The 112,458-nt window shown below is 70.8% G+C and carries 104 protein-coding genes and 11 pseudogenes (1 of these 115 cut by a window edge); 59 read left to right on the forward strand and 56 right to left on the reverse strand.

The features are described from left to right. From WQO_RS02815 to WQO_RS02840, 7 genes and pseudogenes are all read right to left on the reverse strand, one after another. Positions 1-1,505 carry the 5' portion of an acyl-CoA dehydrogenase family protein gene (locus WQO_RS02815; RefSeq protein WP_010062664.1) on the reverse strand. It extends 220 nt beyond the left edge of the window, so 1,505 of the gene's 1,725 nt are visible here — the first part of the coding sequence; it begins with the start codon at positions 1,503-1,505; its stop codon lies beyond the left edge, outside the window. 65 nt (positions 1,506-1,570) lie between these two features. Further along, a complete protein-coding gene (locus WQO_RS02820) occupies positions 1,571-2,137 on the reverse strand; it encodes a PadR family transcriptional regulator (RefSeq protein WP_010062663.1) in 567 nt (188 codons plus the stop codon). Between the two features lie 62 nt (positions 2,138-2,199). Beyond that, positions 2,200-3,498 carry a cation:proton antiporter gene (locus tag WQO_RS02825; protein ID WP_010062662.1) on the reverse strand — a complete coding sequence of 433 codons (1,299 nt, stop codon included), beginning with the start codon at positions 3,496-3,498 and terminating at the stop codon, positions 2,200-2,202. A 28-nt stretch (positions 3,499-3,526) separates the two neighbouring features. Next, a pseudogene (locus tag WQO_RS37355) lies at positions 3,527-3,709 on the reverse strand (hypothetical protein); the annotation flags it as partial. Next, positions 3,703-4,204: pseudogene (locus WQO_RS02830) on the reverse strand (ATP-grasp domain-containing protein); the annotation flags it as partial. The pseudogenes WQO_RS37355 and WQO_RS02830, both read right to left, overlap by 7 nt. Positions 4,205-4,286: 82 nt before the next feature. After that, positions 4,287-5,015 carry a GAF and ANTAR domain-containing protein gene (locus WQO_RS02835; RefSeq protein WP_029182503.1) on the reverse strand — a complete coding sequence of 243 codons (729 nt, stop codon included), beginning with the start codon at positions 5,013-5,015 and terminating at the stop codon, positions 4,287-4,289. Positions 5,016-5,571: 556 nt separating this feature from the next. Further along, positions 5,572-6,048, reverse strand: coding sequence for an STAS domain-containing protein (locus WQO_RS02840; RefSeq protein WP_010062658.1), 477 nt, complete (start codon positions 6,046-6,048; stop codon positions 5,572-5,574). A gap of 209 nt (positions 6,049-6,257) precedes the next feature. Between WQO_RS02840 and WQO_RS02845 the strand changes: the two genes are divergently transcribed. From WQO_RS02845 to WQO_RS02865, 5 genes are all read left to right on the forward strand, one after another. After that, positions 6,258-6,995, forward strand: coding sequence for a GAF and ANTAR domain-containing protein (locus WQO_RS02845; RefSeq protein ID WP_010062656.1), 738 nt, complete (start codon positions 6,258-6,260; stop codon positions 6,993-6,995). 261 nt (positions 6,996-7,256) lie between these two features. Further along, a complete protein-coding gene (locus WQO_RS02850; RefSeq protein WP_010062654.1) occupies positions 7,257-7,583 on the forward strand; it encodes a hypothetical protein in 327 nt (108 codons plus the stop codon). A gap of 54 nt (positions 7,584-7,637) precedes the next feature. Next, positions 7,638-8,114, forward strand: coding sequence for a DUF5709 domain-containing protein (locus WQO_RS02855; protein ID WP_010062653.1), 477 nt, complete (start codon positions 7,638-7,640; stop codon positions 8,112-8,114). Between the two features lie 48 nt (positions 8,115-8,162). Next, positions 8,163-8,831, forward strand: a complete 669-nt coding sequence (locus WQO_RS02860; protein WP_010062652.1) for an HAD family hydrolase — start codon at positions 8,163-8,165, stop codon at positions 8,829-8,831. A gap of 186 nt (positions 8,832-9,017) precedes the next feature. Continuing rightward, a complete protein-coding gene (locus tag WQO_RS02865; RefSeq protein WP_029182502.1) occupies positions 9,018-9,812 on the forward strand; it encodes a SigB/SigF/SigG family RNA polymerase sigma factor in 795 nt (264 codons plus the stop codon). Between the two features lie 15 nt (positions 9,813-9,827). On the opposite strand, the gene WQO_RS02870 is transcribed toward WQO_RS02865, so the two are convergent. The 4 genes from WQO_RS02870 to WQO_RS02885 are packed head-to-tail and all read right to left on the reverse strand — an operon-like array spanning position 9,828 to position 12,091. Then, on the reverse strand, positions 9,828-10,859 hold the full coding sequence (locus tag WQO_RS02870; RefSeq protein WP_010062650.1) for an iron-containing redox enzyme family protein: 1,032 nt from the start codon (positions 10,857-10,859) through the stop codon (positions 9,828-9,830). Then, complete coding sequence (locus tag WQO_RS02875) at positions 10,856-11,089, reverse strand: CDGSH iron-sulfur domain-containing protein (protein WP_010062649.1); 234 nt, start codon at positions 11,087-11,089, stop codon at positions 10,856-10,858. The genes WQO_RS02870 and WQO_RS02875 overlap by 4 nt, the downstream gene beginning before the upstream one ends. A gap of 13 nt (positions 11,090-11,102) precedes the next feature. Then, positions 11,103-11,870, reverse strand: a complete 768-nt coding sequence (locus WQO_RS02880) for a HemK2/MTQ2 family protein methyltransferase (protein WP_382796750.1) — start codon at positions 11,868-11,870, stop codon at positions 11,103-11,105. Then, the gene (locus WQO_RS02885) at positions 11,867-12,091 is read right to left on the reverse strand and encodes a hypothetical protein (RefSeq protein ID WP_010062647.1); all 225 of its coding nucleotides are present in this window, start codon (positions 12,089-12,091) and stop codon (positions 11,867-11,869) included. The genes WQO_RS02880 and WQO_RS02885 overlap by 4 nt, the downstream gene beginning before the upstream one ends. 176 nt (positions 12,092-12,267) lie before the next feature. On the opposite strand from WQO_RS02885, the gene WQO_RS02890 reads away from it, so the two are divergent. Beyond that, positions 12,268-12,954, forward strand: a complete 687-nt coding sequence (locus tag WQO_RS02890; protein WP_010062645.1) for a DNA alkylation repair protein — start codon at positions 12,268-12,270, stop codon at positions 12,952-12,954. Positions 12,955-12,995: 41 nt separating this feature from the next. Here WQO_RS02890 and WQO_RS02895 read toward each other — a convergent pair whose 3' ends face one another. Genes WQO_RS02895 through WQO_RS02910 form a run of 4 tightly spaced genes read right to left on the reverse strand, consistent with a single transcriptional unit; the run spans position 12,996 to position 17,893 of the window. Further along, positions 12,996-14,141, reverse strand: a complete 1,146-nt coding sequence (locus WQO_RS02895) for an XdhC family protein (RefSeq protein ID WP_010062643.1) — start codon at positions 14,139-14,141, stop codon at positions 12,996-12,998. Beyond that, entirely contained in the window at positions 14,134-16,287 is a 2,154-nt protein-coding gene (locus tag WQO_RS02900) for a xanthine dehydrogenase family protein molybdopterin-binding subunit (protein ID WP_058953854.1), read from the reverse strand. Before WQO_RS02900 ends, WQO_RS02895 begins: the two co-directional genes overlap by 8 nt. After that, the gene (locus WQO_RS02905; RefSeq protein WP_010062641.1) at positions 16,284-17,276 is read right to left on the reverse strand and encodes an FAD binding domain-containing protein; all 993 of its coding nucleotides are present in this window, start codon (positions 17,274-17,276) and stop codon (positions 16,284-16,286) included. The genes WQO_RS02900 and WQO_RS02905 overlap by 4 nt, the downstream gene beginning before the upstream one ends. After that, a complete protein-coding gene (locus WQO_RS02910) occupies positions 17,273-17,893 on the reverse strand; it encodes a (2Fe-2S)-binding protein (protein ID WP_010062640.1) in 621 nt (206 codons plus the stop codon). The genes WQO_RS02905 and WQO_RS02910 overlap by 4 nt, the downstream gene beginning before the upstream one ends. Before the next feature lie 224 nt (positions 17,894-18,117). Here WQO_RS02910 and WQO_RS02915 point away from each other — a divergent pair, with 224 nt between their 5' ends. Continuing rightward, a complete protein-coding gene (locus tag WQO_RS02915; RefSeq protein WP_032749008.1) occupies positions 18,118-18,672 on the forward strand; it encodes a TetR/AcrR family transcriptional regulator in 555 nt (184 codons plus the stop codon). A gap of 103 nt (positions 18,673-18,775) precedes the next feature. Beyond that, positions 18,776-19,876 carry a hypothetical protein gene (locus tag WQO_RS02920; RefSeq protein ID WP_010062638.1) on the forward strand — a complete coding sequence of 367 codons (1,101 nt, stop codon included), beginning with the start codon at positions 18,776-18,778 and terminating at the stop codon, positions 19,874-19,876. A gap of 38 nt (positions 19,877-19,914) precedes the next feature. Here WQO_RS02920 and WQO_RS02925 read toward each other — a convergent pair whose 3' ends face one another. Beyond that, on the reverse strand, positions 19,915-21,444 hold the full coding sequence (locus WQO_RS02925) for an aromatic amino acid ammonia-lyase (RefSeq protein WP_010062637.1): 1,530 nt from the start codon (positions 21,442-21,444) through the stop codon (positions 19,915-19,917). Positions 21,445-21,595: 151 nt separating this feature from the next. Here WQO_RS02925 and WQO_RS02930 point away from each other — a divergent pair, with 151 nt between their 5' ends. The 5 genes from WQO_RS02930 to WQO_RS02950 all read left to right on the forward strand — a co-directional run bounded on the left by WQO_RS02930 (position 21,596) and on the right by WQO_RS02950 (position 26,421). After that, positions 21,596-22,645 carry an ABC transporter ATP-binding protein gene (locus WQO_RS02930; RefSeq protein WP_032749006.1) on the forward strand — a complete coding sequence of 350 codons (1,050 nt, stop codon included), beginning with the start codon at positions 21,596-21,598 and terminating at the stop codon, positions 22,643-22,645. Then, a complete protein-coding gene (locus WQO_RS02935) occupies positions 22,642-23,292 on the forward strand; it encodes an ABC transporter permease (protein ID WP_010062635.1) in 651 nt (216 codons plus the stop codon). The genes WQO_RS02930 and WQO_RS02935 overlap by 4 nt, the downstream gene beginning before the upstream one ends. Positions 23,293-23,296: 4 nt before the next feature. After that, on the forward strand, positions 23,297-23,968 hold the full coding sequence (locus WQO_RS02940; RefSeq protein ID WP_010062633.1) for an ABC transporter permease: 672 nt from the start codon (positions 23,297-23,299) through the stop codon (positions 23,966-23,968). 40 nt (positions 23,969-24,008) lie between these two features. Then, positions 24,009-24,941, forward strand: coding sequence for an ABC transporter substrate-binding protein (locus WQO_RS02945; protein WP_029182500.1), 933 nt, complete (start codon positions 24,009-24,011; stop codon positions 24,939-24,941). A 70-nt stretch (positions 24,942-25,011) separates the two neighbouring features. Beyond that, the gene (locus tag WQO_RS02950; RefSeq protein ID WP_010062630.1) at positions 25,012-26,421 is read left to right on the forward strand and encodes a purine-cytosine permease family protein; all 1,410 of its coding nucleotides are present in this window, start codon (positions 25,012-25,014) and stop codon (positions 26,419-26,421) included. Positions 26,422-26,501: 80 nt separating this feature from the next. Here WQO_RS02950 and WQO_RS02955 read toward each other — a convergent pair whose 3' ends face one another. Together WQO_RS02955 and WQO_RS02960 are read right to left on the reverse strand one after the other, a co-directional pair. Beyond that, positions 26,502-26,855 (reverse strand): PRC-barrel domain-containing protein, encoded by a 354-nt coding sequence (locus WQO_RS02955; protein ID WP_010062629.1) that lies wholly within the window; start codon positions 26,853-26,855, stop codon positions 26,502-26,504. Between the two features lie 205 nt (positions 26,856-27,060). Continuing rightward, positions 27,061-27,984 carry an AEC family transporter gene (locus WQO_RS02960; protein ID WP_010062628.1) on the reverse strand — a complete coding sequence of 308 codons (924 nt, stop codon included), beginning with the start codon at positions 27,982-27,984 and terminating at the stop codon, positions 27,061-27,063. Between the two features lie 334 nt (positions 27,985-28,318). Between WQO_RS02960 and WQO_RS02965 the strand changes: the two genes are divergently transcribed. The 3 genes and pseudogenes from WQO_RS02965 to WQO_RS02975 form a co-directional block, all read left to right on the forward strand. Beyond that, a complete protein-coding gene (locus tag WQO_RS02965) occupies positions 28,319-29,164 on the forward strand; it encodes an MIP/aquaporin family protein (protein WP_010062627.1) in 846 nt (281 codons plus the stop codon). 28 nt (positions 29,165-29,192) lie between these two features. Further along, the gene (gene glpK / locus WQO_RS02970) at positions 29,193-30,710 is read left to right on the forward strand and encodes a glycerol kinase GlpK (protein WP_010062626.1); all 1,518 of its coding nucleotides are present in this window, start codon (positions 29,193-29,195) and stop codon (positions 30,708-30,710) included. Positions 30,711-30,800: 90 nt separating this feature from the next. Further along, a pseudogene (locus tag WQO_RS02975) lies at positions 30,801-31,529 on the forward strand (siderophore-interacting protein); the annotation flags it as partial. A 42-nt stretch (positions 31,530-31,571) separates the two neighbouring features. On the opposite strand, the gene WQO_RS02980 reads toward WQO_RS02975, so the two are convergent. Together WQO_RS02980 and WQO_RS02985 are read right to left on the reverse strand one after the other, a co-directional pair. Continuing rightward, positions 31,572-33,863 (reverse strand): protein kinase domain-containing protein, encoded by a 2,292-nt coding sequence (locus WQO_RS02980; RefSeq protein ID WP_010062622.1) that lies wholly within the window; start codon positions 33,861-33,863, stop codon positions 31,572-31,574. A 192-nt stretch (positions 33,864-34,055) separates the two neighbouring features. Then, positions 34,056-35,018 carry an oxygenase MpaB family protein gene (locus tag WQO_RS02985; RefSeq protein WP_010062621.1) on the reverse strand — a complete coding sequence of 321 codons (963 nt, stop codon included), beginning with the start codon at positions 35,016-35,018 and terminating at the stop codon, positions 34,056-34,058. A 143-nt stretch (positions 35,019-35,161) separates the two neighbouring features. Here WQO_RS02985 and WQO_RS02990 point away from each other — a divergent pair, with 143 nt between their 5' ends. The 3 genes from WQO_RS02990 to WQO_RS36325 all read left to right on the forward strand — a co-directional run bounded on the left by WQO_RS02990 (position 35,162) and on the right by WQO_RS36325 (position 37,359). Beyond that, positions 35,162-35,776, forward strand: a complete 615-nt coding sequence (locus WQO_RS02990; RefSeq protein ID WP_010062620.1) for a TetR/AcrR family transcriptional regulator — start codon at positions 35,162-35,164, stop codon at positions 35,774-35,776. 112 nt (positions 35,777-35,888) lie between these two features. After that, complete coding sequence (locus tag WQO_RS02995; RefSeq protein WP_029182499.1) at positions 35,889-37,238, forward strand: OFA family MFS transporter; 1,350 nt, start codon at positions 35,889-35,891, stop codon at positions 37,236-37,238. Continuing rightward, on the forward strand, positions 37,207-37,359 hold the full coding sequence (locus WQO_RS36325) for an MFS transporter small subunit (RefSeq protein ID WP_010062618.1): 153 nt from the start codon (positions 37,207-37,209) through the stop codon (positions 37,357-37,359). Before WQO_RS02995 ends, WQO_RS36325 begins: the two co-directional genes overlap by 32 nt. Before the next feature lie 56 nt (positions 37,360-37,415). On the opposite strand, the gene WQO_RS03000 is transcribed toward WQO_RS36325, so the two are convergent. From WQO_RS03000 to chvE, 5 genes are all read right to left on the reverse strand, one after another. Further along, positions 37,416-39,383, reverse strand: a complete 1,968-nt coding sequence (locus WQO_RS03000; protein ID WP_029182498.1) for an acyl-CoA dehydrogenase family protein — start codon at positions 39,381-39,383, stop codon at positions 37,416-37,418. Between the two features lie 49 nt (positions 39,384-39,432). Further along, complete coding sequence (locus WQO_RS03005) at positions 39,433-39,885, reverse strand: VOC family protein (protein WP_010062616.1); 453 nt, start codon at positions 39,883-39,885, stop codon at positions 39,433-39,435. A gap of 244 nt (positions 39,886-40,129) precedes the next feature. Continuing rightward, positions 40,130-41,368 carry a multiple monosaccharide ABC transporter permease gene (mmsB, locus tag WQO_RS03010; protein WP_010062614.1) on the reverse strand — a complete coding sequence of 413 codons (1,239 nt, stop codon included), beginning with the start codon at positions 41,366-41,368 and terminating at the stop codon, positions 40,130-40,132. Continuing rightward, a complete protein-coding gene (gene mmsA / locus WQO_RS03015) occupies positions 41,358-42,992 on the reverse strand; it encodes a multiple monosaccharide ABC transporter ATP-binding protein (RefSeq protein ID WP_010062612.1) in 1,635 nt (544 codons plus the stop codon). Before mmsA ends, mmsB begins: the two co-directional genes overlap by 11 nt. Next, entirely contained in the window at positions 42,989-44,098 is a 1,110-nt protein-coding gene (chvE, locus tag WQO_RS03020) for a multiple monosaccharide ABC transporter substrate-binding protein (protein ID WP_010062611.1), read from the reverse strand. Before chvE ends, mmsA begins: the two co-directional genes overlap by 4 nt. A gap of 291 nt (positions 44,099-44,389) precedes the next feature. Between chvE and WQO_RS03025 the strand changes: the two genes are divergently transcribed. The 11 genes from WQO_RS03025 to WQO_RS03075 all read left to right on the forward strand — a co-directional run bounded on the left by WQO_RS03025 (position 44,390) and on the right by WQO_RS03075 (position 56,970). Continuing rightward, entirely contained in the window at positions 44,390-45,436 is a 1,047-nt protein-coding gene (locus WQO_RS03025; RefSeq protein WP_058953855.1) for a LacI family DNA-binding transcriptional regulator, read from the forward strand. A gap of 297 nt (positions 45,437-45,733) precedes the next feature. Then, a complete protein-coding gene (araB, locus tag WQO_RS03030) occupies positions 45,734-47,470 on the forward strand; it encodes a ribulokinase (RefSeq protein ID WP_010062608.1) in 1,737 nt (578 codons plus the stop codon). An 86-nt stretch (positions 47,471-47,556) separates the two neighbouring features. Next, entirely contained in the window at positions 47,557-49,071 is a 1,515-nt protein-coding gene (gene araA / locus WQO_RS03035) for an L-arabinose isomerase (RefSeq protein WP_010062607.1), read from the forward strand. Between the two features lie 50 nt (positions 49,072-49,121). Continuing rightward, positions 49,122-49,835: an L-ribulose-5-phosphate 4-epimerase AraD gene (gene araD / locus WQO_RS03040; protein ID WP_010062606.1), complete on the forward strand. Its 714-nt coding sequence runs from the start codon at positions 49,122-49,124 to the stop codon at positions 49,833-49,835. A gap of 245 nt (positions 49,836-50,080) precedes the next feature. Then, positions 50,081-50,833 carry a (5-formylfuran-3-yl)methyl phosphate synthase gene (locus WQO_RS03045; RefSeq protein WP_010062604.1) on the forward strand — a complete coding sequence of 251 codons (753 nt, stop codon included), beginning with the start codon at positions 50,081-50,083 and terminating at the stop codon, positions 50,831-50,833. A gap of 8 nt (positions 50,834-50,841) precedes the next feature. Further along, positions 50,842-52,239: an aldehyde dehydrogenase family protein gene (locus WQO_RS03050; protein ID WP_029182497.1), complete on the forward strand. Its 1,398-nt coding sequence runs from the start codon at positions 50,842-50,844 to the stop codon at positions 52,237-52,239. Further along, positions 52,236-53,324, forward strand: coding sequence for an NAD(P)-dependent alcohol dehydrogenase (locus WQO_RS03055; RefSeq protein ID WP_010062602.1), 1,089 nt, complete (start codon positions 52,236-52,238; stop codon positions 53,322-53,324). Before WQO_RS03050 ends, WQO_RS03055 begins: the two co-directional genes overlap by 4 nt. 75 nt (positions 53,325-53,399) lie before the next feature. After that, the gene (locus WQO_RS03060; RefSeq protein WP_010062601.1) at positions 53,400-54,338 is read left to right on the forward strand and encodes an SAM-dependent methyltransferase; all 939 of its coding nucleotides are present in this window, start codon (positions 53,400-53,402) and stop codon (positions 54,336-54,338) included. 156 nt (positions 54,339-54,494) lie between these two features. Then, positions 54,495-54,851 (forward strand): BatC protein, encoded by a 357-nt coding sequence (locus WQO_RS03065; protein ID WP_107115793.1) that lies wholly within the window; start codon positions 54,495-54,497, stop codon positions 54,849-54,851. Further along, on the forward strand, positions 54,848-56,077 hold the full coding sequence (locus WQO_RS03070) for a cupin domain-containing protein (RefSeq protein WP_010062599.1): 1,230 nt from the start codon (positions 54,848-54,850) through the stop codon (positions 56,075-56,077). The genes WQO_RS03065 and WQO_RS03070 overlap by 4 nt, the downstream gene beginning before the upstream one ends. Next, complete coding sequence (locus tag WQO_RS03075; protein WP_010062598.1) at positions 56,074-56,970, forward strand: sucrase ferredoxin; 897 nt, start codon at positions 56,074-56,076, stop codon at positions 56,968-56,970. The genes WQO_RS03070 and WQO_RS03075 overlap by 4 nt, the downstream gene beginning before the upstream one ends. Before the next feature lie 36 nt (positions 56,971-57,006). Here WQO_RS03075 and WQO_RS03080 read toward each other — a convergent pair whose 3' ends face one another. Continuing rightward, the gene (locus tag WQO_RS03080) at positions 57,007-57,417 is read right to left on the reverse strand and encodes a Fur family transcriptional regulator (protein ID WP_010062597.1); all 411 of its coding nucleotides are present in this window, start codon (positions 57,415-57,417) and stop codon (positions 57,007-57,009) included. Positions 57,418-57,803: 386 nt separating this feature from the next. On the opposite strand from WQO_RS03080, the gene katG reads away from it, so the two are divergent. The 4 genes from katG (at position 57,804) to WQO_RS03100 (ending at position 63,222) form a co-directional block, all read left to right on the forward strand. Beyond that, complete coding sequence (katG, locus tag WQO_RS03085; RefSeq protein WP_010062596.1) at positions 57,804-60,059, forward strand: catalase/peroxidase HPI; 2,256 nt, start codon at positions 57,804-57,806, stop codon at positions 60,057-60,059. Positions 60,060-60,238: 179 nt separating this feature from the next. Then, positions 60,239-61,750 (forward strand): DUF4246 domain-containing protein, encoded by a 1,512-nt coding sequence (locus tag WQO_RS03090; protein WP_029182496.1) that lies wholly within the window; start codon positions 60,239-60,241, stop codon positions 61,748-61,750. A gap of 22 nt (positions 61,751-61,772) precedes the next feature. Then, a complete protein-coding gene (locus WQO_RS03095; RefSeq protein WP_010062593.1) occupies positions 61,773-62,312 on the forward strand; it encodes a hypothetical protein in 540 nt (179 codons plus the stop codon). 16 nt (positions 62,313-62,328) lie between these two features. Next, on the forward strand, positions 62,329-63,222 hold the full coding sequence (locus WQO_RS03100; RefSeq protein ID WP_010062592.1) for an oxygenase MpaB family protein: 894 nt from the start codon (positions 62,329-62,331) through the stop codon (positions 63,220-63,222). Positions 63,223-63,267: 45 nt separating this feature from the next. Here the strand turns inward: WQO_RS03100 and WQO_RS03105 are convergent, their stop codons facing one another. Beyond that, entirely contained in the window at positions 63,268-64,101 is an 834-nt protein-coding gene (locus WQO_RS03105; RefSeq protein ID WP_010062591.1) for a PIG-L family deacetylase, read from the reverse strand. Between the two features lie 326 nt (positions 64,102-64,427). Between WQO_RS03105 and WQO_RS03110 the strand changes: the two genes are divergently transcribed. Continuing rightward, the gene (locus tag WQO_RS03110) at positions 64,428-65,321 is read left to right on the forward strand and encodes a bile acid:sodium symporter family protein (protein WP_010062590.1); all 894 of its coding nucleotides are present in this window, start codon (positions 64,428-64,430) and stop codon (positions 65,319-65,321) included. Between the two features lie 46 nt (positions 65,322-65,367). On the opposite strand, the gene WQO_RS03115 is transcribed toward WQO_RS03110, so the two are convergent. From WQO_RS03115 to WQO_RS03135, 6 genes are all read right to left on the reverse strand, one after another. Further along, positions 65,368-66,342, reverse strand: coding sequence for an alpha/beta hydrolase (locus WQO_RS03115; protein ID WP_010062589.1), 975 nt, complete (start codon positions 66,340-66,342; stop codon positions 65,368-65,370). A gap of 235 nt (positions 66,343-66,577) precedes the next feature. Then, on the reverse strand, positions 66,578-66,877 hold the full coding sequence (locus tag WQO_RS03120; protein ID WP_010062588.1) for a DUF6510 family protein: 300 nt from the start codon (positions 66,875-66,877) through the stop codon (positions 66,578-66,580). Between the two features lie 33 nt (positions 66,878-66,910). Then, positions 66,911-67,618 carry a ferredoxin reductase gene (locus WQO_RS03125; RefSeq protein ID WP_010062587.1) on the reverse strand — a complete coding sequence of 236 codons (708 nt, stop codon included), beginning with the start codon at positions 67,616-67,618 and terminating at the stop codon, positions 66,911-66,913. Further along, a complete protein-coding gene (locus WQO_RS03130) occupies positions 67,618-68,217 on the reverse strand; it encodes a sulfite oxidase-like oxidoreductase (protein ID WP_010062586.1) in 600 nt (199 codons plus the stop codon). Before WQO_RS03130 ends, WQO_RS03125 begins: the two co-directional genes overlap by 1 nt. 4 nt (positions 68,218-68,221) lie before the next feature. Then, positions 68,222-68,389 (reverse strand): hypothetical protein, encoded by a 168-nt coding sequence (locus WQO_RS36080; protein WP_158514060.1) that lies wholly within the window; start codon positions 68,387-68,389, stop codon positions 68,222-68,224. 247 nt (positions 68,390-68,636) lie between these two features. Then, positions 68,637-69,671, reverse strand: coding sequence for an ABC-2 transporter permease (locus WQO_RS03135; RefSeq protein WP_010062584.1), 1,035 nt, complete (start codon positions 69,669-69,671; stop codon positions 68,637-68,639). A gap of 264 nt (positions 69,672-69,935) precedes the next feature. Here WQO_RS03135 and WQO_RS03140 point away from each other — a divergent pair. The 3 genes and pseudogenes from WQO_RS03140 to WQO_RS03150 form a co-directional block, all read left to right on the forward strand. Continuing rightward, a pseudogene (locus WQO_RS03140) lies at positions 69,936-70,082 on the forward strand (acetoacetate decarboxylase family protein); the annotation flags it as partial. Positions 70,083-70,097: 15 nt separating this feature from the next. Next, positions 70,098-71,691 (forward strand): annotated as a pseudogene (locus WQO_RS03145) (succinic semialdehyde dehydrogenase). A gap of 200 nt (positions 71,692-71,891) precedes the next feature. Next, positions 71,892-72,509 carry a TetR/AcrR family transcriptional regulator gene (locus WQO_RS03150; RefSeq protein ID WP_010062581.1) on the forward strand — a complete coding sequence of 206 codons (618 nt, stop codon included), beginning with the start codon at positions 71,892-71,894 and terminating at the stop codon, positions 72,507-72,509. Here WQO_RS03150 and WQO_RS03155 read toward each other — a convergent pair. After that, the gene (locus WQO_RS03155; RefSeq protein WP_050992344.1) at positions 72,494-72,904 is read right to left on the reverse strand and encodes an FKBP-type peptidyl-prolyl cis-trans isomerase; all 411 of its coding nucleotides are present in this window, start codon (positions 72,902-72,904) and stop codon (positions 72,494-72,496) included. The genes WQO_RS03150 and WQO_RS03155 overlap by 16 nt on opposite strands. A gap of 420 nt (positions 72,905-73,324) precedes the next feature. On the opposite strand from WQO_RS03155, the gene WQO_RS03160 reads away from it, so the two are divergent. Beyond that, on the forward strand, positions 73,325-75,193 hold the full coding sequence (locus tag WQO_RS03160; protein WP_029182491.1) for a glycoside hydrolase family 18 chitinase: 1,869 nt from the start codon (positions 73,325-73,327) through the stop codon (positions 75,191-75,193). A gap of 131 nt (positions 75,194-75,324) precedes the next feature. Here WQO_RS03160 and WQO_RS03165 read toward each other — a convergent pair whose 3' ends face one another. Then, the gene (locus tag WQO_RS03165) at positions 75,325-76,269 is read right to left on the reverse strand and encodes an ABC transporter substrate-binding protein (RefSeq protein WP_010062578.1); all 945 of its coding nucleotides are present in this window, start codon (positions 76,267-76,269) and stop codon (positions 75,325-75,327) included. A gap of 273 nt (positions 76,270-76,542) precedes the next feature. Between WQO_RS03165 and WQO_RS36650 the strand changes: the two genes are divergently transcribed. Next, positions 76,543-76,746 carry a DeoR family transcriptional regulator gene (locus WQO_RS36650; protein ID WP_237274092.1) on the forward strand — a complete coding sequence of 68 codons (204 nt, stop codon included), beginning with the start codon at positions 76,543-76,545 and terminating at the stop codon, positions 76,744-76,746. Positions 76,747-76,761: 15 nt separating this feature from the next. After that, on the forward strand, positions 76,762-77,658 hold the full coding sequence (locus WQO_RS03170) for a substrate-binding domain-containing protein (protein ID WP_237274093.1): 897 nt from the start codon (positions 76,762-76,764) through the stop codon (positions 77,656-77,658). 80 nt (positions 77,659-77,738) lie between these two features. Here the strand turns inward: WQO_RS03170 and WQO_RS03175 are convergent, their stop codons facing one another. The 3 genes from WQO_RS03175 to WQO_RS37110 form a co-directional block, all read right to left on the reverse strand. Next, positions 77,739-78,998: a serine hydrolase domain-containing protein gene (locus WQO_RS03175; protein ID WP_050992341.1), complete on the reverse strand. Its 1,260-nt coding sequence runs from the start codon at positions 78,996-78,998 to the stop codon at positions 77,739-77,741. A gap of 71 nt (positions 78,999-79,069) precedes the next feature. Further along, the gene (locus WQO_RS03180; RefSeq protein ID WP_010062576.1) at positions 79,070-79,585 is read right to left on the reverse strand and encodes a hypothetical protein; all 516 of its coding nucleotides are present in this window, start codon (positions 79,583-79,585) and stop codon (positions 79,070-79,072) included. A 37-nt stretch (positions 79,586-79,622) separates the two neighbouring features. Next, entirely contained in the window at positions 79,623-79,748 is a 126-nt protein-coding gene (locus tag WQO_RS37110) for a hypothetical protein (RefSeq protein WP_257721840.1), read from the reverse strand. Positions 79,749-79,972: 224 nt separating this feature from the next. Between WQO_RS37110 and WQO_RS03185 the strand changes: the two genes are divergently transcribed. Beyond that, entirely contained in the window at positions 79,973-80,800 is an 828-nt protein-coding gene (locus WQO_RS03185; RefSeq protein ID WP_010062574.1) for a helix-turn-helix transcriptional regulator, read from the forward strand. Between the two features lie 39 nt (positions 80,801-80,839). Here WQO_RS03185 and WQO_RS03190 read toward each other — a convergent pair whose 3' ends face one another. From WQO_RS03190 to WQO_RS36085, 4 genes are all read right to left on the reverse strand, one after another. Continuing rightward, positions 80,840-81,349, reverse strand: coding sequence for an SRPBCC family protein (locus tag WQO_RS03190; protein WP_010062572.1), 510 nt, complete (start codon positions 81,347-81,349; stop codon positions 80,840-80,842). Beyond that, positions 81,346-81,723 (reverse strand): ArsR/SmtB family transcription factor, encoded by a 378-nt coding sequence (locus WQO_RS03195; protein ID WP_010062571.1) that lies wholly within the window; start codon positions 81,721-81,723, stop codon positions 81,346-81,348. The genes WQO_RS03190 and WQO_RS03195 overlap by 4 nt, the downstream gene beginning before the upstream one ends. A gap of 260 nt (positions 81,724-81,983) precedes the next feature. Continuing rightward, positions 81,984-83,188 (reverse strand): IS3 family transposase gene (locus WQO_RS03200; RefSeq protein WP_107115794.1). Its coding sequence is split into 2 segments (ribosomal slippage): positions 81,984-82,894 and positions 82,894-83,188, totalling 1,206 coding nucleotides; the frame shifts between segments, so codons are not numbered across the junction. 121 nt (positions 83,189-83,309) lie between these two features. Then, positions 83,310-83,465: a hypothetical protein gene (locus WQO_RS36085; protein ID WP_010062568.1), complete on the reverse strand. Its 156-nt coding sequence runs from the start codon at positions 83,463-83,465 to the stop codon at positions 83,310-83,312. A 332-nt stretch (positions 83,466-83,797) separates the two neighbouring features. On the opposite strand from WQO_RS36085, the gene WQO_RS03210 reads away from it, so the two are divergent. Beyond that, positions 83,798-84,187: a DUF6281 family protein gene (locus WQO_RS03210; RefSeq protein WP_010062567.1), complete on the forward strand. Its 390-nt coding sequence runs from the start codon at positions 83,798-83,800 to the stop codon at positions 84,185-84,187. Between the two features lie 656 nt (positions 84,188-84,843). Next, a complete protein-coding gene (locus tag WQO_RS03220) occupies positions 84,844-85,224 on the forward strand; it encodes a hypothetical protein (RefSeq protein ID WP_237274094.1) in 381 nt (126 codons plus the stop codon). A 27-nt stretch (positions 85,225-85,251) separates the two neighbouring features. Here WQO_RS03220 and WQO_RS03225 read toward each other — a convergent pair whose 3' ends face one another. After that, positions 85,252-86,094, reverse strand: coding sequence for an IS5 family transposase (locus WQO_RS03225; RefSeq protein ID WP_058953856.1), 843 nt, complete (start codon positions 86,092-86,094; stop codon positions 85,252-85,254). A 264-nt stretch (positions 86,095-86,358) separates the two neighbouring features. After that, positions 86,359-87,264 (reverse strand): annotated as a pseudogene (locus tag WQO_RS34670) (IS5 family transposase). A 36-nt stretch (positions 87,265-87,300) separates the two neighbouring features. Here WQO_RS34670 and WQO_RS03240 point away from each other — a divergent pair. After that, positions 87,301-87,930 carry a class I SAM-dependent methyltransferase gene (locus WQO_RS03240; RefSeq protein ID WP_010056695.1) on the forward strand — a complete coding sequence of 210 codons (630 nt, stop codon included), beginning with the start codon at positions 87,301-87,303 and terminating at the stop codon, positions 87,928-87,930. A gap of 1,726 nt (positions 87,931-89,656) precedes the next feature. On the opposite strand, the gene WQO_RS03245 is transcribed toward WQO_RS03240, so the two are convergent. Beyond that, positions 89,657-90,079 carry an arsenate reductase ArsC gene (locus WQO_RS03245; RefSeq protein ID WP_010056697.1) on the reverse strand — a complete coding sequence of 141 codons (423 nt, stop codon included), beginning with the start codon at positions 90,077-90,079 and terminating at the stop codon, positions 89,657-89,659. A gap of 95 nt (positions 90,080-90,174) precedes the next feature. Here WQO_RS03245 and WQO_RS03250 point away from each other — a divergent pair, with 95 nt between their 5' ends. The 4 genes and pseudogenes from WQO_RS03250 to WQO_RS36665 all read left to right on the forward strand — a co-directional run. Next, the gene (locus tag WQO_RS03250) at positions 90,175-90,483 is read left to right on the forward strand and encodes an ArsR/SmtB family transcription factor (RefSeq protein ID WP_010056698.1); all 309 of its coding nucleotides are present in this window, start codon (positions 90,175-90,177) and stop codon (positions 90,481-90,483) included. After that, entirely contained in the window at positions 90,480-91,595 is a 1,116-nt protein-coding gene (gene arsB / locus WQO_RS03255; protein WP_058953857.1) for an ACR3 family arsenite efflux transporter, read from the forward strand. Before WQO_RS03250 ends, arsB begins: the two co-directional genes overlap by 4 nt. Beyond that, positions 91,592-91,839, forward strand: a pseudogene (locus WQO_RS36660) (FAD-binding protein); the annotation flags it as partial. The gene arsB and the pseudogene WQO_RS36660, both read left to right, overlap by 4 nt. Positions 91,840-92,058: 219 nt before the next feature. Then, a pseudogene (locus WQO_RS36665) lies at positions 92,059-92,169 on the forward strand (MarR family transcriptional regulator); the annotation flags it as partial. A gap of 86 nt (positions 92,170-92,255) precedes the next feature. Here WQO_RS36665 and WQO_RS03260 read toward each other — a convergent pair. The 3 genes and pseudogenes from WQO_RS03260 to WQO_RS37245 form a co-directional block, all read right to left on the reverse strand. Beyond that, positions 92,256-92,762 carry a GNAT family N-acetyltransferase gene (locus WQO_RS03260; RefSeq protein ID WP_010056700.1) on the reverse strand — a complete coding sequence of 169 codons (507 nt, stop codon included), beginning with the start codon at positions 92,760-92,762 and terminating at the stop codon, positions 92,256-92,258. Between the two features lie 27 nt (positions 92,763-92,789). Further along, complete coding sequence (locus WQO_RS03265; RefSeq protein ID WP_029181934.1) at positions 92,790-93,164, reverse strand: ArsR/SmtB family transcription factor; 375 nt, start codon at positions 93,162-93,164, stop codon at positions 92,790-92,792. A gap of 318 nt (positions 93,165-93,482) precedes the next feature. Continuing rightward, a pseudogene (locus tag WQO_RS37245) lies at positions 93,483-93,584 on the reverse strand (hypothetical protein); the annotation flags it as partial. An 87-nt stretch (positions 93,585-93,671) separates the two neighbouring features. Between WQO_RS37245 and WQO_RS03270 the strand changes: the two are divergent. The 4 genes from WQO_RS03270 (at position 93,672) to WQO_RS03285 (ending at position 99,263) form a co-directional block, all read left to right on the forward strand. Beyond that, positions 93,672-95,075 (forward strand): NAD(P)-binding domain-containing protein, encoded by a 1,404-nt coding sequence (locus WQO_RS03270; protein WP_010056703.1) that lies wholly within the window; start codon positions 93,672-93,674, stop codon positions 95,073-95,075. A gap of 192 nt (positions 95,076-95,267) precedes the next feature. Continuing rightward, the gene (locus WQO_RS03275; RefSeq protein WP_050992229.1) at positions 95,268-96,542 is read left to right on the forward strand and encodes an APC family permease; all 1,275 of its coding nucleotides are present in this window, start codon (positions 95,268-95,270) and stop codon (positions 96,540-96,542) included. A gap of 596 nt (positions 96,543-97,138) precedes the next feature. Beyond that, positions 97,139-97,249: a hypothetical protein gene (locus tag WQO_RS34700; RefSeq protein WP_237274203.1), complete on the forward strand. Its 111-nt coding sequence runs from the start codon at positions 97,139-97,141 to the stop codon at positions 97,247-97,249. Positions 97,250-97,418: 169 nt separating this feature from the next. After that, positions 97,419-99,263 (forward strand): DUF6924 domain-containing protein, encoded by a 1,845-nt coding sequence (locus WQO_RS03285; RefSeq protein WP_058953858.1) that lies wholly within the window; start codon positions 97,419-97,421, stop codon positions 99,261-99,263. Between the two features lie 279 nt (positions 99,264-99,542). On the opposite strand, the gene WQO_RS37450 is transcribed toward WQO_RS03285, so the two are convergent. After that, positions 99,543-100,609 (reverse strand): IS630 family transposase gene (locus WQO_RS37450; protein ID WP_470433552.1). Its coding sequence is split into 2 segments (ribosomal slippage): positions 99,543-100,163 and positions 100,166-100,609, totalling 1,065 coding nucleotides; the frame shifts between segments, so codons are not numbered across the junction. 161 nt (positions 100,610-100,770) lie between these two features. Between WQO_RS37450 and WQO_RS34705 the strand changes: the two are divergent. After that, positions 100,771-101,579 (forward strand): annotated as a pseudogene (locus WQO_RS34705) (IS5 family transposase). Here WQO_RS34705 and WQO_RS34710 read toward each other — a convergent pair. The 3 genes from WQO_RS34710 to WQO_RS03315 all read right to left on the reverse strand — a co-directional run bounded on the left by WQO_RS34710 (position 101,545) and on the right by WQO_RS03315 (position 103,906). After that, complete coding sequence (locus WQO_RS34710; protein ID WP_010056898.1) at positions 101,545-101,898, reverse strand: DUF2750 domain-containing protein; 354 nt, start codon at positions 101,896-101,898, stop codon at positions 101,545-101,547. The pseudogene WQO_RS34705 and the gene WQO_RS34710 overlap by 35 nt on opposite strands. A gap of 263 nt (positions 101,899-102,161) precedes the next feature. Then, entirely contained in the window at positions 102,162-103,283 is a 1,122-nt protein-coding gene (locus WQO_RS03310) for a sensor histidine kinase (RefSeq protein WP_010056793.1), read from the reverse strand. Then, complete coding sequence (locus tag WQO_RS03315; protein WP_237274204.1) at positions 103,280-103,906, reverse strand: response regulator; 627 nt, start codon at positions 103,904-103,906, stop codon at positions 103,280-103,282. Before WQO_RS03315 ends, WQO_RS03310 begins: the two co-directional genes overlap by 4 nt. A gap of 430 nt (positions 103,907-104,336) precedes the next feature. Between WQO_RS03315 and WQO_RS37250 the strand changes: the two genes are divergently transcribed. From WQO_RS37250 to WQO_RS03325, 3 genes are all read left to right on the forward strand, one after another. Continuing rightward, on the forward strand, positions 104,337-104,642 hold the full coding sequence (locus WQO_RS37250) for a hypothetical protein (RefSeq protein ID WP_335339644.1): 306 nt from the start codon (positions 104,337-104,339) through the stop codon (positions 104,640-104,642). Then, positions 104,639-104,806, forward strand: coding sequence for a hypothetical protein (locus tag WQO_RS37255; RefSeq protein WP_241843926.1), 168 nt, complete (start codon positions 104,639-104,641; stop codon positions 104,804-104,806). Before WQO_RS37250 ends, WQO_RS37255 begins: the two co-directional genes overlap by 4 nt. A 180-nt stretch (positions 104,807-104,986) precedes the next feature. After that, a complete protein-coding gene (locus WQO_RS03325; RefSeq protein ID WP_193407159.1) occupies positions 104,987-106,237 on the forward strand; it encodes a DUF418 domain-containing protein in 1,251 nt (416 codons plus the stop codon). Positions 106,238-106,835: 598 nt separating this feature from the next. On the opposite strand, the gene WQO_RS03330 is transcribed toward WQO_RS03325, so the two are convergent. Beyond that, complete coding sequence (locus WQO_RS03330; protein ID WP_029181946.1) at positions 106,836-108,638, reverse strand: ABC transporter ATP-binding protein; 1,803 nt, start codon at positions 108,636-108,638, stop codon at positions 106,836-106,838. A 496-nt stretch (positions 108,639-109,134) separates the two neighbouring features. Between WQO_RS03330 and WQO_RS03335 the strand changes: the two genes are divergently transcribed. Further along, a complete protein-coding gene (locus tag WQO_RS03335) occupies positions 109,135-109,515 on the forward strand; it encodes a hypothetical protein (RefSeq protein ID WP_237274094.1) in 381 nt (126 codons plus the stop codon). A gap of 27 nt (positions 109,516-109,542) precedes the next feature. Here the strand turns inward: WQO_RS03335 and WQO_RS03340 are convergent, their stop codons facing one another. Together WQO_RS03340 and WQO_RS03345 are read right to left on the reverse strand one after the other, a co-directional pair. Beyond that, positions 109,543-110,385 carry an IS5 family transposase gene (locus tag WQO_RS03340; RefSeq protein WP_058953856.1) on the reverse strand — a complete coding sequence of 281 codons (843 nt, stop codon included), beginning with the start codon at positions 110,383-110,385 and terminating at the stop codon, positions 109,543-109,545. 229 nt (positions 110,386-110,614) lie between these two features. Further along, positions 110,615-111,423, reverse strand: a protein-coding gene (locus WQO_RS03345) for an IS5 family transposase (RefSeq protein WP_107115795.1) whose coding sequence is annotated in 2 segments (ribosomal slippage) — positions 110,615-111,084 and positions 111,084-111,423 — 810 coding nt in all. Because the reading frame shifts where the segments join, the coding sequence is not laid out codon by codon here. A 62-nt stretch (positions 111,424-111,485) separates the two neighbouring features. On the opposite strand from WQO_RS03345, the gene WQO_RS03350 reads away from it, so the two are divergent. Then, entirely contained in the window at positions 111,486-111,860 is a 375-nt protein-coding gene (locus tag WQO_RS03350; RefSeq protein WP_010056782.1) for a hypothetical protein, read from the forward strand. A 53-nt stretch (positions 111,861-111,913) separates the two neighbouring features. Here WQO_RS03350 and WQO_RS34715 read toward each other — a convergent pair. Beyond that, a pseudogene (locus WQO_RS34715) lies at positions 111,914-112,243 on the reverse strand (transposase); the annotation flags it as partial. Positions 112,244-112,458 lie beyond the last annotated feature (215 nt).

The raw sequence follows: 112,458 nt of genomic DNA on the forward strand, positions 1-112,458 counted from the left end.
AGCCGGGCCTGCTCCAGGATCAGCTGGCCGTGGACGACCAGGGCGAAGAGCTGGCCGACGGCGAGGAGGAGGTCGAGGTCGCGGCTCTGCTCCTCGTCGGGGGCGGCCGTCTCGACGAAGGTGCACAGGGCGTCGGCCTGCTCGCGGAAGCGGGCGACGTTCGGCACCTCGGCGTACGCGTCGAACGCGGTGCGCCAGTCGTGGAAGCGTACGGAGCCGAGGCCGCGCGCCGGTCCCTGCTGGAAGAGGAACGCGTCGTCGGCGGCGTCGAGGCGGGTCGGGACGGCCGGGTGGTCGACCGGGTTGAGCAGGTGGTTCCGCATGAACTTCAGGATCAGCGCGAGGTTCACGTGGACCGTGCCCTCCAGCTTCGGCAGGCCCCGGATCTCGACGGCGGCCTGGGCGAAGTAGTTGTCCTTCTCGAAGCCCTTGGCGGCGATGACGTCCCACATGAGGTCGATGACCTTCTCGCCCTCCGTGGTCACCTTCATCTTCGTCATCGGGTTGAAGAGGAGGTAGCGGCGGTCGTCGGGCCCGGCGGAGCGGAAGTAGTCGACGGCGCGGTCGCTGAACAGCTTCATGCCGATGAGCCGGACGTAGGCGTCGGTCAGCTCGCGGCGCACGTGCGGGAAGGCGGTGACGGGGCGGCCGTAGAGGATGCGGTTGCTCGCGTGGGTGACCGCCTCGTACATGGCGTGCTCGCAGATGCCGATGGAGGCGGTGCAGAGGTTGAACTTGCCGACGTTGACGGTGTTGAGCGCGGCGTCGAAGGCGGCGCGGCCGGTGTGCAGGATGTCGGCGGGCGCCACCGGGTAGTCGGCGAGGCGGAACTCGCTGACGTACTTGGAGGAGTCGACGACGTTCTTCACGAGCCGGTACGCCTCGTCGCGGCTGTCGGCGGCGAAGAAGACGTAACCGTCGGGGCCCTCGACGTCGGTGCGGCGGCCGAAGACGGAGACGAGACCGGCGGCGTTGCCGTTGCCGATGTAGTACTTGGAGCCGGAGGCCCGGAAGCCGCCCTCGCCGTCCGGCGTGAGCAGCATGTCGGTGGAGTAGATGTCGGCGCCGTGGGTCTTCTCGGAGAGGCCGAAGGCGAACACCTCACCCTGGGCGAGGAGTTCGGCCGCCCGGGCGCGGGCCTCGGCGTTGTCGCTCTGCCAGACCGGGCCGAGACCGAGGATGGTCACCTGCCAGGCGTACCAGTAGTCGAGGCCGTAGAAGCCGAAGATCTCGTTGAGGGCGGCGATCCGGGCGGTGTCCCACCGCTGGTCGTCCTTCCCCGCCGCGGATGCGGGGGTGAGGAAGGTGGCGAACAGGCCCTCCTTCGCGGCGAAGTCGAGGAAGTCGCCGAGCCAGGCGCGGGAGCGGTAGTCCTCGATCAGCCGGCGCTTGCCGCGTGCCTCGAACCAGTCGACGGTGGCGCGCAGCAGCCTGCGGGTCTCCGGGTCGAAGTGCTCGGGGTCGTAGGTGTGCGGGTTGAACAGGAGCGACGCGGAGTCGGCCATGGCGGGTGCCTTCCGGGAGGGTGAGGGTTTCGTCGGTGGTACGGCGGTGGCGGGCGGCGCGGCGTTCAGGCGCCGGGGCCCGCGGCTTCGAGCCGGTGGAGCGTGGCGAGTACGTCGTCGAGCCAGGCGATCGTCATGCGCTCGTACGCGATACCGCCCCGCAGCACGACGTGCTGGAGCTCCTGGCCGGCGTCCTGCGGCGCGGGCGCGTCGGGCCCGGTGAAGTCGCGCCGTTCTCCGGCGAGGTAGTGCGCGAGCCGGTCGCGGTGCACCTGGCGGTGGCGCTCGACCTCGTCGATCAGGGCGGCCGGGTCGTCGAAGGCCGCGCCCCGGATCTTCACGGCGAGGTCGTGCCGCAGGCTCTCCGGCTCGATCGGCTTGTGCAGCCACGCGGCGAGGGCGGCGCGGCCGGGCCCGGTGACGGAGTACTCCTTCTTGTCCGGCCGGCCCTGCTGCTCCACCTCGCGGACCAGGAGGAGGCCGTCGGCCACCATGCGGCCCAGGACGCGGTAGATCTGCTGGTGGGTGGCGGTCCAGAAGTGGCCGATGGACCGCTCGAACCGCCGGGCCAGCTCATAGCCGGAGCCGGGCCGCTCCAGCAGGGAGACGAGGATCGCGTGGTCGAGGGCCATACGGCGATCCTTCTATGCAACTCGTTGCATAGACAAGGCGTGGAGCCCGGGTGAGACGCGGCTCACCCGGGCTCCGGTGCCGTCCCTGTTCGGGAGCCCGGGTCGGGGCGACTGCGCTCCGAGCGCCGGTCGAGGTAGGACGTCACCGGGGCCGCGGCCGCCCCGTGGGCCACCACGGACGTCAGGACGGCGAAGACGACGACCGCCCACATCTCCCGTTCGTACGGACCGAAGTCGCCCTCACCGCAGGCGTAGGCGAGATAGAAGAGCGATCCGATGCCCCGGATGCCGAAGAAGGACGTGGCCGCACGTTCATCCGGGCGCCCGGGCCCCCGCAGCTGGGCGAGCCAGCCGGAGGCGGGGCGGATCAGGAGGTGCAGGAGCACGGCGACCGCAGCCCCCTTCCAGGTGAGCGCGGCCAGACCGCCCGAGGCCACGTAGGCGCCCACGCCGAACAGGAGCAGGGCCATCAGCAATCGTTCGATCTGCTCGACGAAGCCGTGCATCACCTGGTGGTAGCCATGGCTGTGCTCCGACCTGCGCAGGGCGCACGCGGTGACGAAGACCGCGAGGAAGCCGTAGCCGTGCAGGGCCTCGGCGAGGCCGTAGGCCAGGAAGGTCGCCGCCAGCGCCACGAACCCCTCGCCCTGTTCGGCGAGCCGCAGCGACCGGGAGCGGGAGCGGAAGAGCACCCGCCCCAGCAGGAGGCCGATGGCGAGGCCGGTCGCCACGCCCACGGCGATCCGTACGAGCACGTCGCTCCAGACCCAGTGCGTCAGCCAGCCTCCCGTCCAGTTCCCCCCTGCGGCGGCGAGTGCGACGGCCGCGAGGACGAAGGGGAAGGCGAGTCCGTCATTCAACCCGGCCTCGCTGGTCAGCGCGAAGCGGACCTCGTCCTCGTCGTTCTTCGCGGCGGACGGCTCGCCCACCCGCACCTCGGACGCGAGCACGGGGTCCGTCGGCGCCAGGACCGCCGCCACCAGGAGCGCCACGGACACGGGCCAGCCGAGCAACCCCCACGCGGCGATCACCGTCGCCCCGATGGTCAGCGGCATCGCCACCCCGAGCAGCCGCCAGGTCGAGGCCCAGGGCCGCCACCCGAAAGGACGGTTGATGGCCAGACCCGCTCCCATCAGCGAGACGATGACGCAGAGCTCGGTGAGATGGTGGACCCAGACCCGGTCGGCGACCGGGTCGAACGCCGGCAGCGGCAGCGGTGTCAGGTAGAGGACGACCCCTGCCGCGAGGAAGACGATCGGCACGGAGACCGGCAGGCGGGAGAGCAGCCGGGGCAGGGTCGCGGCGAGGAAGGCCCCGATGCCGAGGCACCCGTACACCGCGCCCTCGGTGGAGATCGACACGTCCCGCCTCAGCTTCCGTGCCGGGTCATCAGGCCAGGTCCCGGGGAACGGTCTCGTTCCAGGTGCGGGAGAAGACCCGGCGGCCGTCCTCGTAACCGTCCAGCGTGGCATCGACGGTGAACGCGTCGGCATTCGACGTCAGCACGGTGCTCGTCTCGACCCGGACGTCCCAGCCGGGCCGGGAGAACCGCATGGTCCACCGTCGACCGCCGTACGGAACTCCCGCATGTCCGAGACGCCGAAGGCCAGCTCGGACGAGTAGGCGAGAGCGGGCTTGAGCCACATCGGGAAATCCACCCCGTCCGGAGGACGCGGATCGTCGCTGTCCAGGTCCACCATGCCGAAGCGGGGATGCTCGTCGATGACCTTGCGCTGCTCCAGCCGACTCCAGTACTTGTGCTCGCACGTGACGACGGATTCGAGGCTGGTGCTGGTGGTGCCGTACTCCGCGCTCAGCAGGGGCACGAGCGTGCTCACCGGGAAGTCCCAGTAGCCGACGATCGCGTCGACGCTTCCCTCGTGCGTCGAGCACGGCCCGGGCCCGGGCCGGCAGTTCGTCGACGGTGGTCTCGTCCTCCTGCAGCTCCTTGACGCTGAGCAGGGGGTGGAGGCGGTGGTGGCGGGCGTCCGGAACGGCTTCCAGCGTCCGCAGGTTCGCCTCGTTCAGTCCGAGGATGAAGATGTTCTTGCGCTGGTCCCGGGACACGGGTTCTCCTTCGGCTCGGGGCGGGGGGCCTGCGCCGTCTACCCAAGTGCGGGTGTTCAAACGAAACCGCCCGGACCGGGCTTCAGGCCCGGGGCCGGATCCGTGCCTCCGGCGGGGTTTCGCCGGTGATGCTGGCGATCAGCTCGGCGCAGAGTTCGCGCAGCTTGATGTTGCGGTGCTGCGACGCCGTGCGCAGAACGTCGAAGGCCTTCTCCGGGGTGCAGCGTTGCTGGCCGACCACGACGCCGATCGCCTGGTCGATGACGGTGCGCGAGCGCAGGGCGGCCTCCAGGTCCGCGGCGAACTCTTCGGTGTCCGCGATGCGCTGGGCCAGGGCGATGGCCCCGGTGGCCTGTGCGGTGAGCAGCCTCAGCGCCGTCAGGTCGGCCGTGTCGAAGGCGTGCGGGACGGGCGCGTACAGGTTCAGCGCTCCTGCCGTGTGGCTGTGCGGTGCGATCGGCAACGACAGCGAGGAGCGGGCACCGCAGACCGCGGCGTAGGCCGGGTAGTCGGCCCAGCGGTTCTCCCGCAGAGTGTCGGGCACGCTGACCTCCTGGCCTGTGCGCATCGCCTGGAGGCACGGGCCGTCGTCCTGGCCGTACTGGGCCTCGTCCAGCTTCGTGGCGGAGGCCCCCACGCTGGAGACGGTGACCGGACGCCCGAGCCTCTCCAGCGTGATGCCGCAGCCGTCGGCCTCCTCGACCAGGGCGAGGGCGCTCCGGGCGAGGGCACGCAGGAAGTCGTCCAGCGACGTGGTCTCCAGGAGCAGCGCGGTCGTGTCCGGCGCCTCGGCCACGGGCCTGTCAGTCATGATCATCTCGTTCTGGGCGGTGACCCGCCGTCGAAAAGGGCGGGGCAGAGCTGGGCGGCGCGGTCCGGGCCGCCGGGACAGGGCAGCCGCCACCGACGCACCGGCGCCGAGCGGGCTCCGGGCGTGAGGCGGTGCGGAGGGTCAGTCGTCGAGGCCGGGCGGCCGCAGAGGGGCGGGCGCGGGCAGGAGGGCTGCCGTCGGGGCGCCTGCGGGGTGGTGGGTTCTCGTCACGGGATGCCTGCTGCGGGGCGCCCGTAGAGGCGGGCGCGCGGCGCTGGAAATGTCGGCAGGCGGAGGCGGTGCCGAGGCCACGAGGGCGGCGCGGCGACGAGGGGAGGGGTTCACGGAAAACTCCACGGAGGCAGGAAAAATTCTTGCGGGCCGTTTCCTGACCTCCAGCGCTTCATTATGCCCTCTCCCGTCCGGCGCGGTCGGCCCGGCGTCGCCGAGCTGGTCCGCTCCGGCCCGGAATCGCCGCAGCACGACGGGGGTCGACTCCGCGGGGTGTGCACCGTGCAGTCGATCCGCCGTCAGCTTCGGCCACCGCCTCCGGCCTTCAGCGCTTCCCCGGGATGCGGGGGCGGGACGTGTCGGCGTACGGACCGCGCGGCCGCGGCGACGCCCCGGCGGCCGGCGGCACACTTCGGCGGGCGCCGGGCCCGGCGTTCCGGGACGTCTCCGGCTCCGGCCGGCACCCCCGGCTGCGCAGCTCCGCGCCCGGGAGGGTGGCGGCGACCCGCAGGACGCGGTGGAGCCCGGCGGCGCTCAGGATCTCGCGGGCCATGTCGTGCCCGGCCACCACGGCCATCGAGATGCCGCGCTCCTCGGCCTGGCCCCGTACCCGCAGGAGGAGCCCCAGAGCCCGGGGGGTGAGCAAGGGGGTGCGGATGTCCACGATGATCGCCCGGGGTCCGCAGCATGGCAGTAGGCGGACGATCTCGCGCTCGATCGCCGCCTCGTTGTCGAGGTCGACCACTCCGCCGAGTTCCACGACAAGGTGGGCGGCGTCGAGGCGATAGCTGAGCAGGAACATGGGCACTCCAGGGAAGCAGGGCTGAGAGCGCGGCCGCTTCCTGACCTGCGTCGGGTTCGTATGCCCATTCTTCGGCGCTCGACACCTGTGCGACGGCGGCAGGCCGGGGGCGGTGTCCGCCCCCGGAGGGGGTACACGCAAGGGGCGGCGCGACACGGCCCGTACAGTGCCATGCTGGTCCCAGGGCCCCGAACCGGAAGGGAGCGATCATGACCGACGACGGAGTGCTCACGCCGGGGCCGCCCGACCTCGTCTCTCTCCTGCTGGACACGAACACGGTGGACGAGTTTCTCCTCGCGCTGGCCGAGAACGCCCTGCGCATGTCCCCCACGGCCGACGGGTGCGGCGTCACGCTGGAGCGGGAGAACCGCCCGCTGACGGTAGCCAGCGCGGGCATCAGCGCACCGCCCTTGGACGAGGCCCAGTACGGGCAGGACGACGGCCCCTGTCTGGAGGCGCTGCGCGACGGGCACGAGGTCTACGTGAGCGACATGCGTGAGGAGGGCCGCTGGAACGGCTACCCCGCCTTCGCGGTCGCTTCCGGGACCCGGTCGTCGCTCTCGCTGCCGATCGCGGCGCACTCCCACACGGCGGGCGCCCTGAATCTCTACTCGCCCAAGGAGAACGGCTTCGAGGACGTCGATCTAGGCGGACTGCGCGCACTGGCCGCCCAGGCGACGGGGGCCGTCGCGCTCGCCCAGCGGCTCGCGGACACCCGGACCTTCACCGCCGATCTGGAGGCCGCCCTCCAGTCACGCGCCGTGATCGACCAGGCGGCCGGGATCGTGATGAACCAGCGCCGTTGCAGTTCGGAGGAGGCGCTGAAGACCCTGCGTACCGCGTCGCAGCACCGCAACGTGAAACTCAGGGACCTCTGTGCGCAGTTGGTCAGCAGCATCTCCGGTGCGCCTCCCACCAGCGGTCCCGGTCTGCGTCCCCGGCCGTGACCTGAGGTCGGACACGTACGGCCCAACGACGGACGCAGCATGTTTGGCCTCCGTTGCGGGGGTACTCCTGCAGCAGGTATCCGGCGTACGCGGAGCTCAGGCGCCGACCGGTTGGGAAAGCAGCCATCGGCGCCGTCCGCCGGCTTGAGGGAGTTACTTCCTGTCCACGTCTCCAGGAGCGTTGTTCCGGTGCGCGCTGTTTAGTGGGATCCGTACGGGAAACGCGGGGGTCGTCCCCCGAGACGGAGTGAGGAGCACGTCATGCCGGCCGGATCGAACAAGAAGCGTGAACGGCAGTACGAGCACATCAAGGAGAGCCAGGAGGAACAGGGCGCCTCGACGGGCCGCGCGAAGGAGATCGCGGCACGGACCGTCAACAAGCAGCGCGCCCGGTCCGGCGAGTCGAGGACGGCGAGCAAGACGTCGACTCAGGACAAGAAGTCCGCCTACGAACGCGGCGGCGAACGCTCCCACAAGGGCGCGCAGGGTCCCACGAAGGACCAGCTGTACGCGGAGGCGAGGAAGAAGAACATCGACGGGCGTTCCTCCATGAACAAGGAACAGCTCCGCAAGGCCCTCGGGCGCTGACTGCCGGTCGGCACCATCCGGCCGGACAGCCGCCCGAACGACGAGGAGCAGGACATGCCCGCAGACGCACGCGGCGATGACGTTTACCAGCCGCAGGACGACGACGGCTCGATTCCCCCGAACGATGAGCTCGACCTGGAGAACACGCTCGACGAACGGGACCTGGACGACCAGATGGAGGAGGGCTACAGCCCTCCCGAACGCCCCCTGGGTGTGACCAAGTTCGGCACGACGGGGGCGGAGGAGCGCCAGGGCGAATCGCTGGACCAGCGGCTTGCCCAGGAGGTCGACGATGTGGAGCCGCCCGCGGGCGACGGCATCGGTGACCTCGCCGAGGGCGAGGGCGAACCCCAGGAAGGGTCCACCGTCGAGCCCCGGGCAGGCCGGCTCAGTGGCGCGGACGACGCGACCGGGCGGGAGAACGACGTGTTCGCCGAAGACGTGGGCATCGACGGCGGCGCCGCGTCGGCCGAGGAAGCTGCCGTCCACGTCACGGACGAGGAAGACATCCCCCAGCACCGCGACAGCTGACAGCTGACATGCGGGAAAGTCGGTGCGCGGCGAGAGGAACGGCTGAGCATGGCAGGCGCGGCGATCTTCGATGTGGACGGCACGCTCACGGACACCAACCACCTGCATGTGGTGGCGTGGTGGGAGGCGTTCCGGCAGGCCGGGCACACGGTGCCGATGCCGGACATCCACCGGGCGGTCGGGCTCGGCTCCCATGACCTGATCGAGCGGCTGCTCGGGGCCGACCGGAATCCCGAGCAGGACGAGGCCATCAGCTCCGCGCACACGGTCCTCTACGGAACGTACTTCGACCGGCTTCCCGCCTTCCGGCGCGCCGGCGACCTGCTGCGCACCCTGGCCGGACGTGACTGGCGGGTCGTCCTCGCCACCTCGGCGAGCGGTGCGGAGCTCGCGGCGCTGCGGCGGGCGGTGGACGCGGACGAGGCGATCCGGGACACGGCGAGCTCGGACGACGTCGACCGCGGCAAGCCGTCCGCGGAGCCCGTGGAGCTGGCCTGCCGACTGGCCGGTGTCACTCCGGAGCAGGCGGTGTTCGTGGGCGACACGGTGTGGGACATGGAGGCGGCGGCCCGGGCCGGGGTGGGCGCGGTGGCGCTCCTGTCGGGCGGTATCCCGCGCGCCGATCTGGAGCGGGCGGGGGCGGACGTGGTCTACCGGGACGTCGCCGATCTGCTCGACCATCTCGACGACAGCCCGTTCGGGGCGGACCCCGGCTGAGACGCGCGGAACCGACTCGCGCGGTTCGGAGCCTCGGGGTACGCATGTTTAGCACAGCTTCAGCCGGGTATGGGGGGTTTTGTGCTTCGGACAAGAGGCGCGCCCGTGGGATTCCGGGCCGCATCTGTCCGACCCGGCGACCTTCCCGCGGCGGCCCAAACGCATTGTCGACGAGGAGTGACCGCCATGCAGGCAGCACCCGCCCCCGAGAACGACCGCCCTACCGACACCCCATCGCCCGACCGGGCGTTCCGGCGGCTGCGGGCGCTTTCTCCCGGGCCCGAACGTGACGCGCTGCGCGAGGAGACGATCTGCGCATGGCTCCCGATGGCCCACCGGATCGCCACTCGGTTCCGCAACCGCGGCGAAGCCATGGACGATCTGCGGCAGGTGGCCGCGATGGGGCTGGTCAAGGCGGTCGACCGCTACGACCCGGAGCGGGGCAAGGCCTTCGAGACCTATGCCGTACCCACGGTCACCGGGGAACTGAAGCGGCACTTTCGCGACCACACCTGGGATGTCCATGTGCCGCGCCGCGTCCAGGACCTCCGCAACCGGGTGCGGGTGGCACGCCGCGAGCTGGCGCAGAGCGGCGGGGGCGAGTCCCCGACCTGCGCCGAGATCGCCTCGGCCACCGGGCTCGGCGAGGAGGACGTGGCTCTGGGACTGGAGGCCCTGGAGAGCTACAGCGCCCTCTCGCTGGACGCCGAACCCGCGGGTGTGGAGGGCGGTTCGCCCCTGCTCGACCGGCTGGGGTCCTGCGACACGGCCCTGGACACCGCCGTCGACCGTGAGGCCGCCAAGCCGGGGCTGCGGGAGCTTCCGGAGCGGGAGCGGACGATCCTTTACCTCCGCTACTTCCAGGACATGACCCAGGTGCGGATCGCCGAACGCCTCGGCATCTCGCAGATGCACGTGTCGCGCCTGCTCAGCCAGTCCTGCGAGCGCGTGCGCGACGGTGTGCTCCAGGGTGTCGCCTGACGGGCCACGCCCTTCTCAGGGCGTCAGCGGTGTGCGTAGCGCCGAGCGGCCTTCGCGCCACGCCGCCAGCAGGTGGTCGCCGAGGACGTCCTCCAGGTGTCCGGTCGCCTCGATGCCCAGCACGACGTCGGCCGCGAGGCCGGGCTCGTCCTCCAGCAGGCCGCCGATCACCTCGTGGCGCACCACCTGTTCGTGGACCGCGTCGGCCTCCACGTGCTCGTCGTAGAACCGCTGGGCGGCGGGGCCCGCACCCGCCCGGCGCAGAGCCTCGGCCAGTCGCCTCGATCCGGGGGACGAGGTGATCTCCACGGTCGCGAAGTGGCCGACCAGGGCTCCGCGCAGCCGCCGGTGCAGGCCGAAGAGGGACATCATGTTGACGACGGCCAGGGCCTGGGCGGGCGCGGCGTCCAGGTAGTGGCCGTACCGGGGGTCGAGGCCGAGGTCGGTCATCAGGTCGGCGAAGAGCTGGGCGTGGACGTTCTCCGCCCGTCCCGCGCCGAATTCGTCGAACTCGACGGCGACCATGCCCGCCTTCGCCCGGCCCCGGAGCCTGGGCACCACCCACAGATGCGGATCGGCCTCCTTGAGGTGGTAGAGGGAGCGCACGACGGCGTACTCGCGCAGCTGCCACAGCTCGCCCTCCCGCCGGAGGTGGTGGCTGACGCCGTGGCCGTCGTCCCCGACGGGTTCCACCTGGAGCTCGTCCACCGCCCCGGCCACGTCCCGCCCGCCCGAGCCGGCGTCGCGCCGCAGCGCGTCCAGGAAGACTGCCTCGGCCGCCGCGCGGACGCCGAGCAGGGCGGGGTCCCATTCCAGTCGCTCGTCCACCCCGGCGAACCCCCGGTAGTGGAGCTCGTACAGGACGTACAGGAGGAGCTGGAGGTCGTCCCCGTACGGGTCGGAGCGGCGGACCGCGTCGGCGGCGGGCAGCCGGGTGCCGCTGCCCGCCAGCGCGGCGAGGACGCCCTCGCTCAGGGGTCCGCGCGCCGGGGGGAGCTCGGGGGGCGCCGCCGGGCTGTCGCGGGGGGTGGTGGCCTGGGTCGTCACGGTCGTGGCTCCTCCTCGCCCTTCTGGGGCTGTCGGCCGTCGGGGCGGTCTTCCGCGGGCCCGGCGGGCTTGCGGCGGCGGTGGCTGGTGTCGCACCAGGGGTAGGCGCGGCTGCGGCGGCAGGTGCAGATCGCAACGACGAAGCGGTCGGACCGGGTCGTCGTACCGTCGTCGCCGACGACCTCGACCGGCCCTTCCACCAGGATCGGGCCCTCCCGGTTCACCACCACGCGGCGTGGTGCCTCATTCCTTCCGGCCACGGATCACCACCAGTTCCTCCCTGTCCGGCCGGTCCCGCAGCAGGCCCTGATCGCGCAGCCAGGCGGCCCGGCGGCGGGTGACCGGACCGAACGGGATGGTCACCCGGTCGATCACGGAGACATCGAGACCGGCCGCGGACAGCCTGCCGACCGTCTCGTCCGGGCGGCTCAGCCCCGACTGGACGAGCAGGAGCAGACCGCCGGGGCGCAGGGCGGTGAAGGCGTCGTCGCAGATGCGGTCGAGGATCACCCGGCCGTCGGGGCCCGCGTCCCAGGAGCGGCCGGGCCCGTAGCGCGGCACGGTCAGGCCGGGGGCAGGAACGTACGGGGGGTTGCTGACGACGGCGTCGAACGTACGGCCCGGCAGGGCCCGGAGCAGGTCTCCCCTGCGTACGGTGACGGGCAGGCGGGCGAGCGCGGTGTTCAGCCGTGCGGACGCCACGGCCCGGCGGCTGATGTCCACGGCGGTGACGCGGGCACCGAGCCGGGCGGCGTGCAGGGCCAGCGCGCCGGTCCCGGTGCACAAATCCAGCAGATCCGTACCCGGGCCGATCCCCTCGCGGCGCATGGCCAGGGCCAGCAGCAGCGTGTCGGTCTGCGGGCGGTACACCCCCGGAAGCCGCACGACCCGGCCCGGACGCGGGGCCGCCCCACCCACCGCCGGGGCCGTGACGGAAGCGTCCGGCAGGACCTCCGGAGTCACCGGGTCGTCCTCGCCCTCGGAGAGCCGCACCCCTCGGCCGCCGTTCAACGGCCGGACGTCCCGTCCGGGCGGTCCCGCCGCCCCAGCCGGTCCGCGTCGGCCTGCCGACGCCGTCCCTCGTCCCTGCGGCCCTGGTCGTCGAGCGCCTTGCCGTCCGACTCCTTGACCAGTCCGCGGGCCTTCAGGACCTTGGCCCGCAAGATCCTGCGCACGTCACGCATCGTGTCCTCCTGTGCGGTCAGCAGTAGTTCCACCGTCGAGCGGTTCATGTCTCCTCGCCAGCGGGGCAGAGCCCGCGGGGACCGTCACCGGGCGGTCCGGTGCTCGGTGGCTCGCGCCGCTGTACCGGAGTGACCCCGTACGGCTCCGCCAAACGCACGATCCGCTGTTCGTGCAACCGTCGTACGCTGAATCCCCCGTTCCGACCGACCGACAGGAGACCGAGGTGGCCGCAGGGAGTCCGGTCGACGCGACAGTGGCGGAGGTCATGGCCGAGCTGGCCGCGCTGGAGGACCCCCGGGCCCGCGCGGTGAACGAGAAGCACGGCGACGACCACGGGGTGAACCTCGGCAAGCTGCGGGCCGTCGCGAAACGGCTCAAGACGCAACAGGAGCTCGCGGTCCGGCTCTGGGAGACGGACGACACCGCGGCGAGGCTGCTGGCGCTCCTGATCTGCCGCCCGAAGGCGTTCGGGCGTGACGCCCTGGACCGCATGCTGCGCGAGGCCCGCGCACCCAAGGTGCACGACTGGCTCGTGAACTACGTGGTGAAGAAGAGCCCGCACGCCGAGGAGCTGCGCGTGGCCTGGTCCGCCGATCCGGATCCCGTGGTCGCGAGCGCCGGCTGGGCGCTCACCACCGAGCGCGTCGGCAAGAAGCCCGACGGCCTCGACCTTCCGGGGCTGCTGGACGTCATCGAGGCGGAGATGAAGGACGCCCCGGACCGTCTGCAGTGGGCGATGAACCACTGCCTGGCCCGGATCGGCATCGACCACCCCGGTCTTCGTGCGCGGGCCGTCGGCATCGGTGAGCGCCTGGGGGTGCTGAAGGACTATCCGACCTCCCCGGGGTGCACCTCCCCGTACGCGCCGGACTGGATCGCCGAGATGGTGCGCCGGCAGGACGCCGGGTAGGAGGAATCTCGGAGGTCCTCGCACCCCGATCCACGACGGCCTCAGAGCCGGCTGACGACCCGTCGTTCCGGGCCGGGCTCCCGGTGGATGGGCTCCGCTCCCCCGGTCAGCGGCAGGCCCGTGCCGCCACGCCGGGCCGCGACGATCTCCGCCGCGATGGACAGCGCCGTCTCCTGCGGCGTACGGGCTCCGAGGTCCAGCCCGATGGGCGACCGCAGCCGCTCCAGCTCACGGTCGCCGAGGCCCGCCTCGCGCAGCCGCCGGGTGCGGTCCTCGTGGGTGCGGCGCGACCCCATCGCGCCGACGAACGCGACGGGCATCCGCAGCGCCTCCGTGAGCAGCGGCACGTCGAACCGGGCCTCGTGCGTGAGGACGCACAGCACGGTACGGGCGTCGGTGCGGGTACGCCGCAGATAGCGGTGGGGCCAGTCGACGACGACCTCGTCGGCCTCGGGGAACCGGGCGGGCGTGGCGAAGACGGGCCGGGCGTCGCACACCGTCACATGGTGGCCCAGGAACTTGCCGGCCCGGACCAGCGCGGCGGCGAAGTCGACCGCGCCGAAAACGATCATGCGGGGCGGCGGGACGCTGGTCTCGACGAGCAGGGTGAGTCCGCCGGGGCAGTGCGAGCCGTCCTCGGAGAGGGCGACGGTGCCGGTGCGGCCGGTGTCCAGCAGGGCCGAGGCCTCGGCCGCCGCCGTACGGTCCAGCTCCGGGTGGCCGCCGAGCCCGCCCGCCTGGGAGCCGTCGGCGCGGACGAGCAGCGCCCGCCCCAGGAATCCTTCGGAGCCGTCCACCACCCGGGCGAGGGCCGCCGCCTCACCGGACACCGCGGCGGACAGCGCGGCCCGCAGGACCTCCCGCCCCGGTGCGTCGGACCGTGCCGGCGTGACCATGATGTCCAGGACGCCGCCGCAGGTCAGGCCGACGGCGAAGGCGTCCTCGTCGCTGTAGCCGAAACTCTCACGCAGGCTCTCGCCGGTGGCGAGGGCCTGCGCGCACAGTTCGTAGACCGCACCCTCCACACAGCCGCCGGAGACCGAGCCGATCGCGGTTCCCTCGCTGTCGACGGCGAGGGCTGCCCCCGGCCCGCGCGGCGCGCTGCCGCCGACGGAGACGACGGTGGCGACCGCGAACTCCCGGCCCTCCGTCATCCACCGGTGCAGCTCACCGGCGATGTCAAGCATCCGCCACTCCCCCGGCGGGCTCCTGCCCCGTCGCGGCGAGGACCCGGTCGGGGCGGATCGGCAGATCCCGGTGGCGTACGCCGGTGGCGTGCCAGACCGCGTTGGCGACGGCCGCCGCCGCGCCCACGATGCCGATCTCCCCGACGCCCTTGATGCCCACCGGGTCCTCCGGGTCGTGGTCGTCCACCCAGTCCACCTCGATGGCGGGGGTGTCGGCGTGCGTGGCGACGTGGTAACCCGCGAGGTCGGGGGCGTAGTGGCCGCCGCTGTTGCGGTCGCGGACCGCCTCCTCGTGCAGGGCCATCGAGATTCCCCAGGTCATCCCGCCGACGAGCTGGTTGCGGGCGGTGAGCGGGTTGACGATCCGGCCCGCCGCGAAGACGCCCAGCATGCGGCGCACCCGGATCTCGCCGGTGGCGGTGTCCACGGCGACCTCGGCGAACTGCGCGCCGAACGAGTGGCGTTCCTTCCGCGCGAGCGCCCCGAGGGCCTCGGTGGTGTCGGACCGTACGGTGATGCCCTCCGGCGGGATGGACGTGGTCATCGCGAGCCGCTCCCGCAGTTCGGCGGCGGCCGCCGTGACCGCCCAGGCCCAGGAGCGGGTGCCCATGGATCCGCCGGCGATCATCGCGGGGCCGAAGTCGCTGTCGCCGATGCGGACCCGGACCTGTTCGGGTGCGGTCTCCAGCGCGTCGGCGGCGATCAGGGTGAGCGCGGTGCGGGCTCCGGTGCCGATGTCGGCGGCGGTGATCCGTACGGTGAAGGAGCCGTCCGCCTCGGCCGTGACCACGGCCGTCGAGGGGGCGGCCCCGGCGCCGAAGGAGGCCGCGGCCGTGCCGGTGCCCAGTAGCCAGCGTCCTTCCCGCCGGGTACCGGGGCGCGGGTCGCGGTCCGCCCAGCCGAACCTGCGGGCCCCTTCGCGGAAGCAGGCGGCGAGGTTGTTGCTGCTGAACGGGAGCCCCGAGACGGGACCGACGTCCGGCTCGTTGCGCAGGCGCAGTTCGATCGGGTCGATGCCGCCGCGTTCGGCGAGTTCGTCGAGGGCCGCCTCGATCGCGAAGGATCCCGGGGCCTCCCCCGGTGCCCGCATCCAGGTCGGGGACGGCACGTCGAGCCGGACGACGTGGTTGGCGGTGCGGTGGGCGTCGGCGTCGTACAGCACCCGGGCGACGCCGGCGCTGGGCTCGACGAACTCGTACACCGTGGACGTCTGGTTCAGCGAGCGGTGTTCCAGGGCCAGCAGCCGGCCGTCGGGGGCCGCGCCGAGCCTGACCCGCTGGGTGGTGGGGCTGCGGTAGCCGCCCAGCGAGAACGTCTGACGCCGGGTCAGCACCACGCGTACCGGGCGTTGCAGGGCGGTGGCGGCCATCACGGCGGACACCTGGTGGGCGCGCAGCCCCTTGCTGCCGAAGCCGCCGCCGATGTGTTCGGAGCGCACCCGCACCGAGGAGGCGTCGAGCGAGAACATCGTGGCCAGTTCGCCCTGGACCCAGCCGGCGCCCTGGTTGGAGTCGACGACCTCCAGCCGGCCTCCCTCCCACCGGGCGGTCGCCGCGTGCGGCTCCATCATGCTGTGCTGCTCTTCGGGGGTGGTGTACTCCGCGTCCACCACGAAGGCGGAGGCGGCCAGTTGAGCCTCCAGGTCGCCCTTCTCCGTCTCGGCGGGCATGTGGCCGGCGGCGGCATAGGCGCCGGGGTGCTCCGCGTGCAGCGCGGTGTCGTGGGGTTCGCTGTCGTACGTCACGACGAGCGCTTCCGCCGCCTCCCTCGCTTCCTCGGGGGTCTCGGCGACGACCAGCGCGACCGGCCAGCCGGCGAACGGCACCCGGTCGTTCTGGAAGACCGCGCAGGTCGGGTCGGGCGGGGTGCCGAGCATGCCGACGTAATCGGTGTGCAGGCGGGGGGCGTTGCCGTGGTGGAGCACGGTGAGCACGCCCGGCATGGCGAGGACCGGGGCGGTCTCCACGTCCAGGATCCGGCCACGGGTGACGGTGGACAGCACGAGCCAGCCGTGGGCCAGGTCCGCGAAGGGGATCTCGCCCGCGTAACGTGCCGCGCCGGTGACCTTCTCACGGCCCTCGATACGGGTACGGGCGGTGCCGACGGCGCCGCGGAGCGCCGAGGGGCCCGGGGTGGTGGTCGTCATCGGGCGTCCTCCCCGGCGAGTTCGGTCAGGACGGAGACCACGAGATTGCGCATGAGGGTCACCTTGTATCCGTTGTGGGGCAGCGGCCGGGCGGCGGCCAGCTCGGCGTCCGCGGCGGCGGCGAAGGTCGCGCCGTCGGCCGGTGCGCCGGTCAGGACGGCTTCGGCCGCGCGGGCGCGCCAGGGGCGGGAGGCGACGGCCCCGAGGGCCAGGCGTGCTTCGCGTACGCGGCCGTCCTCGACGGCGAGTGCGGCGGCGACGGAGCCGATGGCGAAGGCGTACGAGGCGCGCTCGCGCACCTTGCGGTAGCGGGAGCGGGCGGCGACGGGCGCGGCGGGCAGGGTCACATGGGTGATCAGCGCGCCGGGCGGCAGGGCGGTCTCCCGGTGCGGGGTGTCGCCGACGGGGAGGTAGAAGTCGGTGATCGGGACTTCGCCGGGTCCGTCTGCGCTCTCGTAGGAGACGAAGGCGTCGAGGGCGGTGAGGGCCACCCCCATGTCGGAGGGGTGCACGGCCACGCAGTGGCCGGATGCGCCGAGGACCGCGTGGTTGTGGTGCTCGCCCGAGACGGCGGGGCAACCGCTGCCCGGGGAGCGCTTGTTGCAGGGCTGGGAGAGGTCGGTGAAGTAGCCGCAGCGGGTGCGCTGGAGGAGATTGCCGCCGACGGTGGCCATGTTGCGCAGCTGCCCGGAGGCTCCGGCCAGCAGGGCCTGGGTCAACGCCGGGTATTGGCGCCGGACTTCGGGGTGGACGGCGAGATCGCTGTTGGTGACGGTCGCCCCGATGCGCAGGCCGCCGTCCGCCGTGGGTTCGATGCGGTCCAGGGGGAGTTCGCGGACGTCCACGAGGAGGGCGGGGCGTTCCACGCCGGTCTTCATCAGGTCGACGAGATTGGTGCCGCCGCCTAGATACCGCGCGTCCGGGTCGGCGGCGAGGAGGGTGACCGCACCGGTGACGTCGTGGGCGCGCTGATAGCCGAATTCCCTCATGCGGCGGCCTCCTCGGCGGCGTCTTTCCCGGCCGCGTGTCCCTCTGCGGCGTGCTTCCCGGCCGTGCTTCCCTCTGCGGCGTGTTCCCCTGCGGCGCGGGCGACGGCCTGGACGATCGAGACGTAGGCGCCGCAGCGGCACAGGTTGCCGCTCATCCGCTCGCGGATCTCCTCGGGCGTCAGCGGTGGCGGTCCCGCCTCGGGAGCCGGGTCGTCGGTGACGGCGCTCGGCCAGCCGGCCGCGTGTTCCTCGATGACGGCGATGGCCGAGCAGATCTGGCCGGGCGTGCAGTAGCCGCACTGGTAGCCGTCGAGGTCGAGGAAGGCCTGCTGGACGGGGTGCAGTTCGTCGGCATCGGCCACGCCTTCGATGGTGGTGATCTCGCGGCCCTCGGCCGCGACCGCGAGGCTCAGGCAGGAGACGACGCGCCGCTGGTCGACCAGGACGGTACAGGCGCCGCACTGCCCCTGGTCGCAGCCCTTCTTGGTGCCGGTGAGGTCGAGGCGCTCGCGCAGGGCGTCGAGGAGCGTGGTGCGGTGGTCGATGGGCAGGTGATGCTTCTCGCCGTTGATGTTCAGGGTGATCGCACTGGACGTCGACGAGGGCGCTGGGGCCATGTTCAGCCTTCTCTGGTGTCGGGAGACGAGAACCGGGACTTCGGTCGGCGACCGCAGGCCCCGGCCGGGAGTAAGGTAGCCCTAACCGGACCACTGTCCGCTTACCTCGAAAAACGTAACGGACAGCTGTCCGGTTAACAAGGACGGGTTTCGGCCACGCACCCCGAGTCCGGCCACGCCCCCGAGGAGGATCCGTGTCCCAGCAGCCGAAGAAGGACACCGCCATGCGTTCGGACGCTCAGCGCAACCGCGAGCGCATCCTGCGGGTGGCCACGGTCGAGCTGACGCTGCGCGCGGACGCCCCGCTGAGCGCGATCGCCAAGAAGGCGGGGGTCGGGCAGGGCACCTTCTACCGCAACTTCCCCCACCGGGAGGCGCTGGTCCTGGAGGTCTACCGCTACGAGATGCAGCAGGTCGCCGACGCGGCGTGCGAGTTGCTCCAGAGCCGCCCGCCGGAGAGGGCCCTGCGCGAGTGGATGGACCGGCTCGCCCGCTTCGCGATGACGAAGGCGGGTCTCGCGGACGCGATCCGGCTGGTGACCAGCGCGCCGGGCGGCCCCGCCAGGCCCGGCCCCACCCCGGTCATGGAAGCGGCCGGAACCCTGCTGCGCGCCTGCGAGGACGCCGGCGCCATCCGCCCGGGGGTGACGCCGGACGATTTCTTCCTCGCGATCGCCGGCCTCTGGCAGATCGATCCGCACGAGGACTGGGAGCCGAGGGCCGGCCGGCTCCTGGATCTCGTCATGGACGGCCTGCGTATGGGGGCACCCGGCCGATGACCGGACGGCCCGCCGTCGTTGTCGGCGGGCCGTGTGATGATGCCCCGTGCAGCGCTCGGACCTGGGGAGGGGACGGCGCGGAAACAGCGACGGGAGCGGTCAGTTGAGCAGGGGTGGGGCGTCCGTACCGGACGAGGAGTGGGAGCGGTTCCTGAGGGAGTCCGAGGCCGGCAGCCCGGGCGCGCCCGAGGAACCGTCGGCGCGGGCCCGGATGGTGACCCGGCGGCTCCAGGAGGAGCCCGAACCGCCGCGGGGGTGGCGGACGCACCAGCCGCCCCGGCCGAGCCGCGGCAAGGGCCGGCTCGCGGTGGGCCTCGCGGTCGTCGTGGTCCTGCTGGTGGCCGTGGCCGTCGCCCCCGGCCGGGTCGTCGGCTGGTTCGACGGCGGGGACGCGGTGGACACCCTGCCCCTCGCCGCGGAGTCGGAGCGCCCGGACGGTCCGCCCGCCCGCGAGGGGGACGGGCCGCTTCCCACGGAGGACGAGCCGTTCGCCGGATCCCCTGCGGCCCGGTGGGCCGACGGCGCGGCGGGCATCCACCTGCCCGCGCCGCGGGCGACCGGCTGGATGAGCGCGGCGGAGGTCGGTACGGCGCTGGACCGCACCCGGGACTTCCTGACCGCCTCCAGCCTCGACCCCGCCGTGCTGCGCGGCGAGCGGCCCACGAAGGCCCTGGCGCTCATCAACCCGCACCAGGCGGACGTGCGGGACTACGTGAAGAAGGCGTTCCGCGCGCCCGACCGCGAGAACGACCCGCTTCTGCTGTTCAGCCGCTTCCGGTCCGCCGATGTGCGGCCGGTCGGGGACGTGGTCAAGACGCGCGGCCGGGTCACCTTCCGGGAGGGCGAGAAGGGCGCGGTGGAGGTCTCCACCGACGTCACCTACGTCTACCCGGTCCGGCGCACCTCGGGCGACGACGAGGTCGCGCGCACCATCGTGCGCCGTGAGGTGGTGCTGAGCTGGGACGACCCGGAGAAGATCGTGATCGAGCCGGGGACGTTCTCCCTCGTCTCCTACAAGGTGGACACCACCAACGGCGGTTGTGGAACCTCCACCGGCTATCTCGTCCCCGCGTTCCTCGCCGACCGCTCCACCGCCGACGGCGGCGACGGCCCGGCGGTCGACCCGTACGACCGCAGCACACCGGTCGGGGAGCGGATGCGGGAGGGCGACGGCGAGGGCTGCGACATCGCCACCCGCTCGTGAGCGCCGCCCGCCCCTGAGGGCGCCCCGCCCCGGGCGGGCTACGGGGCCGGTTCCGCGACCGCCCCCGAGTCCGCCCACAGCTCGGCGAACCGGTCCAGCAGACCGGCTGCCGTCGCCACGTCGTCCGTCAACGGCCGGTCGGCCGACTCCGCGTCGAGCACCGAGGCCGCCAGTTCGAAGGCGCGACCGACGGGCAGTTCCGGGTCGAGGCGCAGCTCCCGCTGACGCAACGCCCGTACGGCCGCGACGAGTTCGCAACCCACGACGAGCCGGAACGCCTCGCAGGCCCGCAGGGTCTGGCGCGCCGCCAGCGAAGCGAAGCTGGCCTGCTCCTCGACGCCCCGCGAGAGCACGGCGTGCCCGAGCGAGGCGGGCGCGGAGTAGGCCCGCAGGTCGCCGAGGGCCGCCCCGGCCGCGTATTCGAGGATCATCACGCCCGAGGACGCGGGCTCGCCGTCCGCGAGGAAGGGGCGCAGCCGGGTGAAGCCCGGTTCGTTGAGGGTCGAGAGGCGGGAGGTGGAGAGCCGGGCCACCTGGGTGACCGCCAGCCTGAAGTGGTCCAGCGACAGGGCGAGTTGGGCGAGGTAGAAGCCGCCGTGGTGGTAGGCGGCCATGTCGTCGGCCGAGATCAGCGGGTTCTCGGCCGCCGCGTTGATCTCGACCTCCAGGACCCCTTCGAGCGCGTCCGCCGCATCGTGCGCGGGGCCGTGGATCTGCGGCAGACAGCGGAAGCCGTACGGGTCCTGGATCCGGCCGAGCGGGGGCGTCGGGCGGTCGGGGGCGCCGAGCAGCAGCCGCATCCGCTCGGCGGCCGCGGACGAACCGGCGTGCCGCCGCGCCTCGTGGACGGGCAGCGCGTAGGCCTCGTAACTGCCGTCGATCGCCATCAGGGAGAGGGCCGCCACCACCTGCGTCGCGCCGATCAGGGCGCGCAGTTCATGCAGGGCGAGAGCGGACTGGCCGAGGGTGAGGGCGTTGCTGCTGATCAGGGCGAGGGCGTCGTTGTTGTCGAGCGGCTGCGGTTCGGGGGCGATCCCCGCACCCTGCCAGGGGTGTTCGCCCGCGAGCGCCAGGCCCATCTGGGCGAGCGCCGCGATGTCGCCGGTGCCGACCGAGCCGAGGGCGTTGACCTTCGGGTGGGCGCCCGCCTCCAGGGCGTCGCAGAGCGCGGTGACGACGGTCGGGCGCAGCCCGGCACCGCCCGCGAGGAGCTGGTTGGCACGGACGGCGAGCATGGCGCGGACCTGGCGCGCGGGAAGTTCCTCGCCGATCGCTCCGGCGTGGCTGCGGAGCAGGCGCAGTCCGTGGTCGGCGGCCGCCTCGGTGGGCACGGACTCATTCCGGTTCGCGCCGACGCCGGTGGAACGGCCGTAGACGCGACCCCATGAAGCGATTTCCCGCGCGGCGTTCCACGAAGCGTCGACGCGCTTCATCCCCTCGGCCGCCGGGACGGGCCTGGCAACGGATTCGGCCATACGTACGACATCTGCGACCATCAGGCGGCGGCCGTCGAGGACGACGACCGCATCGTTGCCATCGGCCACCCTGTCCGCGATATGAGACGACATCAGGTGCAATACCTCCCTTGCCGGACGATCCGTCTTGCCCTGCGGCCGCCCGTAACCAGGGATTTACGCCCGGGCGGCGACGACCTATTGACAATCTATTCAGCCACCGAGAACTCTGCATGATGATATGCAGCCGGGCAAGGGACTCCTCATGATCCAATTCGACAAGGCCCACAAGCGCTTCCCGAACGGCACGACCGCGGTGCACGACCTCACGCTCGACCTGCCGGAAGGGGGCGTGACCGTCCTCGTCGGATCTTCCGGTTGCGGCAAGACGACCACGCTCCGCATGATCAACCGGATGGTCGAGCCGACCTCCGGGACGATCCGGGTGGGCGGCAAGGACGTCCTGGAGCAGGACGCCGCCGAGCTGCGCCGCTCCATCGGTTACGTGATCCAGCAGGCCGGGCTCTTCCCGCACCGCACCGTCCTGGACAACATCGCGACCGTACCGCTGCTGCTGGGCTGGGGCCGCGGGAAGGCGCGGGCGCGGGCGGCGGAGCTGCTGGAGACGGTCGGTCTCGCCGCCGACGCGGCCAAGCGCTACCCGCACCAGCTCTCGGGCGGTCAGCAGCAGCGCGTCGGGGTGGCCCGCGCGCTCGCCGCGGACCCGCCGGTCCTCCTGATGGACGAGCCCTTCGGCGCCGTCGACCCGGTGGTCCGCACTCAGCTCCAGGACGAACTGCTGCGGCTTCAGCGCGAGTTGAACAAGACCATCGTCTTCGTCACGCACGACATCGACGAGGCCGTACGGCTCGGGGACCGGATAGCCGTCTTCCGTACCGGCGGCCATCTCGTCCAGTGCGCCTCCCCCGCCGAGCTGCTGGCCCGCCCGGCGGACGCGTTCGTCGCGGACTTCCTGGGCGCGGAGCGCGGTCTGAAGCTGCTGTCGCTCACGACGCTCGAAGAGGTCGCCCAGAGCCCCGCGCCCGAAGGCGTCCGTTGGCAGCTGACCCTGGACGCCGGCGGCAGGCCGCTGGCCTGGCGCGACGGCGACAGCAAGGGCGCGGCGGAGATACCCGTCCGGCCCCTGCGGGACACCGACTCGCTGCTCTCCGCGCTCAACGAGTCGATCGCCGCGCCGAGCGGCCTGATCGCCCGGGTCGACGCGGACGGCGTCCTCACCGGCGTCACCTCCCGCGAGGACATCCACGCCCGCGCCGGCCAGGTGCACAGCGCGGCGAGCACGGTGGCGGCGTGAGTGTCGACTGGTCGTGGATAGCCGACCACACCGACGATCTCACCACCCTGACGCTCTCCCACCTCCAGGCCGCGCTGACCGCCGTCCTCCTCGGCCTGCTGATCTCGCTCCCGCTGGCCGTGCTGGCCCACCGGGTGCGCAGGCTGCGCGGGCTGCTCCTCGGCCTGTCGAACGTCCTGTTCACCATCCCGTCCATCGCGGTGTTCGTCCTTCTCCTCCCGGTCAGCGGGCTGACCCGCACCACCACCGTCATCGGCCTGACGATCTACACCCTCGTCGTGCTCCTGCGGAACACCGTCGAGGGCCTGGACTCCGTCCCCGCCCGGACGAAGGAGGCCGCGAAGGCCATGGGCACCCGGCCGCTGCGCACCCTGCTCACCGTCGAACTCCCTCTCGCCCTGCCCGTGATCATGGCGGGTGTGCGCATCGCGACCGTGATGGCGATCTCCCTGCTCTCCGTGGCCACGTACATCGGCGACGGCGGACTCGGCCAGCTGTTCACCGACGGATTCCAGCGCAACTTCCCCACCCCCGTCATCGTCGGCGTCGTCCTGACCCTGCTCCTCGCGCTCGTCGCGGACGCGCTGCTCGTCACCCTCCAGTACGTCCTGACGCCGTGGACCCGCCGGCAGAAGCAGGGGGCCTGACCTCATGTACGAACTCCTCAAGGGCCTCGGCTCCTGGCTGGTCGGCAGCGAGCAGTGGACCGGCTCCGACGGCATCGGCCACCGGCTCGCCGAGCACCTCCAGTACTCGCTGCTCGCCACGCTCGTCGCGGCCGCCATCGCCCTGCCGGTCGGTCTGCTCATCGGACACACCGGGCGCGGCGCGTTCGTCGCGATCAACCTGTCGAGCTTCGGCCGGGCGCTGCCCACGGTCGGTCTCGTGGTCCTCGTCTTCCTCGCCAGCGGTCTGTCGATGTGGCCGGTCTACATCGCGCTGGTGGCGCTCGCGGTCCCGTCCATCGTCACCAACACCTACGCCGGGATGACGGCGGTCGACCCGGAGGTGCGGGACGCGGCACGCGGCCAGGGGATGCGCTGGTACCAGGTGCTCTTCCAGGTCGAACTGCCCCTGGCGCTCCCCCTGATCATGACCGGGCTGCGGCTCGCGCTCATCCAGGTCGTCGCGACGGCGACCATCGCCGCGTACGTCTCCTTCGGCGGGCTCGGCCGGTACGTCTTCGACGGGCTCGCCCAGCGCGACCTCGTGCAGGTCCTCGGCGGGGCCGTGCTCGTGGCACTCGTCGCCGTCGTCCTCGACCTCGCGCTCTCCGCCCTCCAGCGCTTCCTCTTCCGCCACCGCCCCGCCCCGCAGTCCTAGGAGCCAGCCCCTCATGAACCGCGAGAACCGCATCAACCCCATGAACCGCAGGGCTCTCCTCGGCGGGCTCTTCGCCGCCGCCACCGTCCCCGCGCTCGCCGCGTGCAGCAGCGGCATCACCTCTCTCGAAGGAGACGGGGCCGGGGGCGGTGGCGGCGGCTCCAGCAAGGGCGGCGTCACCATCGGCACCGCCAACTTCACCGAGAACCAGGTCCTCGGGTACCTCTACGCCGCCGCGCTCGAAGCGGCCGGGGTGAAGACCACCGTCCGCCCGAACCTCGGCACCCGCGAGATCCTCATCCCCGCGCTCAAGGGCGGCGACATCGATCTGCTGCCCGAGTACCAGGGCGCGCTGCTGCACTACCTCGACACCAAGGCGACGGCCACCGAGGAGGGCACGATGCAGAACGCCCTCGCGATGCTCCTGCCGCGCGGCCTGCAGATCCTCCCGTACGGCGAGGCGGAGAACGCCGACGCCTTCGCGGTGACGAGGGAGACCGCCGACGAGTACGGCCTGAAGTCCCTGGCCGACCTGGCGAAGCACAACGGCAAGCTCGTCATCGGCGCGGCCCCCGAGGTCAAGAAGCGCACGGTGGGTTCGGTGGGCCTCAAGGAGGTGTACGGCGTGGAGTTCAAGGAGTTCAAGTCCCTCGACTCCTCGGGCCCGTTGGTCAAGGGAGCACTGAAGAAGGGCGATGTGGACGTGGCGAACCTGTTCACCACCGACACCGACATCGCCGCCGAGGGCTGGGTCGTCCTCACCGACCCGAAGAACCTCATCCCCGGCCAGCACGTCGTCCCGCTGATCGCCGACCGCAAGGCCGACTCGACCGTCCGCAAGGCGCTCGCCCGGCTCGGGTCCGTGCTGACGACGAAGGACCTCACCGAGCTGAACCGCCTGGTGGACAAGGACCGGAAGGACCCCGAGGACGTCGCGTACGACTGGGCGGCGGAGCACGGCATCAAGAAGTAGCCGCGTCCGGTCCGCGGTCGCCGGCCCGGACGGGCAGCACCACACCACCGAGAGACCAGGGAGCCGCAGCATGGCAGCCGAAGACCTGGTGGAGCGCCGCTCCATCGATGTCGTCCCGGACGACGAACGGCACGGGACCGCGTTCAGTCAGTTCACCCTCTGGCTCGGCGCCAACCTCCAGATCACGGCGGTGGTCACGGGCGCACTGGCCGTCGTCTCCGGCGGGGATGTGGTGTGGTCGGTCGTCGGCCTCCTGCTGGGCAATCTGCTCGGCGGCGCGGTCATGGCCCTGCACTCCGCGCAGGGCCCGAAGCTGGGTCTGCCCCAGATGATCCAGTCCCGGGCCCAGTTCGGGGTGAAGGGCGCCGTCGTCCCGCTGCTGCTGGTCATCCTCATGTACGTGGGGTTCTTCGCGAGCGGCAGCGTGCTGGCCGGCCAGGCGACGGCCCGGCTCATGCACACGGACGACACGGCCGGCATCGTCGTCTTCGCGGTGGTCACGGCCGTCATGGCGGCGGTCGGCTACCGGATCATCCACGCCCTGGGACGGGTGGCGAGCGTGATCTGCGCCCTGGCCTTCGTCTATCTGGGCATCCGCCTCCTGGACCGGGTCGACCTCTCGGCGCTGCTCGGCGACGCCCACTTCGACCTGCCGATGTTCCTGCTGGCGGTGTCGCTCTCGGCGTCCTGGCAGCTGGCTTTCGGACCGTACGTCGCGGACTACTCGCGCTATCTGCCGCGTACGACGTCGGGGCGGTCCACGTTCTGGTGGACCCTGTCGGGGTCGGCCATCGGCTCGCAGTGGTCGATGACGTTCGGGGTGCTCGTGGCGGCGACCGCCGGGGACGCCTTTCTCACGGACCAGGTCGGCTATGTGGTGGGGCTCGGCGGCGCGGGACTGATCGCGTCGTTCCTCTACTTCGTGATCGCGCTGGGCAAGCTGACCATCAATGTGCTGAACACGTACGGCGGGTTCATGTCGATGGTGACGAGCATCAGCGGATTCCGGGGTCAGCGGACGCTGTCGCAGCGCGGCCGGGCGGTGTACATCGGGCTCATCATGGTGGCGGGGACCGCACTGGCGCTGCTGGGCAAGGACAGCTTCCTGACGTCGTTCAAGGACTTCCTGCTGTTCCTGCTGACGTTCTTCACCCCGTGGTCGGCGATCAACCTGGTCGACTACTACCTGATCTCACGGGAGCGGTACGACATCCCCGCGCTCTCCGACCCCCGGGGCCGGTACGGCGCCTGGCGCTGGGACGCGCTCACCGTCTACGGGATCGGTGTCCTCGCCCAACTCCCGTTCCTGGTGACCCACTTCTACACAGGCCCGCTGGTGGACCCGTTGGGCGGCGCGGACATCTCCTGGATCGTGGGCCTCGTGGTACCGGCTGTCCTGTACTGGCTGCTGGCCCGCCGCGACACACGGCACATCCCCGAGGAGACGGTCTACGTCCTCGCCTCACCGCGCGAGCGGTGAGGGAACGACGGCGTGCACAGCGGGCGGGGCCCGACGCGTGATGCGTCGGGCCCCGCCCGCTGTGCCCACGGCGCGAGAGATCAGACGCGACGGTGGCGGCCGTAGTACTCACCCGTCGTGCGGTGGAAGTCCGCGTCGCCGACGTGCTTGTCCTTGTCGAACTCCGGGGAGTCCTTGATCTGGTCCTTGGTGAGGTCGACGTAGATCTTCTTGTCGTCGTTGTCGACGCGGCTCACCGTGCCCGCCGGGAGCAGGACGTGCTTGCCGAAGATCCATACGCCGGTGTCGACGACCAGGTACGAGGACGTGACGTCGTCGGAGTGCTTGTCGACCTTGCCGATGCTGCCGTCGGTGGCCTCGACCTTGTAGCCGATCAGGTCGGTGCCGACGGTGTGACCGGCGGTCGGCTGGTATCCCCACAGGTTCTCGGACATGAAAAACTCCTTCGTTCGCACGGAAATGCATGAGGTATTCGAAGCAGTTGGCGGACGGTTGCCGACGCCGGTTGGTCGTTGTCCGGGCGGGCTTTCCTTTTCCTCATCAACCGCTGACAGCCTCGTGCCCCGCCCTATCCGCCCCATGTCCCCGAAATCGGTAGTTTTTCCCTGGGTTCCGGGGGAACTCGGCGGGCTCGTGCTCTCAGCCCAGCAGCGCCGCGACGGCGATGAGCGCCGGGACCGACAGCAGCGTGGACAGCAGGATGGAGTCCCGCGCGAACCGTTCGGCGACGCGGTAGTGCGAGGCGTACGTGAAGAGGTTCTGGGCGGCCGGGAGGGCCGCGATCACGACGACGTCGAGCAGGGCCTCGCCCCGTAGGTCGAAGAGGCCCGCGCCGACGGCCCAGGCGACAAGCGGCTGGGCGACGGTCTTCAGCAGGGCGGACAGGTACAGCGCGCCCCGGTCCTCCCCGCGGCCGGGCCGCTCGGCGCCGCGCAGGGATATCCCGAAGGCGAGAAGGACCGCGGGGACCGACATGTTGCCGATGAGGACGAGCGGTTCGAGCAGCGGGCCGGGCAGGGTCAGGCCGGACGCCGCCACCGCAACCCCGGACAGCGATCCGATCGCCATGGGGTTGCGTAGAGGGGTGGTCAGCCGCCGGAGGAGCGACACCGGCTCCCCGGGACGGCTGAGGTCGAGGACGGTCAGGGCCAGCGGGGTCATCACGATCTGCTGGAGCAGCAGGACCGGCGCGACGAGCGAGGCGTCGCCGAGGACGTAGACGGCGATCGGAATGCCCAGGTTCCCGGCGTTGACGTAGCTGGAGCACAGGGCGCCGATGGTGATCCGTCCGGCGTCCCAGCGGAGGAACGGCCCGGCCACCGCGATGAACACGACAGCCGCCGCACCCGTGGCGATGGCGGTGACCAGCAGACGCTGTGACAGGACGACGGACAGGTCGGCGCCCGCGAGCATCGTGAAGAGCAGGGCCGGGGTCGCGACGTTGAAGGCGAGCCGGGTCAGCACGGTGCGGCCGTCCTGCCCCAGATATCCGCGGCGCCCTATGACGTACCCGACGGCGATGACGGTGGCGATCACCGTGAATCCGGTGAGAACTCCCTGCATGTCTTCCTTGCGGGTGGATCAGGTGCGGTGGGCGCCCGCCGGGCGGAACGGCTGGTCAGGTACGTGCCGGGACAGCGTCTCAGACCGGCGGTCGCGGTCCTGAGGCGGGGCGCGACCGGTCACGGATGACGCATCGGGCCCCCGACCGGGCGGGCGTCCGGCGATCTGTCCCGGCAGCTCGGCCCACGCCCGTTCTCACCCGTTCGGTCCACCGCCGGGACCGCCCACCAGCCGCCCCGTTCCCCCCGATATGCCCCTTTCGCCGAATCGCCTTAGCCTGCTGACACTGCTCGGATAGTCGACAGCCGGCACGGTCGGCGGAGGGCGAGCTTCCATGGCTGAGCTACGCAAGAAGTCCGGACTGGTCGGCGAGTTGTCGGCCGAGTTCGCGGGCACGATGATCCTGATCCTCTTCGGCTGCGGTGTCGTGGCCCAGGTCTCGGCGGGCGGAGCCCTCACGGATCCGCCCGGCGGCCTCGGGGACCACGACAGCATCGCCTGGGCGTGGGGGCTGGGCGTCACGCTCGGCGTCTATGTCGCGGCGCGGCTGAGCGGGGCCCATCTCAACCCCGCGGTGACCCTGGCGCTGGCCGCCTTCAAGGGGTTCCCGTGGAAGAAGGTCGCCCCCTACGCGGTGGCGCAGACGGCCGGGGCGTTCGTGGCCGCGCTGATCGTCCGCTGGAACTACAGCGAGGCGCTGGCGAAGGCGGACCCCGGGCACACCATCAAGACGCAAGGGGTGTTCTCCACCCTGCCCGCCAACGGCAACCCGGCGCTGCCGGTGCACGAGTGGGGCGCCTTCCGCGACCAGATCATCGGCACCGCCATCCTGCTGCTGCTGATCCTGGCCATCACCGACATGCTCAACACCCCGCCCGGCTCGAACATGGGCCCGTTCATCATCGGCCTGGTCGTGGTCGCGATCGGTATGGCGTGGGGAACGAACGCCGGGTACGCGATCAACCCGGCCCGTGACTTCGGCCCCCGGCTGGCGAGCTTCCTCACCGGTTACGGCGGGGCGTGGCGGGACCAGTACGGGAATCTCTACTTCTGGGTGCCCATCATCGGCCCGCTGCTCGGCGGCCTGTTGGGCGCGGGGCTCTACAAGTTCCTCGTCGGACGCTTCCTGCCGTCCGCGGAGCCCGAACCGCCGGGTCGCGTCCCGGCGTCCCAAGACTGAACCACAGCGCCCGGAGAGGCAGCACATCATGGCGGACTTCATCGGCGCGGTGGACCAGGGGACCACCAGCACCCGATTCATGATCTTCGATCACGGCGGCAACGAGGTCGCCAAGCACCAGCTGGAGCACGAGCAGATCCTGCCCCGCTCCGGCTGGGTGGAGCACGATCCCGTGGAGATCTGGGAGCGCACCAACTCGGTGATCCAGAACGCCCTGCGGCACGGCGGTCTTTCGCCGACCGACCTGGTGTCGATCGGGATCACCAACCAGCGGGAGACCACGGTGGTCTGGGACCCGCGCAACGGGCGGCCCTACTACAACGCCATCGTCTGGCAGGACACCCGTACGGACGTCATCGCCGCGAACCTGGAGCGTTCGGGCAAGGGCGAGGTCATCCGCCGCAAGGCCGGGCTGCCGCCGGCGACGTACTTCTCCGGCGGCAAGATCCAGTGGATCCTGGAGAACGTCGACGGCGTACGGGAGGCGGCCGAGGCCGGTCACGCGATCTTCGGCAACACGGACGCCTGGGTCCTGTGGAACCTGACCGGCGGCCCGAACGGCGGCATCCACGCCACCGACGTGACCAACGCGAGCCGCACGATGCTGATGAACCTGGAGACCCTCGAATGGGACGAGGAACTCCTGGACTTCTTCGGCATCCCCCGGGCGATGCTCCCGAAGATCAACCCCTCGTCGCACCCGGAGGCCTACGGCTCCACCCGTACCTCCCGGCCGCTGAGCGCCGCCATTCCCATCGGCGGCGTCCTCGGCGACCAGCAGGCGGCCACCGTCGGCCAGGTCTGCTTCTCCCCCGGCGAGGCCAAGAACACCTACGGGACCGGCAACTTCCTGGTGCTCAACACCGGTGCCGAGCTGGTCCGTTCGGAGAACGGCCTGCTCACCACGGTGGCGTACCAGTTCGGCGACGAACCGGTGGTCTACGCCCTGGAGGGGTCCATCGCCGTCACCGGATCCGCGGTGCAGTGGCTGCGCGACCAGATGAAGATCATCAAGTCGGCGCCGGAGAGCGAGGAGCTGGCCCGCAGCGTCCAGGACAACGGCGGGATGTACTTCGTGCCCGCGTTCTCCGGCCTGTTCGCGCCGTACTGGCGTTCCGACGCCCGCGGCGCGATCGTCGGCCTGGCCCGGTACAACGACAACGCCCACCTGGCGCGGGCCACGCTGGAGGCCATCTGCTACCAGAGCCGCGATGTGGTCGAGGCGATGGAGCAGGACTCCGGGGTCCATCTCGACGTGCTCAAGGTCGACGGCGGCGTCACCGCCAACGACCTCTGCATGCAGATCCAGTCGGACGTCCTCGGCGTCGAGGTCAGCCGTCCCGTGGTCGCCGAGACGACCGCTCTCGGCGCCGCCTACGCGGCGGGGCTCGCGACAGGTTTCTGGCAGAACACCGACGAGCTGCGCGCCCAGTGGCACGAGTCGAAGCGCTGGTCGCCCCAGTGGTCCGAGAAGCAGCGCGCGGAGGGCTACGCGGGCTGGAAGCGGGCGGTGGAGCGCACGCTCGACTGGGTGAAGGTGCCCTGAGGCGCTCGCACAGGTTGGGCCGGTCCTACCCATCATTCCGACGAGGACCGGCCCATGCCCAGCAGCACCAGCATCCGTCTCATAGAGCCCGCCGACGGCAGCGGGCTGCGTCTCGGTGCGGCGGGCGAAGAACTCTTGGACGACCACGAGCGCGAGGAGTACACCGGTCACGAGGCCGAGCTGCTGCTCGCCCTCGCGCACCTCGCCCCCGCGCTCCGCGACGGCACATCGCCGTGGCGGCTCGCCTCGGGCGCCACCCTGCACGACACGGTGGCCGACGAAGCGTAGCGCTACGGCGAACTGGTCGAGGCGTGCGAGCAGTTGGTGTTCCTGTTGACCGGCCTGACGGCCGATCCCCTCTGGGAGGGCGTGAAGACCTGTCTCCTGACCGGTCCGGGCAGCGCCTCGATGGTCGCGGCCCTCGACGACGCCGGACGGCGGCCGCTGCTGCGGATCGCGGAGAAGGCCGCACCGGCCGAGGTGCTGCCCGGACACGTTCCGGCGCCGGACCGGATCGACTGGGCGGGCGGCCCCGCGGATGTCGCGGTCGCCGCGAAGGCGTTGGCGTACCGCACCGACGAGGAGGCCGTACGGCTCCTCACGCGGCTGGCCGCCTGGACGGGGACGGCAGTGCTGGTGGGGGCCTCGCGCCCGGACGGGCTGAGCCCGCACGCGGCCGAGGCGGCACTGCACGCGTTCACCGCGACCGGCAGCCCGCTGCGCGACTCCGCCGTTCTCGCGGAGCGGTCGGGCTGGCGGGTCGAACGGACCGTCGCCCTCGGCTGGGGCGCGGAGGCCACGGTCCTGCGCCGGGCCTGAACGCCGCTCCCACGGGGTGGGGCGGCGGGGAAGCCGCCGGGATCAGCCCGACCTCGGCGGCTTCCGTGCGTCGAAGGCGAAGAGGGTGTTGTCGTCGGCGGCCACGAACAGCGCGCGGCCGGCGACGGCCACGCGCGGGCTCGCGTTCTGCTCCCCCGTCAGCCCGTCGGCCTGCGGGTCCGTCGACCACAGCTTCTTCCCGTCGTCCGGCGACAGCGCGACGACCCGGCCGGTGGCCGAGCTGAAGTACACCGCTCCGTCACCCGCCGCGGGCCCCGACGCGCCTTCCACGCCCGTCTGCCGCGCCCACTTCTTGCGGCCGGAGGCGGGGTCGAACGCGGTGACGCGACCGGTCTGCCCGCTCACGTAGACGGTGCCGTCCACCATGCCGGGGGTGCCGTCGTACACCTGGTCGAACCGGGAGCGGGTCACCTTGCCCGAAGCGGGGTCGACGCGGACCACCCCGTCGTACCCGGTCCGCGCGGTCCCCTCGTAGTGCGGGGAGAGGAGGACGAGGGAGCCGTCGGCGTCGCCCACCGGCACGGCGGGTCCGTCGACCGTGACGGGCCTGCCCAGCTCCCCGGAGTCGAGGGCGAGCGCCCGCAGGGTGGGGCTGCGCTGTTCGAGGGCGTCGACCTCGGCGTCGGTCGCGCACATCGCGAGAAGCCGCGGGCCCGCCGGGACGGGCGCGCACTGGGTGCCGTCGGGGAACGGCGCCGTCCAGGCGACCTTGCCGCTGTGGGCGTCCCGGGCCTCGAAGCGGGAGTTGGAGGCGTCGACGGTCACCACGGCGGAGCCGGCCACGACGGCGTCCTGGGTCCGGCCGGTGACGGCCGTCGACTGGGCACCGGAGGGCGTGGACCACAACTCCTCACCGCTGTCCGCGTCGAGGGCCACGACCTCCTGGGTAGGGCCCTGCGGGGCGTCCTGGTCGGCGATGCGGTAGCCGATCACGGTGCCGTCGGTGGCGCCCACCATGTGCATGCCCTGGACCGGGATGCCGGGGCTCTTCGCGGTCCACACCCGCGATCCGTCCGCGGGGTTCACGCGGGTCGCGATGACACCGCCGCCCCCGCAGAACAGCGCGTCGTCGCGGGCGACGCAGCGCAGTTCGTCGGGGATGTCCTCGCGGCCGCCCGGCACGGTCGTGCGCCACGGCTCGAAGCCGTCCGGGAGGGTGCCGCCCGGTGCGGCGGCGCTCCGCCCGGCGCCCGTGCCCCGGCCGTCCGTGCCGTCGCCGTCCCCGTCGGCGCCGCCCGTCGTCAGCACGGCGATTCCCCCGCCGATCGCCGCCACCGCGACCACCGCGGCGAGCACGGGCTGCCACCGGCGCCGCAGCCGGCCGCCGATCGCGGTACCGGTGGCGGGCGGGCCGGAAGCGGCCGGGGCGGGCGGGGCGGCGGAAGTGGCCGAGGAAGCGAGTGCGGGGGTCGTCGGAGGCGGGGTGTCCGGCGTCATGAGGTGGTGCTGGGTGAGCATGTCGCGGGTCCGGCCGGCCCCCGGCTCGCCGGTGGCGGTGCCGCCCAGGTCGGACGGCAGATCGCGCAGGAGCACAAGGAGTTCGTCCACCGAGGGGCGCCGCTCGGGATCCTTGTCCAGGCACGGCTCGACGACCGCGCGCAGGGCGTCCGGCACGGCACCCAACGACGGCGCCTCGTGCACCACCTGGTAGGCCGTGATGTAGGGGCTGTCCGCGTCGAAGGGCCCGTGGCCCGTCGCCGCGTACACCAGGAGCGTCCCCAGCGAGAAGACGTCGGAGCGCGGCCCCACGCCGCGCGGCGCCTGCAGCTGCTCGGGCGACATGAAGGGCGGCGTACCGATGACCCGCCCGGTCATCGTCAGCGTCTGCTGGTCGACGGCGCGGGAGATGCCGAAGTCGATGACGCGGGGCCCCTCGGCCGAGAGGACGACGTTCGAGGGCTTCAGATCGCGGTGGACGACTCCCACCCGGTGGATGTCACGCAGCGCCTCGGCAAGACCGACGGCGAGTCTCCGCAGCTCCGCCCCGCCCAGGGGGCCCTCGTCGGTGATGCGCTGGGCGAGCGTGGGGCCCTCGATGTAGGTCGTCGCCATCCACGGCTGGTCGGCCTCGGGGGCGGCGTCGACCACGGCGGCGGTGAACGCTCCGCTCACCCGGCGTGCGGCGGCCACCTCCTGCCGGAACCGGATGCGGAACTCGTCGTCCCCCGCGAACTGCTGGTGGATCAGCTTGATCGCGATGGACCGGCCGGAACTCGTCCGGGCCAGGAAGACCGTGCCCATGCCACCCGAACCGAGCCGCGCCTCCAGCGGATAGCCGCCGATCTCGGCTGGGTCACCTCCGCGCAGCGACACTCTCCCCGACCTCCCGTCCCCCGTGCGTCCGTCTCCGCCACCACGGGCCTGCTCCTCCGTGCTGCACCCAAACTAGTCGCAGGGCGGTAGGGCGGAGCAAAGCGGGTGACGTACAGGGGGCGGGACGCCCGGGGCGGGGCTCGCCCGCCGGCCGTGTCAGTCGAGGCGGCCGGCTCTCGGGACACCGTGTCGTCAGTCGCGCGGGCCACCTCTCGGCACGTAGTGCTGCGGGAGTCCTCGGCGTTCTTCGGGCGGCAGGTTCCGGGCCGGTGTCTCCACCGGGGCCGACGCGGGCCGCCCCTGCTCGCGGTCCCAGCCCGCCCGGGCGCGCGGATGGAAGCGGTGCCGCTCGGGGACGTACCGCCAGGCGTGGTGCACCGACCGGCCCAGCAGGCACAGCAGGCGTTCGTCGTGGGGCGTCCAGCGCAGGCCCAGGCGGTCCCGGACGGTCTGCGGATACAGGCCGACCGTGATCCACAGCGTCATCCGGACGAGCGGGACGCGGGCGAGGGCCCAGAGCGGCGGCGGCAGCCACCGCAGGAGGGGCGGCCGGGCGATACGGCGCATGTTCAGGACGTCCCGGGTCGGCCGGTTGTCCTCCAGGACGTCGGCGCACATGTGGTCCCAGTACCGCTGGAACTCCTCCCAGCTGCCGGGCACGGGTTTCATCGAGAGGCCGTACAGCGCGTACCAGCGGACGTGCTCGTCGAAGAGCGTGCGCCGCTGTGGCTCGGTGAGGCCGCCGCCGAAACGCTCGGCGACCTGCACGGTCAGCATGAAGAACGTGGCGTGCGCCCAGTAGAACGTGCCCGGGTTGAGCGCGTGGTACGGGCGGCCGTGCGCATCGACCCCGCTGATCGCGGCGTGGTAGCCGCGCACCTCGCGGGCCGTACGGGCGGCGAGCGGGCCGTCGTAGACCACTCCCCCGATCGGGTACAGCGAGCGGAAGAGGCGCTCCCACCGCTCCTCGAAGAAGCGTGAGTGCTCGGCGACACCCGCGCCCAGCTCGGGGTGCATGTTCTGCATCGATCCGGCCCAGGGGGCGAGGAGGAGGCCCCTCCAGTCGCCGAACCAGCGCCAGGTGAGGGAGTCGGGGCCGAGCGGTTCGGGGGGTCTCGGGCCGGTCGGGCCGGGGCCGTGCGCTGACGCTGTCACGTGTACCTCCGCTGGGGTTCTCCGTTGCGAGGCCGTCGAGAGCAATCTGATGACACCTGTCCTCAGGTTAAAATGTGCGGACATCTGTCGTCAATTGCGCGAGCAGCACACGACTACGTGAACAGAACACGGGGGAACCGGAGTTGACGGAACGGAGCTGGGGCGGCACCAAGCTCGCCGATCGTCGCGCCGCCCGTCGGCAGACGCTGCTGGACGTCGCCGAGCGGCTGGCCGGCGAGGAGGGGTGCGCGGCCGTCACGGTCCGGTCGGTCTGCCGTGAGGCGCGCCTGACGGACCGCTATTTCTACGAGAGCTTCACCGGCCGCGACGACCTGCTCCTCGCCGCCTTCGAGCGGGTCGCCGACGAGGCCCGGAGCGCGCTGGAGGGAGCGGTGGCGACCGGCGGCCCGCAGCGCGAGGTCCGGGCCCGGGCCGCCGTCTCCGCCTTCGTCGGCCTGGTCCTGGACGCGCCGCACAAGGGCCGCCTGCTGCTTCTGGAGCCCTTCGCCGACCCGGTGCTGGGGGCCCGCAGCCATCTGCTCATGCCGGTGTTCACCGACCTCGTCGGCGGCCAGCTCGCCGGTCCGGGGGACGACATCGACCGCCGTCTGGCCGCGCACGCCCTGGTAGGCGGTCTGGCCAACCTCTTCGCGGGGTGGCTCCACGGCACGCTCGACGTACCGCGCGAGCGGCTGGAGGCGCACTGCGTGGAGCTGGTGCTCGCGGCGACGACGCCCGCGCCCGCGCCCGGCAAGTAGCCATCCCCGCCAGGCTTCACCGGCACGCTCCGCCATCACGCGCATCGAACAAGGTGAAAGTTTAATCAACAGTCTTCTCAACAGGATCACCCGTCACTACGGTGAGGGACCCATGAGTCCCCCCATCGCCCCCGTGGGCTGGAGTCGCTGGCTGGTGCCCCCCGCCGCCCTCTCGATCCACCTCTCCATCGGCCAGGCCTACGCCTGGTCCGTGTTCAAGCCGCCGCTGGAGGACGCGCTCGGCCTCAGCGGCACGCAGAGCGCCCTGCCCTTCCAGCTCGGCATCGTCATGCTCGGCCTCTCCGCCGCCTTCGGCGGCACGCTCGTCGAGCGGCGCGGGCCCCGATGGGCCATGACCGTCGCCCTCGTATGCTTCTCCTCCGGCTTCCTGCTCTCCGCGCTCGGCGCGGCGACCCAGCAGTTCTGGCTGATCGTCCTGGGGTACGGATTCGTCGGAGGCATCGGTCTCGGCATCGGCTACATCTCTCCCGTGTCGACGCTCATCAAGTGGTTCCCCGACCGTCCGGGCATGGCCACGGGCATCGCCATCATGGGGTTCGGCGGCGGTGCGCTGATCGCCTCGCCCTGGTCGGCCCAGATGCTGGAGTCCTTCGGCAGCGACAGCAAGGGCATCGCCCTCGCCTTCCTGGTGCACGGACTGTCCTACGCGGTCTTCATGCTGCTCGGCGTCCTGCTGGTACGGGTGCCGCGCCCGCGTACGGAGGAACAGCGGGCGGACGGCAGCCCCGCCGCTGCCGCCGGGCCGCAGGTGTCGGCGCGTCAGGCGCTGCGCACTTCGCAGTTCTGGCTGCTGTGGGTCGTCCTCTGCATGAACGTGACGGCCGGCATCGGGATCCTGGAGAAGGCCGCGCCGATGATCACGGACTTCTTCTCGGGCACCTCGACGCCCGTGTCGGTCACCGCGGCCGCCGGGTTCGTCGCCCTGCTGTCGGCGGCCAACATGGCCGGCCGGATCGGCTGGTCCTCGACCTCCGACCTGATCGGGCGCAAGAACATCTACCGCGTCTACCTCGGTGCGGGCACGCTCATGTACGCGCTCATCGCCCTGGTGGGAGACTCGTCCAAGCCGCTGTTCGTGCTGTGCGCGCTGGTCATCCTCTCCTTCTACGGCGGCGGCTTCGCGACGATCCCCGCCTATCTGAAGGACCTGTTCGGCACGTACCAGGTGGGCGCGATCCACGGCCGTCTGCTCACCGCCTGGTCCACCGCGGGCGTTCTGGGGCCGCTGATCGTGAACTGGATCGCCGACCGGCAGGAGGAGGCCGGGAAGGACGGCGCGGATCTGTACGGGACGTCGCTCCTCATCATGATGGGCCTGCTCGTCATCGGCTTCGTGGCCAACGAACTGGTCCGCCCGGTCCACCCGTCCCACCACCTCGGCGACGTCACCGCGCAGAAGGGAGCGCCCGATGTCCGACAGCAGCAGTCAGAGTCCGCCTGACGTCGCCACAGGGAAGGACCGGCGGCCGCTGATCGCCTTCACCTGGCTGTGGGTGGGCGCCCCGCTCGCCTACGGGCTGTACGAACTGATCCGCAAGGCCACCCAGTTGTTCACCGGCTGACGGACCACTGACCGACCCCGGACCCGACGGGCCCGGGGTCACGGTCATCGCCGGGCTCAGGCTCCGCCCACCAGGTCCGGGGCGCGCAGCATGGCGTCCGGAATCCCCCAGGCGTCGACGAGTTCGCCGGCCAGGGGCCGGATCTTGCGGCAGAGGTCGTTCACCTCGCGGGTGATCGCCTTGGAGCGCTGGACGGTCAGCCGGCCGTGCTCCATGAACCAGGCGCGGTCCGCCTCGATCGTCGACAGGGCGTACAGGTCACACAGCAGGCCGAGGGCGACCTTGTTGCCGCCCTCGGGCAGCGTGCGCATCTTCTCGACGAACGCCTCCAGCACCAGCCGCTCCATGTGGGCGCGGGCGACGGCGATGACATGGTCCTGCACCTCGGAGAAGACGGCGCCCGCGTCGCGCTTGCGGTCGATGCCGCTCTTGAGCCTGCGGGCCACCCCGGCGAGCATGTGCTCCTCGCGGTAGCGGACCATGGCGAGCTGGTACTCCGAGTCGAGCAGTCCGGCTTCCTGGTCCCACTCGTCGCCGCCCGGCAGGAGATCCCGGACCCGTTCGAGCAGTTTGTGGGCCGAGGTCTTCTCGATGACCGTCTCGACGGCGAGGTTGGTGACGTAGCGGACCATGCCCAGCTGGTCCAGGTCCTCGAACTCGCTCGCGTAGTCGGTGAGCAGGCCCTTGGCGACGAGCTGGAGCAGGACGTGGTTGTCGCCCTCGAAGGTGGTGAAGATGTCGCTGTCGGCCTTGAGCGCGGCGAACCGGTTGACGGCGAGATAGCCGGCGCCACCGCACGCCTCGCGGCACTCCTGGATCACCTCAGTGGCGTGCCAGGTGGCGAGCGCCTTGGTTCCGGCGGCCCGGGCCTCCAGCAGGCGTCGCGCCTGCGCGTCGTCCTCCAGGCCGGAGAAGACGTCGTGGAGCTGGGTGCGGACGACGTCCTGGGCGAAGTGCAGTGCGTACGTCCGGGCGATGAGCGGCAGCAGACGCCGCTGGTGCAGTCCGTAGTCGAGGAGCAACTGCTCCTCCCCCTGGGGACCGGCCGCGAACTGGCGTCGCCGCAGGGCGTACTTCGTGGCGATCGCGAGGGCGACCTTGGCGGCGTTGACCCCGGCGCCGCCGACGCTGACGCGGCCCTGCACCAGGGTGCCGAGCATGGTGAAGAAGCGACGGTTCGGATTGTCGATCGTGCTCTCGTAGACGCCTTCCGGGGTGACGTCGGCGAAGCGGTTGAGCAGCGCCTCGCGGTCCACCCGCACACCGTCGAACCGGAGGCGTCCGTTGTCCACGCCGTTGAGGCCCATCTTGCGGCCGTCGTCCTCGATGTGGACCCCGGGGGCCGCCTCGCCGTCGACCCGGATCGGCACGACGAACGCGTGCACTCCTTGGGACTCCCCGCCCACCTCCAGCTGGGCGAAGACGACCGCCAGCTCTCCGTGTCGGGCCGCGTTGCCGATGTAGTCCTTGCGGGCCTGGTCGCCCTCGGTGGTGATGACGAACTGCTGGGCGTCGGCGTCGTAGCGCGCGACGGTGCCGAGCGCCTGGACGTTGGAGCCGTGCCCGGTCTCCGTCATCGCGAAGCAGCCCATCAGCTCCCCGGTGATCAGGTCCGGGAGATAGGCGTCGTGGTGGCGCTCGGTCCCCAGATGCAGGATCGCGCCGCCGAAGAGCCCGAACTGCACCCCGACCTTCACCAGCACCGACAGATCGCCGAAGGCGAGCGTCTCGAACGCGGCGATCGAGGCCCCGACGTCGCCACCTCCGCCGTACCGCTTCGGGAAGCCCATGCCGGTCTGGCCCGTCGCCGCCATCTCGACCACGAGCTCACGCACCCGCTCGCGGAACGCGTCGATGCCGAGCTCGTCGGCCTCGTCCAGCACCGAGGCGTACGTCGTCAGATTGGCCCGGACCAGGTCCCGGACCTCGGCGTACTCGCCGTCGAGCACCTCGGTCAGCGCCCGGACGTCGATCTCCGGCTGCACGTACCCGCCGGTCGCGGGCGATGTTCTGTCAGTGGTCATACCGATTCGCTACCCCGCCCGGAGACGATCAAGCAGTTCGCTGTCCCGGTCAGCCCTGTCCGGCGGGCGGATCGGCCAGGATGCCTTCGAGCAGCCCCGTGGCCTGGCCGACCTCGATGAGATAGCCGTCCGGGTCGCGCAGGTAGCAGCGGATCTCGGCCTTCCGGTCGATCGGCGGGGTGAGGAACTCGGCGCCCTTCGCACTCCACTCGCGGTAACAGCGTTCGATGTCGGCCACCCGGATGTTCAGGAAGCTCGTCGCCGTGCCGGGATCGGTCGGCGGGTGGAGCGTGACATCGGGTTTGTCGGGGGTCGGGCCGCCCCCGGGGTTCATGATCAGCCAGCTGTTCGCAAGCTTGATGATGCACGGGTTCTCGTCGAGGACCACTTCGCCGCCGACGACGTCGGCGTAGAACGCGCGTGCGCGGGGAACGTCCGCGACGGTGAGGAAGTGGGTGAGGAGCAGGCCCGACGCCGGTGCCGGGAGATCTTCACGGCGCATGGTGTGACGCCTCCAGACGGATGTCGACGTACCTCCCATGGTGGACCACCGGGCCGTCCCCCGAAAGGACGATCATCAACGGTCCGGACCTGATGGCGGCCGCGCCTTGGCCCCTGGCCAGGCCCGGCCCCCGACCGGGCCCTGCTCCTCGGCCGTGATCGGCCCCGGCCGCGCCCGGTCCCTCGCCGGACCCCGCTCCCCGGCCGGACCGTGCCGGGCCGGGCCCGATCACGGCCGGCGCCCGTCAGGAGCCCGCCCGGCGCTTGTTCCAGACGTCGAAGCCGACCGCGGCCAGCAGCGCCAGGCCCTTGATCACCTGCTGCCAGTCGGTGCCGATGCCCACCAGGTTCATCCCGTTGTTGAGCACCCCGAGGACCAGCCCGCCGATGACGGCGCCCAGCACCGTGCCCACACCACCGCTCATCGACGCCCCTCCGATGAAGGCGGCGGCGATGGCCTCCAGCTCGAAGTTGATGCCCGCCTTCGGCGAGGCCGCGTTGAACCGCGCCGCGAACACCAGCCCGGCCAGGGCCGCCAGCATCCCCATGTTCAGGAAGACCGCGAAGGTCACCTTGCGGTCCTTGACGCCCGACAGCTTGGCCGCGGGCAGGTTGCCGCCGATCGCGTACACGTGCCGTCCCACCACCACGTTGCGCATCACGTAACCGAAGCAGACCAGCAGGACCGCGAGGACGATCAGGACCACGGGCGCGCCCTTGTAGCTGGCGAGCAGGAGCGTGGCGACGGTGATGGCGGCGACCAGGGCCACGAGTTTCAGGACGAACAGGTTCTTCGGCAGGGGCGCCAGGTCGAACTCCGCCTGCCGGGCACGGTTGCGGATCTCCTGGTTGACCACCAGGGCGATCACTCCGAGGCCGAGCAGCAGGGTCAGGTTGTGGTAGTTGGTGACGGGGCCGACCTCCGGCAGGAAGCCGTTCGCCACCTTCTGCAGCCCTTCGGGGAAGGGGCCCAGGGTCTGTCCCCGCAGGAAGATCTCCGTCAGTCCCCGGAACAGCAGCATCCCGGCCAGCGTGACGATGAACGAGGGGATGCCGACGTACGCGATGAAGAAGCCCTGGACCGCCCCCGCGGCCGCGCCGATCAGCAGGGTCACCACCACGGCGAGCGGCCAGGCGAGCTGGTGCTCCACCATCAGCACCGCCGCGACCGCGCCGACCAGGGCCGTCAGCGATCCCACGGAGAGGTCGATGTGGCCGGAGATGATGACGATCATCATGCCGATGGCGAGGATCAGGATGTAGCTGTTCTGCAGGACGAGGTTGGAGACGTTGCGCGGCAGGAGCAGGTCGCCGCCCGTCCAGATCTGGAAGAGCAGCACGATGAGACCCAGCGCGAACAGCATCCCGTACTGCCGGGTGTTGCGCCGGACGTTCTCCACCAGCAGGCGCGCCACCGCCGGGGCGGCCCCGCGTGCCCCGGGGTCCGCGGCGGCCGGAGGGGTGGGGCTGAGGTCAGTGCTCATCGGTGAGTCCTTCGTGGGGTGCGGGGTGCCGGGGCGCGGGAACGGCGGGGTCGTGCGTCATGTACCGCATCAGCAGCTCCTGGTCGGCCTCGGCTCGGGAGCTCTCGCCGGTGATCCGGCCGGCCGCCATCGTGTAGACGCGGTCGCACATGCCGAGGAGTTCGGGCAGCTCGGACGAGATCATCAGGACGGCCCTGCCCTCGGCGGCGAGCCGGTCGATCACCGTGTAGATCTCGTACTTGGCACCGACGTCGACGCCCCGGGTCGGTTCGTCGAGGATGAGGACCTCGGGCCCGGCGAGGATCCACTTGCTCAGGACGACCTTCTGCTGGTTCCCGCCGGAGAGCCGGCCCACCTGGTCGAAGACCGTGCGCGTGCGGATGTTCATGGTGCGGCGGAACTCCTCGGCGACCACGCGCTCCTGGTGGGCGTCGACCACCCCGCGCCGGGCCAGCCGGGACAGCGAGGCGAGGGAGATGTTCCGGCTGACGGAGTCCTGGAGGTCGAGGCCGTAGTGCTTGCGGTCCTCCGTCACATAGGCGATGCCCGCATCGACGGCCTCCGGCACGGTACGGGTCCGCGCCTCGGCCCCGTCCCTGAGCACCGTCCCGGAGAGGTACCGCCCGTAGGAGCGGCCGAAGACGCTCATGGCGAGTTCGGTGCGGCCGGCGCCCATCAGCCCGGCGATGCCGACGATCTCGCCGCGCTCCACCCGCAGCGACACCCCGTCGACGACCTTGCGCTGGTGGTCGACGGGGTGGCCCACGGTCCAGTCGCGGATCTCCAGCGCCGGGGCGGAGGCGGGCGGGGCCGCGCAGGGGGTGCGGTCGGGGAAGCGGCTGTCGAGGCTCCGGCCCACCATCGAGCGGATGATGCGCTCCTCCGTGGTCTCCGGATCCTTGAGGTCGAGGGTCTCCACCGTGCGGCCGTCGCGGAGGACGGTGACGGAGTCGGCGACCTGGGCGATCTCGCCCAGCTTGTGGGAGATGATGATCGAGGTGATGCCCTGGTTCTTCAGTTCACCGATGAGCCGCAGCAGTTGGGCGCTGTCCTCGTCGTTCAGCGCGGCGGTCGGCTCGTCGAGGATCAGCAGTCCGACGTCCTTGGCCAGTGCCTTGGCGATCTCGACCAGTTGCTGCTTGCTCACCCCGATGTCGGCGACCCGGGTCTGCGGATGCTCGTGGAGACCTACGCGACGCAGGAGTTCGGCGGACCGGCGCAGGGTCGCCGGCCAGGTGATGACGCCGCGCCGGGCGGGCTCGTGGCCCAGGAAGATGTTCTCGGCGATCGAGAGCTGGGGGACGAGGGCCAGCTCCTGATGGATGATCACGATGCCGGACCGCTCGCTGGCGCGGATGTCGCGGAACCGGCACTCCTCGCCCTCGTAGCGGATCTCTCCCTCGTAACTGCCGTGCGGGTGGACGCCGGAGAGGACCTTCATCAGCGTGGACTTGCCCGCGCCGTTCTCGCCGCACAGCGCGTGGACCTCGCCGCGGCGCACCCGCAGGTTCACCTCGCTCAGCGCCCTCACGCCGGAGAACGTCTTGCTGATGGCCCGCATGTCGAGCACGGGGCCGTCGGCCGTGTCCCGCTCCGGGCCGGTGGCCGGGGCCTTCGGTGTCACCGCAGGTCCTCGGCCTTCAGGTAGCCCGAGTCCACGAGCACGGACCGGTAGTTGGACTTGTCCACGCTCACCGGCGGCAGCAGGTGCGCGGGGACGACCTTCTTCCCGTTGTCGTACGTCGTGGTGTCGTTGGTCTCCGGCTCCTTGCCGTCCAGGACCGCTCCGACCATGTCCGACGCCACCTGGGCGAGGGCACGGGTGTCCTTGTAGACGGTCTGGGTCTGCTCGCCCGCGATGATCGACTTGACGGAGGCCGCTTCCGCGTCCTGGCCGGTGACGACCGGCAGGGGCTTGGCGGAGCTGCCGTAGTCGTCGGACTTCAGAGCGGACAGGATGCCGATGGAGATGCCGTCGTACGGGGAGAGGACCGCGTCGACGCGGGCGCTGGAGTACGTCGAGGTGAGGAGGTCGTCCATCCGCTTCTGGGCGGTGCCGCCGTCCCAGCGCAGGGTGGTGACCTGGTTGAGGCGGGTCTGTCCGGAGCGGACGACGAGGCGTTTGTCGTCGATGTAGGGCTTCAGCACCTTCATGGCGCCGTTGAAGAAGTACTTGGTGTTGTTGTCGTCGTTGGAGCCCGCGAACAGTTCGATGTTGAAGGGGCCTTCGTCCGGCCGGTCCTTCAGTTCGAGCTTGTCGACGATGTAGCCCGCCTGGAGTTCCCCGACCTTCTCGTTGTCGAACGAGGCGTAGTAGTCGACGTGGTCGGAGCCGAGGATCAGCCGGTCGTAGGAGATGACGGGGATGTCGGCGTCGGCTGCCTGCTGGAGGACGTTGGAGAGGGCCTCGCCGTTGATCGCGGCGATGACCAGGGCGTCCACCCCCTGGGTGATCATGTTCTCGATCTGGGAGACCTGCTGGTCGGGGTCGTCCTCGCCGTACTGGAGCGTGGTCCGGAAGCCCGCCTTCTTCAGGCTGGCCGTCATGTTCCTGCCGTCGGCTATCCAGCGTTCGGACGACTTGGTCGGCATCGCGATGCCGATGGTCCGGGCGTCGTCGCCGGACTTCTCACGGCTTCCGCCCTCGCTGTTCTGACCACAGGCGGTCAGCAGCAGGGCGCACGCGGTCGCGGCGGCGAGGAGGGGAAGAGCGGCTCGTCGGTTCGTCATGGTCGTTACCTGGCATTCCCGTCGTTGGGGCGGCTCTGGGGGGGCAGGGCGTCGGGGCGGGGTATCGGGGCGGCTCTGGGCAGGGGTGCGAAGCCGACGGGCCCCGTCGTCGATGCGCTCGCGGGCGCCGTCGACCGGGGATCCGCCCACCGGCCACTGGATTGTTAGCGCTCACACACGTTGGGGGCAAGAGGCGTTAAGCTGTTTCTCGAATTCGAGGTGGGCCCGTCGCCCTCGCGGGGCGTCCCGCGGCCGGGCCGGGCCGCGGCCGTCGTCCGGAGGAAGCAAGGCATGACCCGCCCCACCGAGGCCCTCCGCCCACCGACGATGGCGGACGTCGCCCGGGAGGCGGGCGTCTCCCACCAGACCGTGTCCCGGGTCCTCAGCGGCCATCCCAACGTCCGGGCCACCACCCGGGAGCAGGTGACGGCCGCGATCGAACGGCTCGGCTACCGCCGCAACCCGGCGGCCCGGGCGCTGGTGACCCGGCGTTCGCGGACCATCGGCGTGATCGCGGTCGACCCGACGCTCTACGGCCCCGCGAGCACCCTGGCCGGCCTGCAGGAAGCAGCGCGCGACGAGGGGTATCTGGTCTCGACGGTCACCCTGCGCAGCGGAGGCGGCCACGCGCTGGAGGACGCGCTCGACCATCTGGCGGCCTGGGGCGTCGAGGGTGCCGTCGCCATCACCCCCCAGCGCTCCAGCGTGCAGGCCCTGGCCCGGCTGGCCCCGCCCTTTCCCGTCGTCACGGTGGAGGGCAGCCACAGGCTCGACATCCCCGGCGTCTCCCTCGACCAGGAGCTGGGCGCCCGCCTCGTCACCGAACACCTCCTGGCCACCGGTCACGAGACGGTCTGGCATGTGGCCGGGCCCGAGGACTGGCTGGAGAGCGCCGCGCGCACCGAGGGCTGGCGTGCCGTACTGGAGGAGCACGGGATCCGCCCGCCGCGCGTGCTGCGGGGCGACTGGAGCCCGCTGTCCGGCTACCACGCGGGGCAGGAGCTGGCGGGGCTGGCCCTGGCGGGGCGGGGCGCGGCCCCGGTGACGGCGGCCTTCGTCGCCAACGACCAGATGGCGCTGGGCGTTCTGCGCGCCCTGCGGGAGGCGGGCATCCGCACCCCGCGGCAGGTGGCCGTCGCGGGTTTCGACGACATTCCCGAGGCGGGGTTCTTCCCTCCCCCGCTGACGACCGTGCGCCAGGACTTCACGGCCATCGGCCGCCGGAGCATCCAGCTGCTGCTGGAGCACATCGAGGGCACCGCGGCGGGCGTGGAGCACATCGTGGTGGAGCCGCAGCTCATCGTCCGGGCGAGCACCCGGTCGCAGGACGGCGCCTGAGCCGTACGCCGCCCCGGCCATCCGTACGGCACGCCGCTCCAGGAATCTCCCTGCAGCACTCCGGCACCCGTACGCCACGCCGCCCCGGATTCCGCACAGCACTCCGGCACCCGTACCGCACACCGCTCCGGCACTCCGCGCCGTAGGCGACCCCTGAATCCGTACGGCACGCGCCCGGAAGTCCCGCCTCACGCCACTCCGAGAGCCCGGGCCTCTTGCTTCCAGCGATTGTTAGCGCTAACAATCAGGGGGCGGTGATGCTCCCCGCACCCACTCCCGCAGCAGAGAGTCTCGCTCGTGACCCCTCAGCCCGATTCCCCCGGTGACCTTCCCGCCGGCTCTCCCGGCAGCCCTCTCGACGGCCGGCCCGACGCCTGCACGGTCGGCGTCGACTTCGGCACGCTCTCGGCACGTGCCGTCGTGGTCCGGGTCCATGACGGTGCGGAGCTCGGCTCCGCCGTGCACACCTACCGCAACGGCGTCATCGACCGCAGCCTTCCGGGCTCGGACACCCCCCTGCCCCCGGACTGGGCCCTCCAGGACCCGCGCGACTGGCGGGAGGCGCTCCGTACCGCCGTACCGCAAGCGCTCGCGGCAGCAGGGGTCGCCCCGTCCCACGTCATCGGTATCGGCACCGACTTCACCTCCTGCACGGTGCTGCCGACCACGGCGGACGGCGTTCCGCTGGCCGAGCTGCCCGCCTGGGCGGACCGTCCCCACGCCTGGCCGAAGCTCTGGAAGCACCACGCCGCCCAGGACCAGGCCGACCGCATCAACGCCCTGGCGCATCAGCGGGGCGAGCCCTGGATCCGGCGGTACGGGGGCCGGATCTCCGCCGAATGGCAGTACGCGAAGGCGCTCCAGGTGCTCGAAGAGGATCCGCTGGTGTACGAGGCCTGCGCCCGCTGGATCGAGGCGGCCGACTGGATCGTCTGGCAGCTGACCGGCACCGAGTCGCGCAACACGTGCACGGCGGGCTACAAGGGCATCCACCAGGACGGCGCCTACCCCTCGCCCGCTTATCTCGCCGGACTCCACCCGGACTTCGCGGACTTCCCCGCCACCCGGCTCGACCATCCGCTGCTCCCCCTCGGCTCCCGCGCCGGGACCGTGACCGCCGAAGCCGCGGCCCTGACCGGGCTCAGGCCGGGCACCCCGGTCGCGGTGGGGAACGTCGACGCCCATGTCACGGCCCCGGCGGCCGGGGCGGTGGAGAACGGGCACCTGCTCGCCATCATGGGCACCTCCACCTGCCACGTCGTCAACAGCGACGAGCCGGCCGACGTCCCCGGTGTCTGCGGGGTGGTCGACGGGGGCATCGTGGCGGGAGCGTACGGCTACGAGGCCGGGCAGAGCGGAGTGGGTGACATTTTCGCCTGGTGGCTGCGCCAGGGCGTGCCCGACGACTACCGCGCCGCCGCCGAGGCGGCCGGTGAGGACCTGCACGAGCATCTGTCCCGGCTCAGCGACGGGCAACCGGTCGGGGCGCACGGCCTGATCGCGCTCGACTGGATGAACGGCAACCGCTCCCCGCTCGTCGACCACCATCTCTCCGGGGTCCTGGTCGGCCTCACCCTCGACACCCGCCCCGAGGACGTCTACCGCGCCCTGCTGGAGGCGACCGCCTTCGGTACCCGCGTCATCGTCGAGGCCCTGGAGGAACACGGGGTGCCCGTAACGGAGTTCATCGCGGCGGGCGGGCTCAAGAAGAACCCGCTGCTCATGCGGATCTACGCCGACGTCCTGCGCCGCCCCGTGTCCCTCGCCATCTCCGACCAGGGGCCCGCGCTCGGTTCGGCGATCCACGCGGCGGTGGCGGCCGGGGCGTACCCGGACGTCCGGGCGGCCGCCGCCCGCATGGGCGGCGTCGAGCGGAACGCCCATCTCCCCGACCCGGACAACGCCGACGTCTACGACGAGCTGTACGCCGAATACCGCGCGCTGCACGACCACTTCGGCACCGGCGGCGATCTCCTGCTGCACCGGTTGCGCAGGCTCCGCAACCGCGCCCGGGCCCACGGGACCGCGCGCTGACCTCCAGCGCACTCTCACCGCACACCGCCCCGCGCACCTCGCGCCACCCACACACTGCCCCGCACCCCGACCAGGGAGTTGTCTTCATGCCCCTCGCCCCCACCGACAGCGAAGTCTGGTTCCTGACCGGTAGTCAGGCGCTCTACGGCGAGGACACCCTCGCCCAAGTAGCCGCCCAGTCGAGGCAGATATGCGAGACGATCGCCGCCGATACCGCAGCTGGTCCTGCCGTGCGCATCGTGTGGAAGCCCGTGCTGACGGAGGCGGACGCCATCCGCCGGATGTGTCTGGACGCCGAGGCGGACGACCGCTGCATCGGCCTCATCGCCTGGATGCACACCTTCTCCCCCGCCAAGATGTGGATCACCGGCCTCGCCTCTCTGCGGAAGCCACTCCTTCATCTGCACACCCAGGCGAACCGCCGCCTCCCCTGGTCCACGATCGACATGGACTTCATGAATCTGAACCAAGCGGCCCACGGTGACCGCGAGTTCGGTCACATCCAGTCCCGTATCGGTGTCGCCCGCAAGACCGTGACCGGGCACGTCGCGTCGCCCGACGTGTCCCACCGCATCGCGGCCTGGACGCGGGCCGCCGTCGGACGCGCCGAGTTCGCCCGGCTGCGCCTGGCCCGCTTCGGGGACAACATGCGGGATGTCGCGGTCACCGAAGGCGACAAGGTCGAGGCCCAGTTCAGGTTCGGCATGTCCGTCAACACCTACGGGGTCAACGAGTTGGTGGCGGCCGTGGACGCCGTGGACGACAGCGCCGTCCAGGCGCTCACCGAGGAGTACGCGGACCGGTACACGCTGGCTCCCGAGCTGCTCCCCGGCAAGGAGCGCCACGCGTCCCTGCGGTACGCGGCCCGGATCGAGGCCGGGCTGCGCGGCTTCCTCACGGACGGCGGCTTCACCGCGTTCACCACCAACTTCGAAGACCTCGGCGGCCTGCGGCAGTTGCCCGGTCTCGCGGTCCAGCGGCTGATGGCCGACGGTTACGGCTTCGGGGGTGAGGGCGACTGGAAGACCTCGGCGCTGCTGCGGGCCACGAAGGCCATGGCGTACGGACTGCCGGGCGGTACCTCGTTCATGGAGGACTACACCTACGACCTCGCTCCGGACAGCGGGCTCGTCCTGGGGGCGCACATGCTGGAGGTGTGCCCGTCCCTCGCCGCCGCCACGCCCTCCTGCGAGATCCACCCGCTGAGCATCGGCGGGCGTGAGGACCCGGTCCGCCTGGTGTTCGACGCGGCCCCCGCCCCCGGAGTCGTCGTGGGGCTGGCCGACATGGGCTCCCGCTTCCGGCTGGTCGCCAACCGGATCGACGTGGTCGGGCCGCCCGAACCGCTGCCCCTGCTGCCCGTGGCCCGGGCGGTATGGCGCCCGGAACCCGATCTGCGCACCTCCACGGAGGCGTGGCTGACCGCCGGGGCTCCGCATCACACGGTGCTCACCACGGCCCTGGGCCGCGAGGAGTTCGAGGATCTGGCCGACATGCTGGCCGTCGAGCTCGCGTTCATCGACGCCGACACGACCGTACGCCGGTTCGCCCAGGAACTCCGCTGGAACCAGGCCTACCACCGACTGGCCGACGCCCTGTGAGCGGCACCGTCCGGGCGACCGCTCCCCCACCCCGGCCAGGAGGCCCCGCCATGTCCCGCTCCGCTTTCGCGTCGCTGCGCGGCGAGGTCCTCGCCGCCAATCTGCGCATCCCCCAGGCGGGTCTGGCCACCCTGACCTGGGGCAATGTGAGCGGGGTCGACCGGGAGGCCGGCGTGTTCGTCATCAAGCCGTCGGGGGTGCCGTACGACCGGCTGAGCGAGGAGCATCTCGTCGTCGTCGCCCTGGACGACGGCCGGGTGGTCGAGGGGGATCTGCGTCCCTCGACGGACACCGAGACGCACCGGAGCCTCTACCGGGCCTTCCCGTCGATCGGCGGGATCACGCACACCCACTCCCCGCACGCCGTGGCCTTCGCCCAGGCCCGCCGCCCGATCCCGGTGCTCGGCACCACGCACGCGGACACCTTCGACGGCCCGGTGCCGGTCACCGATCCGCTCAGCGCCGAACAGTGCGCGGCCGACTACGAGTTCAACACCGGGCAGGTCATCGTGAAGCTGCTCGAAGGCGACGACGAACGGGCCCGGACGGTGCCCGCCGCCCTCGTCGCGCACCACGGTCCCTTCACCTGGGGTGCGGACGCCGACGCCTCGCTGGAGCACGCGGTGATCTGCGAGGCGGTCGCGGAGATGGCGCTGCACACGCTCTCCCTGGGGGCGGTCCAGCCGCCTCAGCATCTGCTGGACCGTCACTTCACCCGTAAACACGGCGCGGGAGCCTATTACGGCAACCCCGGGGCCGTGTGACCGGTGTGTGGGTGATTTCGGGCGCTGTGCCGGGATTTCGGGTGTGGCTCCGGGACTTCGGGCCGTACGTGATCCGGCGGAGGCTGGGGTGAACGGCGCGCCGCGGGGGGCGTGAGGGTGTCGGAGCAGTGCCCCGTTCGCCTTCCCTCGCGCCCTGCCGGGTGGTCGGGTGGCGCGGCGACGATGATCCGGACCTGATCGGCAAGACACCCCCCAGGGGGTGTCAACGGTGGAAGGAATCCACGTTGCTGCTGCTCATCTCCCCGGACGGCGTCGAGGAAGCACTCGCGTGCGCGAAGGCGGCGGACCATCTCGACATCGTCGATGTGAAGAAGCCCGACGAGGGCTCGCTCGGCGCGCACTTCCCGTGGGTCATCCGGGAGATCCGCGGGGCGGTCCCGTCGGACAAGCCGGTGTCGGCGACGGTCGGGGACGTCCCGTACAAGCCCGGCACGGTGGCGCAGGCGGCGCTCGGCGCGGCGGTCTCCGGAGCCACCTACATCAAGGTCGGTCTCTACGGGTGCACGACGCCCGACCAGGCCATCGAGGTGATGCGCGGAGTGGTCCGGGCCGTCAAGGACTTCCGGCCGGACGCGTTCGTCGTCGCCTCGGGCTATGCCGACGCCCACCGCATCGGCTGTGTGAGCCCGCTCGCGCTGCCCGACATCGCCCGCCGCTCCGGCTCCGACGCGGCGATGCTCGACACCGCGATCAAGGACGGGACCCGGCTGTTCGACCATGTGCCGCCGGAAGCCTGCGGGGAGTTCGTCCGGCTGGCCCACGACGCCGGGCTGCTCGCCGCGCTCGCGGGCAGCGTGAAGCGGGAGGATCTCGCCCTGCTGACCCGGATCGGGACGGACATCGTCGGCGTACGCGGGGCGGTCTGCGAAGGGGGCGACCGCAACGCGGGGCGGATCCAGCCGCGGCTGGTGGCCGAGTTCCGGGCGGAGATGGACCGGCACGCCCGGGAACACGCGGCGACCCCGGCCGCGAGCTGACCGCCGGCGTGGCGCCCTATCAGCCCGCCCCGGAGCCGACAGCTGCCGGTGAGCGCTTCGCCGTGCTCGACCCGGCGACGGGCGAGGCCTTCGACGAGGCTCCCGACCAGCGGGCCCAGGAGCTGGACGCGGCGGTCCACCGGGCCCACGAGGCCTGGCGGAGCTGGCGATCCGACCCCGCCGCCCGTGCCGCCGCCCTGCTCGCGTCGGCCGACGCCGTGGAGGCGGCCGGGCCGGAGCTCGCGCCCCTGCTCACCCGCGAGCAGGGCAAACCCCTGACCGAGTCGTCCGCGGAGATCGCCCGCACGGCGGCCCGGCTGCGGTGGTTCGCCGCGTCGGCCCCCGAGCCCCGGACGATTGGGGACGGGCGGGCCGTGCACAGCGAGATCCGCTGGCGGTCGCTCGGGCCCGTCGCCGCCGTCGTCCCGTGGAACTTCCCGCTCCAGCTCGCCTCGGCGAAGTTCGCGCCCGCCCTCGCCGCGGGCAGCACGGTGGTGCTCAAGCCCTCCCCGTTCACACCGCTGGCCACCCGGCTGCTGGGGTCCGTCCTGTCCGCCGCCCTGCCCGAGGGCGTACTGACGGTGCTCACCGGCCGCGAACCCCTCGGCGCGCTCCTCGCCTCGCACCCGGGGATCCGCCATGTGACGTTCACGGGTTCGGTGCCCACCGGGCGGGCCGTCGCGGCGGGCGCGGCGTCCGGCCTCGCCCGCATCACCCTGGAGCTGGGCGGCAACGACGCCGCGATCCTGCTGGACGACGTGGACGTGGAGCGGATCGCGGACCGGCTGTTCTGGGCGGCGTTCCGCAACTGCGGCCAGGTCTGCATGGCGGTCAAACGCGTCTACGCCCCCGCCCGGCTCCAGGACCGGGTGGTGGAGGCCCTGGCGGAACGGGCGAAGGCGGTGGTCGTCGGGGCGGGCCTCGACGAGGGTACGGAGCTGGGGCCGCTCACCAACGCCGCCCAGCTGGCCCGGGTGGAGCGGTACACGGCGAGGGCCCTCGCGGACGGGGCCAGGGCCGCCGCCGGGGGCCACCGGCTGGACCGGCCGGGCTGGTTCCACGCCCCGACGGTCCTGACCGATGTCCCGCCCGACAGCCCGGTGGTGACGGAGGAGCAGTTCGGCCCGGTCCTGCCGGTGCTGCCGTACGGGAGCGTCGACGCGGCCAACGCCACCCGCTTCGGGCTGGGCGGCTCGGTGTGGGGAACGGACCTGGACCGCGCGGAGGCGGTGGCCGGCCGGCTGGAGTGCGGGACGGTGTGGATCAACCACCACGCCGAACTCTCCCTCGCCCAGCCCTTCGCCGGGGTCAAGGAGAGCGGCGTCGGCGTCGCGGGCGGGCCGTGGGGGCTGTACGGCAACCTCGCCCCCTTTGTCGTGCACCGCCCCCTGGAGGACCGGCCATGAGGTTCGACGCCGCGGTGCTGCGTTCGTACGAGGATCCGTTCGCCGTCGAGGAGGTGATCCTGAACGCGGGTCCGGGCGACGGCGAGGTGCTGGTCCGCATCGCGGGGTGCGGTATGTGCCGGACCGATCTCGCCGTCCGGCGCTCGGCGGGCCGCTCCCCGCTGCCCGCGGTGCTCGGCCACGAGGGGGCCGGGGTGGTGGCCGAGACGGGCGGGGCGGACACCGGGCTGAGCCCCGGCGACCACGTCGTGCTGAGCTTCGACTCCTGCGGGCACTGCCGGAGTTGTCTGGGCGCGGCCCCCGCCTACTGCGACGATTTCGCCGCGCTCAACCTCTTCGGGGGACGCACCGAGAACGCGGCGCGGTTCACCGACGCGACCGGGGGCACGCTGGCACCGCGGTGGTTCGGCCAGTCCTCCTTCGCCGCGTACGCGATGGTCCCGGCCCGCAACGCCGTACGGGTCGACCCCGCGCTCCCCCTCGAACTGCTCGGCCCTCTCGGCTGCGGCTTCCTCACCGGCGCCGGGGCGGTCCTCAACTCCTTCGGCGCGGGCCCCGGCGACACCGTCGCGGTTCTCGGCGCCGGGGCGGTGGGGCTGGCGGCGGTCATGGCGGCCACCGCCGCCGGGGCCGTCGCGGTGGCGATCGACCGGCACCCGGAACGGCTGGCCCTGGCCGAGAAGTTCGGCGCGGCCGCGCTGCACGCCGCATCGGGCGATCTGCCGGACCGCATCCGACGGCTGACCGACGGCGGGGCGCAGTTCGCCCTCGACACCACGGGCTCCGCCCCGCTGATCAACGACGCGCTCCGGTCGCTGCGCCCAAGGGGTCACCTCGGTCTGGTGGCCCGCCTGCACACCGGACTCCCGCTGGAAACGGGGACCTTGGACCGGGGCCGGAGGCTCTCCCACATCTGCGAGGGGGACGCGGTCCCGGCCCTGATGATCCCCCGGCTTACCGGGCTGTGGCAGGCCGGACGGTTCCCCTTCGACCAGCTGATCCGTACGTACCCGCTCACCGACATCAACGAGGCCGAGGCGGACTGCGAGGCGGGCCGGGTGGTGAAGCCGGTGCTGATCCCGTAGGAAGCACGCCCTCCGCGCACCACGCGTTCCCGCCCTTCGATGCCTATCACTTCGACGCCTATCAAAGGAGTACACATGGTCGACACGGCACATCGGAACACCGACGGCACCGGTGTGGAGGGCGTGGCAGGAGGGGTCGGTGTGACCGCTCTCCTGGTCGCGGCGGCGCGGGCGCTGGAGACCCACCGCCCCGACAGCCTGGCCCGGGACGTCTACGCGGAGCACTTCGTACGCTCGGCCCCCGCGTCCGCCGACTGGCCGGTCCACCCCCGGGAGGTCCCGGGCGGGGACGCGAACCCGCTGTGGGGCCGGTTCGCCCGGTACTTCGGGCTGCGGACCCGCGTCCTCGACGACTTCCTCCTCCGGTCGGTACACGCCGGGGGCGCCCGCCAAGTCGTCCTGGTCGGGGCGGGGTTGGACGCGCGGACGTTCCGCCTCGACTGGCCTCCCGGCTGCGCGGTCTTCGAGATCGACCGGGAGGAGGTGCTGGCCTTCAAGCACCGGGTGCTCGGCGGTCTTTCGGCCACCCCGAAGGCGGCGCGCGTCCCGGTCCCGATGGATCTCCGCGCCGACTGGGCCGACGCGCTGCCCCGCGTCGGCTTCGACCCGGCCGCGCCGAGCGTCTGGCTGGTCGAGGGGCTGCTGTTCTACCTGCCGCCGGCCGCCGAGACCTACCTCATCGACACGGTGGAGGGGCTGAGCGCCGGGGGAAGCGCGCTGGCCTTCGAGGTGAAGCTGGAGAAGGACCTGCTGGCGTACCGCGACAGCCCGCTGTACACGGCGACGAGAGACCAGATCGGCATCGACCTGCTGGACCTGTTCGACCTGGCTCCCCGCCCCGACTCCGCGGGCCGCCTGACGGACCGCGGCTGGTCCACCTCGGTCCACACCCCCTTCGACTTCACCCGCCTGCACGGACGCGGCCCCCTGCCCGAGCCGAACGACGCGCTGGCGGGCAACCGGTGGGTGTTCGCGGACAAGCCGCGCCCCGCCGGCACCGGAAACGGAGAGTGAGCTCCGGCATTCGGACGACTCCGGACCGCTCGAATCGATGTTTTCCCGTCGCAGAGATACGGTGATTACTGGCCATTTCAGTGCAGATCGACGTCCCGGCGACCGGGTTTCCGGACAGCGGAAATCCATCGTCCCCGTGGTGTGATCCCAGGAGGAATGATGACCGAGCACGACGCGAGCGGAGCCGAGGGACCTGCGGACGGCGGAGCGGCGGGTACGCCCGGCGTCCACGACGGCGGAGCGGATGGCGGAGCGGAGGGACCTGCGGACGGCGGAGCGGCCGGCACCCCGGGGGTCCACGACGGCGGCGCTGATGGCGGTGCGGACGGCGGAGCCGAGGGACCCGCGGACGGCGGAGCGGCCGGTAAGCCCGGCGTCCACGACGGCGGGGCCGACGGCGGCGCGGACGGCGGAGCCGAGGGGCCTGCCGACGGCGGAGCAGCCGGAACGCCCGGCGTCCACGACGGCGGAGCCGACGGTGGCGCCGACGGCGGGGCCGGCAGCCGCTCTTGAGCCTGTCCCGCACCGAGCTCCAGGATTCCGGCGCGCGTGAAGGCGCCGGAATCCTGGAGTCCCGGCTGACCGGGCTCGGCCGGGAGGAATTCGCCCGCGACGTCTGGGGCCGGACAGCGTCGCTGACGCGTGGAGCGAGCGATTTCTCGGACGTCTTCTCCCCGTCCGCCGTGGACGAGCTGATCTCCCGCCGGGGGCTGCGTACGCCCTTCCTCCGGGTCGCGAAGGACGGCGCCACGCTTCCGTCGTCGTCCTTCACCGCACCCGCCGGAGTGGGGGCGACCGTCGCCGACCAACTCGACGACACGGCCCTGTGGCGTGCGTTCGCCGACGGTGCCACGCTCGTGCTGCAGGCGCTGCACCGCACCTGGGAGCCGGTGGCGGACCTGGTCTCCGGACTGAGTACGGACCTGGGTCATCCCGTACAGGCGAACGCCTACGTCACCCCGCCGCAGAACCGCGGGTTCGACGCGCACTACGACGTGCACGACGTGTTCGTCCTCCAGATCGAGGGGGCGAAGCGGTGGGTGGTCCACGAGCCCGTTCTGCCGGATCCGTTGCGCGATCAGCCGTGGACGGATCACCGTGCGGCCGTCGCCGACCGGGCCGCACACGGCACGCCCCATCTGGACACGATGCTCCGCCCCGGCGATGTGCTCTACCTTCCGCGCGGCTGGCTGCACTCGGCGCAGGCCCAGGGGGAGGTCTCGATCCATCTGACGCTGGGGGTCCACGCCTGGACCCGCTACGCACTGGCCGAGCATCTGACCCGGGCCGCCCTCGCGGTACTGGGCGAGGATCCGGCCATGCGCCGGTCCCTCCCCCTGGCGGGGCCGGAGGGACCAGGTGGTGCGGACGGCACGGACGGCGTCCTGGACCTGGTCCGTGAGCGCCTGCTGGCCGCCGTCGCGGAGGCCGACCCCGCCCCGCTGTTCCACCGCGCCCGCCGGTCCCAGGCCCGCCCGGCACCACTGGGGCCGGTGGCCCAGCTCGCCGCTCTGAGCGGTCTCGCGACGACCTCACCCGTACGGCTGCGGAAGGCACTGGAGCCACGGCTGGAGGGAACGCGCCTGTTCACCCGCGTGGGGTACCTCGATTTCCCGGCACCCGACCTCGTACCCGTGGCCCGGCTGCTCGACGGCCGGGTCCGCACCGCCGGCGACCTCGGCCTCGCACTCGCCGGGCGGCTGCTGCGGGCGGGCGTGCTGGTGCCCGCGGACCGGTGAACCCATCGGGCCGGTTCTTCTGCGCCGACGCGGCCAGGGCCCGCCATGACCCGTTCGTCGGCACGGCTCCCTTCGGCTCCGTCTGGGTCCTCATCGAGTACCGGCGCGCCTGGCCCGCCGACGGTTTCGACGGCCTCGACCTCGATCCGGAGACCAAGACCCTCGTGTTCGCCGCGGCCCGGGCGAACCGGGCCCGGATCCTCCTCGTCAGGCGGCACGGACGCCGCCGCCCGGAGGGGAGCGACCGGTGGGCGGTGCTGCACCACGACAGCTCCGGCGCGCTGCGCCAGCGGTGGGGCAGTTGGCACCGCGACCGCGACCTCGCGCAGATCGTGACCGCCCTGGACTCCCCGGGGGAGCCGGGACTCGCCCCCGTCGTCCTCGTCTGCGCGCACGGCCTGCACGACGCCTGTTGCGCGGTGCGCGGCCGGCCCGTGGGCCAGGCCCTCAGCGCACGCTGGCCCGACCTGGTGTGGGAGTGCACGCACGTGGGCGGTGACCGGTTCGCCGCCAACGTCGTCGTCGTGCCCGACGGCGTCTACTACGGCAGTCTGGACGCCCGCTCGGCGGTCACGGTGGTGGAGGACCACCTGGCCGACCGTATCCGCGCCGACCACCTGCGGGGCTACACCACCCTCCGCCCGCCGCAGCAGGCAGCGGTCGCCGCGGTGCTCCGGCGCTTCGGCCCGGCGGGCAGGCACGACTACGCGGTCACCGCGACGGTCGCCGCCGACGACGGCTGGCGGGTCAGTGTCAGCGGCCGGGCGCCGCACGCGAGGCTGCTGGACGTCGAGGTACGGGCCCGTCGCACACCGGCACGGCAACTGACCTGCCGCGGACCGGCGAACAGCTCCGCGCTCGTCTACGACGTGACGTCGATCAAGGACCGATGACGGACTCCCCGCTCCCGAGGCCGGCCCCGCCGCTGGTCAGGCGCAGGCCGGGCACAGCCCGCGGTAGGTGATCTCCACCGAGCCGACCGCGAAGCCGAACCGCTCCTCCTCGGGCAGATCACCGATGGCGTTGCCGACCGGGTGGACGTCGCGGACCGTGCCGCAGCCGGAGCAGACCAGGTGCTGGTGGGGGTTGCGCGCGTTCGGGTCGTAGCGCTTGGCGCGGCCCACGGTGGAGACCTCCAGCACCTCGCCGAGCGCGACGAGCTCGCCCAGTGTGTTGTAGACGGTCGCGCGGGAGATCTCCGGCAGTCGCGCGGCGGCCCGCAGGTGCACCTCGTCAGCCGTCAGGTGGACGTGGTCGCCGTCGAGGACCTCCGCGACGACACGCCGCTGGGAGGTCATACGCCAGCCACGGCCCCGCAGCCGCCCCAGGAGGTCGCTCATCTCGTTTCACCTGCTCCGCTCGCCGGAGGGGGCGGGCGGCCCGCGCAAAGAATGCGCCGACGCCGCGCCCCCGTCATTATGGTTTTAGCTTGCTTCTTGACTTGGACGAAGTCCATCGTAGGATCGATCCCGGCGACATCCAAGAGACAGGAAGACTCCGGTACGGCAGCAGAGACACGCGAGGGGACCACACCGGTCGACCGCGCAATGCCGCCCGTCGGCCCAGCGCCGTCGTCGCACCGCCCGGGATCGCCGGGTGCGGTGGTCCGCGAGGCGCTCGGGCGACCCGCGGCGGGACCCGGACATCAGCGTGCCCCTTCTGTACGGACCGAATCCTCCTCCCCCGTTCAGCGCCCCACGACCCGCCGGGTCCGGAAGGATCACCCATGACCGAGAACAACGAGTCGCACGTCTTCGACCCCGTCGTCCCGGACTCGCCCGAGACGGCCGTCCCCGAGAAGCCCGAGGCGCAGGCCGGCGGCTGCCCCGTGGCGCACGGCCGCGCGCCGCACCCCACGCAGGGCGGCGGGAACCGCCAGTGGTGGCCGGACCGACTCAACCTGAAGATCCTGGCCAAGAACCCCGCCGTGGCGAACCCGCTGGGTGAGGAGTTCGACTACGCGGCCGCGTTCGAGGCGCTGGACCTGCCCGCGGTGAAACGGGACATCGCCGAGGTGCTCACCACCTCGCAGGAGTGGTGGCCGGCCGACTTCGGCAACTACGGACCGCTGATGATCCGGATGGCCTGGCACAGCGCCGGCACGTACCGCATCAGCGACGGCCGCGGTGGCGCGGGCGCCGGTCAGCAGCGGTTCGCCCCGCTGAACAGCTGGCCGGACAACGGCAACCTGGACAAGGCCCGCCGGCTGCTGTGGCCGGTCAAGAAGAAGTACGGCCAGGCGCTGTCCTGGGCCGACCTGCTGATCCTCACCGGCAACGTCGCCCTGGAGACCATGGGCCTGAAGACCTTCGGCTTCGCCGGCGGCCGCGAGGACGTCTGGGAGTCGGAGGAGGACGTCTACTGGGGCCCCGAGACCACCTGGCTCGACGACGAGCGCTACACCGGCGACCGTGAGCTGGAGAACCCGCTCGGCGCGGTCCAGATGGGTCTGATCTACGTCAACCCCGAGGGCCCCAACGGCAACCCGGACCCGGTCGCCGCCGCCCGCGACATCCGCGAGACCTTCCGCCGGATGGCGATGAACGACGAGGAGACCGTCGCCCTCATCGCCGGTGGCCACACCTTCGGCAAGACACACGGCGCGGGCCCGGCCGAGAGCGTCGGTGCGGACCCCGAGGGCGCCCCGCTGGAGGAGCAGGGCCTCGGCTGGCGCAACTCGTACAAGTCGGGCAAGGGCGGGGACGCCATCACCAGCGGTCTGGAGGTGACCTGGACCAGCACGCCGACGCAGTGGGGCAACGAGTTCTTCCACAACCTCTTCGCCTACGAGTACGAGCTGACCAAGTCCCCGGCCGGCGCGCACCAGTGGGTCGCCAAGGACGCGGAGTCGACGATCCCCGACGCGCACGACGCGTCGAAGAAGCACAAGCCGCAGATGCTCACCACCGACCTGTCGCTGCGCTTCGACCCGGCGTACGAGCAGATCTCGCGCCGCTTCCAGGAGAACCCGGAGGAGTTCGCGGACGCCTTCGCCCGCGCCTGGTACAAGCTGACGCACCGTGACATGGGCCCGATCCAGCGCTACCTGGGCCCCGAGGTGCCCTCCGAGGTGCTGCTGTGGCAGGACCCGCTGCCCGCGCGCACCGGTGAGGTGCTGGGCGCCGCGGACATCGCCGCGCTCAAGGAGCAGGTGCTGGGCACGGACCTCACGGTGGCGCAGCTGGTCTCGGCCGCCTGGGCCTCGGCCGCGTCCTTCCGCGGCAGCGACAAGCGGGGCGGCGCCAACGGCGCCCGGATCCGTCTGGAGCCGCAGCGCGGCTGGGAGGCGAACAACCCGGACGAGCTGGCGCAGGTCCTGCGCGCCCTCGAAGGCATCCAGGATTCCTTCAACGCCAAGGGCGGCAAGCAGGTCTCGCTGGCCGACCTGATCGTCCTCGCGGGCAGCGCGGCGGTCGAGCAGGCGGCCAAGGACGCCGGTGTCGAGGTGGAGGTCCCGTTCACCCCGGGCCGCGTCGACGCCACGCAGGAGCAGACGGACGTCGAGTCCTTCGCCGCGCTGGAGCCCGCGTACGACGGCTTCCGGAACTACACCGGCAAGGCGGCCCGGCTGCCCGCCGAGTACCTGCTCCTGGACCGGGCGAACCTGCTGACGCTGAGCGCCCCGGAGACGACCGTCCTGGTCGGCGGTCTGCGGGTGCTGGGCGCCAACACCGGCGGCTCGAAGCACGGCGTTCTCACCGACCGCCCGGGCACGCTGACCAACGACTTCTTCGTGAACCTGCTCGACCTGGGCATCACCTGGAAGTCGACGTCGTCGACACAGGACGAGTTCGAGGCGCGCGACGCATCGGGCAAGGTCAAGTGGACCGGCACCCGCGCCGACCTGGTCTTCGGCTCCAACTCCGAGCTCCGTGCCCTCGCCGAGGTCTACGCGAGCGACGACGCGCGGCAGAAGTTCGTGACGGACTTCGTCGCCGCCTGGACCAAGGTCATGGACCTGGACCGCTACGACCTGGTCTGACCCCCTCCGGTCGCCCCTGCTCCAGGGACGACCGGCATGGTCCGGCGGTGGGGCCGGTGCGTTCGCGCACCGGCCCCACCGTCGGTTCCGGCAGGTGACGGCAGGGAACGACGACGGCGGTGTCAGTCCGCTCGCGTAGTCTTCCCGCCACCATTCACCGACGCGGAGGATCACGAGCGTTGACCGGCCTGTCTGCTTTCCCGTTGCCCTTTCACACCTCCCGCTCCCTAGCGCTCGCGACGCCCCGGACGCTGCGGGAGATGGAGATGATCCGGTGCAGCGCACACATCAGGGCGAAGCCCGGCTGGTTCGACAAGATGCACGATGGCGGGATCGTCGCCAGGTGGACGCGGGAGGCGGCCGCCCAGGGGCTCACCGAGGCGCAGATCCGCTACGTCCTGGCCGAACTCTCCCATTACGCCGCGCTGCGGGACGCCGGGACGGGGATCGAGGTGTCCGCGGTCGACGGGGTGTGGCAGTCGGACACCCTGGTCGACGACGCGCTCAGGTCCCGGCTGCGCGAGGCGGTCCGGGTCCTGGAGGAGGTCCCCGCCGCGGAGCGGGACTGGCATCCCGGATCCGACGGACAGGTGCTGGACCTGGTGCATCCCTCGCTCTTCTGTCTGGTGCGCGGGGTGAGCAACGCCCCCGAGCAGGCCTGGCGGAACGAGACCGACCACCGCTACGCGGCCTACGAGTTCTCGGAGAAGTTCCAGTGGCTGCCCACGGATGTCGAGGTCACCGCCGACGGCGACACGGTCTTCCGTTCGTACGTCAACAACGTCCACCCCGAGACCCATCGCCAACTGGCCGCTGTCCTGCCGGACGTGTTCACCCGCATGCGTCCGCTGCTGGAGAACGTGCTCACGGATCTGCGCCATCCGCGGCCGCTGCGGATCGAGGCCGATCCCTTCGGGTGGTACGACTCGGAGCCGGAATACCCGGACAAGGCGTCGTACGCCGATGACGAGGCCTACCAGGAGGCCCTGCGCGCCTGGGAGGTGAACCAGGACGCGTGGTGGGAGAACCGCCGCCCGGTCATCCCGGACGCCCCGGACTTCACCCCGCCCCCGGCGCCCGACGCGTCGGCCCGGGTGGACCTGCGCGGCCGCCGCCTCCAGGTCATCGTCAAGCTCGCCACCATCCATCTCACCCCGGACAAGCCGGAGTACGCCGGCGGCTCCTGGCATGTCGAGGGCATGCTGAACGAGCGGATCGTCTCGACCGGTATCTATTACTGGGACAGCGAGAACATCACCGAGAGCCGGCTGAGCTTCCGTACGGCCCTCGACGACCCGCGCTACGAGCAGAACGACGACAACGGCCTGCGGGACGTCTACGGCCTGGAGGACGAGGAGGCGCTGAACCAGATCCTGGGTTCGGCGGCCACCCCGGCGGGCCGGTGCCTGGCGTTCCCGAACGTCCTGCAGCATCGCGTCGGCTCGTTCCGTCTCACGGACCCCACCCGCCCGGGCCATCGCAAGATCCTCGCGTTCTTCCTGGTCGACCCGTCGAAGAAGATCGTCTCGACATCCGACGTACCGCCGCAGCAGCCGGGGTGCGCCACCTCGACCATGACGCGCGAACAGGCCGAGGGCTATCGCGAAGAGCTGATGCGGGAACGCAAGTTCTTCGTCGACGAACACAACGAGCAGCTCTACGAACGCGAGTTCTCCCTCTGTGAGCACTGAACCCGGCTCGACGGGTGAACCGATGATCGGAGCTCGTTCCCTGGCCGCGGTGATCGCCCTGCTGAAGGAGTTCAGGGCCCTCAGCCCGCTGATGGCCGGGGGTGCGGCGGCACGATTCGCGGCTCACGGATGGACGCCCGGGGGCAGACCCCGTAACGGCGTGGAGACGTCATGGGACAGGGATGGCGTCTCGGCCTGGCTCCAGACGTTCGGCGACGGGGCGGTCTGCGTGTCGTTCGCCGTCTGGATCCGCGACGTCGATGCGTCGGGCTACTTCGACGACCTGGATGCCGTCTACGAGCAGGGCGAACGGGTGTTGGCGGGCTTCCTGCCCGAGATCGAGGGGTCCCCGCTAGCCGGTCACCTGCTCGCGGCCGAGCGGACGGAGGCCGACGAGGACGAGTTCATCGAGGTGGAGAAGTGGACCCTCGACGGCCGGATCCTGACGGCGGGTGTCATCCAGCAGGACACCGACCTCCCGGTCATGGTCGTCGTGAGACTGGAACAGCCAGGCCCGCAGGTGTGGCGGCTCGATACCCTCGGCCGAGAGGTACGGGAGTGAAAGCCGGGAGGCGTTGGTGGGACTGCGGGACCGGATCGCGGCGGAGCTCACGGCGGCCCTGCACGGCGGGGACCTCAAGCTGGAGCGGTACGCGGCTCCGCCCGGCGATCCGGGGCTGTTCGGGATCACCCCGGCAGACCCGGTGTGGCGGGTGCACGGGCAGGCCACCGGGATGCTCACCGGCGGGTTCGCCGCCCTCATGCTCCAGTCGCTGCACCCGCTGGCCATGGCCGGGGTCGACCAGCACTCGGACTTCCGGGCGGATCCGGTCGGGCGGCTGAACGGGACCGTACGGTTCATCACCACGACCACGTTCGGCTCCGCGCCCGCCGCCCGCGAGGTGATCGGTCTCGTCCGGCGCATCCACACCCGGGTGCACGGCACCGCCCCCGACGGAAGGCCGTACCGCGCGGACGATCCCGACCTGCTCACCTGGGTGCACACCGCAGAGGTACGCAGCTTCCTCGCCGGGCACCAGGTGTACGCGCCCCGGGCGCACCGGCTCACCCCCGCCGAGTGCGACACCTATTACCGCCAGGCCGCGCCCGTGGCGGAGGAGTTGGGCGCGCGGGAGGTGCCGCGTACCGCGTCCGAGGTGGAGGGCTACCTGACCCGGATGCGCCCCCGGCTCCACGCCGCCCCGGCCGCGCTGGACTCGGTGCGGTTCCTCCGCGCCTTCGGACGCACGCCGCAGGAGCGGCTGGCCGTCCGCCTGCTCACCAACGCCTCGACCGGGCTCCTCCCCGGCTGGGCCCGCGCCGAACTCGGCATCCGCCGCCCTGCCGCCGTCCGCGCCGGCTGGGACCGGCCGCTGGCGACGGCCGTCGGACGCACCCTGGAATGGGGGCTCGGACCCTCCCAGATCCAGGCGGCGGCACGGGGCCGGCTGGCGGGGGCGCGGCAGGGATGACACGGCCGCACGCCCCTGGCCGTACGGGCCCCGGTGGGCGGCGGATCAGCGGAGTCCGGCGAAGAGATCCTTCTCGGGAACGGCCGCACCGGTGGTGTCCTTGACCCGTACGAAGGTCTCCATGCCCATCAGCTCGCCGAACCTCTCCTTGCCCATCCTGAGGAAGAAGATGTTCTCGCCCTGACTGGCGTGCGCGGCCAGCGCGTCGAACTTCTGGCCGCTGTGCGCGGTGGTGTCCACCCAGGTGGTGACCTCGTCGTCGGGGAGACCGATCTTTTCCATCTCGGCGACCTCGGCCGGGTCCGCCTCCGGCATGTCCTCCTGGGACTCGCGCATCATCTCCTCGAACCGGCGCATCGCCGAGTGCGGCATCGTCGTCCAGTAGACCTTCGGTGTCAGCTCGGTCATCTCCAGCGCCGCCATCGTGATGCGGTGGGCCTGGATGTGGTCGGGGTGCCCGTAGAAGCCGTTCTCGTCGTAGGTGACGACCACATCGGGCCGGTAGTGCCGCATGAGTTCCGCGAGCCGGGCGGCGCCCTGCTCGACGGGGGTCTGCCAGAAGGATCCGGGAGCGTCGTTGCTCGGCCAGCCGATCATCCCGGAGTCCGCGTAGTCCAGCGTCTCCAGGTCGCTCACGCCCAGGACGTCGCAGCTCGCCCTGAGCTCCTGGCCACGCATCGCGGCGACGGCCGCCGGATCGTGCCCGGGGTCACCGGGCTTGACGCCTCCCGGCCCGTCACCGCAACCGCCGTCGGTACAGGTCACGAGAACCGTGCGGATGCCTTCCGCCGCATAGCGAGCGAGCACTCCTCCGGTTCCCGTGGCCTCGTCGTCGGGGTGGGCGTGCACGGCCATGAGGGTCAGGGGCCGGTCGGTCATGAAGAGGTCCTTCCAAGGAGTCAGGTCGGGGCCCGAGTGAGCGGCGGGCCTGCCGCGGCTCCGGGGCTCGGGCCCTCGGTGGAGGTAACCGTGCCGCCGGGGCTCGGTGTTCCCGGGGCCCTGCTTCGGTTTCGGCTTTGGTTTGGGTTTCGGCTTCCCTCTCGTCGCGGACGATGGCGCGCTGCCCCGGCCCTCCCGGCGGCCGGAATCCGCCCGCCAGAGTGTTGACGGTGTTCACATCGCGACGTTACGTTCATGCGGCAGCCCCGCCGTCGTTCATGCGGCAGCCCCGCCGTCCCTTCACCGCCCAGGAGACGAAGCCGCACATGGACTCGCCCCTCGCCACCGTCATGCTCCCGCTCGCTCTCGCCGTCATCATGTTCGGGCTGGGGCTGTCCCTGACCGCGGACGACTTCCGGCGGGTGCGCCGGCATCCGCGGGCCGTCGTCGTGGCGCTGGCCTGTCAGGCGTTGTTGCTGCCCGCCGTGTGCTTCGGCCTGGTCGTCGCCTTCGGCCTCTCCCCCGAACTCGCGGTCGGCATGATGCTGCTGGCCGCCTCTCCCGGCGGGACGACGGCCAACCTCTTCAGCCATCTCTTCGGCGGGGACGTGGCGTTGAACGTCACGCTCACGGCGATCAACGCGGTCGTGGCCATCGTGACCCTGCCGGTCATCACCAACGTCGCCCTGCTCCACTTCGAGCCGGGGACCGGGCAGTACGGCCTCGGGCTGCAGTTCGACAAGGTGCTCCAGGTCTTCGCCCTGGTGCTCGTGCCGGTGGTGATCGGCCTCGCCGTGCGTCGGAACTCGGAGGCGTTCGCGCTCCGCATGGACCGTCCGGTGCGCCTCCTGTCGGTCGTCGTCCTCATCGCGGTGATCATCGGCGCGGTGCTGGCCGAGCGGAGCAACATCGGCGGCTACCTCGCGGACGCCGGACCCGTGGCGCTGCTCTTCTGCGTGCTGAGCCTGGCGACGGGGTACTTCGTGCCGCGCCTGGCGCGCGTCGGCAAGCGGCAGGCGATCGCCTGCTCCATGGAGATCGGCGTGCACAACAGCGCGGTCGCCATGACACTGGCGATCAGCGTGCTCGGCAGCGTCAGCCTGGCCGTGCCCGCAGCCGTCTACGGCGTACTCGCCTACCCCGTCGCGGCGCTCGCCGGGCTGTTGATGACCCGGGTCGGCACCCGGCTCCCCGCCGAGGAATCCGCGCGGACGGCCTGACCCGAGAGGGCGCGGCGAGAGTGGCCGGGTCCGGCGACAGGTCGCCTCAGCCGTCGTGGAGGGCCTTCTTGAGGGCGTCGACGGCGAGGGTGCGGGCGACGTTCGCGGCGCGGGTGTCGCGCAGGCTGTCCAGCAGGAGGAAGTCGTGGACCATGCCCGCCACGCGGACGGAGGTCACGTCCACACCGGCCTCGCGCAGCCGGTTGGCGTACTTCTCGCCCTCGTCGCGCAGGACGTCGGCCTCGTCGGTGATGACCAGCGTGGTGGGCAGGCCCCGGAGTTGGTCCAGGGAGGCGTGGAGGGGCGCGGCGTACACCTCGGTGCGGTGGGCGGGGTTGCCGATGTAGGCGTCCCAGAACCACTTCATGCCGTCGCGGGTGAGGTAGTAGCCCTCGGCGAACTGGAGGTACGAAGGGGTGTTGAAGTCGGCGTCGGCGACCGGGTACAGCAGGACCTGCGCCTTGAGGTCGATGCCTCCGCGCTCCTTGTTCATCAGCGCGAACACCGCCGACATGCAGCCGCCCACCGACTCGCCGGTGACCGCGATCCGCGAGGTGTCCAGTCCGTGCTCCGCCCCGTGCTCCAGGACCCACTGGCCCACGGCGTAGTTCTGCTCGACCTGGGTGGGGTACTTGGCCTCGGGCGCCCGGTCGTAGACGGGGAAGACGCCCGCGGCCCCGGCGCCGACGGCGAGTTCGCGGAAGAGGCGGTCGTGGGTCTTGTCGTCGCCGAAGACCCAGCCGGCGCCGTGGATGTAGAAGACCACCGGCAGCGGTCCGGTGGCTCCCTTGGGCCGGATGATCCGGGTGCGGACCGTGCCCCACTGGCCCGCGTCCACGTCGACCCACTCCTCGTCGACGTCCGGGCGGGGCACGCTCGGGTCGCTCTGCAGGCTGAGCAGGATGTCGCGACCCTTCTCCGGGGGGACCTCGTAGATCCGCGGATGCGGATCCGTGGCCTCGCACAGTTCCTTCGCCGCGGGTTCCAGGTAGGGGGTGATAGGAGGGGGCAGATCGGTCATGTCGACTCCCTGTCGTGGGCACGCTGCGTGCCGTGTGCGCGACCCGGTCGGCCGCTGAAGCGTCAGTCGTCGAGGCCGAGGTGGTGCTCGCCCCGAACGGCAATGAGCGATTCCATCCTTCGCGCCCCATTCGTCCCCCGCAACCGGCGCGGGACCCGGTCAGGCGTTCATGCCACGGCGGGACCGGTGGACGGCCGACGGTCATGGCGAGGCGGGACCGGACCGGGGCGGCACCTCAAGGACGCCTGACATCGGGCGGCACGGCGGGAAGGGTGAAACGGAAAGCGCCCGCTCCCCCGCCGAGTTGGAGCCAGAGGTACTCGGGCTGGGTGACGACCCGCAGGGCGATGGCGGCACACCCCGGGCAGCGGGCTGTCAGGCCGGGCTCGGGGCCGTAGACGTGCAACTGGGCCAGGGTCGCGGGCAGTCGGCAGGAGGGGCACAGGCGCCATGCGGTGGTCGGGTCGACGGCGAAGACCTCGCCGAGCGGACCGGCCAGGGCGTTGCCGTCGACGTACAGGGGGTGTTCGGTCATGGCGGGGGTTCCTCACCGTGCGACGCGGATGGGTCAGCCGAAACGTTCGGTACGGATCCGGTCGGGTCCGTACCCGGCGGCCAGGAGCAGTTCGCCGACGTGTTCGACGAAGGCGGTCGGGCCGCAGACGTAGCAGCGGGTGTCCGCGGGAGGCGGCATGCCCAGGAGATCGTCCGCGGAGATGCGTCCGGCGGGGCGCCGCGATCCCTCCGGTGCGGTGCGGGTGTACAGGCGCCGGACGCGGACGCCCTCTGCGACGGCGTCGAGTTCGGTCACGTACCAGACCTCGTCGGCGGTGCGGACGGAGTAGAGGAGTGTGCAGGGGTCGCCCGACACGGATGCCGCCCGCGCCCGGAGCATCGCCATCACGGGTACGACACCGGAGCCTCCGGCGATCAGCAGGAGCGGGCCGGCGTCCTGCGGCGTCCAGACGAACCAGCCTCCGAGCGGTCCCATGACCTCGACCTCGGCGCCCACGGGGAGGTCGTCGGCCAGGTACGGGGAGACCTCGCCGCCGAAGGTCGCCTGAACCCCCAGCTCGATGCGGTCGTCATCGGCGCCGGCGGGAGCGGCCAGCGAGTAGCTGCGTACGGCCTGGTATCCGTCGTCCGCGGTGAGCCGTACGTCGACGTGCTGGCCCGGGAGGTGTCCCGGCCAGTGCGGCACCTCGAAGGTCAGCGTGCGGCCGGTCGCCGTCTGTTTCGTCCGCTCGGTGAGGCGGGCCCGCCGCCAGCCGCGCATCAGTCGCTCCGGTAGCGCTGTTCGCGCCAGGGGTCGCCGTAGTCGTGGTAGCCGGCCGACTCCCAGAAGCCGGGTTCGTCGTCGAGGGTGAGCCGGAGTCCCTTGACCCATTTCGCCGACTTCCAGAAGTACAGGTGGGGGATGACGAGCCGGGCCGGTCCGCCGTGGTCCGGGGAGAGCGCGAAGCCGTCGAAGGAGTGCGCCAGCCAGGCCTTGCCGTCGGTGACGTCCTCCAGCGGGAGGTTGGTGGTGTAGCCGTCGAAGGACTCGGCGACGACGAAGTCCGCCGCGGTCTCCATCGCTTCGAGGAACACGTCCAGGGGGACACCCCGCCAACGGGTGTCGAACTTCGACCACCGGGTCACGCAGTGGATGTCGACGGTGGGCTCCTCCTGCGGGAGTGCCATCATCTCGTCCCAGGTCCACGAACGGCTTTCGCCGGCCTCGCCGGTCAGGGTGAACGACCATCGGTCGGTGGGGATGTCCGGGGTAGGCCCCGCGGAGAGGACGGGAAACGACTCGGTCGGATACTGCCCCGGTGGCAGCCGGCCGGCGAATGCGTGGGTCCTCCCCCGGAACCCCGGTGACAGGTCGCCCATGGGTTCACTCCTCCCGCTCGAACTCGGCTTCCGCCCGCTCCTTGTCGATGTCGGCCTGGGCCCGGACGTGCAGGTCGTGCACGAAACTCCGGGCGGCCTCGGGCGGGACGCCGTCGCCGAGCCGGAGCAGCCGGTCCGTCCACGGGGCGAGAGGATCACCGGGCTCGCTCATGTCGACCTCCTGGGGGGACATGTCGCGTGCTGAGGGCCGGAGGCCCGCCTGCCCTGTCGGCGGCAGGCCCCTTTCCATGCTCCCCGTCTGCCGTACCCGCGCAACCGGGCGGGCCGGTGCTCCGTGGCGTGTGCGCGGACCGTGATGCGGGTGTCCGTCGGACACCTCTCACTCCGGAACCCGAGGGATGGACCTCCGCCCCGCAGTGTTCAGCGATCGGCCGCCGACACGACGGACAGCACCTTCGTCATGACGTCTCCCCGGGCGAGCCCGGCTCCGTGGCGCGACGCTGCCGCAGTACGGCGGCGAGCATGGTGATGACGACTCCGGCGACCGCCCAGGCGGAGAGCACCAGCAGGGACGAGGTCATGCTGTTGCCGTCGAAGTAGGTGATGGAACGGGCCGCCCAGGTGCCCGCTCCCGGTGGCAGGGCCGGGCCGATGGCCTCCCAGAACGGCGGCAGCATCGGCGCGGGGAAGGCTCCGCCGGCGCTCGGGTTCCCCATGATCACGATGAGCAGGATCGCCAGGCCGATGCCGATGACGCCGAAGAGGCCCTGGAGGGCGAGCGTCGCGGCGCCCACGGCGAAGACGATCAGCGCGCCGAGCCCCCACAGCGCCCACACACTGCCCGGCAGAGCGCCCAGGACCGGTCCGACGATGATCGCGCCGCCGAGTCCGCCGGCCAGGGCGACCAGCACCATCGTGCCGAGACGGGTGGCCGCGCGGGTCGGGTTGGCGGGGCGGGCCCCCGTGCTGATCGCGAGGATCGACGCGCACAGGTACCCGCCGACGCAGAGGCCGACGACCAGGTAGAACGAGGACAGCCCGTTGAAGTCGTGCGTCGACGCGGGAGCCACGTCGACCAGGCGTGCGGTACGCCCCTGGGCCCCCAGCACGTCGCCGGTGAGCGAATCCAGCGCGACGGCCAGGGTTCTGCCGCCGCCCGAGGAGACGAGGAGCGTATCGGTGGTGCCGCCCGGGCGCACCACGAGCGCACCGTCGATGTCCCGGTTCTCGATCTGCTTCCGCGCCGCCGCCTCGTCGGGCAGGGCGCGCGGGTCCAGCGGCGAGCCGGGCAGCTCGTCCAGGCGCTGCACCGTCTGCTCGACCGCGGCCGGCGGGGCCACCACTCCGAAGGCGACGTCCTTCAGCTTGGGCTCGTGCAACGCGCCCACATAGGAGACCACGAACAGCAGTTGGAGGGCGACGACCCCGATCACCAGCAGCGTGGCCCGGGGGGTGACGGCACTCTTCACCTCGGACAAGGTGCTCTGTTTCATGGTCTCCACAGTCCGGGACGACCGGCGGCCCCGCAGGCGGGAAGCACCCGAACGGCTGGTGGCCCGCCGGCCACGCCCGGCTGCCGACCAGTGGCCGACCAGTGCGACGTACCCCACACCACCCGATGTTTACGATGATTACATTCGCGAGCTAATGTGAGTGCTGTACACATCGTAGGCGATCAAGAGGAAGAGGGAATCGACATGACCGGCGAGCTGTTCTCACCGCTGCCCCTGCGCTCCGGGCAGGTGCTGAAGAACCGGGTCACCCTCCAGCTCGGCGAAGGCCGCATGTCCGACGACCTGCGCTCGCTCAAGCCGAAGCGGACCATCCAGTTCGACGTCATGACCGAGGGCCAGGCCGCCCTGCACATGCCGGTCCCCACCTCCGTCGCGCCCCGGAGCACGTGAGCAAGGAGCCCCGCCATGGCCACCGAACAAGCAATCCGCCCCACCACGCCCCGCGGACCCGCTCTGCCGGCGTCCACCACCCCGGCTCTGCTCAGGCGGCTGACCGCACGCGTCTCGGCCACACCGGACGCCGCACGGGTCACCACCAACGCCCCCTACACCGGCCCGCCCCTGGCCGACCTCCCGGTTTCGACGCCGGAGGAGGTCGAAGCGGCGTTCGCCCGCGCCCGGGTCGCGCAGAAGGCCTGGGCCGCCACCCTCTGAGTGAACGCAAGCGGATCCTGCTGCGCTACCACGACCTCGTCCTCGCCCGCCGGGACGAAGCCCTCGACCTGGTGCAGGCCGAGAACGGCAAGACCCGCCGCGACGCGTTCCTGGAAGTCGTCGACATCGGCATCGTCTCGCGCTACTACGCCCGCAACGCCGCCCAGCACCTCTCCCCCAAGCGGCGCCGCGGCGCGATCCCCCTCCTCACCCACACCACCGAACTGCGCCACCCCAAGGGCGTCGTCACCGTCATCTCACCCTGGAACTACCCCCTCAGCATGGCCGCGAGCGACACCATCGCCGCACTGATGGCCGGGAACGCCGTCGTCCAGAAGCCCGACACCCAGACCGCGCTGACCGCGCTGTGGTCCATGGACCTCATGCACGAGGCCGGACTCCCCCGGGACGTATGGCAGATGGTCATCGGCCGCGGCAGCTCCATCGGCACCCCGCTGATGGACAACGCCGACTACATGATGTTCACCGGCTCCACCTCCACCGGCCGCCACATCGCGAGCGACGCCGGCCGGCGCCTCGTCGGCGCATCCCTCGAACTCGGCGGCAAGAACCCCATGATCGTCCTCGACGACGCCGACATCGAGAAGGCCGCCGAAGGCGCCGCGCCTGCTTCCCCTCCGCCGGCCAGCTGTGCGTCTCCGTCGAGCGCCTGCACGTCGCCGAATCCATCCGCGACGCGTTCATCGCCGCCTTCACCACCCGGACCGAGAAGCTCACCATCGGCGCCGCGTACGACTACAGCACGGACGTCGGCAGCCTCACGACTCCCTCCCAGTTGCAGACCGTCACCGAGCACGTCGGCGACGCCGTCGCCAAGGGCGCCACCGTCCTCGCCGGCGGCCAGGCACGTCCCGACCTCGGCCCTCTCTTCCACGAACCGACCATCCTCACCGGCGTCACCCCCGACATGACCCTGTACGACCACGAGACCTTCGGCCCGGTCGTCTCGATCTCCACCTACCGCGACGTCGACGAGGCCGTCGCCCTGGCCAACGCCACGTTCTACGGCCTCAACGCCAGTGTCTGGTCCCGCGACGGAGCCCGGGGCCGCGCCGTCGCCGCCCAGGTGCACGCCGGAACCGTCAACGTCAACGAGGCCTTCGCCGCCGCGTGGGGAAGCATCGACGCCCCGATGGGCGGTATGGGCGACTCCGGCCTCGGCCGCCGCCACGGGGCCGACGGCATTCTCAAGTACACCGAGCCCCAGACCGTCGCCCACCAGCGCCTCCAGGGCTTCTATCCTCCGTCCCGCATCTCCACCGAGACCTGGGCCGACCTGCTGACCGGCGCGCTCAAGGTCATGAAGGCGGTCGGCATGCGCTGAACAGCGACAGCGACAGCGGCTGCCCCGCGTCACGCCGCGGCAGCGGATCCGGTCGAGCGGTGCCGGCACCCCCGGAGAATCGGTGCCGGACCCGCTCGCAGACGGCCTCGGTTTCTTCTTCCTTTCCGATCACCTAAGATGTATACATCGTTCACATCAGGGAGGAGATGTGGACATGGCAAACATAAGGAGCACGGCCCATGTCCCGGAGCAGCAGCACGTACCACCACGGCGATCTGCGCGCCGCCTGCCTCCGTGCCGCGCGTGAGCTCCTGGAGGAGGACGGCAGCGCCGGACTCTCGCTGCGCGCGGTCGCCCGGCGGGCGGGGGTCTCGGCCACGGCCCCCTACCGTCACTACGCCGACCGCGAGGCGCTGGTCTCCGCGGTGGCCGCCGAGGGGTACCGCGAGCTCGCCACCCACCTGGCGCGGGCCCACCCCGCGCCCTCGACCCTCGATGAACTCGCCGCCGTCGCCGTCGCGTACGTACGGTTCGCCCTGGAGCACCCGGCCCTGTTCCGGGCGATGTTCGCGGAGCCCTGCGACCCCACGAGCGAGGAGCGCGTCGCCGCGATCGCCGCCATCTCGGAGTACGTCCGCACCATCGTCGCCGCGACCTTCCCCGGTGTGGACGCGGACGCCCTGTCGACCACGGTGTGGGCCCTCGTCCACGGCCTCGCGTTCCTGCACCTCGACGGGAAGCTCGACTCCTCCACCCCCGAGATCGTCACCGCCCAGGTCACCTCCGCCGTCCACGCGCTGTTCCACGCGGCCCCGGCGATGTCCGGCACGGCGGCAGGCGCTCAGCGGGGGGGCTGAGCGGCTGCGCCCGGGCCGCCCACCACTGTGAGCAGGTCCACGACGAAGATCAGCGTGGAGCCCGGCGGGATCAGCGCGGAGGGTGACTGCTTGCCGTAGCCGAGGCGCGGGGGAACGATGATCTCGCGCCGGCCGCCGACCCGCATGCCCCGCACTCCCCGGTCCCAGCCCTTGATGGCCCGGCCTCCGCCCACGGCGAACTTGAACGGCCGGTCCTCCTCCCAGGACGAGTCGAACTCCCGCCCGGACGCGAACGTCACCCCGACGTAGTGGACCCGGACGACTCGGCCCGGCAGCGCCTCGGGCCCGTCCCCCACCACGAGGTCCCGGATCGTCAGCTCGGTGGGCGCGTCCCCTCCGGGAACCTCGACCACCGGCTTCGTCAGTTCGCTCATCACGGTCCCCTCGCTCGCCTCCGGAGCCCTGCGCACGGGCCGGCCGGACACATGGACCTTCCATGCGGCAGAAGATCACGTTACGTCGAGCAGGGCCCGGGCGTGCTCGTCGGGGAAGAGGCCGTCCCGGGCGACCTCACCGGACGCGCTGTCCCGTTCCTTTCGGCCCGTCTCCTTGGCGGGCACCGCCCTCGGCCCCTTCGGTCGGAGTCTCAGCACCTCGTCGAGGGCCGTCAGCCCGACCGTCCCGCCGACGAATCAGACTTTCCTTGGTCCATACCTCTTGACGATTGGTCTAGGCCTTCTTAGGGTCACGCCAACACTGCGCGGGTGCCGAGGAGAGAGCTACACGCTCATGGCAACGCAGGGTTGACGGGTCAGGGATTCCCCTGACCTCATGGAGCCACTCATGGAGCAGCCTTGAGTACAGAAACACGATGGCGCCGTACCAGATCCCAGCAGAGCGCCTCCCCGGGCAAGCGGTCCAAGGCCATCGCGGGGGCCACGGCACTTCTCCTGCCGCTGGCCGCCATGGTGGGCCTCGCGTCCCCGGCGGAGGCCGCGACCTCGGCCACCGCCGTATACACGAAGAAGTCGGACTGGGGCAGCGGGTTCGAGGGCCAGTGGACGGTGAAGAACACCGGCACCACCACGCTCAGCACCTGGACCGTCGAGTGGGACTTCCCGGCGAACACCAAGGTCACCTCCGCCTGGGACGCCACCGTCACCAACTCCGCGAACCACTGGACCGCCAAGAACCTCGGCTGGAACGGCACCCTGGCCCCCGGCGCGTCCGTCTCCTTCGGCTTCAACGGTTCCGGCTCCGGCGCGCCCTCCGGCTGCAAGCTCAACGGCAACCCCTGCGACGGCGGCTCCACCAACCCCGGTGACAACGCTCCCTCCGCTCCGGGCAAGCCCACCGCGAGCGACATCACCAACTCCTCGGTGAAGCTGTCCTGGGCAGCCGCGACGGACGACAAGGGCGTCAAGAACTACGACGTCAAGCGCAACGGCTCCACGGTCGCAACGGTCACCGGTACCACGTACACCGACACCAATCTGAGCGCGGGCACGGACTACAGCTACGCCGTGGTGGCTCGCGACACCGCCGACCAGACCGGCCCGGCCTCCGCCGCGACCTCCGTACGCACCACCGGCGGCGGTGGCGGCGGCGAGAACCCCGGTGGCAACGGGAAGATCAACCTCGGCTACTTCACCAACTGGGGTTCCTACACGGCGAAGAACCTCGTCACCTCAGGCTCCGCCGAGAAGATCACGCACATCAACTACGCCTTCGGCAACGTGCAGAACGGCAAGTGCACCATCGGCGACGCATACGAGGACTACGAGAAGTCCTACACCGCCGCCCAGTCGGTCGACGGCAAGGCCGACGCCTGGGACCAGCCGCTGCGGGGCCACTTCAACCAGCTGCGCAAGCTGAAGGCGCAGTACCCGCACATCAAGATCCTCTGGTCCTTCGGCGGCTGGACCTGGTCCGGCGGCTTCGGCCAGGCCGTCCAGAATCCGACCGCGTTCGCCCAGTCCTGCTACGACTTGGTCGAGGACCCCCGCTGGGCCGATGTCTTCGACGGCATCGACCTCGACTGGGAGTACCCCAACGCCTGCGGTCTGACCTGTGACACCAGCGGCCCGGCCGCGTTCAAGAACATGATGCAGGCCATGCGTGCCAAGTTCGGCGCGAACAACCTGCTCACCGCGGCCATCACCGCGGACGGCTCCGACGGGGGCAAGATCGACGCCGCCGACTACGGAGGCGCCGCGCAGTACATCAACTGGTACGACGTGATGACATACGACTACTTCGGCACCTGGGCGGCGCAAGGCCCGACGGCCCCGCACTCTCCGCTGACCTCGTACCCCGGCATCCCGGCGGCGGGCTTCAACTCGGCCGACGCCGTCGCCAAACTGAAGGCCAAGGGCGTCCCGGCTTCCAAGCTGCTCCTCGGCATCGGTTTCTACGGCCGTGGCTGGACGGGTGTGACGCAGTCGGCTCCGGGTGGTACCGCCACGGGCCCGGCGGCCGGAATCGAGCCCGGCAACCAGTACTACAAGGTCCTCAAGACGACGTGCCCGGCCACGGGCACCGTCGGGGGCACGGCGTACGCCCACTGCGGGAACAACTGGTGGAGCTACGACACCCCGGCGACCGTCGGCACCAAGATGGCGTGGGCCAAGAGCCAGGGCCTGGGTGGCGCGTTCTTCTGGGAGTTCAACGGGGACACGGCCGACGGCGAACTGGTGACGGCCATCAACAGCGGCCTCAAGTAGTCCGCGGTACGGCCCGGGCCACCGACGCCAAGGTGGTCATCGTGCACCGGGGCAAGGGGTCCGGTCGACGTGACCGCTGCGTGATCGCCTGCGGCAGGCGATCACGCAGCGCCGGGTTCATCCCAGGTCGATCACTCGGACGTTGTCGTGCCGGACCACGCGTGTCGCGGGATCGCCCGCTTCCGTCGAGGAGGCGGGGCGGTACAGGCCCCACTTGATGTAGCCGAAGGCCTGGGGTTCTCCGGGTGGAAGGTGCGGCCGTGGTGCATCGCGGAGATCCAGCTCTGGGTGCCGGTGGCGTCGCGGGCGGCCAGTCGGGAAAACACCATGTCCTGCCAGTACTCGCCCACGCGCATCGTGCCCGCACCGTCGATCCCGACCCGCCACGCGTTCCCGGCGATGTCCCAACAGGGGTCGCCCGCCTGGCACGCCATCCCGGCGAAGAAGGCACCGTCGTTGAGCGGGAAGGTGGTGATCCGCGCGCCCCGGTCGGCCGTGCGGACCGCGGAGGCGGCCCGGCGGAACTCCTCCCAGGTACGGGGCACTTCGATGCCGGCCCGGTCGAACAGGTCCTTGCGGTAGAAGAACGCCATCGGGCAGAAGTCCATGGGCACCGCCCAGGTCTTCCCGCCGGGGCGGACGCTCTGCCAGGCGGCGGGCAGGAAGCCGTCGGCGAGATCGTCCACGTCCGCGCTCAGATCGCGCAGCCCGCCGGTGGTCGCGATCTGCGGCAGCGCCTGGTACTCGACGTGCAGGATGTCCGGGGCGTTGTGGGCGCGGATCGCGTTGGTCTGCTGGGCATAGCCCCCGGACGTACCGGCGGCGATCACGCTCAGGTCGACCCGCACGTCGCGCTGGGAGGAGTTGAACGCGGCGACGTACTGGTCCGTGCCGGTCAGCCACGACCACATACGGACCCGGACGGTTCCGGACGTCCGGCCGGAACAGCCGGTGAGTGTGCCGCCGGCGAGAAGCGCGGTCCCCAGGCCCGCGGAGGTCCGCAGCAGGGACCTCCGCGATCGGTGCGTCCGAGGGGCGCGTGCGCTGTCACCGGCGTCGGAGGAGAAGCCGAGCACCAGGGGTTTCCTTTCGTGCAGGAAGGTGTTCGCACACTTCAGCCCCTGGGCGATTTTCGGCCAACGGTAGCGAAATGAATCGATCAGGATCGATAGCAAAGCAAAGATCAACCAGACTCGGGGAGGACCCGACTCCGACCGGCAACCCTCCTCTTCGCAGGCCATTTCCGGCACATCGCCCAACAGCTTCCCGGATCGGCGGCACCTGCGATAGAACAGAAGGAATCCACAAGAAGGCGAACGATACTGTTCGATCAGAAGGAAAGGCCGGGGATGGCACTCGCATCGGAACGGCAGGAGCTCGTCCTCGCCACCGTGCGGGAACGCGGCACCGTGCGCCTGGCCGATCTGGTCGAGCGGCTGGGCGTCACCGCCGTGACGGTTCGCCGGGACGTCACGATCCTGGCCGACCGGGGGCTGGTGTCGCGCGTCCACGGAGGCGTCACCCTCCCCTATCGCGGGCCGACGGCCTACTAGCGGGCCACCCGGGGCGTGTTCACCCACGGCCGGCTGCCCGACCAGGCCTTCGTCGGCATGGTCGTCCCCACCGTCGAGTACTACTGGCCGGCCGTCATCCAGGGCGCCCAGTCGGCGGTGGCCGCGGCCGGCGGACGGCTGGTCCTGCGCGCGTCCGCCTACGACGCGGCAGAGGACCGCCGCCAGATCACCGGACTCCTCGACCGCGGTGTGCGCACGCTGCTCGTCGCCCCCACCAACACCGGCGAGACGGGCCAGGACCTGCTGCGCTGGCTGGGCTCGCTGAACGTCCCCGTCATCCTCGTCGAACGGCTGCCGCCGCCCACTCTGCCCACCCTGCCGCTCGACGCCGTCACCACCGCCCACAGCCTCGGTGCGGGCCTGGCCGTACGGCATCTGGTCACCCTGGGCCATCACCGTATCGCCTTCATCACCGCGCGCTTCAGCCCCACCACCAAGGCCCTGCGCGAGGGGTGGCGGGAGACCACCGCCTCTCTCGGCCTGCCCTCCCACGACGGCCTCGCACACGACGTACCGCCCTACGGCTCCCCCGGCTGGGCGGACGCCTACGACGGCGCACTCCGCAGCTGCCGCGAGGCCGGCGCCACCGCCCTGTTCGTCCACTCCGACGGCGAGGCCGTCGGCCTGGTGGAGCGCGCCCACGAACATGGACTCGCCGTCCCCGAGGACCTCGCCGTCATCACCTACGACGACGAGGTGGCAGCGGCCGCCGACCCTCCCCTGACGGCCGTACGCCCGCAGAAGTACCGGCTCGGCGTCCTGGCTGCCGAAATGGCCCTGGCCCGCGCCGTCGACCCGGTCGAACGCCCGGTCCACCGGGTCGAGTTGTGGCCCAACCTGATCATCCGCGCGTCCTGCGGCGGCACCGCACCCGTCGCGACGGGACGGTGACGACGGGTGCGGTGCCCACCGGGCTCCGGCCTGCGCCGCATCCTGCGCGCAGACCGTGGACGCGGTAACCGTGCCGGGCCTCAGTGGCGCTCGGGCAGGTCACGCTCGGCGGGGAGCGGTACGTGGGCAGCGGTGCCGGAGGGCGCTGTGGAGCGCGCGGTTGGGGCGAATGCCGGCTTCGTGCCGCAGAAGGCGGCCTCCAGGGTGTTGCCCAGCGCGGTGTTCGCGGCACCGTGGTTGGAGGTGTTGGCCAGCGCCGAAAGGCTGCGTCGCCCGTCGCGGGTGGAGAAGGCGTAGGTGTAGAAGCCCTGGACGGTGCCGGTGTGCCCGTACACCCGGGTGCCGCAGGACAGGTCGTAGCGGCGCAGACCGAGTCCGTAGAACCGGGTGTTGGTGCCGTCCGTCGGCGTGACCGTGGTCATGGCCTCCAGTGCCTTGGGGGACAGCAGCCGACCCCGCATCAGGGCACCGGTGAAGCTGTTGAGGTCGGCGGGGCTGGAGATGACGGCCCCTGCGGACTGTGCCCAGGACACGGTCTGCTCCGTGGAGTCGACGAGCGGCGCACCGGACTCGTCGGGGTGCAGGTAGCCACGCACGTGGGTGCCCTTGATGCGCGTGTCGGGGTGGACGTAGGCGGTGTCGCGCAGCCCCAGCGGCTTGATGATGCGCCGCTGGTAGGCATCGGCCACCGGGCGTCCCGTCAGCTTCTCGATGAGCATGCCGACGACGACGAAGTTGGCGTTCGAGTACGCGTACGCGGCACCGGGTTCGGTGGTCCGGGGTTCGGCGAGGGAGAGGTCGACCAGCTCCTGGTAGCTGAACACCCGGTTGCGCACCGCCTCGAAGCCCGGAACGGTCTGTTCGAACATGGCGTTGGTGTAGTCGGCCAGGCCGCTGCGATGGGTCAGGAGGTGACGGACCGTGATCCGGTCGTCGGGCAGGAGCCCTTCGAGATACGTGTTGACGGGCGCGTCCAGCTTCAGCCGCCCCTCATCGACCAGTTGGAGCAGCACGACGCTGGAGAACGTCTTGCTGACGCTGCCGATCCGGAACCGCGCCCGGGTGTCCATGGCCGCGCCCGACTCCCGGTCACGGACGCCGACCGCTCTTCCTCTCACCCCCTCCGGACCGGAGTAGCGGGCCATCGCACCCGGCGCCCCGTTGGCCATCGCGGACTCGAGTGCGGCGACGATGCCGGCCATGTCGGGTGCGGGTGCCTGGGTCCGGATGGCGGCGGGGGCTGCGGACGCACTGGTGGCGGGGGCCAGGACGCCGGCGAGAGCGGCGACCAGGGCCGCGCTCACGGGCAGACGTCGGTGTGACAACAGGGGCACGGTCATCCTCGGTTCTTACGTAAGGGATGGGCAGGGCGGGACAGTCCTCGGTGACGTACCTCAGCGGTGTCGGCGGGTCACCACCAGTCGACGCCGTTCTTGGTGGCACAGCGGACGACACCGTTCGTGGCGAGCGAACCGCAGACCCGGAACTGGTAGTTGGGGTCGGTGCTGGTGCGCCTGAAAGGAGTCGTCAGGCTCTGACCGTGACTCTGAACGGTGAAAGGTCCACACTGGAGCCAGGGGTGGATCGGCCATTCGGGCCTGCCCCCGTCGTCCCATCCGGCGGCACGCCAGTCCATCCACACCTTGTCGCCCGGCCGAGTGGGGCCGCTGATCTTCCCGAAGGCGATCTGCTGGCCCCCGTACACCCCCTTCTCCAAGGTGATGACGACCCCGCCGCCGAGGTCCAGGCTGCGAGGCTTGTCGGTGTCGCCGGAGGCGTTGTCCGGGTGGTCGCGGAAGCCCCGGGCGCCGCCCGTGCAGTCCGACGCGGCAGCCTGGACCGGGGCGACGGGCCCGGCGACGGCCAGGCCGGCCGCGAGGGCGCATGCCGCGGTGAGTGAGGTGAGGACGGAACGCAGTGAGCTCATGGTGCGGATGTCCTTTCAGTGGTTGGCGGTCGCGGCGTCAGCCGCGGCGGACCTTCACGTACGTGACGGCGTCGTCGAGGGTGTCGCCGACGTACGGGACCTGCCCGGTGAACGAGCCATTGCCGCGCAGGCCACTGGAGTACGACTCGGTACTGTCACCCATCACCTGAAAGGGCGTCAGGCTGCTCCGGCCACCACGTGCTCGGCGACAAGCTGTGGCTCTTCGGACATGTGTGATCTCCCCGTATGTCCGGCGGCCCCCGTGGTCCGCCGGACATAGCCGATGGTGGCGGGGCGCCTTGTGCCGCACCATGGGGAGAACTGCGTATGGACAACGGCGGGTTACGGTGAAGCGGGACATTCACGGGGACATCGGGGGAAGTCGTCATGCCGGATCGGTACGCACGCATGCTGGACCTGGCGGTCGAGGTGATGAGCGCCGAGGCCCCCGAGTCCGTCTGGCCCTTGCTCACCGGAGAACTGCTCACGGCGCTCGACGGGGAGCTGATCGTGGTCAAGGAGGTGCCGTGGACACCTGAGCAGGGCAGCGTGGTGATCCGGTCCCCGCGACCTCTGCCGGAAGCCGGCGTCGACGACGACTCGGTGCAGGCTCACATCCGCTCGGGGTACCCCTTCATCGACCGTTACGGGGCCAGCTCCGACTGGACACCGCAGAGCGCCGCACGGGTGGTGGGGACGCGGACCTGGCAGAACAGTCCGACCGCCGACGCTCTGCGCCAGGCGTTCGGGACACGGCACGTGTTCGGCCTGCCGCTGCCGGAGAGGGGACCGCACGTGAGCGGGTTCCTGGTGCACCGCTCCGGCGGCGACTTCTCCCGGCACGATGAGCGCTACGGCGCACGCGTCCAGCCGCTCCTCAAGGCCGCGACGGCGCACCGGGCTCTCCTGACGGCACTGCGCAAGTCCTCCGGCAGCGATCACAGGCGGCAGGCCAACCACGCTCTGGCAACACCGTTGACCCCACGCGAAACCAACGTGCTGCATCTGCTGGCCACGGGGCTGACCGCCGAGGTGATCGGCCGCAGGCTCGGCATTTCGCCGCGCACCGTCCACAAGCACCTGAACGCGCTGTACCGGAAGCTCGGGGCCGCCGACCGGCTCAGCGCGGTGCTGCGCGCCCAGAACGCGGGCCTGCTCACCGGCTCGGCCGACGGGCATCGCGGCCCGGACGTGGCCGACCCGCCTTCCCGGTAAGCGGAAACCGGCTCCTCGGCCAGGGCGCCGTCCTTGAGCTCAGCTGAACAGGTCGAGGTAGTGCTGTTGGTGGACCGGGTGGTAGTCGCCGAAATCGACGGATGCCGGGTCACCGCCGGTCTCGGCGGCGACGAGCCGGTCGAGGTAGTAGTCCCAGCCGGGGCCCACGCCGCCCGCCATCGCCGGGTCGTCACCGACGGACTGGGTGAAGGTGAGCGTGGTGGCGCCCTCGTGCTCGACGAGCGTGAGAGTGATGTGCCAGACGGCTTCCTCGCCAGGCACCTGCGAGATGAGGACCAGCCGGCGAGGGGCCTGGCACTCCTGAATGGTGAAGACCTCGGCCTGGTGCTCGTCGCCCTCGTAGAGCATCCGGAAGTCGACCGAGCCGGTCGACGGGTCGCCGGTCCATTCGCCGATCCATCGGGCCAGACGGTCCGACTCGGTGACCGCCGCCCAGACGTCCTCGATGCCGGCCCGGAAGGTGCGGTCGAAGGCGATGCTGTCCAGGCCGTCGATGGTCACGCGACGCCCGGTGGGGGTGCTGGTCATGCGGATTCCTCCTGAGTTCTTCCGGTACCGGGAACGGCGTCGGTGCCGGCCCGGCGGTCGTGGACAGTTCTGCGGACCTCCAGGTCGAGGGCGTCGAAGGCGCTCTCGGGGATCGGGGGGCGGCGCCCGGCGAGCTCGTCGAGCAGGGCGCGGACCGGGGCGAGACCCGGGCGGGCGAGTGCGTAGTGGCGCTCGCGACCGCGGTCCTCGACCGTGACAAGCCCTGCCTCGGTGAGCAGTCGCAGATGCTTGCTCACCGCGGGCCGGCTGATCGGATGCCGTGCTGCGAGGTCGACCACCCGGGCCGGGCCGGAGGCGAGTGCGCGCAGCAGATCACGGCGTACGGGGTCGGCCAGTGCGATGAACGGGTCCACCCCTTATTGGTAACCCATGGGTTACCAATCGGCAAGTGCAGCTGCCGACAGGATCCGGGCGCCTCCAGCAGTGATCGCGATCAGCCCAGGAGACGCAACGGCACCTGACGGTCCGGGTCGTCCCGGCCCCCATCCCGCACACTCCCTGTGGACAACCCCAGACCAATCGGATGATGCATCCCACCGAGGCAACCGCTTCGGGCCGGCAAAGCCCTCGCCACACCAACACGGGGGCCTTGACCCCGAATCCTGAACACGGGTTATGCGGCTTGTGCCAGCGTAGTTGGTGTGCGGTGGAGGGCGTTCTCGAAGGCGATGGGTGATCGTTGTCCGAGGCGGGAGTGTCGGCGTCGGGTGTTGTAGCGATGGAGCCATCGGAAGGCGTCGAGTCGGGCCTCGCGCTCGGTCGGCCAGCTCTTTCGTCCTTGCAGGGTCTCGCGTTTGAAGGTCGCGTTGAAGGACTCGGCGAGTGCGTTGTCCGCGCTGGACCCGACCGCGCTCATGCTTCGCCGCACCCCTGCTGACCTGCAGGCTTCGGCGAAAATCCTGCTCGTGTACTGAGCTCCGTGGTCGGTGTGCATGATCGATCCGGCGAGGCTGCCGCGGGTTCGGATCGCCGCGGCCAGGGCGTCGGTGACGAGGTCCGCGCGCATGTGGTCGGCGATAGCCCAGCCGGCCAGACGGCGTGATGCGAGGTCGATGACGGTCGCCAGGTAGCAGAACTTCCCGCCCTCGATGGGCAGGTAGGTGATGTCGCCGACGTACTTCGTGTTCGGCTGGCCTGCGGTGAAGTCGCGGCCGATCAGGTCCCGGGCCTTGGCGGCGGCCGGGTCGGGGACAGTGGTGCGGTGCCGGCGGCGCAACCGGACTCCTTCGATCCCGGACGCCCGCATGATCCTGGCGACGCGCTTGTGGTTGACCGCGACACCGTTCTCCTCGCGGAGCTCGGCGGTGATCCTCGGGGCTCCGTAGGTGCCGTCCGATTCCTGGTGCACCGCCCGTATCCGGGCCGCCAGGCGGGCGTCGGCCACCTGCCGGGCGGCCCGGTCCGCAGCCGTCCGGCGCCAGTAGTAGAAGCTCGAGCGGCTCACGCCGAGGATGCTGCAGAGCCGCTTCACGCCGTAACGGCGCTGGAGGTCGGCGACACACTGGAAGCGGTTCACCAGCGCGCCTCCCCGGCGAAATACTTCGCCGCCTTCCGCAGGATCTCCCGTTCCTCCTCCAGCTCACGGACCTTCTTCCGCAAGGCGGCGTTCTCCGCCTCCAGCGGTGCCGGCGGCAGCGACGGTTCCTGCGTCCGCCGTCCTCGGGGACGGCTCACCCCAGCTGCCCGAACCCAGTTCCGCAGCGTCCCCGGGTTGATCCCCAGATCAGCTGCGACCGACCTGATCGTCGCTTCCGGCCGCGACTCGTACAGCGCGACCGCATCCGCCTTGAACTCCGGCGGATAGTTCTTCATGACCACGAGATGTCCGTTCTCAGATCCTCAGGACCCAGTGTCTCGTGTGTTCAACATCCGGGGTCAAGGCCCCGGGTCCCCACTCCCCAGCCCAGGCCCGGAGGGGCAAACGTCCCGCTGCGATGCCTCACCGCTCGACCAGGTCGCGGTCCGAGCAGGCGATGCCCAGGACCGCGTCACGGCCGTGGCGGTGAACCGCGACCCGTCGGCCGCCCAACGCCAAGGGGCCGATGACCGATGGCCGATGCAGGACGATCGGCACACCACGCGTGCACTCCACCATGCCGTCGGCCTCTCTGACCGGCCATCGCTCGCGCGCTCCCCGGCCGTCGATCACCCCGCCCGCCGGACAGCCGGGGTCGCGCCGCAGACGCCGCGCTGGGCCAGTTCCTTGAGTTTCATCCGGGCACACCGACTTCTGGCACGACACGGTACGGATCACGGACTCGGCCCCGGTGCCGTGCGGCCTGGTCCACGCCCCCGCGGGAATGCTGATGCCATGGGCGCCAGCCGACCCGAAGCCCCGGCGAGCCGATTCTCAAGAAGGGGCGTCAGCTGGTCGACTCGGTCAACTACGCCCTTGAGGACCGGCTGATTCGCCTAGGAGGCGGAACGATGTTCGCCAAGCACTGCGTGCGCACGCTGATGGTCGCGCTTCTCGTCTGCGGCGGCACCGCTTGCGGACCGGACAGCGGGACGAGTACGCAGAAGTCGTCGACCTGTGCCCGGTACTTCACCTTCGAGGGCAGGGAGTACCGGGACGTCGGGGACTTCCCCGTCGAGGCCGGCAGGCACGTCGGTACCGCCGTCCAGCCGACATGCGATCAGCATGGAGCGGACAGGGAGAAGAGAGGGCCGGACAAGGCGGCCTATGAGGTGAAGGGTGTCTCGGCGGACGTGGCGATCGCGGTGGGCGACGGTCCGGACGACGTGGAGATCTTCGTGTCCTACGACGGGACGGAGCTTCCCCCGGAGGTGCAGACGCTGGAGGACGCCTCGCGGTAGACGGAACCGCGGTAGAGCCGTTCGATCGCATTGGCGTCCCTGCCACGCACTCCTTCTCTCCGTTCGAGCGCGCGTGGTACGGGGAATCGGCGGCACGTCCCAGCTGAACAGCCTTGGTCAGCCGAGGAAGCTCAGCCGCACCTGGCGGTCCAGGTTGCGCCGGTTCGTATCCGCGAAACTCCGTTAAGACAAACCGTGAGCCCAGACCCTGGACTGGGCTCCTTACTGACCGTTTCAGAGTGGAGCCGACGGTCAGTCGTCGTTGAGTCGCTCGCGACGGCACTCACCGACGAGGACTGGCAGGAGGTCACACAACTCCCTTTCCTCAAGCGCCTTTTCCTACGCTGGCCTGATCCCGCTCCCAACGTCGGACGTACCAGAACTGCCTGGTGTTGTGGAGTTTTGTACCCCACTCTGGCGCGATGTCGAGGCACTGCGTCAGCTTCGGGACCGCTTCCCGGGACTGCCCCGGGTCGTCGTCAATACGCAGGAGGCGGTGATGGACCTGGAGACAGCGACCCCTTATGAGGCGGCCTTTCCCGGTATCGAGATCACTGACGGGGGCCTTCTCTGAAAGAGCGTTTTGTCCTGGCAGGAGTGTTTGGGAACGCAGCGCTGGCGTGGATGATTGCGGGGTGTTGGTCCAAGTGGAAGCGGTGGGGAAGGTCGCCGACGGGCGCGCGACGGTTCGGGTGCGCTCGGAGGTGGGTGCCGCCGCGGCGTTCTGGTGCGGCGGTCCGACGGGAGTGGGCCGCGAACATCACGTGGAGTGGACGGTTGAAGAGGACGCGGCCTGGGGCGGCAACACTCGACCGGCCACTTCAATTTCACCCGGGGTGGATGAGAAGGAAGGCGACCGGATCGTCTTTCGGGGGCGGTTGGGCCTGACGGGCGATGGCGGAGCCACGTTGGAAGTAGCCGGAACCCACATCCTTTTCGACCTCGCCGACCCGCCGCCATCGACTGCTGTCGATGGAACGTGGGTCGAGATCAGCGTGGAGCGGAACAGCGTCAGCCTGTGGCCCTACCTGCTGTGATTCACAGGAGCCCGACGCTGCCGCCGTTCAGCTGTCGCGCCAGTTGTGGGTCGATTCGCGGGTGAGTCTGCGGCTCATGAGGTCGATCATCGCTATGTTGATCATGGCTTCGGAGCGGTGAGGGTGGGTTTCGTAGTCGCGGGCGAGGCGGCGGTGGTGCATGAGCCAGCCGAAGGTCCGCTCGACGACCCAGCGCCGCGGGATCACCTTGAAGCCCTTCTGGGCGGGGTCGCGGCGGGTGACTTCGACGTCGATACCGAGGCGGGCGCCGTGGTCGATGGCCTTGGTGCGGTAGCCGCTGTCGGCCCACGCCTTCGTGATGCGGGGGCTGCCTTCGGCGATGTTCGAGAGCAGGCGGATTCCGCCGGCGTTGTCGGAGACGCTGGCGGCGGTGACCAGCACGGCCAGGAGGAGGCCGAGTGTGTCAACGCCGATGTGGCGTTTGCGGCCCGCGATCTTCTTGCCCGCGTCGATGCCCTGGCCGGCCGCGGGCACGTTGGCCGAGGTCTTGATGCTCTGGGCGTCGAGGATGCAGGCGCTGGGCTCGGCGTCTCGGCCCTCGGCCTTCCGGACCAGATGTCGCAGGAGTCCGTTGAGCTGGTCGAAGACGCCGTCCTTCTGCCAGGCGGCGAAGTATCCGTAAACGGTTTCCCACGGGGCGAAATCGTGTGGGAGGTAGCGCCAGGGGATGCCGGTCCGGTCGACGTAGAGGATGGCGTCCATGATCCGGCGCAGGTCGTGTTCGGGCGGCCGCCCGATGTCCAGGCCCTTCCCTCTGCGTTCTGCTCGCCAGGCTGTCAGGGTTGGTTCGAGCAGTTCCCAACGAGCATCGGACAGGTCACTCGGGTACGGCCGCTGTCGGCGAGGCATGTTTCCGTAGTACCGATGGCCGCCGTCCCGCTACAGGGCGCAAACAGGCGTGAGCGGGGGCGTGTTGGGATCAGACAGGAGCGAACGGACCGAAGCGGACCCTCGAAAGCCGTCATCCGCATCACCTGTCACAAGAGACGTCTGCTGGCTCAGCCAGCCTGAAGCGGCCCGTCGCCCGAACTGCAATGAAGCACCTAAGCCGGAGCAAAACGCTCTTTGAGGCCGCGTTTGAGATCTCCAATGGAACGCGAGTGAGGAGGTGCTCTAGAGCCTGTCCGACAAATGATCACCTGGCCGTTTCGCGGAACCAGAGGATCAGGGAGGCGAGGACGACTCCCGCGCGGTAGCGGTCCGCGAGCTTGTCGAGCCTGGTTGCGATCGCACGGAACTGCTTGAGGCGAGCGAAGCATCGTTCGACCACGTTGCGGTCGCGATAGATCTCCCTGCCAAAGGCGGGTGGCCGGCCACCGACGCGCCCCCTGCGTCGGCGGTTGGCCACCTGGTCGCGGCGCTCGGGATCGTGGCGGCGATGCCCCGACGCCTCAGCAGATGACGGACGGCCCTGCTGGAGTATGCCTTGTCACCCAGCACACGGTCGGTGTCGTGCGCGGGCGACCCGTGCCGACGCACGGGGTGCGAACCCCGTGCGTCGGCGAACGCGGAGGCGTCGTTGACGTTTCCGGGTGTGAGCACGATCGACAGCGGCAGTCCCCGGCCGTCGACGGCAAGATGGACCTTGGCGGTCAGCCCGCCCCGGGACCGACCGAGTGCCTGATGCGCCTGCGAGCGGCCCGGATCTTCCGGTTCGTCCCTGTCTGCGTCCCCCTTTTACGGGCGCCCGCGGCGTGCTGATGGGCCCGGTTGATCGTGGAGTCAACGGCGACGATCCACTCCACCCGGCCCCCCGCGTCATCATGGACCTGGACATGCTCCAGCAGCTTCGCCCACGTGCCATCGGCCTCCCCGCGGGCGAACCGCTCGTAGACGGTCTGCCACGGCCCATACCGCTCGGGCAGGTCGCGCCAAGGAGCCCCGGTCCGTAGCCGCCACAGCACTCCGTTGACCACCTGCCGGTGATCACGCCACGGACGGCCCCGTCCGTCCGCCTTGGGCAAAAGGGTGCTCTATCCGCCCCCATGCCGCCTCCGTCAACTCACCTCGACCTGACACAAGATCAATTATCAGACCGGCTATAGAGTCCTGCCCGTGGTGAATCATCAGGACGAGACCAGGACGGCCTACGACGGAGTCGTCGAGCTGTACGCATCGCTGTTCGCAAACCGGCTGGAGACACAGCCTTTCTCCCGGGCCATGATCGGCACCTTCGCCGAACTGGTGCGCGCGACAGGCAACCCGCGGGCAGCGGACGTCGGGTGCGGGCCCGGACATCTGACAGCCATGCTGCACGAACTCGGCCTGGACGCCTTCGGACTCGACCTCGCCCCCGGCATGATCGACCACGCCCGACAGGCCCACCCGGCGCTGCGCTTCCAAGAGGCGCGGATGGAATCCCTGCCGATCGAGGACGCCGCCCTCGGCGGCGTACTGGCCCACTACTCAATGATCCACACCCCTCCGGGAGAACTACCGGAGCTGATCGCCGAGCAGGCACGCGTCCTGGCGCCGGATGGTCTGCTCCTGGTCTCCTTCTTCGGGACCGACGAACAAGAACCGGTCCGCTTCGACCACAAGGTGGCGCCCGCCTACAGCTGGCCGACGGATCGCCTCGCCGAACTGCTGGCCGACACCGGGCTCGTTCCCTTCGCCCGGTTGCTCCACGATCCAGCCTCCGAAAGGGGCTTCCTCGACGCCCATCTGCTGGCCCGCCGTTCGTAGGCCCTGCCCGGTAACCCCGCCGGACGGTCGGCGCACCTCCCGATTGCCAACTCGGCCGAACCTCGCTGACTGGAGGGGAATTGCCAGACAGGCTCTAGCCTCTGCTGGTGAGTCATGCACGAGTCCCTTTCGTCGGCGACTTCGGAGAGCTTGAGCACGGCAGCCCAGATGGTCCGTCGCTGCGCTCCGCAGTCGGGGCCGAGGCGCCCTCAAACGCCTGTGAACTGGTCACATACTTGCTGAGCGGTGCCCTGCTGGCCGCGACAACCACGCTCGTGCATGACGTTCTCACCCCCGGCAACTCTGTGATCGGCGGGCTGCACCTGCTGACGGACGGGCACTGGTTCTGGTACTCGGACCTGGCGCACTACGTCGAGCACTACCACGTGGCGCTCGACCCGCCGTTCATCGCACATGCTCAGGCAAGCGGCTGGACGGTACCGCAACTCGATGACGCGGATCTGCTCGCGCTGGAGGCGCTCCTTCTCGGTGATGATGAGGACCGAGCCGGCCGATCACCGATGAGCCGGTCGTCTGCCCCGAATACCGGGATTGGGGTGAGTGGTCGGGGACCTGGCCGGGTGGCGGGGCCGGTGCGCGTGATCCGCCGACCCATGATGCCGATCATTGCCCAGCGGATCATGATTCGGACATACCGTCCGAGCGTCCCGCTGGTGCGGCCGGACTTCCCGCCTCTCGTGCAACCAGATCGGCTCACCCACCGAAGAAGCTCAACCGCACCTGGCGGTCAGGGTTGTCCCGGTTCGTGTCCACCCAACTCCGTTAAGGCAACCCCGAGGACAGCCCCGCCTATCGACTTCGGCGATGGAAGCCCTTGGCGGCGCGCGCAGGGGTCGGGTGGGATCGTTGCCCTCGCCAGCCCTCTCACCTCCGCTGAGGAGCGCGTCGCCGGGCGAGGACAGACCCGGAACATGCGCCGCGACCGCGCCCTACCTCTGGCTGCCACTCATCACGAAGCCGACGAACGGCGGCCACAGCACGCACCGCGTTTTCAGTCAACGCGGGCACTTGATCGAGGACATGGCCCGACACTGAGGGCTGTCCCATAACTGATCTTGCTCTGTGGTGACCTCGCCGGTGCCAGGTCCGAGCAAAGCTTGCGCGCCGTTCCGGACGGACACTTTTGCCGGGTTGAGCTCGGGCGCCTTCGGCAACGGCAGCCCTGTCCGGTAACCACACCTCGTCGGTGAGGTCTGCCATGCCTCCCGCATCCGGGTTGCGGCCTCCTCCAACCGCGAGGCGCCGGCGAGCAGGCGCAGCGTCGCCGCCGCTCTCAACCGGTCGATGCCGGCCGGTTGCCATCTCCAGCTCAGTCCTGCTCGGGGCGGTGAAGGAAACCGGGCACCCAGCGAAGGGAAGCGCGGGCCGGAAAGAGCGTCAGCCGTCCACCGAGGTCGATCAGGGTCTCCTTTCGCGTTGGCCCATCCGCAGCACGGAACCAACGGCCCGTGACCGGTCTCGCCAGTCGCCCGCCATGGCGCAGCCTCGAGAGTGGCGAGCCCCCGTCCCGGCTCGGCATACCCGTCGCGGAGACCATGTCGGGGAGACCGGGGAAGTTCTCGACCTCGGTGGTGGTCGTGAGGGAGCCACCGATGACGATGCCGCTAACCGAAAGCAGGGGGCCGCCGCTGGGCTCGGGCGGCGTAGAGCGCGGCGGAGTATCCGGCGGGGCCGGAGCCGATGATGACAGCGTCGCGTATCCCACTCACGCCGCCGCCTCCGGTTTCGCCGGGGCGATTTCGGCGATCAGGCCCTCGACCAGGGTCTTGATCTCGTCGCGGATCGGGCGGACGGCCTCGACGCCTTGGCCGGCCGGGTCCTCCAGCTTCCAGTCGAGGTAGCGCTTGCCGGGGAAGACGGGGCAGGTGTCGCCGCAGCCCATGGTGATGCAGACGTCCGACTCGCGGACCGCGTCGACGGTGAGGATCTTCGGCGTCTCGGCGGAGATGTCGATGCCGACCTCGGCCATGGCCTCGACGGCGGCCGGGTTGACCCGGTCGCCGGGGTTGGAGCCTGCGGAGCGGACCTCGACGCGGTCGCCGGCCAGGTGGGTCAGCCACGCGGCGGCCATCTGGGAGCGGCCGGCGTTGTGGACGCAGACGAACAGGACGGACGGCTTGTCGGCCATGGTGATCGCTCTCTCTCGTCGCATGGCGGAACCCAGCCGCCAATGACTTCAGCCCCTGCTGGTATCAGCAGATAGTGATGTGAGAGTATCAGCGCATGCTGACTTCAGTCGATCCTGATGTGATCCGGGTGCTGGGCGATCCGCTCCGCCTGAAGATCGTGACCCTGCTCGCGCGCGAGACGCTCTGCACGACGCACCTGGTCGAGGAGACCGGAGCCAAGCAGACCAATCTGTCCAACCACATGAAGGTGCTGCGCGAGGCCGGGATCGTGGAGACCGAGCCGTGCGGCCGCTTCACCTACTACAAGCTCAAGCCCGAGGTCCTGGCCGGCCTGTCCGAGCAGTTCGCCGAGCTCGCTGCCTCGGCCCGTAGCGCCGCCGAGAACAAGAGGGCCTGCCCGTGACCTCCACCGAGCCCACCACCGCCTCCGCTCCGAAGGGCGGTGGGGGCGGCGACTCGATCGTAAGGAAGCTCTCCGCCCTCGACCGCTACCTCGCGGTGTGGATTCTGCTCGCCATGGCCGTCGGTCTGGGCCTGGGCCGCCTGATCCCTGGGATGAACGACGCGCTCGCGAAGATCGAGATCGGCGGGATCTCCCTGCCGATCTCCCTCGGCCTGCTCGTGATGATGTACCCGGTCCTGGCGAAGGTCCGCTACGACCGGCTCGACCGCGTGACCAGCGACCGCAAGCTCCTGGTCTCCTCGCTGGTCATCAACTGGATCGTCGGCCCGGCGGTGATGTTCGCCCTGGCGTGGATCTTCCTGCCGGATCTGCCCGAGTACCGCACCGGTCTGATCATCGTCGGTCTCGCCCGGTGCATCGCCATGGTCATCATCTGGAACGACCTCGCCTGCGGCGACCGTGAGGCCGCCGCCGTCCTGGTCGCCCTGAACTCCGTCTTCCAGGTGATCGCGTTCGGCCTGCTCGGCTGGTTCTACCTCGACCTGCTGCCCCGGTGGATGAACCTCGGCGACGGCCAGGGCCTGGACGTGTCCGTCTGGCACATCGCACTGAACGTGATCATCTTCCTCGGCATCCCGCTGCTGGCCGGCTTCCTGACCCGCCGCATCGGCGAGCAGAAGATGGGCCGCGAGGACTACGAGGCGAAGTTCCTGCCGATGATCGGCCCGTGGGCCCTGTACGGGCTGCTGTTCACGATCGTCATCCTCTTCGCCCTCCAGGGCAGGACCATCACCTCGCAGCCGCTGGACGTGGCCCGGATCGCGCTGCCGCTGCTGGTGTACTTCGCGGTCATGTTCTTCGGCACGTTCCTCCTCGGCAAGGGCCTGGGCCTGGCCTACGACCGCACCACGACCCTGGCGTTCACCGCGGCGGGCAACAACTTCGAGCTGGCCATCGCGGTCGCCATCGCCACCTTCGGCGTCACCTCCGGCCAGGCGCTGTCCGGCGTCGTCGGACCGCTCATCGAGGTCCCGGTCCTGATCGGCCTGGTCTACGTCGCGCTCGCCTGGCGACGGAAGTTCGCCCCGGGCGCGGTGACGACCTCCCCGTGACCCAGCACACGGATGTGGTGGTGGTCGGCGGCGGCCAGGCAGGGCTTGCCGCCGGCTACCACCTGCGCTGACGCGGCCTCGACTACCTCGCCGACTACGAGAAGCGCTACGCGCCTGACCATCCTGCACGGCGCCCGCGCGGGCGCCGTGCGCCGCGACGCTCCGGGTCGAGGCCGACGCGGGCACCTGGCGAGCCCGTGCGGTCATCAGCGCCACGAGCAACTGGACGCGCCCTTCCTTCCCGACGTCCTAATAGTCCACTGCGGTTTCGTGAATCGACCAGCTGGCCGCGGGGGGCGAGCGGTCGTCAGCAGTCGCCGCGTCGGGCCGGGTCGGATGTCGTGAGGCCGCGGCGGCCCTGAGGATGACGGTGGTCGGCGTTCCGGCTCACACCCAGGACGAGTTGCAGTGAATAGTCCATTCCGGTGGTTCAGCGCTCCGGGGAAAATGTAGCGTCGCGATCATGGAATCGCTGATGGCTACGGCCGCTGACCAGGCACCGGCGAACCCTGCCGCCACCGATGACATGCTGGCCACTCAGCCGATCGGATACTGGAGCGGCTCGGCTCAGGCGACCGGACCGGCCCGGCGTCAGCCACACTCATCGGCGTCGGTCGCCCTGCCCGCGATGCACATAAGACCGTACAGTCGAGCTGACGCTCAAGTGATGGCCGGGCTGCGGCGCTCGACAAGGACGACATCGCGCCAGACGCCGTGATGGCGCCCGATCCGCTCCCGCGTGCCGATGACCCGGAAGCCGGCCCGCTCATGCACGGCGAGGCTGGCGGCGTTCTCGGGGAAGATCCCGGACTGGACGGTCCAGATACCGGCCCGCTCGGTCGATTCGATCAGCGCCCTGAGCAGGGTGGAAGCGATCCCGCGACCGCGAGCCGCCGGATGGACGTAGACGGAGTGCTCGACCACCCCCGCGTACGAGCACCGGTCGGAAACCCGGCTCGCCGCAACCCACCCCAGCACCTTCCCGTTCCCCTCGACGGCGGCGAAGCGGTGCTCGGGCAGCTTCGCCGCGTCGAACGCTTCCCACGCCGGGGCGGTGGTCTCGAAGGTGGCGTTCCCTTCGTCGACACCCGCCTGGTAGATCGCCAGCACCTGCTCGGCGTGCTCCGCCGCCAGTGGCACGACCACCGCACTCAGTACCCCGCCCACCGCACCCGCCCCCTTTCCGTCTGGCTGTCAGGCCGCGGCCGGCATGGCCAGCAACTGGCCCATCGCCGCGAGCACCGATGGCTCGACCCGGTAGTACACCCAGGTGCCGCGCCGCTCGGAGGTGAGCAGACCGGCCTCCTTGAGCTTCTTCAGGTGGTGGGAGACGGTGGGCTGGGAGACGCCGACGTCGGAGATGTCGCACACGCACGCCTCCCCGCCCTCGTGCGAGGCGACGGCGGAGAAGAGCCGCAGCCGCACCGGGTCACCGAGCGCCTTGAACATCCGCGCAGCGGTTTCGGCCTCCGTGGCACTCATGGGGCGCTCGGTCAGCGGCGGGCAGCACGGCACCACACCCTGGCCACCCGTGGGGTCGAGGAGCGGCAGCTCCTGCACATTCGACATAAGCCTATGTTGACACACGTCGAACCAGCCTGGGGAGGGTCGCCATCGGCACACGAGCCGGGCGGCCACGCGCCGGGCGATCTGCTCCGCCTCCCGGCCGACACCGTGCAGCGACGCAGATGCCGGCGTCCAGACGGTCGGCACAGCCGGTGAGGTAGGCGACGGCCTCGTCGCGATGCGGGCAGCGGTCCCGGTCGGCGCCGGGAACGGCATAGCGGGCAGGGAGTTGCACCGGGCCGGCGAGAACAGCGTGAGGCTGTCGTAGGAGCGCCGCCCCGATCCGGCCGCACGGTCGGACGCCTCCACCACCATCGGCCGCAGCCCGCGACCCAGCAGCGCGCGGGCGGTGGCGAGTCCGGACTGGCCGCCACCGATGACGGCGACGTTGATGTGCTCCGTGAACCATCCGACGAATTCGATATACGTCTATGTTGACACCCATCAATACAGGTGCGACGCTGGGCCGCGCAAGCCATCGACAGATGTCGAACCACGCAAGGAGCCACCGTGAACGCGCCCGCCACCCCCGAGCTGCCCGTCGCCGTGATCGGAGCAGGCCCCTCCGGCCTGGCCGCCGCCGCCCACCTGCTCGACCAGGGCATCGAACCCCTCGTTCTGGAAGCCGGCCGGCAGGCCGGCGCCGCAGTGCGCGAGTGGGCTCACGTGCGACTGTTCTCCACCTGGGGCGAGGTCATCGACCCGGTTGCCGAGAAGCTCCTCGCTTCCACCGGCTGGACCCGCCCCGACCCTGACACCTATCCCTCCGGCGGCGACTGGGCCGAGCAGTATCTCCAGCCGCTCGCCGACACCCTCGGCCACCGGGTCCGCCTCGGCACCACGGTCACCGGCGTCTCGCGTACCGGCCGCGACCGCATCGTCGACGCCGACCGCGAGCAGCAGCCCTTCGTCGTGCACCTCACCCACGCCGACGGCCGCGAGGAACGCATCTTCGCCCGCTCGGTCATCGACGCCTCCGGCACATGGGCCACACCCAGCCCGGCCGGCGGCAGCGGCCTGGCCGCCCTCGGGGAACACGCGGCCAGCGACCGGATCACCTACCGCATCCCGAACCTCAAGAACCCCGCCACCCGCGCCCGCTACGCAGGCAGGCGCACCGCCGTGATCGGATCCGGGGCCTCCGCGTTCACCGCCCTCGCCTACCTCGCCGACCTCGCCAAGTCCAAGGACGGCACAGGCACCAAGGGCGTCTGGATCCTGCGCCGGGGCATCTCCGGCTCCACCTTCGGCGGCGGCGAAGCCGACCAGCTCCCCGCCCGCGGCGCCCTGGGCCTCGCAGCGAAGGCCGCAGTCGACGAGGGCCACGCCGACGCCGTGACCGGCTTCCGCACCGAAGCGGTCGAACGCGACACCGACGGCCGCCTGACCCTCGTCGGCGAGGACGGCCGCCGCCTGGACTCCGTCGACGAGCTGATCGTGCTGACCGGCTTCCGCCCCGACCTGTCCTTCCTCAACGAACTGCGCCTGGACCTCGACGAGCGCCTCCAGGCCCCGGCCGAGCTCGCGCCGCTGATCGACCCCAACCAGCACTCCTGCGGCACCGTCTACCCCCACGGCCACCGCGAGCTCTCCCACCCCGAACCCGGCGTATACCTCGTCGGTATGAAGTCCTACGGCCGCGCCCCGACGTTCCTCGCGATGACCGGCTACGAGCAGGTCCGCTCGGTAGCCGCCGCGATCGCCGGCGACCTCGCCTCCGCCGACCGCGTCGAACTCACCCTCCCCGAGACCGGAGTCTGCGGCGGAGCCGGCCTTTTCGACACCTCCGACACCAGGGAAACGGACAGCGAAGGCTGCTGCGCGACCACCCCGCCTCTCGCCCAGCTCGGCACTCCCGCCACGGTCGGCGCAACTGCCGAAGAGGCTCCAGCAGGCGGCTGCTGCAGCTCGTGACCAACCGGGGCGCCCCGACGAGCTGGTCCAACTGCTGACCGAAGAAGGCCCAGGCGCGACCCGCTCGACACCAGTACCCCGGCCCACAGGCGGGGCAAGCCGCGTGCTGTTCAGGTCGATCGCTTATCGTGCCCGCGCACCGCCGAACTGTCCGCGGTGCGCATTCGGCAAGGAGAGAACGCCGTGAGCAGCATGCCTCCGCCCGCAGTCGGGCTCCCGGACGAACTCCGGCGGCGCCTTGGCGTGCCGGACGCGGTGATGATCGGCCTGGGGTCGATGATCGGCGCCGGGATCTTCGCCTCGCTCGCCCCCGCAGCCCGCGCCGCCGGATCCGGCCTGCTGCTCGGACTGGCCCTGGCCGCGGTCGTCGCCTACTGCAACGCCACCTCCTCGGCCCGGCTCGCCGCCCTCTACCCGGCCTCGGGCGGCACCTACGTCTACGGGCGCGAACGGCTCGGCCCCTTCTGGGGCTACCTGGCCGGCTGGGCGTTCGTCGTGGGCAAGACCGCCTCCTGCGCGGCGATGGCGCTGACCATCGGCTCCTACGTCTGGCCGGGCCAGGCGCACGCGGTCGCGGTGGCCGCCGTGGTGGCCCTGACCGCCGTCAACTACGCGGGCATCCAGAAGTCCGCCCTGCTCACCCGCGGCATCGTGGCGGTCGTCCTGGCGGTGCTCGCCGCCGTCGCGACCGCCTCCCTGGTGTCCGACGGGGTGGACACGGCGCGCCTGGGGATCGGCGCCGACGCCACGGTCACCGGTGTACTGCAGGCGGCCGGGCTGCTGTTCTTCGCGTTCGCCGGATATGCCCGCATCGCTACCCTCGGCGAGGAGGCCCTTGACCCGGCCCGCACCATTCCTCGGGCCATCCCGATCGCCCTCGGCATCACCCTCGTCGTCTACGCCCTCGTCGCCGTCTCCGTCCTCCTCGTCCTCGGCCCCGGCCCACTCGCCTCCTCCGAGGCCCCGCTCGCGGACGCCGCCCGGGCAGCAGACGCCGACTGGCTCGTCCCCGTCGTACGCGTCGGCGCGGCCGTCGCCGCCCTCGGCTCCCTGCTCTCCCTCATCCTCGGCGTCTCCCGCACCACCCTGGCCATGGCCCGCGACCACCACCTCCCCCACGCCCTGGCCACCGTCCACCCGCGCTTCAAAGTCCCCCACCGGGCCGAACTCCTCGTCGGCGCCGTGGTCGCCGTGGCCGCCGCAACCACGGACGTACGAGGAGCTATCGGGTTCTCCTCATTCGGTGTCCTGGCCTACTACGCCATCGCCAACGCCTCCGCCTGGACCCTGACCCCCGCCGAAGGCCGCCCGGCGCGGATCGTCCCAGTCACCGGCGTGGCGGGATGCCTCGTCCTGGCCCTCGCCCTGCCGCCGTCCTCCGTGCTCACCGGAGCCGCCGTCCTCTTCATCGGCGCAGCCACGTACGGCATCCGCCGCATCAGCACACACCACCAGCAGGGCATCTGATCAGATGCTCACGCCGATGTAGGGGATATATCCGTTTCCATTCGCCAGGTTGGGACGGATTCTTCGGTCAGTTCGGCGGACATTTTGTTAGTCATGGGACACGCGCCCCGGGGATCACGCAAAGGAAAAGCTCCCAACAACCCGTCTGGCACCAGTTGCCGCCCCACCTCCATGCCATGGACAACGAGGACCCCGGCCAGCCGTCGACAGGAAAGGCGCTCGATGCTGGCACGAACGATTCCCGGCAAGCATCTTCGAGAGGCATGACCGCCATGACCGACTGCCTACAGGCCGTCTTCGCGATGCTGGACCCGAACGGAACTGCCGCTGGACGCACTGGAAATGGCATTGTGGAGGCCGAGGATCACGAGGGGCTCCGACCTCATCCGTCACAGCGACCGCGGGTCGCGATACGTGTCAATTCGGTATACCGACCGGCTCGCAGACATCGGTACCTTCGCCTCCGTCGGGTCGGGCGCGGACTCGTATGACAACGCGATGGCCGAGGCACTGAACGACACCTCCAAGGCCGAACTCATAGAGACGCAGCACCCCTGGAAGGACGTCACCAGGTCGAACGGGCGATCTTCCAATGGATCACCTGGTACAACGGAGAACGTCTTCACTCCGCGCTCGACTACGTTTCGCCCGCCGAGTACGAGGGAGCCCTCCGGCGAAGCAAGGAGCAGACCCCGGGGCCCGCCTGAACCAAGATCACCGGATCTCTACGAAACTCGGGGCAGCTCAGGGTGTGCGGCAGGGGTGTCAGGGCAGGGCCGTCAGGCCAACCAGGCCCGTTGTCAGTGGCGTCCGGCAGAATCCGTTTCACCGACGCCACCCTGACCTGGCGTCGCCCGGTAGGAGAAGAGGGTTCCTGTGCGTGAACTGCCCATGTTCGAACGTCTTTACCCCGATGTCCAGCTGACGTCCCCCTCCGAGAGGTTCGTGCTGCGGTGCGACTCGGAGGGTATCGCCGTGATCACCGACACCGACCGCGATCAGGTCGTCTGGCGTGCGGGCGCAACTGGACAACTGCTTCTCGGACACGGGTACGAGGTCGTCGTCGAGGGCGGGGAGGACGACGAAACGGTCTGGCGCTCCGGTTTCGCCGCGCCCGGGGCCCAGTACCTCACCCTCACGGACGCCGGAGAACTGGAACTCCTGGACCGCACACACGTCCGCCTGGGCAACATACGCACCGGACTCACCCACCCTGTGCCGCTCGGAGACGCCGCGCCCGCGGCTGCCATCACCCGGGACACCTATCTCGTCAAGGAGGGGAAGACGCGGCGGACAGTGGCCCGCGAGCAGGACGGATGGCTGCGGGTCTGCGAGTACGGGAAGAGCGGGGGAAAGAGCTACGCGCTGACCCGTCCCTTGGTCGACTGGTTCGAACAGGAAGACACCGTGCTCACCTGGCGCCGGCACCTGGCGGGTGGTTCGAAGTCCAAGAGCTTGCTGCTGTGCCTGGTCGACTCCGCCGGGACCGTCCTGTGGCACGAGGGCACCCAACGCCCGCATGGACCGGTCCCCCTGGGAGAGCCCTACGCGTACGGTGGGCCCGCGCTGGAGGCGGGAGGGCGCCTGCGCAACCAGTCCCTGACGTCTCCCAGCGGTACGCACACCCTGGCCCACCAAGGCAACGGCGACCTGACTCTGTACTGCCACACCGAGTCCCGTGCCGTGTGGTCGACCGGCACGGGATGGGTGGACGGAGGATGGGCCGAGCTCTCCGAGGACGGCGTCCTCTCAGTCCGCAACACCCATGGTGTCCCGGTGTGGAGCTCCGGCCCATCCGGTTCGGGAGCCCGCCGGCTCGTGGTCGGAGATGACGGTCGCGCCGAACTGCGTGACGTGGACGGCCGGTCGGTGTGGTCCACAGGCATCCACACGGGATGCCACGGGCCCGCGGCCGACGCCCCGCGGGGTGCCGTGCTGCGCCGAGGACAGACACTCGGACGGCACTCCCTCACCTCCCTCGACGGAAGCACCGTGCTCGGGCACTGGGACGAACGCCGCCTCGTTCTGTTCGGGGCCGACCAGACCTGGCTCTGGTACGCGCACCTCGGCGAAGCGGCCGAGCCCGGACTGCGGCTCGACGAGGACGGCATGCTGCGCGTTCTTGGCGACGAACGCCCACCGCTGGGCGGACCGGCCGACGAACTGCGTGTCGAGGAGGGCGGAGTGATCCTGTGCCGTGCCGACGGCACCATCGTCTGGCGCGACGGCGAGGCGGTGGCCGAGCCCGCCGCCGCCCCGAACCCGCCCGCAAGGGGAGGACTCGTGAAGAGCCTGCCGGACACGGACGAAACCCTGCTGATCCGCACCGACTTCTCCGACCCGACCGCTTGGCAAGCCCTGCTCACGACCGTCACCACACCGAACCAGGACGGCTTCCTGGCGAACGTCCACCCCGTGGACGAACTCGCCTATCGCGACCTGACGACCGAACAGATCCTCTCGGCCGCACGCGAGCTGGACACCGACCTTCTCATCGTGGCCGACAAGACCTCCCTCACGGCGCCGGAGATGCCGCTGCTGGCCCTCCTGCTCTCCGACGAGAACGACGAAAGCGGGGAGGGTGAGGCCGGGCAGGAGCACGGCCGACTCCGAGTCGTAGCCACAGAACTGTGGTCCGTCGAGAACAATATCTCCCTCGCCAACATGGATTGGGAGGACTTCGAGAATGCCACCGACAACGGTGTCTTCCGGGGCTTCTGACCTCGGCAGGATCGAAGGGGCGTCCCGAAACACATCAGATGAGTCGAGCACCCTCCGTCCATGGCGACGGCACAGGGTGGGCGTGCCGTCCACGCGGGCGATTCGTCGGCGTCATGCCGGGGCGTCGTCCCGACCCTGAGCTATAGCGGAACGCGCTCGAGCCCCGTTCGGAGTCGGAGAGGTCATTGGAGCAGCCTATTTCCGCCACAAATCGCAGTTGGTCCATGAATCAGATGTTTCGCCTCTACTGAGGTTGAACTCGTGATGTCGCTGGGTTGCTCAGGTGGGTCTGATGGTCAGGCCGGTCTCGGCGAGGCAGCCGTCTATGAGGTGGCTGCGGTATTGGATGTGGCGTAGGCCGTGTCGGATGCGCTGGACGAGGTGTTCGGGGGTGGAGAAGGCGACGTTGGAGAGCCAGCCGCGTCGTAAGAGGGACCAGATCCCTTCGACGGGGTTGAGGTCGGGTGCGTAGGGCGGCAGGTAGTAGATCGTCAGCCAGTCCCGGGAGGCGGCGAACTCCCGCAGCCCGGCGGCTTTGTGGACGTTCAGGTTGTCCCAGATGAGCACGATCGGCCCGCCGAGCTGCTGGTGGGCGGCGATCAGCAGGTCCCGGTAGTCGCGCCAGGAGAAGCTCTTGCGACTGTCGCGTCGGTCGTCGTCCCGGCGTGGCCGGTAGATCAGCCGGGACCGGTGGCCGGGCTTGTAGCAGGTCAGCGCGGCGATGGAGATGCGTCTGCGGGAACGGCCGCGGACACGCACCACCGGGGTCCGGCCGCGCTGGGCCCAGGTCCTGGCCTGCGGCGGCGTCATGGAGAAACCGGCTTCGTCCTCGAAGACGAGCCAGGCTCCACGGGCCGCCGCGAGTCTTCCGCGCACGGCCACACCTCCTTGACCCACCCGGCCACCGCCTCGTCGTCCCGCTCGATGGCGCGTCGGGCCGGGACCTGACAGGACCAGCCGTTGCGCACCAGGAGCTTGCGCACGCCCTGGATCGTGTAGGTCAGGTGGAAGCGTCGGCCGATCACCGTCTTCACACGGCTCAGGGTCCAGCGCTGGTCTTCCCAGCCATGCGCGGCCGGTCCCTTGGCCAGCTCCGCCTCCAACTGGGCGAACTGCTTCTCGCTCAGCCTCGGCAGCGATGCCGGGCCCTGTGACCGCAGAGCCCGCGGCCCGCCCTCGTCCCACATCCGCCGCCACCGCTGCACCGAGCGGACGCTGACCCGCAGGTCCCTGGCGATCACCGAGCTCGCCTCGCCCTGGGCGAACCTCTCGGCAGCCTTCAGTCGTAACTCCTCGCGGAACTGCTGCCGCTCGGCGGTCAGCCCGCCCCCTTGTGGATACCGCATGCCCCGGTGATACCGCACCGGCGAGGAGCCGTCAGCCCCTACGACACCACAAGTTCAACCTCAGTAAGAGCGGCTAACACAATGAGCTACATCAGCCCCGGTGGCCGTGCCTCGTAGGCGAGTTGGGCGTTGTCCGGACCGTGGGGACTTCACCGTGGATCGTGCCGGATGACCTGTGGGAGCGGATCGAACCGCTGCTGCCCAAGAAGGAGCGGCGGTTCCGCTACCCCGGTCGACGTCCGGTCCCGGACCGCCAGGTCCTGTGCGGGATCCTGTACGTCCTGCACACCGACATCCAGTGGGAACACCTCCCCAAGGAACTCGGCTTCGGCTCCGGGATGACGTGCTGGCGCCGACTGCGGGACTGGAACCAGGCCGGCGTCTGGCAGCGGCTCCACGAGACGTTGTTGGCCGAGCTCAACGCGGCCGCCCGGCTCGACTGGTCCCGCTGCGTAGTCGACTCCTCGCACGTCAGGGCGCTAAAAGGGGGCTCCACACGGGCCCGTCGCCGGTCGACCGGGGCCGGGCAGGCTCCAAGCACCACGTGATCACGGATGGCCACGGGACCCCGCTGGCGGTCCTCCTCACCGGCGGCAACCGCAATGACGTCACCCAGCTCATGCCGCTGCTGGACGCCATCCCGCCCGTCCGCGGCCGGGTCGGGCATCCTCGACGCAAGCCGGACTCGCTCTTCGCGGACCGCGGCTACGACCACGACATCTACCGCGACCAAGTCCGAGCCCGCGGCATCGTCCCCGCCATCGCACGCCGAAACACCCGCCACGGCACCGGACTCGGCGTCTACCGCTGGGTGGTAGAGCGGACCTTTGCCTGGCTCCACGGCTTCCGACGACTCCGCGTTCGCTGGGAACGTCGAGCCGACATTCACGAAGCCTTCCTCAAACTGGCCTGCTGCCTCATCACCCACCGGCAAATCAGGTCACTGTGCGAGCCGCCGCCAGACGGTTGACAACTTCGTCGGGGGTGAAGCTCCAACCGACCAGGCGCGGCCCGCTCCAGTTGATCCCGATCACGAGTCCATCCCGGGCGGCATCGGGCAGCACGTGATCGCACCAGGTGTCCAAGGGCATGGAATCGATGCGAAGCCCATGTCCCCAGATCTTTGCTGCCCTCTGGGCCCGCGACGAGGTCGACCAGAAAGGCAGACTTCGCGTGCCATCCGCAGAGAGGTGAGTCGGGCTTCCATCGTCACCCCGGACGAGCCAGACCGCGCTGTTCTGGCTGACGTCGCGGAAGAACGCCGCCGCTTCCGCACCACTCTGGCTCATGACCACCGACCTTACCGTCCTCCAGTGCTCATTTCGTTAGGAGTTCTAAGAGCTGTCCCGTAAATGATCTCCAGTGGGTGGGCCCGGTCCAGCCGCAGACCATCGGGGCCTCCTGAGCGTTGTGCTGTTTCAAGCTTCAGTTGCGCGGGGAAGTCGGGGTGGCTGGTGCAGGGCGAGGCAAGATCCAGCGCGTTGGCATACGGCCAGGGTCGTGGGCGTGACGGTCCAGGATGCGTGGTTTGGCTTCGATCTCATGCAGGGTTTCAGTCGGGCCGGGCGGGGGCGCGTAGTTCGACCTTGTACCCGCCTTGGGGGGTGGGTTCGGCCGTGAAGGTGCCGTGGAGCAGTTCGGCGCGTTCTCGCAGGCCGATCAGGCCCTGGCGAGCGCTGGGCAGGGGGACGGCCGGGCGGGTGGGGGCTGTGTTGGTGATAGTGACGCCGTAGTGGTGGGCGTCGTGCCACAGGTGTACTTCGGCGCGGGCTCCGGGGGCGTGCTTGCGCACGTTGGTGAGGGCCTCTTGGATCGTGCGGTAGACGGTGCGCTGGGCGGTTGTGCTGATGTCGGGCGGTAGCTTGCCGGTCAGGGTTGTCTCGATGCCGCTGTTGGTGATCAGTTGCTGGAGGTCGGCGAGGGTGGGCTGGGGGGCGAGTTCGGTTTCCCTGCCGCCGGATGCGCGGAGCAGGGTGACCATGTGGCGGAGTTCGTCGAGGGTGTTCACGCTCAGGGAGCGGATGGTGCGGGCAGCTTCTCGGGCGTCGGGATCTTTGGAGGCGACTTGAAGCGCTCCGGCCTGGACGGCGATGAGGCTGACCTGGTGGGAGACGACGTCGTGCATCTCGCGGGCCAGCTGGGCTCGTTCGCGGGCGAGGACGGTCTGGGCGTGCAGGGCGCGTTCGTGCTCCCGGGCCTCTTCGACCTCCTCGAGCTGGCGTGCCATGTCGCGCCTGGCCTGCACGAGCTGGCCGCACAGGACCGGGGCGATGGCCGTGGCCAGCGTGTAGACGAACTGGATGAGCGTCCAGGTCCGGTCACCGGTGAACGAGTCGGTCAAGGGCCAGGCGAGGGTGCCCGCCGCCGCGTGGAGCAGAGCGCACCCGACCAGCAGCCGGCGGTCGCGGGTGGCTGCGGCCAATGTGTACAGGGCAGCGATGGGCGCTACCGCCACGTCCATGAAGACGGTCATGGGCAGCGTCAGCAGGAAGACGGTCAGCGGAAACCGCCTGCGCAGGAACAGCCCTGCACTCCCGATGGCGACGCAGGACCAGACGAGGGGGGTGCCCTCGTCGAAGAGGTTGAGCCAGGCGTCGAGCACGGCGAGCACGACGAGGCCCATGTCGACGGCCCAGGGCGGCAGCCCGTGTCTCAGTGCCCGGCTCGTGCTCATCGCCCATTGTCCCGTACCGCGTCGTCGCCGTTCCTGCCGAGTAGTCCGGCCCGCTCCGCGAGCAGTGCCGCCTGAACACGGCTGGAGACCCGCAGCTTGGTCAGGATCGAGCTGACGTGGTCTTTGACGGTGCCCGCGCTCAGATGGATTCGGGTGCCGATGTCGGCGTTGGACAGTCCCTCCGCGACCAGGGCGAGGACGTCACGTTCCCGGTCGCTGAGCAGGCCCACGCGCGCCACGTCCGCGTCCTGGGGCGCTCCTGCCCCCGGGTGGCCGCGCAGCAGGGCACGGGAGGCTTTCGCAGACATCACCACCCCGCCTGCGGCCAGGGTGCGCACCAGCTGGGCGAGCTGTTCGGGCTCGGTGTCCTTGAGCAGGAAGCCGGCGGCCCCCGAGCGCAGCGCGGTCAGGATGTACTCGTCGGTGTCGAACGTGGTCAGCATGGCCACGTGCGGTGGTTCGGGCAGTGTATGGATCTGCTGCAGGACGGTCAGACCGTCCACGTCCGGCATGCGGATGTCGAGGAGCACCACGTCCGGCATCTCGCGGCGGATCACGTCAGCCGCCTGCGCTCCTTCCGCGGTCGCCACGACCCTGATGCCCTCGGATGCGTTCAGGATCATCTGGAAGCCGGATCGCACCAGTGCCTCGTCGTCCACCACCACTACCCGGATCACCGGCGTTCCGCCTCACACTCGTCTGCCCTGTCTGTGTTCTCGGCGACCCGTACGCGGCGCAGGGCATTCTGCCTCTCGTACGAAGATCGCTCGCTGCGAGCGTACGTCCGCGACAGCGCGCGTCGGCTCGATCGCGCGGGACGCCCGCCACCCGGCAGACCCGTCCCAGCCGTTCGGGGGGAGCGCTCCGTCCCTTCGGCGGGCAGGTGGGCGAACCTCAGCGGATGAGACCTGTCGCCCTACTGCGGTGGGATCGGTGGGTGGTCGGCCCGGACCGACGGGCCGCAGCCGATTTGCGTACCCGTTAGGGGACCACCACCCCATGCCCCATTCGACTCCGCGCCTGCGTCAGTCCGCCCGCGTTCCGCGTCATTGCGTGGCGCGGCCCCATGTGCTGTTCGGCGGTGTGTACGGGGCGGTGCTGGCCAGCTCCATGGTTGCTGCCCTGACCGAACAGGGTGCGGCCGCGCCCGCCGACCGGCTCAGTAACGCGAAGTGGCTTGCGGTCACGGTGGTCGCCTCCGCCCTGGCGCATGGTTACGCGCATCTGATCGCCTGGCGTGCCGACCAGACCGTCCACGGTGTGCGCGCCGCGGCACGTCTGTTCATGTCCGAATGGCCGTTGGTCCTGGCGACGGCACCGACGCTCGTCCTGCTGTTCGGCGCGGCGTGGGGCTGGTGACCGTCGAGGACGTGGCACTCGCCATGAACGTGGTGCTGCTGTTCGCCTGGGGCCTGCTTGCCGCCTGCGTTGGAGGCCGCACCTGGGGCTCCTCTTTGAAGATCGGCACTGCGGACGCGCTCCTCGGCCTGGCTGTCGTGGTGGCCAACGCCCTGATCAAGTAGAGGTGCCGGTCGCCGGGTAGCTGCGGGCGTCTCCTCACGGGCGCGGTGGGTGACCCGCTCCGAGGCGACGGTCCGCGGTCCGGCCCCGCCGTTCGGCTGGGCGGTCCCGGCCGACTGGCGGGGCGGTCACCGAAGGCTGCCGGATGGTCCGTCACCCGGCCTCGTCATGAGGTTGTCTCCATGACATACACGCAGCCGCCGCATAGGACATCAGAGCCGCAGGAGCACTCCCCTCCGCAAGCCCGGACCTCGGCAGAGTCCGCCGGGCCCGCCTCGGCCGGTGGGTCCCTGGGGCGCATGGTCGGGTTGGACGTGGCCCGCGCGCTGGCGGTGTTCGGCATGTACATCGTCCACATCGGGCCCCCGCTGTCGGCCACGGACGGAGTCGGCAGCTGGGTACGCTACCTGGCCGACGGCCACTCGTCGGTCCTGTTCGCCACCCTCGCCGGGTTCTCTCTGATGCTGATCGCCGGCCGCAGGAAGCCCAAGACCGGCCTGGCCGGCCGCCAGGCCAAAGCGCATATCGCAATCCGCGCTGCGGTTCTGCTCGTTCTGGGCACGGCCCTGGCGATGGAGTACGGGGGCGTGATCATCCTCGCCTTCTACGGCGTCTACTTCCTCCTCGCCCTGCCCCTGGTACGGCTGCCCGCCGGGACGCTCGCGCTGATCGCGGCCGGGCTCGCCCTGGTCACACCACAGATGGCGTTCGCCCTGAAGGCGCTGCTGAGCGAGTCCGTCCAGCAGAGCGTCAACGCCTACGACCCGCTCAAAGCGCTCAGCGACGTGGGAGTTCTCGATCTGCTGCTCACCGGCTTCTACCCAGCTCTCACCTGGATGCCGTTCGTGGTCGCCGGGATGACCTTGGCCCGCCTGGACCTGCCCGCTCCCGCCGTCCAGTGGCGCCTGGCCGCGCTCGGCGCCGCCCTCACCGTGGCCGCGTACGGCACGTCCCTGCTACTGGCGGGCAAGGACGCGCTGGCGAGCATGGCGGAGGGCGGGAAGCCGTCCGCCGGCCCCAAGCCGGCCTCCTTTGGCAGCGGATCCTTCGAGGCCCAGGGGGCAGCCTCGGACCTGCTGACCGCCGGGCCACACAGCGGCACCACGTTCGACATCATCGGCAGCGTGGGCATCGCAATCCTCGTGATCGTATCCACGACGGTGCTGATGGACCGTCTGCCGCTCCTGCGCCGCCTGGCGAAACCCATCATCGCCGTCGGCGCCATGTCCCTGACTGCCTACGTCGGCCACTTCGTCGTGCAGTCCGCGGTGGACATGCCGACCGGCGAAAGCAGCCAAGTGTCGTGGCTCCCCGTACTCACCTTCATCCTCGGGGCGATCGTGTTCGCCGCGCTCTGGTCCCGGTTCTTCCGTCGCGGACCGCTGGAGTCGCTGCTCAGCGCCTCCACGAAGCTGGCGAAGTACGTCCGATAAGAGCGGGGCTGAGGGCGGTCGGCCAACGCGCCCCGGCCTTGACAGCCCTCACTGCCCGCAAGGGGATCAGCCCTTGCGGGCTTCGGCCGCGCGCCAGGGGCCGACCGCCTGGGAGCGAGGGCTTCCCCGAAGTCCTCGTGTGCTGCGAACCAGTGACCGGTGTGACGGGTGCCCTTGGGGGCCGAATGGTGCGGAGACAGGGCGAGCGTCCGAGCCATAGCGCTCGATGGCTTGGGGCAGGTAGGCAAAGGTCGTTGCAAGTCTCCGGTAGGGCGATGGACGTGATGGCCCAGGCGTCGGCTGCGCGGGTATTCCCGCCGTGAGCAGTGCAGGGCGGGGGCCTTGGGCGGCAAGGTGCACCGGGCCGGTCGAGCGAAGCCGTAGGGGCGCGAGCGAAGGCTCTTCTGCGGCTGAGGGGGCGGTGGTGTGCAGTCTGCGGACCCCGCACGACTCCCGGAGTGATGTCCGCAGCCTCAGGAATCGTGCCTTCCGCGGGTACCCGGCGGGTGTCCGGCCCACCACACAGCCGGGCTGCCCCCGCCGTGCCGTGGGGGCAGCCAACGGGCGGCGATGTCGCCGCACTCTGGCCCGGCACTTCTCACCCGGCGGGGCGCCCCGCCGGGGTCAGGAGCTGGGTCGCGGCGAGCTGTGCGTACAGCTCGTCCTTGGCCACCAGCTCCTCGTGGGTGCCGATCGCGCGGACCGTGCCGGCGTCCATGACGACGATGCGGTCGGCGTCCGTCACTGTCGACAGGCGGTGAGCCACGACCAAGACGGTGGTCTCGCGTGCCGCCTCGGCGATGACGTTTCGTAGCGCCAGCTCGTTGACGGCGTCGAGCTGCGAGGTCGCCTCGTCCAGGAGGAGCAGCCGGGGCCTGCGCAGCAGGGCGCGGGCGATCGCGACGCGCTGGCGCTCGCCGCCGGACAGCTTCGAGCCGCGGTGCCCGACCAGGGTGTCCAGGCCGTGCGGGAGACGCTCGACGAGAGTGTCGAGCCTGGTCCGGGCGAGGACGCTGCGGATGTCGTCATCCGTCGCGCCGGGTGCGGCGAAGACCAGGTTCTCCCGCAGTGTTCCGGCAACGACGGGCGCGTCCTGCTCGACGTACCCGATGACGGACCGCAACTCGGGCAGGGGCCAGTCGCGCACGTCCTTGCCGTCGACCAGGATCCGGCCGCCGGTCGCCTCGTAGAACCGCTCGATGAGCGTGAAGAGCGTCGACTTGCCCGCCCCCGAGGGGCCGACGAACGCCGTCATCCCGGTACCGGGAACCTCGAAGTCCACCTGCTGGTGGATGTACGGCAGGCCGGGCGCGTAGCGGAAGGACACGTCCTCGAAGCGGACCGACGCCGGGTACTGCACGACGGCCCAGTCCTCGGGCCGGACCGGCCCCCGCGCGACCGACGGCTCGGCCGGCAGGTCACCGACCGCCGTGATCCGGGAGATCGCGGCCGCGCCCTCCTGGTAACTGGAGACGGCCTCGACCAGCCTGTACACCGGTTCCATCAGGTAGAAGACGTACAGCAGGAAAGCGATGAGCGTGGATACGGGGATCTCCCCGGACGCCACCCGCACTCCGCCAACGGCGAGCACCGCGAGGAACGCCAGCTGGACAGCGACGTTGTCCGCCGTACCCACCACGGCCTCCCACTTCGCGCTGCGCACGCCGTGGCGCCACGCCCGCCGGGCCGCCGCCTCGACGCGGGCGGTCTCCCGATCCTCGGCGCCGGATGCCTTCACCGTGCGGAAAGCGCCGAAGGCTCGCTCCAGTCCCGTGGACATCTGCCCGACCGCGGCCTGCGAACGCTCGGTGGCCTGGCCGATCTTCGGCATGACCAGGGCGACACCGGCGCCGACGACCACGACCACGCCGAGCGTGACACCGAGCAGGACGGCATCGAGGAAAGCCATCAACACGACCGCCGTGACCAGCGTGACCGCCCCCGTCGCGGCATTGACCACGGCCTGGGTACTGACCGCCCGCAGCAGCGTGGTGTCCGAGGTGACCCGCGACATGAGATCGCCCGGCTGCATCCGGTCCACCTCCGCGAGCCGCAGCCGCAGCAGCCGGCCGATGAGGCTGCGGCGAGCGGCCAGGACCACGGACTCCGCCGTCCGCTCCAGGACATATGCACCGAATGCCTCAGCCACAGAGCTCAGCAGCACCAGCACCGTCATGGCCAGCAGGATGGTGGCAATCATGCCCCCGGACGAGAGCCGGTCGACCAGTTCCTTCGTGACCAAAGGCTGGAGCAACCCACCGGCAGCCCCTGCCAGCGCCAACAACAGACCGAGTGCGACCGCCCCCCGGTGTGGGCGGACGTATCCGTACAACGCCCTGAGCGTCTCGCGGGCGCGGGTGGAACCGGCACCCGTCGTCCCGGGGGCGGATGCGGTGTTCACAAGATTCCTTTCCTACGTGATCTGCCGCTGGGACAGGGCACGCGCCGTAGCCTGCGTCACGACGGTCCGCCGCACCGGCCAATCGCCCATGTGTGGTGGCGAGCTCCTGCCCGTGTGCACGGCGTCATGCCACCAGCCTGGAAGACCGGCCGTCTCCTGGGACATCCGACGATCGTCGGGTGGACCCCCGCCGAGTGGCTGGAGCTGGAGAGAATCGCCTGCCGGCCTACCGTGCCGGGATGCCACGAGGTCCCCGTGCTGGATCGCGGGCCGTCCTCTCGCAGCAGGCGTGTCGGAGATCTTGGCGTACCCGCACCAGCCGTCGGACTCTGTGTAAACGATCCCGCACGTGCCTGACGATTTTGATCTCTAATGCGGTTTACCCGTAAATGATCTTCGGGTCGCTCTGACTTAAAGAGCGTTTTGTCCTGGCAGGAGTGTTTGGGAACGCAGCGCTGGCGTGGATGATTGCGGGGTGTTGGTCCAAGTGGAAGCGGTGGGGAAGGTCGCCGACGGGCGCGCGACGGTTCGGGTGCGCTCGGAGGTGGGTGCCGCCGCGGCGTTCTGGTGCGGCGGTCCGACGGGAGTGGGCCGCGAACATCACGTGGAGTGGACGGTTGAAGAGGACGCGGCCTGGGGCGGCAACACTCGACCGGCCACTTCAATTTCACCCGGGGTGGATGAGAAGGAAGGCGACCGGATCGTCTTTCGGGGGCGGTTGGGCCTGACGGGCGATGGCGGAGCCACGTTGGAAGTAGCCGGAACCCACATCCTTTTCGACCTCGCCGACCCGCCGCCATCGACTGCTGTCGATGGAACGTGGGTCGAGATCAGCGTGGAGCGGAACAGCGTCAGCCTGTGGCCCTACCTGCTGTGATTCACAGGAGCCCGACGCTGCCGCCGTTCAGCTGTCGCGCCAGTTGTGGGTCGATTCGCGGGTGAGTCTGCGGCTCATGAGGTCGATCATCGCTATGTTGATCATGGCTTCGGAGCGGTGAGGGTGGGTTTCGTAGTCGCGGGCGAGGCGGCGGTGGTGCATGAGCCAGCCGAAGGTCCGCTCGACGACCCAGCGCCGCGGGATCACCTTGAAGCCCTTCTGGGCGGGGTCGCGGCGGGTGACTTCGACGTCGATACCGAGGCGGGCGCCGTGGTCGATGGCCTTGGTGCGGTAGCCGCTGTCGGCCCACGCCTTCGTGATGCGGGGGCTGCCTTCGGCGATGTTCGAGAGCAGGCGGATTCCGCCGGCGTTGTCGGAGACGCTGGCGGCGGTGACCAGCACGGCCAGGAGGAGGCCGAGTGTGTCAACGCCGATGTGGCGTTTGCGGCCCGCGATCTTCTTGCCCGCGTCGATGCCCTGGCCGGCCGCGGGCACGTTGGCCGAGGTCTTGATGCTCTGGGCGTCGAGGATGCAGGCGCTGGGCTCGGCGTCTCGGCCCTCGGCCTTCCGGACCAGATGTCGCAGGAGTCCGTTGAGCTGGTCGAAGACGCCGTCCTTCTGCCAGGCGGCGAAGTATCCGTAAACGGTTTCCCACGGGGCGAAATCGTGTGGGAGGTAGCGCCAGGGGATGCCGGTCCGGTCGACGTAGAGGATGGCGTCCATGATCCGGCGCAGGTCGTGTTCGGGCGGCCGCCCGATGTCCAGGCCCTTCCCTCTGCGTTCTGCTCGCCAGGCTGTCAGGGTTGGTTCGAGCAGTTCCCAACGAGCATCGGACAGGTCACTCGGGTACGGCCGCTGTCGGCGAGGCATGTTTCCGTAGTACCGATGGCCGCCGTCCCGCTACAGGGCGCAAACAGGCGTGAGCGGGGGCGTGTTGGGATCAGACAGGAGCGAACGGACCGAAGCGGACCCTCGAAAGCCGTCATCCGCATCACCTGTCACAAGAGACGTCTGCTGGCTCAGCCAGCCTGAAGCGGCCCGTCGCCCGAACTGCAATGAAGCACCTAAGCCGGAGCAAAACGCTCTTTTACTGATCGTTTCAGAATGCCGCCCGAAGCCGTCGGAGACAGATGATGCTGCAGGCAAGCTGCAGGAGACCTTGGTGGATGTCGGCGCGTCGTTCGTAGCGGATGCGGAGTCGTTTGAACTGGTGCAGCCAGGCAAATGTGCGCTCGACGACCCAGCGGACCTTGCCCAGTCCGGAACCGTGGGCCTCGCCGCGGCGGGCGATCAGCGGTTTGATGCCGCGTTCCCAAAGCAGGCGGCGGTACTTGTCGAAGTCGTAGCCCCGGTCGGCATACAGGCGGCGGGGCTTGCGGCGGGGGCGTCCCCGCATACCTCGGATCGACGGGATGGCGTCGAGTAGCGGCAGGAGCTGGGTGACGTCATGGCGGTTGCCGCCGGTAAGTGTGACGGCAAGCGGGGTTCCGTGGCGGTCGACGATCAGGTGGTGTTTGGAACCGGGACGGGCACGGTCGACGGGTGAGGGGCCGACATGGTCCCCCCTTTGAGAGCCCGGATGTGCGAGCCGTCCACGGCACAGTCGTCCATGTCCAGCAAGTCCGCGCGGCGCAGTTCGCCCAGCAGGGCGGCATGCAGGCGCGGCCAGACACCGGCTTCGGTCCAGTCACGCAACCGGCGCCAGGCTGTCACACCGGAGCAACCCACGACGGTGCTCGGTACGTCACGCCAGGCCACACCCTTGCGGAGGACGTAGATGATGCCGGCCAGTGCGACCCGGTCCGGCACGGGGAGCCGCCCGGGGTGGCGATGTCGGCGCACGGGTCGTGCTGGCAGCAGCGGGGCTATCCGATCCCACAGTTCGTCGGGGACAAGGTTCCTGGTCACGACGCTGAAGCCTGCCAGAGAATCCGATTGTGTCCTCCGGGCCAGCTCGACATACTCCCCGCATGACCAGCAACGGGGCCGAAGCCACTGAGCAGGGGTGGGACGCTCCCTGGTATCGCGTCCGAACAGAACGCTTCCAGGCATCATTCCTGCCCAGCGCGGACGAGCCCCTGGATGCCGTCTGCAACGTCGATGTCGAGGTCCGGCTGACAGCGGACGAATCACGCTGGAGCGCGACCGTGTTCACTCTTGCTGAGGTCGAGCGCCTCATGGAAAAGGACTCCAGAACCGGCGAGTCCCTGAGCGGCCGCTACTTCTGGTGCTCCGACGGCCTCATCGTTCGAGACGCAGGCATCGACAACATCACGAACGTGCTGACTGGTCTGCTCGATTGTGGTGACTTCACGCAGGTCCTTCAGCGGCTCGACGACGACTGACCGTCGGCCCCATTCTGAAACGATCAGTTACTGGTCAAGGTGTGTCCGCCGGGCTATCCGGCGAGGGCGAGGTTGTGCATCCGAGCAATGCCGAGCATGGCGTAGTAAACACCCTCGCCTTTGAGGCGGCAGTCGCGGAGGATCTTCCAAGTCTTCATCCGGGCGAAGACGTGCTCGACCCGGGCCCGGACCTGCTTGTGGGACCTGTTGTGAGCTTCTTTCCAGGCCGGGAGTTCGGTCCGGTCGCGCTCGCGGCGGTGTGGGATGACCAGTCCGGTGCCCAGGTAGCCGCCGTCCGCGATCGTGACCGTACTGCCGACTACGGCCTTGGCGCCAGATTCCTCCCATGCCTTGCAGTCGTTTCGGTTACCGGCGAGTGGCCGGCTTCCCGAAGATGCGCGGGCTCAGCCCAGAGAAGGGGCCTATCCAGGACGGCTCTGACGCCGTGATCACACCAGCCACTGAAAGATCATTTCACCTGGTCCGGCGTATCCCGGACCGTCACGCCCGCGACCCTGGCCGTATGCCGACGCGCTGGATCCGGCCTCGCCCTGCACCAGCCACCCCGACTTCCCCGCGCAACTGAAGCTTGAAGCAG

It is taken from the genome of Streptomyces globisporus C-1027 (assembly GCF_000261345.2).
GTDB lineage: Bacteria > Actinomycetota > Actinomycetes > Streptomycetales > Streptomycetaceae > Streptomyces > Streptomyces pakalii.

What these genes read in the sequence shown, in the direction of transcription:
- WQO_RS03005 (WP_010062616.1), bottom strand. Translation starts at nt 39,885, where the DNA reads ATGCGCCGTGAAGATCTCCCGGCACCGGCGTCGGGCCTGCTCCTCACC.
- WQO_RS03310 (WP_010056793.1), bottom strand. Translation starts at nt 103,283, where the DNA reads ATGAGCACGAGCCGGGCACTGAGACACGGGCTGCCGCCCTGGGCCGTC.
- WQO_RS03350 (WP_010056782.1), top strand. Translation starts at nt 111,486, where the DNA reads ATGACCAGCAACGGGGCCGAAGCCACTGAGCAGGGGTGGGACGCTCCC.
- WQO_RS03065 (WP_107115793.1), top strand. Translation starts at nt 54,495, where the DNA reads ATGATGACCGAGCACGACGCGAGCGGAGCCGAGGGACCTGCGGACGGC.
- WQO_RS02850 (WP_010062654.1), top strand. Translation starts at nt 7,257, where the DNA reads ATGCCGGCCGGATCGAACAAGAAGCGTGAACGGCAGTACGAGCACATC.
- WQO_RS02950 (WP_010062630.1), top strand. Translation starts at nt 25,012, where the DNA reads ATGGCAGCCGAAGACCTGGTGGAGCGCCGCTCCATCGATGTCGTCCCG.
- WQO_RS02955 (WP_010062629.1), bottom strand. Translation starts at nt 26,855, where the DNA reads ATGTCCGAGAACCTGTGGGGATACCAGCCGACCGCCGGTCACACCGTC.
- WQO_RS36085 (WP_010062568.1), bottom strand. Translation starts at nt 83,465, where the DNA reads ATGGTGGAGTGCACGCGTGGTGTGCCGATCGTCCTGCATCGGCCATCG.
- WQO_RS03265 (WP_029181934.1), bottom strand. Translation starts at nt 93,164, where the DNA reads ATGTCGAATGTGCAGGAGCTGCCGCTCCTCGACCCCACGGGTGGCCAG.
- WQO_RS03130 (WP_010062586.1), bottom strand. Translation starts at nt 68,217, where the DNA reads ATGGGCGACCTGTCACCGGGGTTCCGGGGGAGGACCCACGCATTCGCC.
- WQO_RS36080 (WP_158514060.1), bottom strand. Translation starts at nt 68,389, where the DNA reads ATGAGCGAGCCCGGTGATCCTCTCGCCCCGTGGACGGACCGGCTGCTC.
- WQO_RS02915 (WP_032749008.1), top strand. Translation starts at nt 18,118, where the DNA reads ATGCGTTCGGACGCTCAGCGCAACCGCGAGCGCATCCTGCGGGTGGCC.
- WQO_RS02945 (WP_029182500.1), top strand. Translation starts at nt 24,009, where the DNA reads ATGAACCGCAGGGCTCTCCTCGGCGGGCTCTTCGCCGCCGCCACCGTC.
- WQO_RS02820 (WP_010062663.1), bottom strand. Translation starts at nt 2,137, where the DNA reads ATGGCCCTCGACCACGCGATCCTCGTCTCCCTGCTGGAGCGGCCCGGC.
- WQO_RS03125 (WP_010062587.1), bottom strand. Translation starts at nt 67,618, where the DNA reads ATGCGCGGCTGGCGGCGGGCCCGCCTCACCGAGCGGACGAAACAGACG.
- WQO_RS03315 (WP_237274204.1), bottom strand. Translation starts at nt 103,906, where the DNA reads ATGATCCTGAACGCATCCGAGGGCATCAGGGTCGTGGCGACCGCGGAA.
- WQO_RS02905 (WP_010062641.1), bottom strand. Translation starts at nt 17,276, where the DNA reads ATGAGGGAATTCGGCTATCAGCGCGCCCACGACGTCACCGGTGCGGTC.
- araD (WP_010062606.1), top strand. Translation starts at nt 49,122, where the DNA reads ATGTCCCGCTCCGCTTTCGCGTCGCTGCGCGGCGAGGTCCTCGCCGCC.
- chvE (WP_010062611.1), bottom strand. Translation starts at nt 44,098, where the DNA reads ATGACGAACCGACGAGCCGCTCTTCCCCTCCTCGCCGCCGCGACCGCG.
- WQO_RS03340 (WP_058953856.1), bottom strand. Translation starts at nt 110,385, where the DNA reads ATGCCTCGCCGACAGCGGCCGTACCCGAGTGACCTGTCCGATGCTCGT.
- WQO_RS02855 (WP_010062653.1), top strand. Translation starts at nt 7,638, where the DNA reads ATGCCCGCAGACGCACGCGGCGATGACGTTTACCAGCCGCAGGACGAC.
- WQO_RS03190 (WP_010062572.1), bottom strand. Translation starts at nt 81,349, where the DNA reads ATGACCAGCACCCCCACCGGGCGTCGCGTGACCATCGACGGCCTGGAC.
- WQO_RS03210 (WP_010062567.1), top strand. Translation starts at nt 83,798, where the DNA reads ATGTTCGCCAAGCACTGCGTGCGCACGCTGATGGTCGCGCTTCTCGTC.
- WQO_RS03060 (WP_010062601.1), top strand. Translation starts at nt 53,400, where the DNA reads ATGGTCGACACGGCACATCGGAACACCGACGGCACCGGTGTGGAGGGC.
- katG (WP_010062596.1), top strand. Translation starts at nt 57,804, where the DNA reads ATGACCGAGAACAACGAGTCGCACGTCTTCGACCCCGTCGTCCCGGAC.
- WQO_RS03325 (WP_193407159.1), top strand. Translation starts at nt 104,987, where the DNA reads ATGACATACACGCAGCCGCCGCATAGGACATCAGAGCCGCAGGAGCAC.
- WQO_RS03180 (WP_010062576.1), bottom strand. Translation starts at nt 79,585, where the DNA reads ATGAGCTCACTGCGTTCCGTCCTCACCTCACTCACCGCGGCATGCGCC.
- WQO_RS02860 (WP_010062652.1), top strand. Translation starts at nt 8,163, where the DNA reads ATGGCAGGCGCGGCGATCTTCGATGTGGACGGCACGCTCACGGACACC.
- WQO_RS03245 (WP_010056697.1), bottom strand. Translation starts at nt 90,079, where the DNA reads ATGGCCGACAAGCCGTCCGTCCTGTTCGTCTGCGTCCACAACGCCGGC.
- WQO_RS03185 (WP_010062574.1), top strand. Translation starts at nt 79,973, where the DNA reads ATGCCGGATCGGTACGCACGCATGCTGGACCTGGCGGTCGAGGTGATG.
- WQO_RS02910 (WP_010062640.1), bottom strand. Translation starts at nt 17,893, where the DNA reads ATGGCCCCAGCGCCCTCGTCGACGTCCAGTGCGATCACCCTGAACATC.
- WQO_RS03080 (WP_010062597.1), bottom strand. Translation starts at nt 57,417, where the DNA reads ATGAGCGACCTCCTGGGGCGGCTGCGGGGCCGTGGCTGGCGTATGACC.
- WQO_RS03175 (WP_050992341.1), bottom strand. Translation starts at nt 78,998, where the DNA reads ATGACCGTGCCCCTGTTGTCACACCGACGTCTGCCCGTGAGCGCGGCC.
- WQO_RS03055 (WP_010062602.1), top strand. Translation starts at nt 52,236, where the DNA reads ATGAGGTTCGACGCCGCGGTGCTGCGTTCGTACGAGGATCCGTTCGCC.
- WQO_RS02940 (WP_010062633.1), top strand. Translation starts at nt 23,297, where the DNA reads ATGTACGAACTCCTCAAGGGCCTCGGCTCCTGGCTGGTCGGCAGCGAG.
- WQO_RS03110 (WP_010062590.1), top strand. Translation starts at nt 64,428, where the DNA reads ATGGACTCGCCCCTCGCCACCGTCATGCTCCCGCTCGCTCTCGCCGTC.
- WQO_RS02885 (WP_010062647.1), bottom strand. Translation starts at nt 12,091, where the DNA reads ATGAACCGCTCGACGGTGGAACTACTGCTGACCGCACAGGAGGACACG.
- WQO_RS37110 (WP_257721840.1), bottom strand. Translation starts at nt 79,748, where the DNA reads ATGGGTGACAGTACCGAGTCGTACTCCAGTGGCCTGCGCGGCAATGGC.
- WQO_RS02960 (WP_010062628.1), bottom strand. Translation starts at nt 27,984, where the DNA reads ATGCAGGGAGTTCTCACCGGATTCACGGTGATCGCCACCGTCATCGCC.
- glpK (WP_010062626.1), top strand. Translation starts at nt 29,193, where the DNA reads ATGGCGGACTTCATCGGCGCGGTGGACCAGGGGACCACCAGCACCCGA.
- WQO_RS02900 (WP_058953854.1), bottom strand. Translation starts at nt 16,287, where the DNA reads ATGACGACCACCACCCCGGGCCCCTCGGCGCTCCGCGGCGCCGTCGGC.
- mmsB (WP_010062614.1), bottom strand. Translation starts at nt 41,368, where the DNA reads ATGAGCACTGACCTCAGCCCCACCCCTCCGGCCGCCGCGGACCCCGGG.
- WQO_RS36650 (WP_237274092.1), top strand. Translation starts at nt 76,543, where the DNA reads ATGGCACTCGCATCGGAACGGCAGGAGCTCGTCCTCGCCACCGTGCGG.
- WQO_RS03095 (WP_010062593.1), top strand. Translation starts at nt 61,773, where the DNA reads ATGATCGGAGCTCGTTCCCTGGCCGCGGTGATCGCCCTGCTGAAGGAG.
- WQO_RS03115 (WP_010062589.1), bottom strand. Translation starts at nt 66,342, where the DNA reads ATGACCGATCTGCCCCCTCCTATCACCCCCTACCTGGAACCCGCGGCG.
- WQO_RS03275 (WP_050992229.1), top strand. Translation starts at nt 95,268, where the DNA reads ATGCCTCCGCCCGCAGTCGGGCTCCCGGACGAACTCCGGCGGCGCCTT.
- WQO_RS03120 (WP_010062588.1), bottom strand. Translation starts at nt 66,877, where the DNA reads ATGACCGAACACCCCCTGTACGTCGACGGCAACGCCCTGGCCGGTCCG.
- WQO_RS02965 (WP_010062627.1), top strand. Translation starts at nt 28,319, where the DNA reads ATGGCTGAGCTACGCAAGAAGTCCGGACTGGTCGGCGAGTTGTCGGCC.
- WQO_RS03155 (WP_050992344.1), bottom strand. Translation starts at nt 72,904, where the DNA reads ATGAGCGAACTGACGAAGCCGGTGGTCGAGGTTCCCGGAGGGGACGCG.
- WQO_RS02865 (WP_029182502.1), top strand. Translation starts at nt 9,018, where the DNA reads ATGCAGGCAGCACCCGCCCCCGAGAACGACCGCCCTACCGACACCCCA.
- WQO_RS36325 (WP_010062618.1), top strand. Translation starts at nt 37,207, where the DNA reads ATGTCCGACAGCAGCAGTCAGAGTCCGCCTGACGTCGCCACAGGGAAG.
- WQO_RS02925 (WP_010062637.1), bottom strand. Translation starts at nt 21,444, where the DNA reads ATGTCGTCTCATATCGCGGACAGGGTGGCCGATGGCAACGATGCGGTC.
- WQO_RS02930 (WP_032749006.1), top strand. Translation starts at nt 21,596, where the DNA reads ATGATCCAATTCGACAAGGCCCACAAGCGCTTCCCGAACGGCACGACC.
- WQO_RS02840 (WP_010062658.1), bottom strand. Translation starts at nt 6,048, where the DNA reads ATGTTCCTGCTCAGCTATCGCCTCGACGCCGCCCACCTTGTCGTGGAA.
- WQO_RS03000 (WP_029182498.1), bottom strand. Translation starts at nt 39,383, where the DNA reads ATGACCACTGACAGAACATCGCCCGCGACCGGCGGGTACGTGCAGCCG.
- WQO_RS02995 (WP_029182499.1), top strand. Translation starts at nt 35,889, where the DNA reads ATGAGTCCCCCCATCGCCCCCGTGGGCTGGAGTCGCTGGCTGGTGCCC.
- araA (WP_010062607.1), top strand. Translation starts at nt 47,557, where the DNA reads ATGCCCCTCGCCCCCACCGACAGCGAAGTCTGGTTCCTGACCGGTAGT.
- WQO_RS03135 (WP_010062584.1), bottom strand. Translation starts at nt 69,671, where the DNA reads ATGAAACAGAGCACCTTGTCCGAGGTGAAGAGTGCCGTCACCCCCCGG.
- WQO_RS03250 (WP_010056698.1), top strand. Translation starts at nt 90,175, where the DNA reads ATGCTGACTTCAGTCGATCCTGATGTGATCCGGGTGCTGGGCGATCCG.
- WQO_RS02845 (WP_010062656.1), top strand. Translation starts at nt 6,258, where the DNA reads ATGACCGACGACGGAGTGCTCACGCCGGGGCCGCCCGACCTCGTCTCT.
- WQO_RS03105 (WP_010062591.1), bottom strand. Translation starts at nt 64,101, where the DNA reads ATGACCGACCGGCCCCTGACCCTCATGGCCGTGCACGCCCACCCCGAC.
- WQO_RS02895 (WP_010062643.1), bottom strand. Translation starts at nt 14,141, where the DNA reads ATGCTTGACATCGCCGGTGAGCTGCACCGGTGGATGACGGAGGGCCGG.
- WQO_RS03150 (WP_010062581.1), top strand. Translation starts at nt 71,892, where the DNA reads ATGTCCCGGAGCAGCAGCACGTACCACCACGGCGATCTGCGCGCCGCC.
- WQO_RS03225 (WP_058953856.1), bottom strand. Translation starts at nt 86,094, where the DNA reads ATGCCTCGCCGACAGCGGCCGTACCCGAGTGACCTGTCCGATGCTCGT.
- WQO_RS03025 (WP_058953855.1), top strand. Translation starts at nt 44,390, where the DNA reads ATGACCCGCCCCACCGAGGCCCTCCGCCCACCGACGATGGCGGACGTC.
- WQO_RS34710 (WP_010056898.1), bottom strand. Translation starts at nt 101,898, where the DNA reads ATGAGCCAGAGTGGTGCGGAAGCGGCGGCGTTCTTCCGCGACGTCAGC.
- WQO_RS02835 (WP_029182503.1), bottom strand. Translation starts at nt 5,015, where the DNA reads ATGACTGACAGGCCCGTGGCCGAGGCGCCGGACACGACCGCGCTGCTC.